The 115343-nt window shown below is 43.9% G+C and carries 102 protein-coding genes (2 of these 102 cut by a window edge); 34 read left to right on the plus strand and 68 right to left on the minus strand.

The annotated features are described in order from the left end of the window. The 41 genes from Q4549_RS14475 to gyrA form a co-directional block, all read right to left on the minus strand. Positions 1–1447, minus strand: the 5' portion of a protein-coding gene (locus Q4549_RS14475; protein WP_303552975.1) for a heme lyase CcmF/NrfE family subunit. It extends 548 nt beyond the left edge of the window; only the first 1447 of its 1995 coding nucleotides appear in the window; it begins with the start codon at positions 1445–1447; its stop codon lies off the left edge, out of view. Positions 1448–1457: 10 nt separating this feature from the next. After that, complete coding sequence (ccmE, locus tag Q4549_RS14480) at positions 1458–1952, minus strand: cytochrome c maturation protein CcmE (protein WP_137671379.1); 495 nt, start codon at positions 1950–1952, stop codon at positions 1458–1460. Beyond that, a complete protein-coding gene (gene ccmD, locus Q4549_RS14485; RefSeq protein ID WP_303514323.1) occupies positions 1949–2155 on the minus strand; it encodes a heme exporter protein CcmD in 207 nt (68 codons plus the stop codon). The genes ccmE and ccmD overlap by 4 nt, the downstream gene beginning before the upstream one ends. Positions 2156–2160: 5 nt before the next feature. Beyond that, positions 2161–2913, minus strand: a complete 753-nt coding sequence (locus tag Q4549_RS14490; protein ID WP_303514321.1) for a heme ABC transporter permease — start codon at positions 2911–2913, stop codon at positions 2161–2163. Positions 2914–2947: 34 nt separating this feature from the next. Then, positions 2948–3613: a heme exporter protein CcmB gene (gene ccmB, locus Q4549_RS14495; protein WP_303514318.1), complete on the minus strand. Its 666-nt coding sequence runs from the start codon at positions 3611–3613 to the stop codon at positions 2948–2950. Further along, positions 3613–4248, minus strand: coding sequence for a cytochrome c biogenesis heme-transporting ATPase CcmA (gene ccmA, locus Q4549_RS14500; RefSeq protein ID WP_303552974.1), 636 nt, complete (start codon positions 4246–4248; stop codon positions 3613–3615). The genes ccmB and ccmA overlap by 1 nt, the downstream gene beginning before the upstream one ends. Positions 4249–4659: 411 nt before the next feature. Further along, positions 4660–5085 (minus strand): DUF2802 domain-containing protein, encoded by a 426-nt coding sequence (locus Q4549_RS14505; RefSeq protein ID WP_303552973.1) that lies wholly within the window; start codon positions 5083–5085, stop codon positions 4660–4662. Then, positions 5086–5574, minus strand: a complete 489-nt coding sequence (locus Q4549_RS14510) for a chemotaxis protein CheW (protein WP_016401689.1) — start codon at positions 5572–5574, stop codon at positions 5086–5088. Positions 5575–5711: 137 nt separating this feature from the next. Next, positions 5712–6515, minus strand: a complete 804-nt coding sequence (locus Q4549_RS14515; protein ID WP_303552972.1) for a chemotaxis protein CheW — start codon at positions 6513–6515, stop codon at positions 5712–5714. Continuing rightward, entirely contained in the window at positions 6512–7297 is a 786-nt protein-coding gene (locus tag Q4549_RS14520) for a ParA family protein (protein WP_303552971.1), read from the minus strand. The genes Q4549_RS14515 and Q4549_RS14520 overlap by 4 nt, the downstream gene beginning before the upstream one ends. Next, complete coding sequence (locus Q4549_RS14525; protein ID WP_303552970.1) at positions 7298–8221, minus strand: flagellar motor protein MotB; 924 nt, start codon at positions 8219–8221, stop codon at positions 7298–7300. Position 8222: 1 nt separating this feature from the next. After that, positions 8223–8966, minus strand: a complete 744-nt coding sequence (locus tag Q4549_RS14530; RefSeq protein WP_303552969.1) for a flagellar motor protein — start codon at positions 8964–8966, stop codon at positions 8223–8225. Then, on the minus strand, positions 8959–10092 hold the full coding sequence (locus Q4549_RS14535; RefSeq protein WP_303552968.1) for a chemotaxis response regulator protein-glutamate methylesterase: 1134 nt from the start codon (positions 10090–10092) through the stop codon (positions 8959–8961). The genes Q4549_RS14530 and Q4549_RS14535 overlap by 8 nt, the downstream gene beginning before the upstream one ends. Positions 10093–10117: 25 nt before the next feature. After that, positions 10118–12211 carry a chemotaxis protein CheA gene (locus Q4549_RS14540; protein ID WP_303552967.1) on the minus strand — a complete coding sequence of 698 codons (2094 nt, stop codon included), beginning with the start codon at positions 12209–12211 and terminating at the stop codon, positions 10118–10120. Positions 12212–12222: 11 nt separating this feature from the next. Continuing rightward, positions 12223–12963: a protein phosphatase CheZ gene (locus Q4549_RS14545; protein ID WP_303552966.1), complete on the minus strand. Its 741-nt coding sequence runs from the start codon at positions 12961–12963 to the stop codon at positions 12223–12225. A gap of 13 nt (positions 12964–12976) precedes the next feature. After that, complete coding sequence (gene cheY / locus Q4549_RS14550; RefSeq protein WP_084681816.1) at positions 12977–13360, minus strand: chemotaxis response regulator CheY; 384 nt, start codon at positions 13358–13360, stop codon at positions 12977–12979. Positions 13361–13487: 127 nt separating this feature from the next. After that, positions 13488–14207: an RNA polymerase sigma factor FliA gene (locus Q4549_RS14555; protein ID WP_303514292.1), complete on the minus strand. Its 720-nt coding sequence runs from the start codon at positions 14205–14207 to the stop codon at positions 13488–13490. Then, positions 14200–15093, minus strand: a complete 894-nt coding sequence (locus Q4549_RS14560) for a MinD/ParA family protein (RefSeq protein WP_137671393.1) — start codon at positions 15091–15093, stop codon at positions 14200–14202. The genes Q4549_RS14555 and Q4549_RS14560 overlap by 8 nt, the downstream gene beginning before the upstream one ends. Then, positions 15083–16507 (minus strand): flagellar biosynthesis protein FlhF, encoded by a 1425-nt coding sequence (gene flhF / locus Q4549_RS14565; RefSeq protein ID WP_303552965.1) that lies wholly within the window; start codon positions 16505–16507, stop codon positions 15083–15085. The genes Q4549_RS14560 and flhF overlap by 11 nt, the downstream gene beginning before the upstream one ends. 37 nt (positions 16508–16544) lie before the next feature. Further along, complete coding sequence (flhA, locus tag Q4549_RS14570) at positions 16545–18656, minus strand: flagellar biosynthesis protein FlhA (RefSeq protein ID WP_303552964.1); 2112 nt, start codon at positions 18654–18656, stop codon at positions 16545–16547. A gap of 97 nt (positions 18657–18753) precedes the next feature. After that, a complete protein-coding gene (gene flhB, locus Q4549_RS14575; protein ID WP_303514282.1) occupies positions 18754–19881 on the minus strand; it encodes a flagellar biosynthesis protein FlhB in 1128 nt (375 codons plus the stop codon). A gap of 17 nt (positions 19882–19898) precedes the next feature. Continuing rightward, a complete protein-coding gene (fliR, locus tag Q4549_RS14580) occupies positions 19899–20654 on the minus strand; it encodes a flagellar biosynthetic protein FliR (protein WP_303514473.1) in 756 nt (251 codons plus the stop codon). A gap of 23 nt (positions 20655–20677) precedes the next feature. Further along, the gene (locus tag Q4549_RS14585; RefSeq protein ID WP_303514280.1) at positions 20678–20947 is read right to left on the minus strand and encodes a flagellar biosynthetic protein FliQ; all 270 of its coding nucleotides are present in this window, start codon (positions 20945–20947) and stop codon (positions 20678–20680) included. 16 nt (positions 20948–20963) lie between these two features. Further along, complete coding sequence (fliP, locus tag Q4549_RS14590; RefSeq protein ID WP_303552963.1) at positions 20964–21707, minus strand: flagellar type III secretion system pore protein FliP; 744 nt, start codon at positions 21705–21707, stop codon at positions 20964–20966. After that, on the minus strand, positions 21697–22101 hold the full coding sequence (gene fliO, locus Q4549_RS14595) for a flagellar biosynthetic protein FliO (RefSeq protein WP_303552962.1): 405 nt from the start codon (positions 22099–22101) through the stop codon (positions 21697–21699). Before fliO ends, fliP begins: the two co-directional genes overlap by 11 nt. Continuing rightward, positions 22101–22472 carry a flagellar motor switch protein FliN gene (gene fliN / locus Q4549_RS14600; protein WP_137671400.1) on the minus strand — a complete coding sequence of 124 codons (372 nt, stop codon included), beginning with the start codon at positions 22470–22472 and terminating at the stop codon, positions 22101–22103. Before fliN ends, fliO begins: the two co-directional genes overlap by 1 nt. Positions 22473–22490: 18 nt before the next feature. Beyond that, positions 22491–23519 carry a flagellar motor switch protein FliM gene (gene fliM, locus Q4549_RS14605; RefSeq protein ID WP_137671401.1) on the minus strand — a complete coding sequence of 343 codons (1029 nt, stop codon included), beginning with the start codon at positions 23517–23519 and terminating at the stop codon, positions 22491–22493. A gap of 9 nt (positions 23520–23528) precedes the next feature. Further along, positions 23529–24035 carry a flagellar basal body-associated protein FliL gene (gene fliL / locus Q4549_RS14610; RefSeq protein WP_137671402.1) on the minus strand — a complete coding sequence of 169 codons (507 nt, stop codon included), beginning with the start codon at positions 24033–24035 and terminating at the stop codon, positions 23529–23531. 83 nt (positions 24036–24118) lie between these two features. Beyond that, positions 24119–26146 (minus strand): flagellar hook-length control protein FliK, encoded by a 2028-nt coding sequence (locus tag Q4549_RS14615; protein WP_303552961.1) that lies wholly within the window; start codon positions 26144–26146, stop codon positions 24119–24121. Positions 26147–26260: 114 nt separating this feature from the next. Beyond that, the gene (gene fliJ / locus Q4549_RS14620; RefSeq protein ID WP_161985056.1) at positions 26261–26701 is read right to left on the minus strand and encodes a flagellar export protein FliJ; all 441 of its coding nucleotides are present in this window, start codon (positions 26699–26701) and stop codon (positions 26261–26263) included. 33 nt (positions 26702–26734) lie between these two features. Continuing rightward, entirely contained in the window at positions 26735–28081 is a 1347-nt protein-coding gene (gene fliI, locus Q4549_RS14625; protein ID WP_303552960.1) for a flagellar protein export ATPase FliI, read from the minus strand. Continuing rightward, positions 28059–29483 (minus strand): FliH/SctL family protein, encoded by a 1425-nt coding sequence (locus Q4549_RS14630; protein WP_303552959.1) that lies wholly within the window; start codon positions 29481–29483, stop codon positions 28059–28061. The genes fliI and Q4549_RS14630 overlap by 23 nt, the downstream gene beginning before the upstream one ends. A 2-nt stretch (positions 29484–29485) precedes the next feature. After that, the gene (gene fliG / locus Q4549_RS14635; protein WP_137671407.1) at positions 29486–30520 is read right to left on the minus strand and encodes a flagellar motor switch protein FliG; all 1035 of its coding nucleotides are present in this window, start codon (positions 30518–30520) and stop codon (positions 29486–29488) included. Next, positions 30510–32204: a flagellar basal-body MS-ring/collar protein FliF gene (gene fliF, locus Q4549_RS14640; protein ID WP_303514263.1), complete on the minus strand. Its 1695-nt coding sequence runs from the start codon at positions 32202–32204 to the stop codon at positions 30510–30512. Before fliF ends, fliG begins: the two co-directional genes overlap by 11 nt. Before the next feature lie 42 nt (positions 32205–32246). Beyond that, positions 32247–32591, minus strand: a complete 345-nt coding sequence (gene fliE / locus Q4549_RS14645) for a flagellar hook-basal body complex protein FliE (protein ID WP_137671409.1) — start codon at positions 32589–32591, stop codon at positions 32247–32249. A 71-nt stretch (positions 32592–32662) separates the two neighbouring features. Then, a complete protein-coding gene (locus Q4549_RS14650) occupies positions 32663–34849 on the minus strand; it encodes a bifunctional diguanylate cyclase/phosphodiesterase (protein WP_303552958.1) in 2187 nt (728 codons plus the stop codon). Positions 34850–35102: 253 nt separating this feature from the next. After that, on the minus strand, positions 35103–36329 hold the full coding sequence (locus tag Q4549_RS14655; protein ID WP_137671411.1) for an EAL and HDOD domain-containing protein: 1227 nt from the start codon (positions 36327–36329) through the stop codon (positions 35103–35105). Between the two features lie 154 nt (positions 36330–36483). Next, entirely contained in the window at positions 36484–37764 is a 1281-nt protein-coding gene (gene aroA, locus Q4549_RS14660) for a 3-phosphoshikimate 1-carboxyvinyltransferase (RefSeq protein ID WP_303552957.1), read from the minus strand. Between the two features lie 16 nt (positions 37765–37780). Next, positions 37781–38890, minus strand: a complete 1110-nt coding sequence (gene hisC / locus Q4549_RS14665; RefSeq protein ID WP_303552956.1) for a histidinol-phosphate transaminase — start codon at positions 38888–38890, stop codon at positions 37781–37783. Between the two features lie 9 nt (positions 38891–38899). Further along, positions 38900–39991 (minus strand): 3-phosphoserine/phosphohydroxythreonine transaminase, encoded by a 1092-nt coding sequence (serC, locus tag Q4549_RS14670; RefSeq protein WP_303552955.1) that lies wholly within the window; start codon positions 39989–39991, stop codon positions 38900–38902. Positions 39992–40099: 108 nt separating this feature from the next. Further along, complete coding sequence (gene gyrA, locus Q4549_RS14675; protein WP_235836128.1) at positions 40100–42811, minus strand: DNA topoisomerase (ATP-hydrolyzing) subunit A; 2712 nt, start codon at positions 42809–42811, stop codon at positions 40100–40102. Between the two features lie 205 nt (positions 42812–43016). Between gyrA and ubiG the strand changes: the two genes are divergently transcribed. From ubiG to Q4549_RS14710, 7 genes are all read left to right on the plus strand, one after another. After that, complete coding sequence (ubiG, locus tag Q4549_RS14680) at positions 43017–43748, plus strand: bifunctional 2-polyprenyl-6-hydroxyphenol methylase/3-demethylubiquinol 3-O-methyltransferase UbiG (RefSeq protein ID WP_137671415.1); 732 nt, start codon at positions 43017–43019, stop codon at positions 43746–43748. Next, positions 43741–44418, plus strand: coding sequence for an HAD family hydrolase (locus Q4549_RS14685; RefSeq protein WP_303552954.1), 678 nt, complete (start codon positions 43741–43743; stop codon positions 44416–44418). Before ubiG ends, Q4549_RS14685 begins: the two co-directional genes overlap by 8 nt. 289 nt (positions 44419–44707) lie before the next feature. Continuing rightward, positions 44708–46993 carry a class 1a ribonucleoside-diphosphate reductase subunit alpha gene (nrdA, locus tag Q4549_RS14690; RefSeq protein ID WP_303552953.1) on the plus strand — a complete coding sequence of 762 codons (2286 nt, stop codon included), beginning with the start codon at positions 44708–44710 and terminating at the stop codon, positions 46991–46993. Between the two features lie 51 nt (positions 46994–47044). Beyond that, positions 47045–48175: a class Ia ribonucleoside-diphosphate reductase subunit beta gene (nrdB, locus tag Q4549_RS14695; RefSeq protein WP_137671418.1), complete on the plus strand. Its 1131-nt coding sequence runs from the start codon at positions 47045–47047 to the stop codon at positions 48173–48175. Beyond that, on the plus strand, positions 48175–48462 hold the full coding sequence (gene yfaE, locus Q4549_RS14700; RefSeq protein WP_303552952.1) for a class I ribonucleotide reductase maintenance protein YfaE: 288 nt from the start codon (positions 48175–48177) through the stop codon (positions 48460–48462). Before nrdB ends, yfaE begins: the two co-directional genes overlap by 1 nt. Before the next feature lie 127 nt (positions 48463–48589). Beyond that, positions 48590–49462 (plus strand): hypothetical protein, encoded by an 873-nt coding sequence (locus Q4549_RS14705; protein ID WP_303552951.1) that lies wholly within the window; start codon positions 48590–48592, stop codon positions 49460–49462. 91 nt (positions 49463–49553) lie between these two features. Further along, positions 49554–49904 (plus strand): DUF3802 family protein, encoded by a 351-nt coding sequence (locus Q4549_RS14710; RefSeq protein WP_137671426.1) that lies wholly within the window; start codon positions 49554–49556, stop codon positions 49902–49904. On the opposite strand, the gene Q4549_RS14715 is transcribed toward Q4549_RS14710, so the two are convergent. Then, positions 49905–50828 (minus strand): LysR substrate-binding domain-containing protein, encoded by a 924-nt coding sequence (locus Q4549_RS14715; protein ID WP_303552950.1) that lies wholly within the window; start codon positions 50826–50828, stop codon positions 49905–49907. 169 nt (positions 50829–50997) lie between these two features. Between Q4549_RS14715 and Q4549_RS14720 the strand changes: the two genes are divergently transcribed. From Q4549_RS14720 to Q4549_RS14740, 5 genes are all read left to right on the plus strand, one after another. Next, positions 50998–52218 carry a pyridoxal phosphate-dependent aminotransferase gene (locus Q4549_RS14720; RefSeq protein ID WP_137671428.1) on the plus strand — a complete coding sequence of 407 codons (1221 nt, stop codon included), beginning with the start codon at positions 50998–51000 and terminating at the stop codon, positions 52216–52218. Between the two features lie 130 nt (positions 52219–52348). Then, positions 52349–53650 carry an anti-phage deoxyguanosine triphosphatase gene (locus Q4549_RS14725; RefSeq protein ID WP_303552949.1) on the plus strand — a complete coding sequence of 434 codons (1302 nt, stop codon included), beginning with the start codon at positions 52349–52351 and terminating at the stop codon, positions 53648–53650. A gap of 275 nt (positions 53651–53925) precedes the next feature. Then, complete coding sequence (locus tag Q4549_RS14730) at positions 53926–54375, plus strand: CBS domain-containing protein (RefSeq protein WP_303552948.1); 450 nt, start codon at positions 53926–53928, stop codon at positions 54373–54375. A 466-nt stretch (positions 54376–54841) separates the two neighbouring features. After that, on the plus strand, positions 54842–55681 hold the full coding sequence (locus Q4549_RS14735) for a S9 family peptidase (protein WP_303552947.1): 840 nt from the start codon (positions 54842–54844) through the stop codon (positions 55679–55681). Between the two features lie 52 nt (positions 55682–55733). Beyond that, positions 55734–56333, plus strand: a complete 600-nt coding sequence (locus tag Q4549_RS14740; protein ID WP_303552946.1) for an ACP phosphodiesterase — start codon at positions 55734–55736, stop codon at positions 56331–56333. A gap of 38 nt (positions 56334–56371) precedes the next feature. On the opposite strand, the gene Q4549_RS14745 is transcribed toward Q4549_RS14740, so the two are convergent. From Q4549_RS14745 to Q4549_RS14770, 6 genes are all read right to left on the minus strand, one after another. Then, on the minus strand, positions 56372–57202 hold the full coding sequence (locus Q4549_RS14745; RefSeq protein WP_303552945.1) for a hypothetical protein: 831 nt from the start codon (positions 57200–57202) through the stop codon (positions 56372–56374). Between the two features lie 221 nt (positions 57203–57423). After that, positions 57424–58734: an isocitrate lyase gene (gene aceA, locus Q4549_RS14750; RefSeq protein WP_303514213.1), complete on the minus strand. Its 1311-nt coding sequence runs from the start codon at positions 58732–58734 to the stop codon at positions 57424–57426. 940 nt (positions 58735–59674) lie between these two features. Further along, complete coding sequence (gene phoU, locus Q4549_RS14755; protein WP_137671435.1) at positions 59675–60379, minus strand: phosphate signaling complex protein PhoU; 705 nt, start codon at positions 60377–60379, stop codon at positions 59675–59677. 24 nt (positions 60380–60403) lie between these two features. Continuing rightward, positions 60404–61222: a phosphate ABC transporter ATP-binding protein PstB gene (gene pstB / locus Q4549_RS14760; protein ID WP_137671436.1), complete on the minus strand. Its 819-nt coding sequence runs from the start codon at positions 61220–61222 to the stop codon at positions 60404–60406. Between the two features lie 27 nt (positions 61223–61249). Then, positions 61250–62905 carry a phosphate ABC transporter permease PstA gene (gene pstA, locus Q4549_RS14765; protein WP_303552944.1) on the minus strand — a complete coding sequence of 552 codons (1656 nt, stop codon included), beginning with the start codon at positions 62903–62905 and terminating at the stop codon, positions 61250–61252. Between the two features lie 21 nt (positions 62906–62926). Continuing rightward, a complete protein-coding gene (locus tag Q4549_RS14770; RefSeq protein WP_161985059.1) occupies positions 62927–65137 on the minus strand; it encodes an ABC transporter permease subunit in 2211 nt (736 codons plus the stop codon). 322 nt (positions 65138–65459) lie between these two features. Here Q4549_RS14770 and Q4549_RS14775 point away from each other — a divergent pair, with 322 nt between their 5' ends. From Q4549_RS14775 to Q4549_RS14790, 4 genes are all read left to right on the plus strand, one after another. Then, positions 65460–65963, plus strand: coding sequence for a glycine cleavage system protein R (locus Q4549_RS14775; RefSeq protein WP_303514203.1), 504 nt, complete (start codon positions 65460–65462; stop codon positions 65961–65963). Between the two features lie 36 nt (positions 65964–65999). After that, positions 66000–68081 carry a polyphosphate kinase 1 gene (gene ppk1, locus Q4549_RS14780; protein ID WP_137671439.1) on the plus strand — a complete coding sequence of 694 codons (2082 nt, stop codon included), beginning with the start codon at positions 66000–66002 and terminating at the stop codon, positions 68079–68081. A gap of 211 nt (positions 68082–68292) precedes the next feature. After that, positions 68293–69225, plus strand: a complete 933-nt coding sequence (locus Q4549_RS14785; RefSeq protein WP_303514199.1) for a LysR family transcriptional regulator — start codon at positions 68293–68295, stop codon at positions 69223–69225. Between the two features lie 81 nt (positions 69226–69306). After that, complete coding sequence (locus tag Q4549_RS14790) at positions 69307–70161, plus strand: hypothetical protein (RefSeq protein ID WP_303552943.1); 855 nt, start codon at positions 69307–69309, stop codon at positions 70159–70161. A 94-nt stretch (positions 70162–70255) separates the two neighbouring features. On the opposite strand, the gene Q4549_RS14795 is transcribed toward Q4549_RS14790, so the two are convergent. Beyond that, positions 70256–70888: an HD domain-containing protein gene (locus tag Q4549_RS14795; protein WP_303552942.1), complete on the minus strand. Its 633-nt coding sequence runs from the start codon at positions 70886–70888 to the stop codon at positions 70256–70258. Positions 70889–71117: 229 nt separating this feature from the next. Between Q4549_RS14795 and Q4549_RS14800 the strand changes: the two genes are divergently transcribed. The 5 genes from Q4549_RS14800 to Q4549_RS14820 all read left to right on the plus strand — a co-directional run bounded on the left by Q4549_RS14800 (position 71118) and on the right by Q4549_RS14820 (position 75254). After that, positions 71118–71795 (plus strand): DUF2975 domain-containing protein, encoded by a 678-nt coding sequence (locus tag Q4549_RS14800; protein WP_303552941.1) that lies wholly within the window; start codon positions 71118–71120, stop codon positions 71793–71795. A gap of 12 nt (positions 71796–71807) precedes the next feature. Next, entirely contained in the window at positions 71808–72026 is a 219-nt protein-coding gene (locus tag Q4549_RS14805) for a helix-turn-helix transcriptional regulator (RefSeq protein WP_137671444.1), read from the plus strand. Between the two features lie 51 nt (positions 72027–72077). Further along, entirely contained in the window at positions 72078–72578 is a 501-nt protein-coding gene (locus Q4549_RS14810; protein WP_303552940.1) for a hypothetical protein, read from the plus strand. A gap of 752 nt (positions 72579–73330) precedes the next feature. Then, entirely contained in the window at positions 73331–74140 is an 810-nt protein-coding gene (locus Q4549_RS14815; RefSeq protein ID WP_303552939.1) for a glycoside hydrolase family 11 protein, read from the plus strand. A 115-nt stretch (positions 74141–74255) separates the two neighbouring features. Further along, positions 74256–75254, plus strand: a complete 999-nt coding sequence (locus tag Q4549_RS14820; protein WP_303552938.1) for a hypothetical protein — start codon at positions 74256–74258, stop codon at positions 75252–75254. Between the two features lie 13 nt (positions 75255–75267). On the opposite strand, the gene Q4549_RS14825 is transcribed toward Q4549_RS14820, so the two are convergent. The 3 genes from Q4549_RS14825 to Q4549_RS14835 all read right to left on the minus strand — a co-directional run bounded on the left by Q4549_RS14825 (position 75268) and on the right by Q4549_RS14835 (position 81728). Further along, the gene (locus Q4549_RS14825) at positions 75268–77385 is read right to left on the minus strand and encodes an alpha-galactosidase (RefSeq protein ID WP_303552937.1); all 2118 of its coding nucleotides are present in this window, start codon (positions 77383–77385) and stop codon (positions 75268–75270) included. Then, positions 77382–80510, minus strand: coding sequence for a beta-galactosidase (locus Q4549_RS14830; protein WP_303552936.1), 3129 nt, complete (start codon positions 80508–80510; stop codon positions 77382–77384). The genes Q4549_RS14825 and Q4549_RS14830 overlap by 4 nt, the downstream gene beginning before the upstream one ends. 291 nt (positions 80511–80801) lie before the next feature. Then, the gene (locus Q4549_RS14835) at positions 80802–81728 is read right to left on the minus strand and encodes a hypothetical protein (RefSeq protein ID WP_303557205.1); all 927 of its coding nucleotides are present in this window, start codon (positions 81726–81728) and stop codon (positions 80802–80804) included. Positions 81729–82022: 294 nt separating this feature from the next. On the opposite strand from Q4549_RS14835, the gene Q4549_RS14840 reads away from it, so the two are divergent. Continuing rightward, positions 82023–82511 carry a GNAT family N-acetyltransferase gene (locus tag Q4549_RS14840; RefSeq protein WP_303552934.1) on the plus strand — a complete coding sequence of 163 codons (489 nt, stop codon included), beginning with the start codon at positions 82023–82025 and terminating at the stop codon, positions 82509–82511. Here Q4549_RS14840 and Q4549_RS14845 read toward each other — a convergent pair. From Q4549_RS14845 to phoB, 7 genes are all read right to left on the minus strand, one after another. Next, entirely contained in the window at positions 82508–83383 is an 876-nt protein-coding gene (locus Q4549_RS14845; RefSeq protein ID WP_303514178.1) for a Dyp-type peroxidase, read from the minus strand. The two genes, Q4549_RS14840 and Q4549_RS14845, sit on opposite strands and share 4 nt — an antisense overlap. 974 nt (positions 83384–84357) lie before the next feature. Further along, a complete protein-coding gene (locus Q4549_RS14850) occupies positions 84358–84807 on the minus strand; it encodes a tetratricopeptide repeat protein (protein WP_303552933.1) in 450 nt (149 codons plus the stop codon). Between the two features lie 123 nt (positions 84808–84930). Continuing rightward, positions 84931–85905, minus strand: a complete 975-nt coding sequence (locus Q4549_RS14855; protein ID WP_137671455.1) for a PstS family phosphate ABC transporter substrate-binding protein — start codon at positions 85903–85905, stop codon at positions 84931–84933. Positions 85906–86148: 243 nt separating this feature from the next. Next, positions 86149–87603, minus strand: coding sequence for a polysaccharide lyase family 7 protein (locus Q4549_RS14860; protein WP_303552932.1), 1455 nt, complete (start codon positions 87601–87603; stop codon positions 86149–86151). Positions 87604–87804: 201 nt separating this feature from the next. After that, a complete protein-coding gene (locus Q4549_RS14865) occupies positions 87805–89208 on the minus strand; it encodes a transporter substrate-binding domain-containing protein (protein ID WP_303514173.1) in 1404 nt (467 codons plus the stop codon). 179 nt (positions 89209–89387) lie between these two features. Further along, positions 89388–90689: a phosphate regulon sensor histidine kinase PhoR gene (phoR, locus tag Q4549_RS14870; RefSeq protein WP_303552931.1), complete on the minus strand. Its 1302-nt coding sequence runs from the start codon at positions 90687–90689 to the stop codon at positions 89388–89390. Positions 90690–90695: 6 nt separating this feature from the next. Beyond that, the gene (phoB, locus tag Q4549_RS14875) at positions 90696–91388 is read right to left on the minus strand and encodes a phosphate regulon transcriptional regulator PhoB (protein ID WP_137671459.1); all 693 of its coding nucleotides are present in this window, start codon (positions 91386–91388) and stop codon (positions 90696–90698) included. 319 nt (positions 91389–91707) lie between these two features. On the opposite strand from phoB, the gene Q4549_RS14880 reads away from it, so the two are divergent. The 4 genes from Q4549_RS14880 (at position 91708) to Q4549_RS14895 (ending at position 97105) form a co-directional block, all read left to right on the plus strand. After that, a complete protein-coding gene (locus Q4549_RS14880) occupies positions 91708–92589 on the plus strand; it encodes a mannosyl-3-phosphoglycerate phosphatase (RefSeq protein WP_137671460.1) in 882 nt (293 codons plus the stop codon). A 2-nt stretch (positions 92590–92591) separates the two neighbouring features. Then, a complete protein-coding gene (locus tag Q4549_RS14885; RefSeq protein ID WP_137671461.1) occupies positions 92592–93803 on the plus strand; it encodes a glycosyl transferase in 1212 nt (403 codons plus the stop codon). 236 nt (positions 93804–94039) lie between these two features. After that, a complete protein-coding gene (locus Q4549_RS14890; RefSeq protein WP_303552930.1) occupies positions 94040–95968 on the plus strand; it encodes a bifunctional UDP-sugar hydrolase/5'-nucleotidase in 1929 nt (642 codons plus the stop codon). 420 nt (positions 95969–96388) lie between these two features. After that, positions 96389–97105 (plus strand): flagellar brake protein, encoded by a 717-nt coding sequence (locus Q4549_RS14895; RefSeq protein WP_303552929.1) that lies wholly within the window; start codon positions 96389–96391, stop codon positions 97103–97105. Positions 97106–97187: 82 nt separating this feature from the next. Here the strand turns inward: Q4549_RS14895 and Q4549_RS14900 are convergent, their stop codons facing one another. After that, entirely contained in the window at positions 97188–97589 is a 402-nt protein-coding gene (locus Q4549_RS14900; RefSeq protein ID WP_303552928.1) for an XRE family transcriptional regulator, read from the minus strand. Between the two features lie 107 nt (positions 97590–97696). Between Q4549_RS14900 and Q4549_RS14905 the strand changes: the two genes are divergently transcribed. Next, entirely contained in the window at positions 97697–98839 is a 1143-nt protein-coding gene (locus Q4549_RS14905) for a hypothetical protein (RefSeq protein WP_303552927.1), read from the plus strand. Positions 98840–98871: 32 nt separating this feature from the next. On the opposite strand, the gene Q4549_RS14910 is transcribed toward Q4549_RS14905, so the two are convergent. Further along, positions 98872–99729 carry a hypothetical protein gene (locus Q4549_RS14910; protein ID WP_303552926.1) on the minus strand — a complete coding sequence of 286 codons (858 nt, stop codon included), beginning with the start codon at positions 99727–99729 and terminating at the stop codon, positions 98872–98874. 119 nt (positions 99730–99848) lie between these two features. Continuing rightward, entirely contained in the window at positions 99849–100133 is a 285-nt protein-coding gene (locus Q4549_RS14915) for a SemiSWEET transporter (protein ID WP_303514144.1), read from the minus strand. A gap of 317 nt (positions 100134–100450) precedes the next feature. Here Q4549_RS14915 and Q4549_RS14920 point away from each other — a divergent pair, with 317 nt between their 5' ends. Next, positions 100451–102574 (plus strand): methyl-accepting chemotaxis protein, encoded by a 2124-nt coding sequence (locus Q4549_RS14920; RefSeq protein ID WP_303552925.1) that lies wholly within the window; start codon positions 100451–100453, stop codon positions 102572–102574. 61 nt (positions 102575–102635) lie between these two features. Here Q4549_RS14920 and Q4549_RS14925 read toward each other — a convergent pair whose 3' ends face one another. Continuing rightward, positions 102636–104354, minus strand: a complete 1719-nt coding sequence (locus Q4549_RS14925; RefSeq protein WP_303552924.1) for a sugar phosphorylase — start codon at positions 104352–104354, stop codon at positions 102636–102638. Between the two features lie 420 nt (positions 104355–104774). On the opposite strand from Q4549_RS14925, the gene galU reads away from it, so the two are divergent. Continuing rightward, positions 104775–105599 (plus strand): UTP--glucose-1-phosphate uridylyltransferase GalU, encoded by an 825-nt coding sequence (gene galU / locus Q4549_RS14930; RefSeq protein WP_303553020.1) that lies wholly within the window; start codon positions 104775–104777, stop codon positions 105597–105599. 21 nt (positions 105600–105620) lie between these two features. Here the strand turns inward: galU and Q4549_RS14935 are convergent, their stop codons facing one another. Both Q4549_RS14935 and Q4549_RS14940 read right to left on the minus strand, forming a co-directional pair. Continuing rightward, positions 105621–106109 carry a GNAT family N-acetyltransferase gene (locus Q4549_RS14935; protein WP_137671470.1) on the minus strand — a complete coding sequence of 163 codons (489 nt, stop codon included), beginning with the start codon at positions 106107–106109 and terminating at the stop codon, positions 105621–105623. Positions 106110–106336: 227 nt separating this feature from the next. Continuing rightward, complete coding sequence (locus Q4549_RS14940) at positions 106337–106663, minus strand: hypothetical protein (RefSeq protein ID WP_137671471.1); 327 nt, start codon at positions 106661–106663, stop codon at positions 106337–106339. A 590-nt stretch (positions 106664–107253) separates the two neighbouring features. On the opposite strand from Q4549_RS14940, the gene Q4549_RS14945 reads away from it, so the two are divergent. Together Q4549_RS14945 and Q4549_RS14950 are read left to right on the plus strand one after the other, a co-directional pair. Further along, positions 107254–107973, plus strand: a complete 720-nt coding sequence (locus Q4549_RS14945) for a hypothetical protein (RefSeq protein WP_303552923.1) — start codon at positions 107254–107256, stop codon at positions 107971–107973. Positions 107974–108042: 69 nt separating this feature from the next. Continuing rightward, the gene (locus tag Q4549_RS14950; RefSeq protein ID WP_303552922.1) at positions 108043–110409 is read left to right on the plus strand and encodes a carbohydrate binding domain-containing protein; all 2367 of its coding nucleotides are present in this window, start codon (positions 108043–108045) and stop codon (positions 110407–110409) included. A gap of 97 nt (positions 110410–110506) precedes the next feature. Here the strand turns inward: Q4549_RS14950 and Q4549_RS14955 are convergent, their stop codons facing one another. Further along, positions 110507–110785 carry a putative quinol monooxygenase gene (locus Q4549_RS14955; RefSeq protein WP_303552921.1) on the minus strand — a complete coding sequence of 93 codons (279 nt, stop codon included), beginning with the start codon at positions 110783–110785 and terminating at the stop codon, positions 110507–110509. A 106-nt stretch (positions 110786–110891) separates the two neighbouring features. After that, positions 110892–111311, minus strand: coding sequence for a gamma-glutamylcyclotransferase (locus Q4549_RS14960; RefSeq protein ID WP_303514122.1), 420 nt, complete (start codon positions 111309–111311; stop codon positions 110892–110894). A 344-nt stretch (positions 111312–111655) separates the two neighbouring features. Between Q4549_RS14960 and rdgC the strand changes: the two genes are divergently transcribed. From rdgC to Q4549_RS14975, 3 genes are all read left to right on the plus strand, one after another. Beyond that, on the plus strand, positions 111656–112564 hold the full coding sequence (gene rdgC, locus Q4549_RS14965) for a recombination-associated protein RdgC (RefSeq protein ID WP_137671476.1): 909 nt from the start codon (positions 111656–111658) through the stop codon (positions 112562–112564). Positions 112565–112742: 178 nt separating this feature from the next. Next, positions 112743–114110, plus strand: coding sequence for a tRNA 5-hydroxyuridine modification protein YegQ (yegQ, locus tag Q4549_RS14970; RefSeq protein WP_303514116.1), 1368 nt, complete (start codon positions 112743–112745; stop codon positions 114108–114110). 3 nt (positions 114111–114113) lie between these two features. Beyond that, entirely contained in the window at positions 114114–114386 is a 273-nt protein-coding gene (locus tag Q4549_RS14975) for a YfhL family 4Fe-4S dicluster ferredoxin (RefSeq protein WP_303552920.1), read from the plus strand. Between the two features lie 227 nt (positions 114387–114613). Here Q4549_RS14975 and Q4549_RS14980 read toward each other — a convergent pair whose 3' ends face one another. After that, on the minus strand, positions 114614–115343 hold the 3' portion of the coding sequence (locus Q4549_RS14980; RefSeq protein ID WP_303552919.1) for a hypothetical protein. It continues 359 nt past the right edge of the window; 730 of the gene's 1089 nt are visible here — the last part of the coding sequence; its start codon lies off the right edge, out of view — the gene reads right to left on this strand; the stop codon is at positions 114614–114616.

Raw genomic sequence — 115343 nt, forward strand, 5'->3', positions numbered from 1 at the left:
CTTTCATAAAGCTGTGGCGATGCGTTGCCCGTAAATACACTTCTAGGGCGGTACAAGCAATCACCCAAAAAGATAACACTAAGGCCATATAGGCTAAGGCATAAAATTTTGGCGCAAGCATTACCAGCAACAATGCCGGAACCGCTAAACTAAACACAGCGATAAGGCTTAAAGACTTTTTAAGTGGTCGTATATCTTGACGTTTCCATCGCAGCAACGGGCCAATGCCTAAAGCCAAAGCAAATGGCACAATCATCCAGCTAAACATTCTGTTAAAGAACGCTTCACCAATAGAAATACTGCCCAAGCCTATCTCTTTATGCACTAGCGGCAACAAGGTGCCTAGCAACACCACCACTAACGCCGCGATCAGCAAGATATTGTTAATCAGCAAAAAGGTCTCTCGTGAAAACAAGCTATAACTACCACGGCTTTTAACTTGAGAGCCGCGAATAGCAAACAGCAGTAAAGAACCACCAATCACTACTAGCAAGAAGCCTAGAATAAACAAGCCTCGAGCAGGGTCACTAGCAAATGCATGTACTGATACTAATACTCCTGAGCGGACTAAAAAGGTACCTAATAAGCTGAGCGAGAAAGCTGAAATCGCCAGCAATACCGTCCACGATTTAAACACTCCTCGCTTTTCGGTTACCGCTAAAGAATGCAACAAAGCTGTGCCCACTAACCAAGGCATAAACGATGCATTTTCTACTGGATCCCAGAACCACCAACCACCCCAACCGAGTTCGTAGTATGCCCACCAACTACCTAACGCGATGCCTACAGTTAAGAATATCCATGCGGCCATTGTCCAAGGGCGAGACCAGCGTGCCCAAGTAGAATCTAAACGCCCGGCAAGCAGTGCAGCAATGGCAAAAGCAAAAGCTACAGAGAAACCTACATAACCCATGTACAGCAGCGGTGGATGGAATATTAAACCAACGTCTTGTAATAAGGGGTTTAAGTCTTGTCCATCGACCGGGAAGAACGGCAATGTTCTATCGAATGGATTTGAAGTAAGCAGAATAAATAAATAGAAACCAACACAAATCATGCCCATAACTGCAACAACGCGCGCCACTGCATCTAAAGGTAAACCACGGCTAAACATAGCCACAGCAGCGCCCCAACCAGCTAAAATCAGTGCCCACAACAATAGTGAGCCTTCGTGTGCCCCCCAAACTGCAGATAGTCGGTAATACACGGGCAGCTGACTGTTTGAGTTATTAGCCACATAAGCGACGGAGAAATCATTAATGGCAAATGAGTAACTTAATACCACAAATGACAAGCCAACAAAGGCGAACTGCCCCAAGGCCAGTGGTCGCGCTAACTTCATTAAGGCCACGCTATTTTTACTGGCGCCCCATAAGGGGTAAACGCTTTGTAAAATAGCCAGAGTAACCGCCAAAATTAAGGCGTAATGTCCAAGTTCCGGGATCATAGTTCCGTCTCTAGTGTCCAGAGCCCTGAAGTTGGGCCTCTGTATATTCAGGTTTAAAGTGTTCCATTCCTTCTAACGCTTCTGCCACTTCCTGTGGCATATATTCTTCGTCATGTTTTGCTAGTACTTCAAATGCCGACACGGTGTTTGCGTCTACTAACTCACCTTGTGCCACAATGCCTTGCCCTTCGCGGAATAAATCTGGAAGAATGCCTTCATAAAGCACCGTAACTATTCCTCCGCCAGCGTCACTAAGCTTAAAGCTAACTTGTAAACTCGTTTGTGAGCGTTCCACCGTGCCAGGCAACACCAAGCCACCGATACGTAGCCGTTGGCCGACCTCAGGTTTCACTTCTTGCTTGCCTTTGCCTTTCACAAGCTCCGTAGGTGTGTAAAACAAATCAATGTTCTGCTGCAAAGCAAATAGCAGTAAGCCGATTGACGCCCCCAATCCAAGTACAATGGCCAACACAATGGTTAAGCGTTTTTTACGTCTTGGGTTCATAAGCGTTCAGTTACCTCTTTTGCTGCTTGTACGCGTTGTTGGCGAGCCGATTGGCGTGCCACCGATTTAAAAATTGCATTACGTTTAACTATGCTGTCTACCACAATGGCAATCATGGCTGCAGCACTAACACCAAACGCTAGCCATACATAAAATGCATAGCCGCCCATGGCTAAAAAATCACTGACTGATTCAAATTGCATGGCGTTCAACCTCTAGCCTGAGAGTGGCGATTAATAAGTTGTTGTACCCACGGTCTACGTTGCTCACGGCGTAATAGTTCTGTTCTAAACCTCACTAAACTCACTGCGCCCAAGAAAAATGTAAAGGCAGCAATGTTCAGCAACAAAGGCCATAACATATCCGAATCTATTGAAGGTTTATCAAATTTAGTAATGGTTGCACCCTGATGCAGGGTATTCCACCACTCTACTGAATAGTGAATGATCGGCAGGTTAATAACGCCCACTAAGCTTAAAATGCCTGCCGCTCTGCCGGCCATGGTTTTGTCTGAGAACGCGTTATATAACGCAATGACACCCAAATACAAAAACAGCAAAATTAACTCAGAGGTTAAACGTGCATCCCATACCCACCAAGCACCCCACATGGGCTTACCCCAAGCGGCACCGGTGAACAAAGCAATAAATGTGAATACCGCCCCTACTGGCGCAACAGCGGCTACGTACATATCGGCTTGCTTAATCTGCCAAACTAATCCAATAAAAGCAGCCACGGCCATAGAAGAATATGCACCCATCGACAAAATGGCTGAAGGTACGTGAATATAGATGATACGAAAGCTATCGCCTTGTTGATAATCTGCTGGAGCGAAGGCTAATCCCCACACCAATCCAACAGCGAAACAAACAATAGCAAACACACTAAACCAAGGCACAAATTTACCGGCTAATTGGTAACTGGCTTCTGGTTTTGCGTAAGGATGTAACCATTTCCACATAATGGTATTTACTCTCTCACTTAATTAAATATATTTAGTTAATACTAACTTTTAGCGCAGCAGCGGTAGCAAAAGGAGCCAGTGTTAAAGCCAGTAAACTAATTGCCCCCATAATCGCTAAATGCCCTGCATAGGGCAAGCTTAAAGACGCTGCTTCAATCGCAGATGTCGCAAAAATAAGCACCGGTATGTAAAGCGGCAAGATAAGTAAGCTAAGCAACACTCCGCCTTTGCGTAAACCCACCGTTAACGCTACTCCAACCGAGCCAATCAAACTTAAGACTGGCGTACCTAACACCAAGGTATAGAACGTCGCTTGAAAGCTTTGCCACTCTAGAGACAGCAATACTGCTAACAAAGGCGACAACAGTAAAATAGGTAAGCCGGTGATCAACCAATGGGCGACAATTTTCGCTAAAGCAATCAAGGCCAACGGCGAGCCACCAATAATCATCTGCTCTAAAGAGCCATCAGCATAATCATCGCGAAACAAGCGTTCTAACGATAATAGCGAAGATAACAAAGCAGCAACCCATAAGATTCCGGGCGCTATTCTTGCCAATAACAAAGGCTCGGGGCCTACAGCGATAGGAAACAAAGTAATAACAATTAGAATAAACCACAATGGGTTTAGTACATCTGATTTTTGGCGAAAAGCAGCCAATAATTCGCGCTTAATGACTGTGATGAAAACCTGCATTATACCACCTCTTCAAAGGCGGGTTTAATCTCTAGTACTCGATAATGCTCAGGAGCAATATTTAGTTCTTGGTGCGTGGTAAGCAACACCATCCCACCGGATTTAGCATGTTCGAATATCACTTGCTCAAGATACGCTACACCCTGTTTATCAATTGCAGTAAAGGGTTCATCTAAGATCCAAAGCTTACGTTTTACCAACCATAAACGCGCTAACGCTACGCGCCTTTGTTGACCAGCAGAAAGGTGAGCAACAGGCTCTTCTTCTAAGCCCGCTAGCCCTACTCGAGTTAACAAAGCATAGAGTTGCTCTTGCGCCAAACTTTGCCCAGCTAAGCCCAAATAAAATCTGAGGTTTTCTAAGGCGCTCAACTCTGCTTTCACCCCTGCATGATGACCTAAATAAAGGCAATCTCGATGATAGCTGTCGGCATCTTGAGTAATAGAATGATCTTGCCAGATAATTTCACCACTTTCAGGGCGAGAAAGCCCTGCGATAAGCCGCAGTAAACTAGTTTTACCTGCCCCATTTGGGCCAGCTATTTGCAGTATTTCTCCAGGGAGTAAGGTAAAAGACAGCCCGTCAAACAATACCCGTTCTTCCCTTACACAACACAGTTCACTAGCTTTAAGCATCGATCATCATTTTGACAAAATAATTGGCTTGGATGTTACCACAGCTAACCATTAAATCTAACTTAGCCAGCTAAATTAACCTCATGCTTACAGCGCTTTGCAAGCTAAGTAACAAATATTCAAAGTTTATTTTAAGACCAACGAGTAAGTTAAAGCTCACACCGAAAATATAATAATCAGCTATGGATAAATTCGTTTAAAACAGCACAATTAATAATAGGAGCTGACTAGGTAGCCGCAAGGTGGAGTGTTGAAGGCCAATCAAACGGAGATAAACGCATTAGCTCCATTTGAAATATTAGTTGATGGGAAATTGATTTTGGCTGAAAAAAAGCTGGCTAGAATCTAAGCTAACAAGTGTCTCTAAAGTCCGCAATTGTCAAATCAGGCCTGAGCCACTAAAAATAAAGCTTAGCTTACTTCGCCCTTCATCTTGTTACGCAAACTAAGCAATAATTCAGCCTCAGCTTTTGGTAACTCACATTCGCGCATTACTTCTTCTAGATCCGCCCCTAATTCCACTAATTTAACAGCGCGTGTATATAACTTACTGTCTGGGTCTTGCGATTGAATTTGAGAGGTTCGCAAAAATGCTTGTTCGACTTGATCACTCTGGCGCTCAAGCTCTTTTACTAAAGAAGCGTTGGCAACATGCAGCTCTTGCAATTGCTTTTCAATAACGCGATGAGTCTTAAGAAGGTTTTTAGTCACCGTTTCTAAGCTGAGCATTTTGTTTTCACTTGCTTCAGCTTGCTGCTTTGCCTTACTAAGGAGCCAGAAGGCCCCACTAAGGCAAAGCACTGTTACCACTAGGGCAATAAGATTAATCCAATCCATTTATAGTGAGCTTACTTCGTCCCACTCTTCATCTGAAAGCAGCTTGTTTAAATCCACTAGGATTAACAATTGACCATCACGATTACTTACGCCTTGAATAAATTTAGCACTTTCTTCAGTGCCTACATTTGGCGCAATATCAATTTCTGAAGAACGTAAATAAACCACTTCTGCTACGCTATCCACCAAAATACCAATCACTTGAGATTCAGCTTCAATAATAACAATACGTGAATTCTCAGTAATGTCTGATGACGGCAACCCAAAGCGCGAGCGGGTATCAATAACAGTAACCACGTTACCACGAAGATTGATAATACCGAGTACATAGTTTGGTGCGCCAGGAACAGGAGCAATCTCAGTGTAACGCAGCACTTCTTGCACTTGCATTACATTAATTCCATAGGTCTCACTTTCTAGTTGAAAAGTCACCCATTGTAGTACTTCATCTTCGGCAATATTTTCTGCGATATTACGCTGCTCGCTCATCTGCGTGTCCTTTTTGTTGTTCGTGAGTCCAATCGGATCTCGCAACTCTTATATTCAGTATATATCATATGTTATAAAACTAAACGGCAGATTTTCCTACTCTTTCCACTTAAGAAACCTAGCCGTGTCTCACTATTTTATTGCCCTTCGATATTCACGCCTTCGCTCAGCATTTTCTGTAACTCTTCTACGTGAACCAAAGCGCACATTTTTTGCTTAACCATTCCCGCTAACCAACGTCTGGAACCGGGTTCCGAACGCCATTTAACATCGTCTCTGGTAAGACGTTCTGTGCCAAACAGCTTTTCACAACTTAAGCCCCAAGCAGTTTCACCCAACATCACTAAATATTTGTAATCGGGTTCAAAAGGCTGATTTGGCATCACCCATTTTGCGGTATCAACCACCGATAGCTTTTGTTCTCGCTCAATCATTATGCCCGAAAACCAACTTGGCTTACCAAACAAGGGGCTCACCTCGGATATGCGGTGAATACCACCTAGCTCTGTTAGCGGAACACCAAAAGTCACTCCAGCTACTTCAAAGAATAGCACCTGAAAATCATTTTCAGTTTCAATATTTTGCCATTCAGGCCGAACTGCCTCAGCCGCTGGTTCAAATTCAGTATCTACCAGAGTTTCAACATGCTGTTCGTCTTCAACAACTATTTGTTCTTTGGCTTCTTGTTGTTCTTCAACTTCTGGAGCTTGTTCGGGAATCTCTGCAATCGGCAATAAAACCGGTTTGGCTTCAGCAACAGCAGCAACTCGCTGCTCTGCTTCTTCGAATAATTTAGCTAAAGGTTTTACTTGCGGCTCTGGTGTTTTGGCTACTTCAACAATAGGTTCAGCATCTGCTTTTTCAGGAGCTTGATTAGGCTCTGTTAATAAAGAGTCGAAATAACTGCCTAATGCTTCTTCCATCATCTTGTCGCTATTCATAGCAGCCCCTGCTCATCGGTCATTTGCTGCAAGTGCGCCAGCAAGGTTTGATAGGCAAATACTCCACGACAATTTTTTATATGGTATGAAGGCGGCGCGTGACGCAAGCTGGCATCTCTAAACTTGGTATCAATTGGAATCACTGAGTTCCAAATATTCTTAGGGTAAGTTTCTTGTAGCTCTTTTAATGCACTTAGCGAAGCGCGGGTTCGTTTATCGTACATGGTAGGCACTACCGTGTAACGCAAAGGCTCAGGGCAAGAACGCTGCATAATGGCGAGGGTTTTCACCATACGTTCTAAACCTTTAATGGCTAGAAACTCTGTTTGCACTGGCACTAACACTCGGCTGCTCGCGGCTAGCGCATTCACCATCATCACACCTAATACAGGCGGGCAGTCAATTAAAACGTAATCGTATTGATGCTCAACTCTAGCCAAAATACGCTTAAGAATTAGGCCCATACCTTCTCGCTGCCCTAGCACTTTATCCAAGGTTGCTAAGGCCATACTGGCGGGAATTAAATCAAGATTATCAAAAGAAGTGGCCTGAATACTGTGAGTTACCATTGCATCGTCAAGCTGAGTATTTTGGTAAAGCTCGTATAGGGTTCCTTGCACGCTATCTACGTCAAAACCTAAATAGCTAGTTAACGATGCGTGGGGATCGGTATCAAGCAATAATACCCGCTTACCTTGCTGAGCTAATAAACCGGCAAGCGAAATCACCGTGGTAGTTTTACCTACACCGCCTTTTTGATTAGCAACCGTCCAAACTTTCACCTATTCTTCCTGCCTTGTCGTAAATCGAACGCCACCGCCCTCAATGGGCACGGCTAACATGGTATCACTATCGGGTTTTTTTAAGGGCTTTTCTAGCTCTTCCCCCGCTGGAACGTCTATTTGTTTAGCAACCACCGTTGGTTCCCATACCTTACTCGACAACGCGATAACAACACGTCTGTTTTGTCGGTGACCTTGAGCCAAACCTTCTGGTGCGTACTCAGCAAATGCCTCTATCGCCATTCTAGCGGGAGTAACTCCGCGGCTTTGTAACTCACGTAATACTCGTGTAGCCCTTGCTGCCGAAAGCTCCCAATTGCTTGGATACAGTTCACTATCTATACTCGTTTCATCAGTATAACCACGCACTCGAATAAAGTTATCGATATGTTTTAGCCGCTCAGCCAGTTGATCGATAACTTGCGCTGCTGGTTTTAATAAATAAGCACTACCGCTGGCAAAAAATAAACGACTGTCTAATTCGATAGTCAGCCACTGTTCATCATAACTTATTACTATATCGTCGCTTTTTAGAAAATCTTTAAATTCGTAGACTAATTGCTCGGCTAATTCTGAAAATTCGTCTAATGCGGGATTATGATCATTCTCACTGAAATGAACGGGCGTTTTTTTAGCCGGAGAAATACCATCCAGTATGGATTGACCAGAGAACAATATACCTTCTTCATTATTAGCAGCACTGTTGGATTCAATAGGTAAAATCGCTGAATCTGATTCCTCGAATAAGGCAATGGCTTGCTGTAAGCGCTGTTGCAATTCGGGATATTCATTTTCGTTGGCAATAGCCATCGCATACAAGACTACAAACAGTGCAAACATCAACGTCATATAATCGGCGTAAGATACTAACCAACGCTCACTACTAGCCTTGGGTTTAGCGTGAACCGCATAGCGGCGTCGCATCTTAAGTCAACTCTTGAGTAAATGCGCTCAAGCGGCGCTGGATTTCAATACTACTTGCCCCTTCGGCTATCGACACTAAACCGGCCAAGGTCATTTCTTGATAAATAGCGCGCTCGCTTGCGACTGCTCGCAATTTATTAGCGATAGGTAAAAAAACAAAGTTAGCAAAACCAACGCCATAAATGGTGGCCACAAAGGCGACTGCGATGCCTTGACCTAGCTGTTCAGGGCTGGTTAAAAAGTCCATGGCCTGAATTAAGCCTAACACCGCCCCTAAAATACCAACAGTTGGACAATATCCGCCCATGGCTTCAAATACTCCGGCTTGTTTTTCTAAACGGTTTTGTTCTAAGTCGATAATATCTTCTAACGATTGTTTTAGCTGCCTTGGCTCTGCACCATCAACCAACATTTCTAAACCACATAAACTAAAAGCATCAGCTTGTGGGTGTTTTTCTAAAACAAGATAACCATCTTTCCTAACAATATGAGACCAATTTAAGATTTGCTTGAATTGGTGACTCAATGTCAAATCGCTTGATTGCCAGACTTTAGGAATAGACTTAATTGCTTGAGTAAATTGAGATGCCGGGGTTTGTAGCATAACGGCTCCAACAGTGCCGCCAATAACAATAATAAATGCATGCAGGTTAACTAAATCTGAAAGGTTTCCGCCCGCAAAAGTATGACCAAACCCAACAGCAGAGAACGCAATAAATACGCCTAAGATGCTAAGTTTATCCATTCCCTATTTCCGCAACGATCGCATCAGAAAATTGCTCTAGAGGCATTTGCTCAGAAGCAAGACCAGCGCTAGCCACCGCTTGAGGCATACCGTATACCACACAACTGGCTTCATCTTGCGCCCAAATAGTTGAGCCGTTTTCTTTTAACAAACGACAACCATCTCGGCCGTCGGCCCCCATTCCAGTTAGGATCATCGCCAATACATTACTTTGATGACTTTTAGCTAAAGAGGCAAAAGTAATATCCACACAAGGTTTATAATTTACCTTATCGTTACCTTCGATGATGCGTAAGCGACCATATTGCCCGCGCCCTTCCACTAACATTTGTTTGCCACCCGGTGCTAAATAGGCCCAACCAGGTCTAAGTTCATCGCCGTCTTCAGCCTGTTTTACATTAATCCGTGACAAACTATTTAAGCGTTGAGCAAAGGCAGCGGTAAAGGTGGCAGGCATGTGCTGCACCAACAAAATCGGTTTTGAGAAACCAGCAGGAATCGAGGTTAGAATGGTTTGCAGTGCAACAGGCCCCCCCGTAGAGGTGCCAATAGCAACTAACTTATAACGTTTACCTGAAGGTTTAAATCTTGGACTAACGCTTGCGCGTTCTGTGGCCTGCGGAGGGCTAGCATTGCTGGCTCCGGAAGAAACAGGAGTTCTTCGCTGAGCCACTGCAGGACGAGTTGTTGCCGGCGCTGGCGGGCTAGCGGTTCTTCTTGCTACCACTCGGCGCCGTGCAATAGCTTTTACTCGCTGTTGCAATAAACTAACCGCTTCTTCTCTATCACGCGCGATATCTTCAAACTTTTTAGGGATAAAGTCTAGCGCACCAGCTTCAAGCGCATCTAAGGTCGCTTTAGCGCCATCATGCGTTAAAGATGAAAACATTAAAACGGGCGTTGGATTTTTAGCCATGATTTCGCGAACAGCGGTAATGCCGTCCATTACCGGCATTTCTATATCCATGGTAATCACGTCGGGCTTAAGCCGAGCAACCATATCAATAGCTTCTCGGCCATTTTTAGCGGTATCAATAACTTCAAGCGTAGAGTCTGCGTTGATTATTTCGCTAACTCTACGTCTGAAAAAACTTGAATCATCAACGACTAATACTTTTATTGCCATTCTCGGTTCTTCTTAGAGGCAACGCTTACATTTTACGAGCGTAGCGTTTTAGTAAGCTAGGAATATCAAGTATCAATGCAATGCGGCCATCACTGGTGATTGTTGCACCAGCCATGCCAGGCGTGCCCTGCAATAATTGATCTAAAGCCTTAATAACCACTTCTTCTTGGCCAATAAGGTTATCAACCACAAAGCCAACTTGCTGAGGGCCGATCTGAACAATCACTACATGCCCTTGCGAGCTTCGTTCACCAGGTTGGCCATTTCTAATCAGCCAATCTTGCAAATAGAAAAGCGGGATAGCTTTATCGCGAACAATAACCGTTTCTTGACCATCAACCACATTGGTTTTGGTCAAATCTAGGTGGAATATTTCGTTCACACTGGTTAATGGCAATGCAAAGGTTTGTTTACCTACATCAACCATCAAGGTAGGCAAAATAGCCAAAGTTAACGGCACTTTAATTTGTAAAGTGGTGCCCTGACCAAGGTGAGAGTCAATATCTACTGAGCCGTTTAGCTGAGTAATACTGGTTTTCACCACGTCCATTCCTACGCCACGACCAGAAATATCAGAAATTTCGGTTTTGGTTGAGAAACCTGGCGCAAAAATCAGGCTATAAGCATCTTTGTCTGGCATTCTGGCTGCTGCATCGGCATCTAATACGCCGCGCTCAACAGCAATTGATTTAAGCTTATCAGCATTCATGCCTGCGCCATCATCCTCAATCATCAATAGGATGTGGTCGCCTTCTTGCGAGGCTGATAAACGAATAACACCAGTACGAGGTTTGCCTGAAGCCACTCGCTCATCTGGCATTTCTATACCATGGTCTACTGAATTTCTGACTAAGTGGACCAATGGATCGGCCAAAGCTTCAACTAAGTTCTTATCTAAATCGGTTTCTTCGCCGACCAACTCAAGATTAATATCTTTTTTAAGGCTACGAGCTAGATCTCGTACTACTCGAGGAAAACGTCCGAACACCTTTTTAATAGGTTGCATGCGGGTTTTCATTACCGCGCCTTGCAAGTCAGCCGTCACTACATCTAGATTGGCAGTGGCTTTAGACATGTCTTCATCGTTACTATTTAAGCCAAGGCTTACTAAGCGATTTCGAACTAATACCAATTCACCGACCATATTCATGATGTCGTCAAGTGTACGTGTATCTACACGAACAGTCGTTTCACCTTGAGGCACAGCTTGCTTGGTAGGAGCTTTGGCGGGTTCTGCTTTGGCTGGCGCAGCTTTAGCAGCTGGCTTCGCAGGGGCAGCTGGCTTAACCGCAGCAGCAGGCTTCGTGACAGGTGCTGCAGGCTTGGCTGGAGCGGCTGGCTTAACGTCAGGCGCTTTTCCAGCACCATGTAGCTGGTCCAATAACTTTTCAAATTCGTCATCGCCAATCTCTTCCCCGCTAGTTGCGGGCACGGGGTCGGCAGCTTTTGGAGCTGGCGCTGCTGCACTAGGTGCTTTAGAACCGTGTAACTCATCTAAAAGTTTTTCAAACTCGTCATCGGAAATATCACCGTCACTAGCCGGAGCGGCCGCGCTCGGCGCAGGAGCTGCAGGCTTAGGCGCATCGCTACCATGAAGCTCGTCAAGTAAACGTTCAAACTCATCATCACTGATTTCATCAATGTTCCCACTATCAGCTGCTGGAGCGACAGGTTCGGGAACAGCTACTGGCTCGGGCTCAGCGGCGGCAATTGGAGCTTCATCTGCGGATTCAGGTTGAGAAAGATGATGCAGGCGGTCAATAATATCTGGAGAAGCTGGTGTTAACGGTTCGCGAGCCTGCACTTGAGCAAACATATCATTAACAGCATCAAGAGCTTCAAGAATAACATCCATCAGCTCTGGCGAGACACCCCGCCCACCGTTACGCAAGGTGTCAAAAACGTTCTCTGCACCATGACAAACATCGACAAGCTCGGTAAGAGACAAAAAGCCTGCGCCACCTTTTACGGTATGGAAGCCGCGAAAGATAGCATTTAATAAGTCACTATCATCTGGACGTTTCTCTAAATCAACCAACTGTTCAGACAGCTGCTCAAGGATCTCCGCCGCTTCTACGAGAAAGTCTTGTAAGATGTCTTCATCTACATCAAACGACATGCGCTACTCCCTTAAAATCCTAAACTAGATAACAGGTCATCAACATCATCTTGATCGTTAACAACGTCATCCCTTTGCTCTTTATTTAATATTGGCCCTTCGGCTTCAATGGCCGATTTTGCAGGAGCTTTTTTCTCTATAACTTCAGCTTTATCATTGCCAAACAAGGTCAGCATTTCCACTAAACTTTCTTCAACTTCTTGAACTAAGGTGATTACTTTACGAATCATTTGCCCAGTTAAGTCTTGAAAATCTTGAGCCATCAATATTTCAGTTAACATACTTCGTAGTTTATCGGCATTTGCTGAAGAACTATTAAGGAAAATATCGATTTGGTGACATAGCGCTTTAAATTGGCCAATTTCAATTCTTCGTTCCATCAAACTTTGCCAAACAGGCATAATATTGTTGATTTCACTGGTTAATTGATCGGCAATAGGGAGGCCAGATTCAACCGCATCCATGGTCTTATTAGCGGCTTGGTCGGTCATCTCTATTACATAGTTTAACCGCTCTTTTGCATCAGGTATTTCCTGATTAGCCAATTCATTAATACGAATATCTAGCTTGAAATCATTTAATGAATCGTGAAGTTGACGTGTGAGCTGACCAACTTTGTCAAACAACAGGTTGGCCTTAGGAGCACACAGCTCACTGACAAATTGATTCGCCTCGGAGACGTTTCCTTCTTCAAGTAGCAACACCAAAGCTTTGGCATCGGCTAATGAGATGATCGGAGTATCAGTGCTCACACATCTTCCTTTATTATTGTAATCTTTCGAAAATCTTATCTAGCTTCTCTTTTAGTGTGGCAGCTGTGAAAGGTTTTACAATATAACCATTTACGCCGGCTTGCGCGGCTTCAATAATCTGTTCGCGTTTCGCTTCTGCCGTAACCATTAACACAGGTAAATGAGACAAGCTTTCGTCGGCACGAATATTCTTTAATAAATCAATGCCTTCCATACCCGGCATGTTCCAATCGGTCACTACAAATTCGAAGTCCCCACCTTTAAGCATTGGCAACGCAGTATTACCGTCATCAGCTTCGTGAGTATTGTTGAAACCTAAATCTCTAAGTAGGTTTTTAATAATCCTTCTCATTGTTGAAAAATCATCAACAACCAGAATTTTCATATTTTTATCCAAGGTACGTCCCCCAACAGGATGTTTTGCAAGCCTCAAAACGGGCTAAAAATTTATGTAATAAAGATATTATGCCTTAATAAACACAATTTTAGTCCATCTTTTATCATATTTGTAAGGATGAATTTCTCTATTGTGTCCAATCTCGCATTCGAGTTTTCACTCGAGCAAGCGCTTGGCTATGTATTTGACTGACTCTTGACTCGCTTACGGTTAATACTTCGCCAATTTCTTTAAGGTTAAGTTCTTCGTCATAATATAGCGACAATACTAGCGCTTCGCGCTCTGGTAAGCCTTTAATGCAATCGGCTAGCGATTGTTGAAAGCGTTGATTAGCAAAGCCTTCAAATGGTCGATTTTGCTCGCGACTTTCATCACTAGAAATAACATCTTCGCTCACGCCAAGATCTTCAATACCAAGAATTCGGCCACAGTTTACGTCAGACAACATTGAATGATATTCGCTTAGGCTTACACCCAGCTTAGCAGCAACCTCAGCATCTTTGGCATCACCATTCTTTTCTTTTTCAACTGCGTTAATAGCTTCACTGATAGCGCGGCTGTTTTTATGCACAGAACGTGGTACCCAGTCACCACGACGAATTTCGTCAAGCATTGAGCCACGAATACGGATCCCGGCATAGGTTTCGAAACTCGCACCTTTGGTACCATCAAAATTACGCGCAGCTTCGATAAGACCAATCATTCCAGACTGAATCAGATCATCAACAATTACGCTAGCCGGCAGGCGCGCCATTAAATGGTGCGCTATCCGTTTTACCAAATTTGCATGGCGTTCCACCAACACATTAGTGTCACTAGCGCTGGCATAAGCGGCAACTTTATTCACTAAGCTGTTCTCTATTTTTACGTTGTCCGAATTCGAGAAGATTCTCGATGAAGAATTCCAAATGGCCACCTGCTTGTTCCGGAATCGGCCAAGTAGCTCCTTTACTCGCTAAAGAGCGAAAAGCTAAAGAAGCGGGAGATTTAGGATACGCTTCAACCACGACACGCTGTTTACGTACAGCGAGTCGAACATTGTTGTCGTATGGAATACACGATACGAGTTCTAAGGTGGCGTCTAAAAAGCGATCGGTAACACGAGTGAGTTTAGCAAACAGTTCTTGGCCTTCTCTTAGACTACGAACCATGTTTGCCACTACTTTAAATTTGTATACGCCGTGCTTGTTAGACAATAGTTTAATCAAAGCATACGCATCAGTAATCGATGTGGGTTCATCACAAACCACGACCAAGATATCCTGTGAGGCTTTAGCAAAGCTCAGCACCATATCGGAAATACCAGCGGCAGTATCTACCAGCAATATATCAATGGGGGTTTTCAAGCTACTGAATGCGCGAATCAATCCTGCATGCTCTGCTGGGCTCAATTCAACCATTGATTGGGTACCAGAAGTTGCCGGGGCGATTAAAATACCGTTAGGCCCCTTTACGAGCACTTCATCTAATGTGCACTCGCCAGATAGTACATGCGATAAGTTTTTGGTTACGCGTAGGCCTAATAGTACATCTACATTTGCCAAGCCTAAGTCGGCATCCAGCACCATTACACGCTTACCTTGGGCTGCCATAGCAATGCCCATATTTAGGGTAACGTTGGTTTTACCAACACCACCTTTACCACCGGTTACAGCGATAACTTTCACATTATTTTTTTGTTGCATCATTCTTAAGCCGCTAGCTTGATCAAATTCGTTGTCTTTAGAATACATCTGAAACCTTCTGCTGTTCGGTTTCACTAAACCAGAAATGTTGCTGAGACTGAGTATCAATTACTGACAGCGCTTGCTCAATTAACTTGGTTGGCTCGGCAACTGCAATATCTTCTGGCACTTGCTGGCCATGTGTAACGTAACTGATTGGCAAAGCGTGGCGCAAGGTGACATTTAAAACCTCGCCTAAGGCCAAGCTCTCATCTAATTTGGTAAGTATGGTACCCGCGAGAGGAATTCGCTGGAATTGATTCACGGTTTCTTCAATAACACGACGTTGAGCGTTAGCTGACATCACCAAATAGTTACGTATATTCACGCGGCTATTCTTAACTAACTTGTCGAGTTGTTCGTGTAAACGTAAATCTCGTTGGCTCATACCGGCAGTATCAATTAGCACCAGTTTTTTATCTTTAAATTGATACAACAATTGAGACAACTCTTCTTCATCGTTAGCAACCCGCACTGCACAACCCATAATCTTCCCATAGGTAGCAAGTTGTTCATGCGCGCCAATTCGATAGGTATCGGTGGTAATCATCGCTACGCTATCTGCGCCATGACGCATAGAAAACTGAGCGGCTAATTTGGCAATGGTAGTGGTTTTGCCCACGCCCGTTGGCCCTAATAAAGCAATTGCACCGCCTTTAAGCAGAATTTCATCTTGGCCGACCGGAAGTTGGTTTGCGAGCAACTCACGTAAATGCTGCCAGCCTTCTTGCACACCAAGTTCTTCAGGAATATAACCGGCGATTTGGTCAGCCATGTCCTCATCAAAACCAACTAGCTGCAATTGCTTAATGAGCATCGCTCGAACCGGTTCTTGACGCTCAACTTCTTGCCACATCAAGCCAGAGACTTGGTGCTCGAGTAACTTGCGCATCGCTGCCATTTCTTTCTTCAATTCACCCACTTCATTTCCAGCAGAATCTTGCTTAGGCTGCTGAGCAGAACGGGATTGAGCAGGTTGACTTGATAAAGAACCTTGTTGTACCCAGCCCTGTTGCTGCGCTAAAGAACGCGGTGCTTGAACGGTACGAGGGCGCTGCGATTGTTGTTGCTGTTTTAAGGTAGATTGTTGCAAATTTTCTTGCTGGCGCTTTTGGTGACGTTGCATGAAGTTGGTTAAGTTATCTTTCAAACTGGCATTTTCGTCAAAATCATGACCAGGATGCTGGTTTGTTGGCGCTTTCTTTGCCGCAGCGGGATTCCGGGACGATAATTTGACGCTGTCTTCCGCCAGTTCTCTGCTGCTCTCTGCAGCACTGTTTTTTAAATTGGAAGGTTCAACTGCAGCAACAATTTCAATGCCGCCAGTGACCTTTTTATTCGACATAATTACCGCATCACTGCCTAAGGTTTCTTTTACCTCGGCTAATGCAGTTCGCATGTCTTTCGCAAAAAAGCGTTTCATTTTCACTGTTCACCTTCCTTTTGTCAGACTCTTCAGGCTACTGCCCTACTGAGCTCACAATACGTATTTGTTTATCTTCTGGTACTTCTTGATAAGAAAGAACCCTTAGTGCTGGCATCGCTGTTTTAACAAATCGAGACATACTTGAGCGTAAAATTCCCGAGGTTAACAAAATAGCGGGTTGACCAGCCAACTCTTGATTTTGACAGGCTTCGTTAAGTGAAACTTGTAACTTCTCTGCCAAACCAGGTTCCATTCCAGCACCATCATTACCTGCTGCTTGCATAGACTGATGCAATATCTGCTCCAAGTCTGGAGACAAGGTGATAACCGGTAATTCAGCTTCACTGCCAATTAGCTCTTGCACAATTAAACGTTTCAAAGAAATACGACAAGCGGCAGTGAGAATATCTGGGTCTTGGCTTTTCGGCCCGTACTCTACCAAGGTTTGTACAATACTGCGTACATCGCGAATAGGCACACCTTCGTTGAGTAAGTTCTGCAGCACTTTAACCACTGTGGATAGCGTCATCGTATCTGGCACCAAACCTTCTACTAACTTAGGCAAGTTGTTACCTAACATATCTAATAGATTCTGTACTTCTTCATGGCCGAGCAAGTTAGATGCATTATTGGTAAGGAGTTGGCTCAAGTGAGTAGCTACCACCGTAGCAGAGTCAACGACTGTGTACCCAAGAGTTTGAGCGTGCTCGCGTTGCTCTGTTGCTACCCACGCAGCTTCAAGACCAAATGCAGGATCGGTAGTAGGCTGGCCTTCAATTTTACCAAATACCTGGCCTGGGTTAATCGCCATTTCTCTATCATGAAAAACTTCCGATTCCCCGTAAGTGACACCCATTAAGGTAATACGATATTGATTCGGACCTAAATCTAAGTTGTCACGAATATGCACCGCTGGAACCAAAAAACCAAGATCTTGAGAAAGCTTTTTACGCACTCCTTTAATACGAGCCAGCAATTCACCACCTTGGCTTTTATCCACCAATGGAATTAGGCGGTACCCTACTTCCAAGCCTATAACATCAACTGGTTGAACATCATCCCAACCCAATTCTTTTGGTTCGCTACTTGCACTTGGGCTCGAGTTCGCTGGCTGCATTGAAGTATCAGCCGCTTTTTTAGCATCGCCTTTATGACGCATCCAAGCCGCACCTAAACACACAGCTGCACAAGTAAGAAATGCCAAATGAGGCATACCTGGGACAATACCCATAATGAACAAAATTGAACCACAGATTATCATTACCCGCGGGTCTCTAAACATCTGCAAGCTAACCTGCTCGCCCATGTCTGCTTCGGTATTTTGACGAGTAACTACCAACGCGGCAGCTATAGATAAGAGTAGTGAAGGTATCTGTGCAACTAAGCCATCACCAATGGTAAGCAAAGTATAAACCTCTGCCGCTTCAGCAAAGGTTAAATCATGTTGAGCCACACCAATAATAAAGCCGCCAAGAATGTTAATAAACAGAATGAGAATACCCGCGATTGCGTCCCCTTTAACAAACTTACTGGCACCATCCATAGAACCATAAAAGTCCGCTTCGTTGGTTACGTCTGCTCGGCGTGTTCGGGCTTGTTCTTGGTCAATGATGCCAGCGTTTAAATCGGCATCAATCGCCATTTGTTTACCGGGCATTGCATCTAAAGTAAAGCGGGCACTTACTTCTGCGATACGGCCAGCACCTTTAGTTACGACCACAAAGTTGATGATCATCAAGATAAGGAACACCACCAAACCTACCGCATAGTTGCCACCAATTACCACCGAACCAAAGGCTTCAATAACATTACCGGCAGCGTTACCGCCATTGTGGCCTTCAAGCAGTACAACACGAGTGGAAGCAACGTTTAGTGCAAGGCGCAATAGTGTTGCAATCAACAACACCGTTGGGAAAACAGCAAAATCTAGCGGGCGTTTAGTATAAATAGCTACCAGTAATACCACTAAGGCGAGGGAGATGTTAAAGGCAAACAATATGTCCAACAGCCATGCCGCCATTGGTAATACAACCATGCCTAATGTGGCTAGCACCACAACTGGCGTGCCAACACCTTTTATGACATTAACATCAACTTTTTTTAGATCTTGAAGCTTAAAGCTGGTGAGACGATTAATGAATTCCATAAATGACGAAATACTGACTTCCTAACAACTGATGAAACAAGAAAAGCAATAAGCGAGCCAATACCTTTACTCAAAAAATTGGCGATGAGAATTGAGACTAATATCGAAGCTCATTAGGAATAGGTAAATCATTAACCACCGGTTTAGGTCGCTTACCTTTACCCTTGCGGTATTGCTCCAGTTGAAAAACAAAAGCCAATATTTGGGCAACTGCAACGTATAAACCTTCGGGGATATCGTGACCAATTTTAGTGGTGTGATACAACGAACGAGTGAGCGCAGGAGCTTCCATAATCGGTACTTCATAATGACGAGCAATTTCGCGGATTTTCATCGCTACCTCATCAACCCCTTTTGCCACCACTTTGGGAGCGCCAGTACCCTCCTTGTCATACTGAAGTGCGACAGAAAAGTGTGTTGGGTTGGTCACTACCACATCTGCTTGCGGCACATCAGCCATCATTCGGCGAGCAGCCATTTCCATTTGCAAGCGACGGATCCGCCCTTTCACTTCAGGGCTACCTTCCATGTTTTTATGTTCGTCTTTCACTTCTTGCTTAGACATTTTCAGCTGCTTGTTGTGATTCCAAATTTGATAAGGCACATCAATAATCACGATAACAATCAAGCTGCAAACTAGGGCTAGTAACATCCACTGCAGCATGTCTAACGCATTAACAATCGAGCCAGGTATCGACTGCATACTAAGAGTGAGGATTTCGGCGAACTTCCAACGCAGTACAAACCAAACTACACCTGCGATTACAACAACTTTGGCAATACTTTTTATAAGTTCAACAAAAGCTTGAAGTCCCATCATCCGTTTAAAGCCCTGAAGCGGCGACATCTTACTGGCTTTTGGCCTGGCAGCCTCCCAACTAAAAGACATTCCCCCTAACAAAGTATTGCCAATTAAGGCCGCTAGTGTAATAAAGCCCATAATCCACATTAGTGGCTTAACCAACAACATGCCTATAATGCCGATGTTCTTAAGCATGAGATTAACGTCATACACCTGCTCCCGGGTCATCGTAAAAGCTAACTGGAAAACCTTCACCATAGATTCAGCCAACATGCTGCCAAACGCCATGATGGCGATAGCAGCAGTAATGAGTACCGCGGCAGTACCTAATTCTTTAGAACGAGCGACCTGTCCTTTTTTTCGAGCATCTTCAAGCTTTTTCCCCGTGGGGTCTTCCGTTTTTTCTTGATCGTCATCTGCCATAATAATTTGACCTTAGGTTAACAACCTATGCGCAATAGAGCGCATGCTGTACTGCGGCCAACCTCCCACTGACGTTCAAAGTGCGCTAAGAACCCACCAATAGTGAGCCAAAGAATAAATAAACCAAACAACATACTTACCGCAAAGCCAATACTAAAAATATTCAGCTGGGGTGCTGCTCGGGTCATAACACCAAAAGAAAAATTCACAAGTAACATGGCAACAACAGACGAAATAGACAAGGCAAGCGCGGCCAGAAAAAGCTGAGAGTACCAACCAGCAAGGTGTTGATAATCAATAGTGCCTAAACCGCTCATACCGATGGGAATCGTTTCGAAACTCATTGCGATTAAGGTAATGAGCTGCAGATGCCCGTCAATGGCCAAAAACAGTAATGTTGCCAACAACAAATAGAATTGACCAACAACAGGAGTACTTTGGCCATTATTCGGGTCTACCATAGAGGCAAAACCCAAGCTGGTTTGCATCGCAATAATTTGCCCGCCAACCACAAACGTTTGCATTAATAGCTGAGAAATAAATCCGATCGCTACACCAATTAATACTTGCTGAAGAATCACGATAATAGCTTGAAAGGAGAAGACTTCGATACCTTGAACGTCTGGTAACACCGGCACTAATGCAAAAGTAATCGCCAAAGCTAACATTAAGCGAACTCGAGTAGGAACCGATTTGCCACCAAAACTCGCCAATACCATTAACATTGCAGCTACGCGAGTTAAGGCCCAAAGATATTGGCCAATCCACGCCATAATTAGGTCGGAGGGAAACTCCACTAACCAACAACCTGAGGGATCATATCAACCATAGTGAAAAACAGCTCCATCAGTTTTCCGGTAAACCAATGGCCAGCAATCATTAGCGAAGCAAGTGTGACTAACAAACGTGGCAAAAAACTTAAGGTTTGTTCATTAATCGAAGTGGCTGCTTGGAAAATAGCTACAATGAGCCCCACCAGCAAACTTGGGATAATCGCAGCAGACACTAAGATAACCACTTGCCCTAATGCCAGGCGAAATACATCTACAAAGACTTCCGGTTCCATCTATGGCTCCTTTTGTCTATACGCCAAAACTGTTTGCAAGGGTGCCCATCACTAGGCTCCAGCCATCAACCAATACAAACAACATTAGTTTGAAGGGCAGCGATACAATCATTGGGGACAGCATCATCATACCCATGGCCATTAGAATACTGGCCACCACTAAGTCAATCACCAAAAATGGTATGAATAACATAAAGCCAATTTGGAAGGCGGTTTTTAACTCGGAAGTAATGAATGCAGGAATAAGCACATTAAACGGTACTTCTTCTGGTGAACCTACTTCGACCTTAGCAATCTTTACAAAGGTTTCTAGATCAGTAAGGCGTGTTTGCGCTAGCATGAATTCTTTAAGCGGTTCTTTTGCGCGCTCAAAAGCTTGCATAGAAGTAAGTTCTTCACTCAAATACGGCTGTATCGCTTGCTGGTTCACTTCTTCTATCACTGGCGACATAATAAAAAAAGTTAAAAACAAAGCAATACCAATAATGACTTGGTTAGACGGGCTTTGCTGTAAACCCATTGCCTGACGCAAAATTGACATCACCACCACGATTCGAGTGAACGACGTCATCATAATGACCATCGCTGGCAAAAAAGACAGCGCGGTCATCAAGGCTAAGACTTGTAGAGTAACCGAATACTCTTGACCACCATCGGGATTGGTGGTCATCGTTATGGCAGGTAAAATACCCTCTTGAGCAAAGCTAGGTGCAACAAATGCAAAGCACAATAATAAACCGTAAAACAGCTTACTTTTCATTTTTCGACAATATCCCTTGCAGCTGTTTAGCAAAATGGCCACTCATTTTATTCGGTTTCGCTTCCAGTGGTTGCTCCAACTTATCTAATAGGTTTATTGACTGGGCGGTGACCCCCAGCAAATATTGTTGCTCACCTATTTCTACCACCATAATGCGCTCGCGAGTGCCCAGTGCCAAATTAGTGATAACTTTAGACTGGCCGCCAGCAAATTGATTTAATCGAGTTTTCTTAAGCACCCAAGCACAAACCAAAATGGTCACCAGCACTACAGCTAAAGACATTACCCAAGAGAGCAATTCAACTTGAGAGCTGGGCGCCGCGTTAATTTCTTGCTCTGCAGCCGCAGGCAAGGCAATAGATAGAATAAGCAGTAAACCGAATGAGCTGCGCATTATTTGAGCTTTTTAATGCGTTCTGTTTGACTGATTACATCCGTCAGACGAATACCAAACTTGTCATTCACTACCACTACTTCGCCATGGGCGATTAAGGTACCGTTTACCAGCACATCTAAAGGTTCACCAGCTACCCGGTCTAGTTCAACTACCGAACCTTGGTTAAGCTGTAGTAAGTTACGAATACTAATATTACTACGGCCAACTTCCATTGAAATGGTAACAGGAATATCCATTATTGAATCAAGCTTACGTTGCTGCTCTTCGCTAATAGGTTGCGATTCATCAACAAACTCTTCTAACGGTGCGGGCTCTACTTCAGCCATTGCTGCAGCCCACTCATCCGCCATATCGTCTTGATCACTCATATTTTTTCCTTATTCATCTTACTCGTCGTCTGCAGAAGATTGACGGCGGCTTACCACCATTTCTAGGTCAGTTTTGACCGTATCGGGACGCTCTAACACTGAATCAACTTTAAGCGCCATGTGTTCATTACGCTGGCCTAACTTAACACGGTAACTAGGCAAATCTTCTACGAACAACATCGCGGTTTCTGGCATTTCGACAGGGATAACATCGCCGGTTTTCAGCTCCATCAGCTGCCTTAATGTCACATCAGTTTCTAATAACTTAGTATGTAAACCGACCGGGACATCCATTATTTCGTCGCTAAGTGCTGAACTCCAACGTTGATCGGTATCTTGTTTATCGCTCTGAACACCCGCATCTAGTAGTTCACGAATAGGCTCCAACATGGAATAAGGCATAGCAATGTGAAAATCACCACCGCCACCATCTAATTCAATATGGAAAGAGCTCACCACGATCACTTCAGTAGGGCTCACAATGTTAGCCATGGCGGGATTCACTTCTGAATCGAGGTAATCAAACCCAACATCCATAACCGGTGCCCACGCTTCAACGTAATCTTCAAAGATTATTTTTAACAACATTTGAATGATACGGCGTTCGGTAGGGGTAAATTCTCGACCTTCAATTTTTGCATGGTAACGGCCATCACCACCAAAAAAGTTCTCAACTAAAATGAAAACCAGTCGCGCTTCCATGGTCACCAAGGCGGTGCCTTTGAGTGGACGAAAACGAACCATGTTTAAACTAGTAGGTACAAACAAAGTATGCACGTACTCGCCAAACTTAATCATTTGTACGCCATTAATCGATACTTCAGCGGTACGGCGCATCATATTGAATAAACTAATGCGCATGTGCCGTGCAAAACGTTCATTAACCAACTCAAGGGTTGGCATGCGACCACGAACAATTCGGTCTTGAGAAGAAAAGTCAAACTCCACCACACTGCCCGACATCTCGGGCTCAATGATGTCTTCTTCTATATCATCAACACCATGTAGCAGCGCATCAATTTCGTCTTGGCTTAATAAATCGCTCACATTGTTCCTTTATTGCATCACAAAGCCGGTAAACAATATTTTTTCTACCACAACTTTACCGGTAATTTCTTTTAATGCTTTTTGTGTTTCGATTAGCGAGTTTTCACGTAGGCTATCTTTGCCTTCTTGAGTAGACATGTCTTCAACGCTAGCGGAGCTAAATACGTTAAGTAAAGTGCCTTCAATCAAAGGAATATGTAGCTTCGCATCAGCTTCATTGGCAGTACCACGCACCAATAATTGTACTTTGATTTGTACCAAACGATCTCTGTGGTCACCCACAATATTGAAGACAAATGGTCGCGGCATCCCCACGTATAATGCTTCATGAGTAACGCTAGCAGTCACTTCTTCAGTGGGAGTTGCAGCTGCAGGCGCTTCATCTTCGCCGCCCATCAACAAAAAGCCAACAACGCCGCCAATAACTAATACCGCTACACCGGCAATAATGATGATCAGCTTCTTCTTACTGCCACCTTCGTCATCTTCTACTTTTAATTCTGATTCTTCAGCCATTTATGCTTCCATGAACTTTTCGCTAAACTGATTTCATTATTACACAGTTAAGAGGCGCTTCAACAGCGCCTTTAGCAAATAAACTAGGCGTAAAAGTCAATACCATCGCTGTTTGCTTGGTTTGCCACCAAGGCGCTCAAGTCTTGCTCACCGACGTCGTCAATATTGTCAATATTTCCAGCAAGTCCACTCCCCGCGTTTTGACCTTGACCATGCTGCGAAGCATTGCCTTGATTTTGCTGATTCACCTGACTTTGTCCTAATTCTATACCCTGCTGCTGTAACATTTCACGTAAACGCGGCATGGTTTGTTCTAAGGCTTCACGAGCTTGGGGGTTTTGAACTTGAATTTGTACCGATACCTGTTGTTCTTGGTTCATCTGCAAGCGAATATGCATACTGCCCAACTCTGCAGGATCTAAACGAATTTCAGCTTTTTGCATACCTTGGCTTAACATATATTGAACCCGCTGATTCAGTTCGGCAGGTGCTTGATAATGAGCAGGGTTGAGTCGTTCATTTTGTTGAACTTGTTTATCGTTTATCTGATTTGCTTGCTGCGCTTGTTTTAACGCAACATCGCTATTTGCCTGCTCCGCGCGAGCAACTACATCAGCGCCTGAGGCTGAGCGAAAAATACTGTGATGTTCTTGCGGTTTAGGCGCCTCTGTTTGATTTAGCGCTACATGCTGTTGAGTTTGACTATGTTGCTGCTCTTTTTGCTCACCGCTAGTATCTTTACTAGTGCTATCTGCGCTCGCTGCGATGGTCGCAGCAGCTAACTTATCAGTAGTTGGAGAAGCATCTGTACTGGTGGTTTTAGGGGCCAACAAATTTGACTGAGTAGAAGCAAGCCGAGGTTTAGTCTCGCCAGTTTTGGCATCGACATTAAGGTTTGTTTCAGCCATTTTTCCAGCGTCTGCATTTTGCGCTACTTTCGTATCGTTGGCCGTTTGCTGAATAACCACTTGCTCTGAAGATGAAACTTTAGCGGCTTGTTTAGCTCGCGCATCAACTTGAGTGTTTAGTGGCTCACCTCTATTAGTATCTGAGTTTATCTGCGCTGCTTTTTCTTGTTTACTGTCTACCCCAGCATTAGCCTGTTTTAGCGTATCAGCCTCTTTACCACTGGCAGATTTAAGCTGTTCGCTTTCAACTTTATTCTGTAGCGTTTTATCAGTATCTTTAACCACCGCACCGCTAACAAAAGTAGTGGTTTTGTTTAATTCTTTTTCGGTAGCTTTTTGTTGTTCGACTTGGTTAGCCGAAACGCCAAGTTTTGCAGATTTATCTAACTCGCCTTCAGTGCCTTTAATCGCTTTACTCCCACTAACTTCTGCAGTGCCTGTGTCTGCAATACTTTTCGCGTTAGCGGCTTCACTAAGCACTTTTGAGTCTGTTAGGTCTTTAGCACTTTGTGGGTTAGCTTTGTTGGTCTCTCCCTCTACACTGATTGTGCTGTCAGTTTTCGATGAAGAAACGCCAAGTTGATTGGAGCTTGTATTTGATGTTTTAGTTTCGCTACTCAGTATAGATGAGGCTTTTGTGTCGTCTGCATCATCAGACGCAGCAGAGTTAAGCGGCAATTCACTGCCGCTTTGTTTATTTGCTGCTTGGGCTATATCAGGATCAGTTTCGCTTTTTCCAGCACTGTTTGCTTTAACTGCTGACTCTGGTTCAGCCTTACTGTTTAAGCTCTCATTGGTTTCTGAGCTCTGGGTTAATGAATAACTGTCTGAAGCTGTTTGTTCGGCAGAATCAGCTACTGCTTTATCTTCAGTAATAAGGTCAATGGGAATGGCGTTTTTAGCAGACTCAGCATTACCCTTTTCAATATCGTCGGCCGCTTTTTTGGCCGTATCGAGTTGCTTAAGTAAGTCCCTAGGACTGGGCTCTGCGGGGCTATCCACAGCCTTTTTAGAATCAGACTCCGCACCTTTAGCATACTCTTTTTCTACAGCGGCTTTTACAGGGCTGTCGGCTTTAGGAAGTTGTTCTAATTCTTTAACTAATTTAGCAAAATCGTCACCCTTTTCAGAAGGGCTAAGAGTTGCACTTCCTAATGATGATAACTGCTTGGCATTGCCTGCATCGTTTAACAGAAATTCCATATTGTTACTTGCCCTTACAATTAGTCTTTTCCAGCTTTAGGCTTATTTGCCCGAGGCTAACTAGCCATTAATCTTTCATTTCGAAAAAAATAAAGCATATTTTATGCCTAAGCGCTACGCTTGGCCTCGAAGATGAGAATATAACGCGTATTCATCGAGTAGCTTTTGTTCTTCGCGGTGTTGTTTTTGCTGCTGCTGTTTCACTTGTTTTTCAATCAGAAACTCCATAGCTTTTCGTTTAGCTTGTAGCTCTAACCACTGATTACGTTTGAGTAATACGTTTTTCTTTACTTGCTCAATACTTTTACCCTGCTGGACACTGGCTTGCTCAAGCTTTTGAATAAACAATTGGTATTGGTGAAAGCTGTCTGCGTAAAAGCCATCTACGCCCTTTGCTAGCGCTTGCTCAAGGTAAGAACGGCGATACTGCTCTAGGTGAGCCAATTGTGCTTCAAACTCGCTAAGCTGCTGCTGCGCTTCGGCCATATCTTTTACTGCGGCTTGCTCTTGCTCTTGCAAGCGCTCAACCATTAAATATAACGCTCGCCGTGCCATGAGCATCTCCTAAGTAGAGAACATCAAGGTAGTTTAACCGAGCGGACCTTGAGCATTGATATTGGCCATTTGCATGGTGCGCTCCATCCGCGTCAGACTTTCGTCATAAGCTACCACTTCTTTCATCTCTTGCTGCAAGAACTGATCCATATGTGGCTTCATGCCTATGGCTAAATCAATACGTTTGTCAGCACCGCGTTGGTAGGCACCAATAGCAATCAAGTCTTGGTTTTGCTGGTAGGAGGCATTTAATGATTTAAGCTGGCGAGCAAGTTGCTGATGGCCGTCGCTAGTTACCGCAGGCATCACTCGGCTAATGGATTTTTCAATGTCTACCGCAGGATAATGACCTGAGTCTGCCAGCTCGCGAGATAATACGATGTGTCCGTCTAGAATTGCGCGGGCGGCATCGGCAATGGGGTCTTGCAAATCATCTCCCTCGGTAAGTACCGTGAAAAAAGCAGTAATAGAACCCTGCCCTTCACCACCGTTTCCGGCACGTTCAACCAAGCGAGGCAGTTTTGCAAACACTGATGGCGGATAGCCCTTAGTAGCAGGCGGCTCGCCAATTGCTAAGGCAATCTCACGCTGCGCTTGAGCGTAACGCGTTAATGAATCCATAAGTAGCAGCACATTCAAGCCTTGGTCTCGAAAGTACTCAGCAATGGTTAAGGTGGTATCACACCCTTTCAAACGCATTAGTGGAGAAGCATCGGCGGGAGCAGCCACAACCACCGCTCGCTTGCGGCCTTCTTCACCTAAAATATCGTCAATAAATTCTTTTACTTCGCGGCCACGTTCACCAATTAACCCCACCACGACTACATCTGCTGTAGTGCCTCGAGTCATCATGCCCATTAATACACTTTTACCCACACCCGAGCCGGCAAATAAGCCCATGCGCTGGCCCTGGCCTACAGTTAACACCGCATTAATCGAGCGAACCCCAACATCTAAAGGCTGTTTAATTGGCTTTCTTGCCATGGGATTAAGGCGAACAGAGCTTAAATTAGTGGTCTGTCTACAATGAATATCGCCCAGTCCGTCTAGCGGCTTACCCACACCGTCAATCACCCGCCCTAGCAGTTCCATACCTACCGGGATGCCGTGATTCTCATGCATTGGGATCACGCGAGCGCCAGGCAATACACCGGTTAACTGCTCGCTTGGCATTAAAAACAGCTTGTCACCAGAAAAGCCCACAACTTCAGCTTCTAGAAATCCGTCGAGAGTTTCTACTGAACATAAAGAGCCCACAGGGGCGCGACACCCTACTGCTTCAAGCGTTAAGCCCACTACTCGAGTTAGCTTACCCGCAACCGTTGGGTTATTCCGCACATGCTCGGTGTTATAAGAACTAAGTCGTTGGCTCAGCGTCATCGTCTTGACCATTTTGGCGAATAAAGGACTGTAGGCTTTGTTTAATAACTTCGTTCATCTCAACTGAAACAGATGATAAATCATTCTCGATTAAACAATCACCTTGGGTAAGGCTGCCATCGGCTAGCAACTGCCACTTTTTCTTTTCTTGGGTTTCGGGTGGAAATATCTGCTCGATAATAGCCAAATCTACCGGGTGTAAATGAATACGAATATGTTGTTTTTGCAATGGTAGGGCCGCTACAGCCTGCTTTACTGTTTTAGCAATAATATTGGGATTGCTAACCAATTCAACCTGAACAATTTCGGCCGCCAACTTCATGGCTAAATCAACGACCTGCTGTTCCACTTCAGCGTCAATTTGTCGATTAGGTTGGTGCAGTTGATCAATTAAACTTCCCCATTGCGCACCCAAGGCATCAATTTGCTGCTGGCCTTCGGTTAGGCCTTGGCTAAGGCCTTCTTGTTGGCCTTGGGTTTTCCCTAACGCTAAGCCTTCTTCTTGGCCACTAACCAAGCCTTCTTTATGACCCGCATCTTTGCCTTCAGCAAAGCCTTCTTCATAAGCTGACTGGCGAAGTGCTTCTAGCTCTTCGATGGTCATTGGCTCAAACTGAATTTCTGGTTCTTCTTCTACCGGCTCTTCATTAAACCAAGCTGGTTTCATGTTTAATACATTGCTAACAGGCTCAGCGGTATCACGAGTCGTATCTTCAAACTCAGGTAATGGCCAAGCTATGTCTTCCACTACAGGGCTGTCGATTGCTTTTTCAGGCTCACTGCTTTGTTCAACACCAGCAAGCAAGGCATCAATTGCAGCTTGTTCATCATTCTGTTCCTGTTGCTCTGAAGACTGCTCAACGGCGTCATTACTCGGCAATGATTGAGCCTCGTCCAATAAAGCCGCGATATCATCATCGCCCATAATTGAGTCAGTGTTTGTATCGGTTTGTGTAGGAGTCTGCTCTGCTGCGTGTTGAGATGTTTCATCCTCGTCTTGTTGTTGAGGCGCCCCTTGGGTCTCTTCCAATAATGCAGCTATGTCATCATCACCCATCACTGAGTCAGTGTTTGTATCTGTTTGTCTAGGAGCCTGCTCTGCTGCGTGTTGAGCTGTCTCGTTCTCGTCTTGTTGCTGAGGCACCCCTTGGGTTTCATCCAATAAGGCTGCTATGTCATCATCACCCATTACTGAGTCAGTGTTTGCACCTGTAGGTGCTGTAGTCTGCTCCACTGCGTGTTGAGGTGCCTCGTTCTCTTCTTGTTGCTGAGGCACACCTTGGGTTTCTTCCAGTAAGGCTGCGATATCGTCATCACCCATCACCGAATCAGCGCTGTTTTCTTCTGCTGCAGCGTTAGCTTCTGTATCTTGTGGTTTAACGGGTTTATCTTGTTCGGTCATTTTTATAAGAACTCGTCGCCGCCGCCACCGCCAATCATAATTTCACCGGCCTCAGAAAGTCGACGAGCAATAGATAGGATTTCTTTCTGAGCAGTTTCTACTTCGCTCACTTTAATTGGGCCCATCGCTTCTAAATCATCACGTAGCATTTCTGCAGCCCGTTTAGACATATTATTGAAGATTTTCTCTTTAAGTGTTTCATCAGCGCCTTTAAGCGCTTTTTGCAGTAACTCGCCGGGTACATCACGCAGCAATGTTTGAATACCTCGGTCGTCGATATCCACCAAGTTTTCGAATACAAACATAAGGTCTTGAATTTGTTGTGCCATTTCTTCGTCGCTTTCGCGAATAGAGTCCATCAACATGCCTTCCATATTGGTATCTAGGAAGTTCATGATGTTGGCTGCCGCCTTCAAGCCGCCCATTTTGGCTGCTTGAGCACCGGCTTGACCAGCAAATTGTTTTTCCATAATTTCGTTCAATTCAGTTAATGCTGCAGGCTGCACTTCTTCTAAGTTAGCGATACGCATCATGAGATCTAAGCGCACTTTGTCTTGGAACTGCGACATAATCTCGGCAGATTGCTCGGCTTCTAGGTAAGACAACACAATAGTTTGAATTTGTGGGTGCTCGTTTTGAATGATGTTAGCCACCTGGCGGGCATCCATCCATTTCAAGGAATCGAGGCCTTTAGCTCCGCTGCCCATAATAATTTGGTCAACTAAGCTAGATGCTCTATCTTCACCCAGTGCTGCAGTTAGCGCTTTACGTACGAAGTCTTGACTACCAATACCAATATTGGTGTATTTTTGAATATCGTCGATAAACAAACGGTGAACCGCTACCACTCGCTCGTGAGAAAAGTCTTCTAACGAGGCCATCGCCATACCCAAACGCTGTACCTGTTTAGGCTCAAGATGACGGAATATGGTCGCGGCGTCATCTTCGTTGAGGCTCAGCATTAAAATCGCTGCGCGCTCAATGCCGTTCATATCTCCCAGAACTTCTTCTGGGTTGATTTCATCTTCATTTGGCATCGTTAATTACCCAATCTTTAATTACCATGGCTGCAAGGTCTGGTTCGTTGGCGACTAGTGCTCGAACCGCTTTCAGCATGTCTTCATCTTTGTGTAAGTCTGGCAGTTTTAGCTGTCCATCGCGAATACCGAAATCGACCTCAGTATTGTCTGCCGATATTAGCTGTAAGTCATCATCATTTTCATAGGCCGCTAATGCTGCATCTAAGTCGGTCTCAGCATGTTCGCTGTCTTCACCGCTAGATAGGATTCGATTTAGCATTGGTCTTACTACTGCCACAATCAGCACAATCAAGACCAGTACACTACCCGCCATGCGCATGGCGCGCCAGAACCAAGCTTGCTCCCAAACGGGTAAGTCAGCTTCGGTAAATATTTCAGGGCGAGAAAATGGCACACTCACCACTTCTAAAGTATCCCCTCGGCTTAAATTAAAGCCCACACCGCCTTGTAACAAACGTCGAATGCTGCCCATTTGCTCGGCAGAACGCGGTTCGCGGCTAGTTTCCCCAGAGTCAGAAACTTGACTGTTGTAATCTAAAGCAACCGATACGCTTAAACGCCTGACTACACCCACTTGTGAGCGAGTATGACTAATGGTGGTATCTAATTCGTAATTACGGGTTGATTCTTTATGGCTACTACCAGATTGAGCCTGAGTATTAGCCCCACCCGCTTGCTCTGGAATTTCAGCAGGTAGTGGCGGCTGATTAGTCAATGCGCCAGGAATACCAATAGCACCACCACCAACATTGTTATCTTCAATAGTGTATTCGCTACGAACTGCCGGTAAGTCTGGATTGAAACGCTTTTGCGTTTGCTCTACGGCAGTAAAATCTAAGGTTACGTCTACCTCAGCGGTGTAATTACCCACCCCAACAATTGGGATCATAATTGCGTCAATTTTGTCTTTGTATTCGCTCTCGCGTTTACGCTCCATTTCAAACTCTTTACGAGTGCGAGAAGACAGCGGGTCTTGGCTACCGGAGTTAAGTAAGCGACCATTTTGATCGGTGACAGTAACCCGACTAGGAATTAAACCTTGAACGGCTGAAGCTACGATATCAACGATTGAGTCAATTTCTTCTTGTTGTAAGCCATTCATACCACGCAAATTCACCACAACAGTGGCTGAAGGTTTCTGCTCGCGACGGGCAAATACGTTGCTTTTAGGAATCGCTAATAATACTTGGGCTTTGCTCACTGAGTTCATTTGCTCAATGGCGGTGGCTAATTGGCGCTCACGACTAAGCTTTAATCGCTCACCTTCAAGGCGTTGGCTTACTCCAAATCCCATGTCGTTAAGCAAAATTTGTTCGCCATCAGGAACCGACTCAGTTAAACCAGAACGACGAAGTTTAAGTTTGATGCTTTGGTATTGCTCGGCATTAACTAATACCGTATTACCTTCAATGGTGTAAGGAATTTTGGCTTGATCAAGGAAGTCTAAGGTTTCAACCAGCTCAGGTGTATTCATGGTACCCAGCGGACGCATCTCAGGCTCTTTAGCCCACATCAACAAGAATACAGCCATGGCCAAGCAGATAGCTAAAGCCAAAATCATAATGACTTGGCGTAGCACGTCGCTGTTGCTCAAGAATGAAAGTGCAGAACTCTGTTGTTCTGTTGCTTCCAAGCTATCACCGTCGCTATCTGAACCTAGTAGTGCGGGTTCTTGACTCATTGCGTTACTTCCTTCGCTCGCCACAATATTTCCCTAGCCATGTTAAACAGGCATAGAACTAATTTGTTTGTATGCATCAACTAATTTATTTCTTACTTGTACGGTGGCATCAAACGCGATGCTAGATTTTTGTGCGGCAATCATTACATCACCAATACCTACGTTACGGTCGCCTAAATCAAAGCGAGTGCGTAAATCATTGGCATTAGACTGCAAGCCATTTACGTTATTAATTGCATCTTTCAACAAGCTACCAAAATCACTGTTTACTTTAGAAACGCCTAGCTGACCATTAGGTTGAGCAAAGTCTTGCCCAATGCCGCCGGTTTTCATTTCTCCAGCCATTGATTGCAGTTCGCTAAATAGGTTTGCTGAATCAACTCTCATGATTTCCCTCTACCGCCAGATAAATGGCATTGTTGTTAGTTATACAGGGAAAAGCAAAAGGCGCGCCAAGATTAATTAACAACTAATCTTAAGTTCTCTTTTGATTGAGGTTTGGTTAGGTAGTTTTTAACAAAATCGTTTTGCGGAAGAGGTCTCGCAAAGAAGTAACCTTGTGCTTGTTCACAACCCATCACCGAGGCCAAATTGGCCTGTGCTTGGGTTTCGATACCTTCAATAAGCACTTGGTATTTCATGCTTCGGGCAATCATCACCATTGCTTTTACAATATGTTGATCGGATAAATTTTCTTCTAAGCCGCTAACAAAGGCGCGGTCAATTTTAAGAATGGTCACAGGCAGGTGTTTCAAATAGGCCATAGATGAGTACCCGGTACCAAAGTCATCAATTGCAATACCAAATCCTGCGTCACGCATTCTTTGAATACTGGCTTTAGCCTCAGTGGGCTGTTCCATCATTGCCGACTCAGTAATCTCAATACAAATACGCTGCGGATTAACTTGCCATTGGCTTGCGTAATTAATCGCGATTTTCTCCGCATGCCCTAAAGATACCGTAGTGGCAGAAAAGTTGACTGACAACTTGAAGCCTTCAGGTAGCTGGCTAGAAAAACGCGCCATAAAACGCATGGCATTTTGAAACACCCATTTATCAAGCTGCAATACTAAGCCAGTTTCCTCGGCAACAGGGACAAATTCATCTGGCGAAATAGCACCTTCAGGAGTAAACCATCGCAGCAATACTTCTGCGCCAATCATTTTGTTAGTCTTTAAGCAAAATTGTGGCTGAAAGAATAAATCTAGTTCGTTATTACCAATTGCTTTACGCAGCTTAGATTCAAGGGTTAGCTTAACTAAACCCGCTTGGCTTAAATCGGGCCGATAACGGCAAATGCTAACGCCGGTTTTCACTGCATGATTCAAAGCAGTAAAAGTATTGGCTAACAAGGTATCGCTGTGAAGCGCTTCTCGGCGAGGATGATAACTGCAGTACCCCACATGACAACGAGTTAACAGTTGCAGTTGTTCTAGTCGCAACCAACCCCGACAGCTTTGCACGATTTGCTTGGCTATCTCGATCACTTCTTTGTCTTTATTCACATTTGGTACAACCACCACGAAATAGTGATGATACCAATAAGCAAGTTGGGCTTCTGGGTAGTGTTTACGCAGGCTTTTTTGTACCCGCTTTGCATAAGCTTCTTTTGTCACTTCACCTAGACGTTGACCAAAGTTTTCAAATACTTCATTTTGTCTTGGGAAGTCGAACATCAATACCGACAAAGGTACTGCATCATCTAACCAGCTGGTAAGCAAGCGAGTAACATGACGACGATTTGGCAAACCGGTCACTTCATCATGGTTTTTCCAATACTCTAGCTGTTCTCGTAATTGAGTGGATTTAAGATTAGCTTTAACAAATTTTTGTCTCAGTAATATAACGCTAATGCTGACTACAAATAGTGCCATCAGCAAACCGACAAACCACCAATAGGAGATACTCGTTGCATCACCACTTTGAGCCGAGTAAGCCTGCCAACGTTGATAACTTTGCGCTAATTGAGCCTCATCCATCGACAACAAGCCGCGATTGAGTAATGCGACCAGAGGTTTCCAGTCGTCTCGAATAGCAAATTGATGCTGTAGTGATTCATCCAATATAAAAGATTGTTGTAGATGCCAACGCGGCATACCGCGTAAGTGAGCAGCCACTTCATCACTGCCCGCCAGTAACGCAATAGTTTGTTGCTCTACTACTGAGCGAATTGCGTCGGCGAGAGAGGCATAAATTAGCGGCTCTACTTCAGGGTAATTCTCCAGTAAAACTTCCTGAGCGCTACTTCCTGCAACCACCGCAATAGACTTGCCGGTGAGCTGTTGCATATTCCTCAAGCGCGCTTGCTGTAGAGGATTAAACAGGGCTAAGGGCTGTTGCCAGCTTGGTACGGTGTAACTAACAAAAGGGCTGAGGCGACGATGAGTACTAGCACTACTTAACATGTCTACTTGACCATGCTGTAAGGCCAAGATGGCTTCAGAAACACTAGAGAAAATTTGGTATTCAAGTTTTAAACGGGTTTGAAAGGCTAAACTATTGAGGGTATCAATGGCATAACCAGCAGGGGTACCAGTATGGTCCACATATTCCAAAGGCAGGCGATCAGCAACTACTGCCACCTTTATCTCTGGATTATCTTCGAGCCATTGATATTCACTCGCATTGACTATATAGGCATTCACGCCTAACGACCAACAACAACCTACCACTAGCAACGTTAAGTATCTAACGAGGCACAACCGCAAACTAATTAGCTCCTAAAACTCGCGCTATTGCCTTGGCATTCTTTGCGCCAAGTGCATTATTGCTAACAGCATACCAAAAACAACCAGAAAATATTTGATTCAAACGATACTAACTCGTTTAAAAGTCGCAGAAATGGGCAGTTAAGTCACAAATTCACATAAAGTTAATAAAACGCAGCATTAGCGCTATTTAACTAGGCTGAATAAGCGATTGATATTGCTCACTCCACAACATAGCTTGCAAATTAAGGTGTTCAATTTGCTTATAATCCATTCGTAATTGTGAGGCTAAGCGCTCAGTTTTATACCAGTGCCCTTCTTCATATGATTTAATAGTGAGCAACATGTAACGCAATAGCGACGGTTGCTCGCTACATAGCGCATCTCTAATGTCTTGTTCCAGGGGTAAACTGTAAAGCAATTCGCTTAATGGTTTGTCTAAAAGCGCATCAAGCAAAGAAAACAAACCGCATAAAAATGCAGCTTCTTGCATAGCTGGCGATTTATGCATAGCCACCAGTTCACAAAATCGTGCTCGGTGTACCGACATACGCACTAGTTCACGCGGTTTATGGCTTACCGCCATCGCGCTGGCAAGCAAGGCGACTAGCTTTCTGAGTTGGGTATTACCAATGTAAACAACGGCTTGCTTAATCGATGCCATTTCTTCCACTATGGGTAAACTACCAGAGTTAACAAAGCGCAATAATTTGTAGCTAAGCCCTGTGTCTCGCTCAAAATAACGTACCACTTCATTGATATTTACATCTTCGCGAGTGGCGGCATAAAACAAGCGAGAAATCATTAAATAGCTGGCATCGATGTCTTTTGACACATGCATTTCAGGGCGACAAAAATAATAACCTTGGAAAAAATTAAAGCCTAAATCTCGCGCTTGTTGGTATTCCTCTTGAGTCTCCACTTTCTCCGCTAACAGTTTAATTTTTTTGCGCGTTTTTAAGGCCTCAAATAATGTACTTAGTTGTTCCAAAGGCGTACGTTGAATATCCACCTTTATCAAGCGGACAAACTTAAGATAAGGTTCCCATTCAGCCTTATAAACAAAGTCATCAAAGGCTAAGCGATAGCCTCGATGAAACAGCGATTGGCAACGCTTGTACAGTTTTTCACTGGGTTTGGCGGTTTCAAGAATTTCAATTACTACCTGCTTGCTAGGCAGTAACTTCACCATTTCTGAATGCAGACTTTCTTCAGGAAAGTTGATTAAAGCAGGTTTACCTTGAGTAATCGCATGCAAGCCATCATTAAGCTGAGTGCGAATAATTAGCTTAGACGTAGCCTCATGTGGATCGATATCAGGGTACACATTGTCGGGACCATCGCGAAACAATAGCTCATAAGCGACGACTCGCTGCTTGCGATCGAGGATCGCCTGCCGCGCAGTGTAAACATTCATAGTTTTAGTTACCGTTTTAGCCGCATTTTAGTATTGGCTTTTCGCCTATTTATTTTTAGTCTCAGCAGTGCTTGAGATAAAACGCGGATGTAAAAAAAGAGTCACCTAAGTGACTCTTCAAGACTAACTAAGTTATGAAAAATTTTCGACCACTTTATTCGCTAAGTTGTTGCAAGCGCTCAAAATAATCAGGGAAAGTTTTAGAAGTGCATTTCGGGTCATTAATGGTTACAGCAGTATCGCTTAACGCCACCAATGAAAAACACATCGCCATGCGATGATCATCATAAGTATCAATGGCCGCATGGTTTAATTTAGCTGGAGGAGTCACTTCAATAAAATCGTGTCCTTCCACTACGGTAGCGCCCACTTTTTTAAGTTCAGTAGCCATTGCCGCTAAGCGGTCAGTCTCTTTTACTCGCCAGTTATATACGTTACGTATTGCAGTAGTGCCTTTAGCAAACAAAGCCGCGGTGGCAATGGTCATAGCCGCATCTGGAATATGGTTCATGTCCAAATCAACAGCACTTAACTCACCACTACGGGCAATAATGTAATCATCGCCCCACTCTATATCGGCGCCCATTGCAGCTAACACGTCGGCAAACAATACGTCGCCTTGCATGGATTTTTTACCCACGCCAGTCACTTTCACTTCGCCACCTTTAATTGCGCCAGCGGCTAAGAAGTAAGAAGCCGAAGATGCGTCACCTTCAACCAGAAATTCGCCTGCACCCGTGTATGTTTGTTGGCCTTTAACCACAAAGCGCTGGTAGTTATCGTTTTCCACTTCAATGCCAAATGCAGACATCATCTTTAAGGTGATATCGATATAAGGTTTAGACACTAACTCTCCAACTATAGAGATCTCAATGTCTTGCTCGGCATAAGGTGCAGCCATTAAAAATGCTGTTAAAAATTGGCTAGATACTGAGCCATCAATATCTACCTTGCCACCTTTAAGGCCTGTGCCTTTAATGTTTAGCGGCGGGTAGCCTTCGGTTTTTAAGTAAGTTACATCGGCGCCTACTTGGCGCAAAGCGTCAACCAGTGCGCCAATAGGACGCTCTTCCATACGCGGCTCACCGGTTAAGGTAAATTCGCCTTGGCTCAAACATAAGGCCGCACATAAGGGGCGCATTGCAGTGCCCGCATTACCCAAAAACAACTCTTCGGCTTGCTCTACTTTAAATGCTCGGCCTAAACCCGTTACACGGCATCGGCTTCGGTCGTCTGACAATTGGTAGCTCACACCCAATGTTTTGAGCGCGTTGAGCATATGGCGAATATCATCACTATCAAGCAAATTGCTTAATACGGTTTCACCTTCAGCTAAGGCTGCGAGCAATAAAGCACGGTTAGATACGCTTTTTGAGCCTGGTAAGTTAATTTCACCATTAATGCGAGAGATAGGCTGTAGGGTTAATTGTTCCATGTTTCAAATTCTCTACTTATTTAGTGCCAATAAGCTGGCTTAATGCTTGGATAAAGGTGTGATTTTCTTGCTCTGTACCAATACTTACCCGTAAATAACCAGGCATTTGATAAGGACCTACTGGGCGCACAATAACACCTTTGTGTAACAACTGCTGGTATAGAGCCTCGGCATCGCCGCCCGGCGCTAAAAAGCTAATGAAGTTGCCTTTTGAGGGAATAAAGCTTATTTCAGCCTCCTCAAAAAAAGCCTCTAGTGTTGCTAGACCTTGTTGATTAAGCGCTACGCTGTGTTGCAAATACTGTTGATCTTGCAATGCTGCCGCAGCCGCCACCAAACTTAAACTGTTTACGTTAAAAGGCTGGCGTAAGCGATTGAGTAAATCGGCAATGTCGGGATTTGAAATTGCGTAACCTACGCGCAAACCTGCTAAGCCGTACGCTTTAGAGAAGGTGCGAGTAATCACTAAGTTGGCAAACTCACTTAACCATTGTGTTGAAGGTGCTTGCTGGTCTTCGCTTAAGTACTCGTAATAAGCTTCATCCAGCACCACCACTACATGCTCTGGTACTTTTTGCATAAAGTCATATAAGGCTTCACTACTCAAGTAAGTACCCGTAGGGTTATTGGGGTTGGCGATAAACACTAAGCGAGTGTTATCAGTAACCGCCTCTGCCATGGCATCTAGGTCATGGCCCCAATTTTTAGCTGGTACCACCACCGCTTTAGCGCCAATAGCCTGCGTAACAATGGGATATACCACAAAGGCATGCTGTGAAAAAACCACTTCATGCTCCGGGCTAACAAATACTCTAGCGATAAGATCTAATACGTCGTTAGAGCCATTACCCAAGGTAAACTGCTCTGGCGCTAGTTGGTACTTATTCGCCAAGGATTGCTTAAGGTAAAAACCATTTGAGTCCGGATAACGGGTTAACTCAGCAATCGCTTGCTCGATTGCTGCGCTAACTTTGGGGCTCATACCCGTTGGGTTTTCATTAGACGCTAGTTTAACAATATTGCTAATGCCTAACTCGCGTTCAAGTTCATCGGTAGGTTTGCCTGCTTGGTAAGGTCGTAGGCCTTGAATGCCCAGATTAGCTAAGGCATGAAAATCACAGCTCATATTACTTCCTTAACCGTTGTTACGCTTAGCAAAGGCGCGCATAAAGCTCACTAGCGCTTGTACGCCTTCAATCGGCATAGCGTTATAAATGCTAGCGCGCATGCCGCCAACAATACGGTGACCTTTTAGCGTCACTAGGCCCTCTGCTGCAGACTCCGCTAAGAAAGCCGCATCCAAATCGCTATTGGCTAACTGAAAAGGAATATTCATTTTAGAGCGGTTTTCTGGCGCTACATTGTTTTGATAAAAGTCACTACTATCAATAAATGAATAGAGTAACTCTGCTTTCGCTGCATTCTTTTCAGCCATTGCGCTTAAGCCGCCTTGAGATTTTAGCCACTTAAAGACTAAACCCGCTAAATACCAAGAATAGGTTGGCGGCGTATTAAACATTGAATCACTACCCGCTAATAAGCTGTAGTTAAAAATGTTGGGGGTAAGCTGATGAGCTTTGTCTAACAAATCGTCACGAACGATAGCAATGGCTAAACCTGATGGGCCGATATTTTTCTGCGCGCCCGCGTAGATAAGGCCAAACTTACTTACATCGATAGGTTGCGATAAAATAGTAGATGAGAAGTCACCTACTAGCACCATATCACCTACCTCTGGAATCTCATCAATGGCAATGCCTTCAATGGTTTCATTTGGGCAATAATGCACATAAGCCGATTGCTCATCGTACTGCCACTCTTTGCTTAGTTTAACTGCTACCTGGCCTTGAGCATTTGTGCTTATCGCATCAAATACTTTAGCTTCGGCGTGCTTTTCACCTTCTGCTACCGCGCCTTTCGACCACTGACCAGTACTAATAAAGCTAATTGATGTTTTGTCGCCGAGTAAGTTTAACGGTGCAGCTGCAAACTGCCCTCGACCGCCGCCTTGGCAAAACAATACTTTATAATTATCAGGAATATTTAATAGGTCTCGAAGATCTTGTTCAGCTTGTGCAGCCATAGCAATGTATTCTTTGCCACGGTGACTCACTTCCATGACAGACACACCTAGCCCCTGCCAATTGCAAAATTCTGCCTGTGCTTGTTGCATTACTGCTTCAGGTAACATGGCTGGACCGGCACAAAAATTATAAATTTTATCCATGCTAAATCTCTTACTAATATGTTGTGTGCGACCACTCAAGTGGTTCGTATACTGTTTTTAAACAAAAACGAGCGGCTAAAAGCCGCCCGTTGTTTTTATTATTTATGACTATTCTGGTTCGGGGTCACTGCTGGCAGTTTCATCACTGCTCGCGGCGGGCTCTTCACCAGTAGCTGGAGCCGCTACCTCGCCTTCTGGTATTTCACCTTCAGCGCTTTCATCAAACTCCGGTTCTTCTATCTCGTCAATACGCTGTAAACCGACTACTTTCTCATCTTCAGTAGTACGGATTAAGGTAACACCTTGCGTATTACGGCCCACTAGTGATACTTCATTAACGCGAGTACGAACTAGCGTACCGCCGTCGGTAATTAGCATCATTTCTTGGGCTTCAGTGACTTGTACCGCACCAACCACAAGGCCGTTTCGGTCACTCACTTTAATAGACACTACGCCTTTTGTTGCGCGGCTCTTAGCTGGATATTCTTCAAGTTTAGTACGTTTACCGTAACCATTTTCGGTGGCGGTAAGAATATCACCGTCGCCGTTTGGCACAATTAACGACACCACTTTTTGGCCCGCATCTAAGGAAATACCACGAACACCCGCAGCAGTACGGCCCATTGGACGTAACGCTAGTAGCTCTTCACCGGTTTCTGGGTCTAACTTAACCGCGCCAGTTTCACTGTCACGTTGCTTCTCGTTGAAACGAACAACTTTACCCGCATCCGAGAACAACATGATTTCGTTATCACCACAGGTAATATCAACACCAATTAGCTTGTCATCGTCGTTCAAGTTAATCGCGCGAATACCGCTAGATAACGGACGTTTAAACGCAGTTAACGGTGTTTTCTTAACCGTACCGTTTGCTGTAGCAAACAAGATGAACTTGTCTTCTTCATACTCACGTACTGGGAGAATAGCGGTGATACGCTCATCTTCTGTTAACGGAAGTAAGTTAACAATTGGCTTACCACGTGCTTGGCGACTGGCTAAAGGTAGTTGATACACCTTCATCCAGTACACTTTACCCACCGTAGAGAAACACAGAACAGTATCGTGAGTGTTCGCTACTAATAATTTTTCGATGAAGTCTTCATTCTTCATCTTAGTCGCGGCTTTACCTTTACCACCACGGCGCTGAGATTCGTACTCAGTCAGTGGCTGGTACTTAACGTAGCCTTCGTGAGATAGCGTTACTACCACGTCTTCTTCGTTAATTAAGTCTTCAATCGACAAATCAGAGCTATTGGCTGAAATTTCAGTACGACGCTCATCACCAAATTGCTCACGCACTTCAATAAGTTCGTCCCGAATCACTTCCATCAAACGATCAGGGCTATTTAAGATGTGCAGTAATTCAGCGATAAGATCCAATAGGTCTTTGTATTCGCCAATAATTTTTTCATGTTCTAGACCAGTTAACTTATGTAAACGTAAATCTAGAATCGCTTGAGCTTGAATTGGCGTGATGAAGTATTGACCATCACGAATACCAAACTCAGCTTCTAACCAGTCTGGGCGAGCAGCGTCGTCACCCGAGCGCTCTAGCATGGCTGCGACCGCACCTAAGTCCCAACCTTTGGCAACTAAAGCCGCTTTAGCTTCAGCTGGAGTAGGTGAAGTTTTGATTAGCTCAATAATTTCGTCGATGTTGGCTAGCGCAATAGCTAGGCCTTCAAGGATGTGAGCACGGTCACGCGCTTTACGTAATTCAAATACGGTACGGCGTGTAACTACTTCACGACGGTGACGAATGAAACACTCAATCATCTCTTGCAGGTTGAATATCTTAGGCTGGCCGTTATCTAGGGCCACCATGTTCATACCAAAAGACACCTGCATTTGCGTTTGTGAATATAGGTTGTTAAGAACAACTTCACCCACAGCGTCACGCTTAAGCTCTACAACAATACGCATACCGTCTTTATCAGACTCATCACGCAGTGCAGAAATACCTTCAAGCTTCTTATCTTTTACTAACTCAGCCATCTTCTCGATAAGGCGAGCTTTGTTCACTTGATAAGGGATCTCGTGAACAATAATGGTTTCTTTACCATTTTTATCGATAACCACTTCAGCTTTAGAGCGGATAGACACTTTACCACGACCAGTGCGGTAAGCCTGAATGATTCCGGCACGGCCATTAATAATACCGGCGGTTGGGAAATCAGGTGCAGGAATAAACTCCATCAGCTCATCAATAGTGATGTCTGGATTTTCGATCATTGCCAAACAACCATTAACCACTTCGGTTAGGTTGTGAGGCGGAATATTGGTTGCCATACCTACCGCAATACCAGAAGAACCGTTCACCAATAAGTTAGGTACACGGGTAGGTAAAACTGCAGGGATTTGCTCGGTACCATCATAGTTAGGTACAAAATCAACGGTTTCTTTTTCTAAATCAGCCAACAAAGAGTGGGCTAATTTATCCATACGAATTTCGGTATAACGCATGGCCGCCGCAGAATCGCCGTCCACCGAACCAAAGTTACCTTGACCGTCTACCAACATATAACGTAGCGAAAACGGCTGCGCCATGCGAACAATCGTATCGTAAACAGCACTGTCACCATGCGGGTGATATTTACCAATTACATCACCTACCACACGGGCAGATTTTTTATAAGGTTTATTCCAATCGTTGCCCAATACGTTCATTGCGAATAGCACTCGGCGATGCACTGGTTTCAAACCATCACGTACATCTGGCAAGGCTCGGCCCACAATAACGCTCATGGCATAATCAAGGTAAGAGCTCTTTAACTCATCCTCAATATTGACCGGCGAAATCTGATTTGCTAGATCGCTCATAGACGACAAAATCCTTCGTTTTTATTGCTTTTTACAATTACTAAGCGTAATCGCAAACTTTACCATAAAATAGCGGCCTTAACAGGCTTGATGTCGCTCTTTTCAGTTAGAAAAATGAAAAAACTCAAGAATTGAACAAAAGCTAGTGACTGCATTGAACAAGTTCTTATAATGCCTACAAATACTGATGTGGATTGAACCTTAAATGGAACACGGTAAAAATAACCAAAACGTTGATCATCAAGAGATTGCTCATTTTGCAGGCTTAGCCTCGCGATGGTGGGATAAACAGGGTGAGTTCAAAACCTTGCACCAAATCAATCCACTGCGTCTTGACTATATCGAACGGGGTGCAGCCGGCTTATTTGGCAAGAACGTATTAGATGTAGGTTGTGGCGGCGGCATTTTGGCCGAAAGCATGGCTGTTCGAGGTGCTAAGGTTACAGCCATTGATATGGGCAAAGAGCAAATAGAAGTGGCTAAACTGCACGCTTTAGAAACGGGCAGCCAGTTAAGCTATTTACAAACCACAGCCGAAGCCCATGCCGAAGAACATCCAGCAGCTTATGATGTAGTTACTTGCATGGAGATGATTGAACACGTGCCCGACCCTGGTTCGGTGATTGCTGCTTGTGCTCAATTAGTGAAACCTGGCGGCAAGATTTTTGTGTCCACCATTAATCGTACCCCTAAAGCTTACCTGTACATGATTTTAGCCGCAGAGAAGCTACTCAAAATTGTTCCTAACGGCACCCATCAGCATGATAAGTTCATTCGTCCCTCAGAATTGTTAGCATGGGCTGACGACAATGCGCTACGCAGTGAGGCCATTAGCGGAGTGCAGTTTTTCCCGGTGATTGAAAGCTTCCGCTTAAGTAACAATGTTGATGTTAACTATATGGTGCAACTGGCAAAGCCGGAGTTAAACAATGACTAAACAAGCGGCGGTATTATTCGACTTAGACGGTACCTTATTAGATACTGCTCCCGATTTAGGCGCAGCAGCCAACTATGTATTAGCCAAACACCAACGAGCTCCGCTTAGTATGGCGCAAGCACGCCAGTTAAGCTCTCACGGCGCTATAGGTTTGCTCAAAGCAGGTTTTGGTGAGGCAGACTGGGAAAAACAAGCCCAAACAGAGTTACGCCAACAGCTGCTTGATTACTACCAACAGCACATTTGTGAAGGCACTGATTTCTTCTCAGGGATTAGGCAAGCTTTACAATGGCTGAATCAGCACTCGATTGCTTGGGGTGTGATTACCAATAAGCCTGAAGGGCTAAGCAAACAGCTACTTGCTCACTTCCCTGAATTTGAACAATGCGCAGTATTAGTCGGTGGCGATACGATTGCCCAGCGAAAACCCGATCCTGAGCCAATGTTGCTTGCCTGCGACACCATCAAGGTAGATCCTCTACATTGTCTATATGTGGGAGATGCCGAGCGCGATATCGCCGCAGGCAACAACACAAACATGACCACTTTACTCGCATTATGGGGTTACATTTCAGAGCAAGATAATACAGAGCTTTGGGCTGCTGATTTACACTGTGAAAAAAGTGAGCAACTCGAACAAACTATAAGCGACTGGCTGAGCGAATTGTAGGCAGCTTCAAGTTTTATAAAAATAAATTTTTTGAGTAAAATTTTACGAAAAAAAACTTGCATTAATGCCAGCTAGCCAGCTTATATAGATAGCTAGTTAGTGAGCACTAACATATGTGAGTTATCTGCAAGTTATACACAATTTCTTCTTTTCTGCTAGAGCTTGCGAAAAAGCCAAAACCTCATTATCTTGTACCCATAGATTTTAAAAACACTATATCTAGTGGCTAACAGCAAATAGCAGTACTAGATAAGCAGCAGCAAAAATTAGGATACAGGGCCTCCCCTTCATGAATAAAGATCTTCTGATAACCAAACGAAGCGGTAAACAAGAAGCGATCAACTTAGATAAGATCCACCGAGTGATTACTTGGGCCGCTAAAGGCCTAAAAAACGTATCGGTATCGCAAGTAGAACTTAAATCTCACATCCAGTTCTACGACGGTATGGCGACCAAAGATATTCATGAAACCATTATTAAATCTGCTGCGGATTTAATCTCACAAGAAACCCCAGATTATCAATTTTTGGCTGCACGTTTAGCCGTGTTCCATCTTCGTAAGAAAGCTTATGGCCAGTTTGAACCGCCAGCGCTTTACGACCACGTTGTAAAGCAATGCGAAGCAGGTCGTTACGACATGCATTTGCTAAAAGATTACACACCTGAAGAGTTCGCCCAAATGGACGACTTTATCGACCACTGGCGCGATATGGACTTTTCATACGGAGCAGTTAAGCAATTAGAAGGCAAGTACCTTGTTCAGAACCGAGTCAGCGGCGAGATTTTTGAAAGCGCACAGTTCTTGTATATTTTGGTGGCGGCGTGTTTATTTGCTCACTACGATAAATCGGTTCGTTTAACCTACATCCGTCGCTTTTATGATGCGACCTCTAAGTTCAAAATCTCTTTGCCAACGCCGATTATGTCGGGCGTTCGTACCCCTACTCGTCAGTTCAGCTCTTGTGTACTGATAGAGTGTGGCGATAGCTTAGAGTCTATTAACGCAACAGCGTCTTCTATTGTTACTTACGTGTCGCAACGTGCAGGTATTGGTATCAACGCTGGTCGCATTCGTGCCCTAGGCAGTGAAATTCGTGGTGGCGAAGCCTTCCACACAGGTTGTATTCCATTCTATAAGTACTTCCAAACTGCGGTTAAATGTTGTTCACAAGGCGGTGTTCGTGGTGGAGCTGCAACCATTTTCTACCCATTCTGGCACTTAGAAGTAGAGTCACTATTAGTACTTAAGAACAACCGTGGTGTAGAAGATAACCGTGTTCGCCATATGGATTACGGTGTTCAGTTAAACAAATTGATGTACCAACGTTTGGTAAAAGGCGAAAACATCACCCTGTTCTCGCCTAGTGATACTCCAGGTTTATACGACGCCTTCTTTGAAGACCAAGACAAATTTGAACGATTGTATGAGCAATACGAAAAAGACCCGAGTATTCGTAAAGAACAGATTAAGGCGGTCGATTTATTCTCTTTGTTAATGCAAGAGCGCGCGTCAACAGGTCGGATCTACATTCAAAACGTTGATCACTGTAATACGCACAGCCCATTTGACCCAGCTCAAGCCCCGGTACGTCAATCTAACCTGTGTTTAGAAATTGCCTTACCCACTAAGCCGCTGCAGCATGTACATGATGAAAACGGCGAAATTGCCCTTTGTACTTTATCGGCCTTTAACCTAGGTGCCATTGAAAACCTAGACGAGCTAGAAGAGTTATCAGACTTAGCGGTACGCGCTTTAGATAGCTTACTCGACTACCAAGATTACCCAATCAAAGCCGCGAAAAAAGGCTCTGACGGTCGCCGTACCTTAGGCATAGGCGTGATTAACTACGCCTATTACTTGGCCAAAAACGGCACTAAATACAGTGACGGCAGTGCTAACAACTTAACTCACCGAACCTTTGAAGCTATTCAATACTGGCTATTAAAAGCCTCTATGCGTTTAGCCAAAGAGCAAGGTGCTTGTCCAATGTTTAACGAGACAACGTACTCGCAAGGCGTATTGCCTATCGATACTTACAAAAAGTCTCTAGATAAACTCAGTGACGAACCGCTGCATTATGATTGGGAAGAGCTACGCGAAGAAATCACTACGCATGGTTTGCGCAACTCTACCCTGTCGGCATTAATGCCATCAGAGACCTCAAGCCAAATCTCTAACGCGACCAATGGTATTGAACCACCACGTGGATTTATTAGCGTTAAAGCCAGCAAAGACGGTATTCTTAAGCAAGTAGTGCCAGACTTCGAAAACCTTAAGCAAAATTACGAACTGCTATGGGACATACCAAATAACGAAGGTTACTTGCAGTTAGTTGGCTTGATGCAGAAGTTTGTCGACCAAAGTATTTCAGCTAATACCAACTACGACCCAACCCGTTATGAAGGCAACCGCGTACCAATGAAAGCGCTGATTGCCGACCTATTAACCGCCTATAAATACGGGGTTAAGACGTTGTATTATCATAACACCCGTGATGGCGCTAGCGACCAACATGACGATATGAAGCCAGAGCCAGAAGACGATGATTGCGCTGGCGGTGCATGTAAGATTTAAGCCAAGTTTACGCGCGCAAGCGCAACAAGAATTTTTAGGAAAAAAATGTAGATGAGCTACTCAATTTTTACTCAAAATGCCAACGACGCCACCAAAGAGCCTATGTTCTTTGGTCAGCCGGTAAACGTGGCCCGTTATGACCAACAACGTCATGAGATATTTGAAAAACTAATCGAAAAGCAGCTGTCCTTTTTCTGGCGCCCAGAAGAAGTAGACGTAAGCCGTGACCGGATTGATTACAACAAATTGCCCGCTCACGAGCAGCATATCTTTATTAGTAATCTAAAGTACCAAACGCTGTTAGATAGCATTCAAGGCCGTTCGCCAAACGTAGCATTACTGCCGCTAGTCAGCTTGCCTGAGCTAGAAACCTGGATTGAAACGTGGGCCTTTAGTGAAACGATTCACTCACGCTCATATACTCACATTATTCGTAACATAATGGGCAATCCTGGTGAAGTGTTTGACGACATTATGGAAAACGAAGAGATCATCAAACGTGCCAATGACATTGCTGGTTACTACGATGATTTAATTCAAGCCACCTCTATTTACCATTTACACGGTGAAGGTCAACACGAAGTGGCAGGCGTGGTTCACAACATTACCGTGCGTGAACTCAAGAAAAAACTCTACTTGTGTTTAATGTCGGTAAACGTACTGGAAGCAATCCGCTTCTACGTAAGTTTTGCTTGTTCGTTTGCTTTTGCCGAGCGCGAGTTAATGGAAGGTAATGCCAAAATCATCAAATTGATTGCCCGCGATGAAGCATTGCACCTTACTGGCACGCAGCACATGATTAACTTAATGCGCGAAGGCAAAGACGACCCAGAAATGGCCGAAATTGCCGCCGAGTGTGAAGTTGATGCATGGCGCATGTTTACTGATGCAGCTGAGCAAGAAAAAGAGTGGGCACAATACCTATTCAAAGACGGCTCGATGATCGGTTTAAACGAAGAAATCTTAAGCCAGTACGTAGAGTACATTACTAATACACGTATGCAGGCTGTAGGTTTATTGCCTTGTTTTGAAGACCGTAGTAACCCAATTCCATGGATTAACTCATGGTTAGTCTCAGACAACGTACAAGTTGCTCCACAAGAAGCGGAAATCAGTTCTTACCTTGTGGGTCAGATTGATTCAAGCATCGACATTGATGACTTCGAGGATTTCGAACTGTAATGTCTCAGCAAGAAGGTCGCGTTATAGCAGGCGGTATTGAGGTGGTCGTAGACGGCCACCACAAGAGCATTCTCGAAGCCTATGAACAAGCGGGATTTACCCCAGAGTTTCATTGTCGCGAGGGCGTGTGTGGTGCCTGCCGTACCACCTTAGTAAAAGGTGAAGTGGAATATACCCAATCACCTTTAGCTAACATCCCTAAAGGTCAAATCCTTAGCTGCTGCAGCAAACCTAAAGGGACTATTGAAGTAGCCGAGCTCCCCCCAATTAAGCAAAAAATAGCCTAATTCAGGCACCTTAAAACCCCAAAAATTAACCAAGCTTGAACTATACTTCCAATAAGCACTTTAGTTTTTCTGCGAATGACAGATAACAAAGATACGTCTGTTTAACTGAGTTTCCAGAGAGGCCGTGATGATCATTCGACGCCAACCGTTGATAGTAATTAGCAGTTCGCTATTACTGCTTACCGTTGTGCTTATCGGCTGGAAAGTGATGAGCACACCGCCCATTAGTGAAACCGCGATTTGCCGAGCGGCTATTGCCACTCATTTTATGCAACGCCAACTTGGTCAAATTCAAGCCCTGCCGGATTATCCTCATCAATATGTTAGTGCTAGCCACGTAGGCGATATCCCTAAATCAATTGATTGCCAAATCAGTGGTCAACTAATCAGTATTAGCCAACAAAGCCAAGCGATAGCCAACCTTTATGTTGAACAAAAGCGCAACCAAATCGCCATTATTGTACCGCGGCAGGCTGCGCCTAACCGAGTCAGGTTATTCACCCGCGAACAACTCACCTTTCCAAAGGTACGCTTAGCTAAACACGATTTAGCTACTGGCATTCATGAGATGTATGGCGAGGGATTTGATACCAACCAAGTCATTCAACAAACCGTTGCCTTGGTTAAAGCGAACCACATTTGTGGCCAACTAGAACGTCAACAAAACTTAAAGCTGTCTCCCGTACCAATGAGCGATAGCTATATGAAGCAAGCACATAAGCTCACTCCCTACCTCATTAACATGGTACAGCGTTCGCCACTCAAGGTTGAAGAAATACAAAGAACTAAGCAGCAAATCGCCCAGTTAGAAAGCGGTTTTCAAGAGAATACCAAGAGCTTGGTAAATTGGCTTCAGCAAACCCAAAGTAACACGCCAATAGATAAGCGATTATTGGAGTATCATCTGCGTGATTTGAAGCGCGCTAATCCAAGGCTCTACCTGCCTAGCTCCTGTAACCAAGCTTATATTCACTCAGCAGAGCTCACTCAAACCCTATAACTGTGAACAAATGTGTCTCAGCGCATGTTGTTTTCGCGCTTATTCGTTATACACTAGCCCTACTAAGTGATTAAGAGAGGAAGATGACACAATGGTAACTGATAGCGAAGGTTACATTCAGCTAATTGGCTTTTTAACAGATAACCTGGCCTTATTTGAACACACTCAAGCCCAGAAAAATCCGTTAACCATTTGCGATTATGTATCTGAACAGTTATCCGAAAGTGTTATGTTGGTCTGTCGCCAACATGAGCATCTTGAGAGCGAACACCGTTTCATTGTTATTCGGGAAATTGACGCCATCGTAAACGACTTAGAGCAGGTGTTGTCTGGGGTGTGGATGTCTAGCCCTACTCAGCAGCAACAGCAGTTTATTGATGAATTTGTTGGGCTCATTAAGAATATGTTCGACAACCAACTGATTGCTGTCGATCCCATTTAGTTAGTTGCTACCAAAAGCTTTAATGCCCTGTAAATGGCTAAAGCAATGCTCCCTCGCAATATCTAAAAAGGCTTCAATGTAGGCGCTGTCTTGATGACTCTCATGGCGCGCCGCATACAAGTTCTGCCACAAATGCCCGTCACCCAATTCGCGCGTAACGATATAACCTTTGTTTACATATTCGGTTAAAGCCCAATTTGGTAATACCGCTACTCCGCGGCCACTGGCCACTAACTGCATCATCATTATGGTCATATCAACTTTACGCACCGCTAACGGTTCTACGCCTGCGGGATCGAGAAACAGATTAAATAAATCTAAGCGGTGGGTATCAACCGGGTAAGAAATAAGCACTTGATTGGCAAAATCCTCGGGCTCAATCACGACTTTCTTTGCCAGTGGGTGATTAGGGCTTAACGCTAAGGTAGGTTGATATGAGAATAAAGGCTGAAACACAATGCCCTCGCAAGGCTGGGGATCAGAGGTTATCACCAAATCAAGCTGGCCTTGGGCAAGTTCAGGCAAGGGTTCAAAGCTAAAACCACTGCTAAAATCTAATTCTACATCTGGCCAAAGGCCGCGGTAATTATCAATAGCTGGCATTAACCAGTTAAAACAGCTGTGGCACTCAATGGCTAAATGCAGTCGCCCGGCTTGTCCGCCCACCAACCTAGCAAGCTCTCGCTCGGTATGTTGAACTTGCTCTAGTACATTGTCGGCCAGTTCCAACACTCGTAATCCCGCCATGGTGAATCGTAACGGCTTGGTTTTACGCACAAACAACTTTGCCCCAATGCGTGATTCTAACTCTTTTAACTGATGAGAAAGCGCCGATTGGGTTAAACATAAGCGCTGAGCAGCGACCACTAATGAGCCAGTTTCTCTAAGCGCTTGTAAGGTTTTTAAGTGTTTGAGTTCTAACATAGTCTCGCAATGGTTTGAGGTTTTGCTCGGCCAGTTTATCACCAACTATTGGTGGTTCAGCCCTTTACTAATAAAAAATCCTGAAAAAGCTCAAATACCTTCGGCAAACACTTGCATGCAACCAAAAAAAGTAAGTTAATACGTCTATTCTAAAGGGACAGAAATAATCATGTATCAAATAGAGAAGTCACATAAGCTAGATAACGTATGCTACGACATTCGTGGTCCGGTATTAAAACAAGCTAAACGCCTCGAAGAAGATGGCCACCGAGTAATCAAATTAAATATTGGCAACACTGCCGAATTTAATTTTGAAGCCCCGGAAGAAATTCTAGTAGACGTAATTCATAACCTACCTACTGCCCAAGGTTACTGTGACTCCAAAGGTTTGTTCTCTGCCCGTAAAGCGGTGATGCATCATTATCAGTTACAAGGTTTACGTACCACCACCCTAGAAGATATTTATCTCGGTAATGGGGTAAGCGAACTTATCGTTATGGCCATGCAAGCGCTATTAAATAATGGCGATGAAATGCTAGTGCCCTCACCCGACTATCCATTATGGACAGCAGCAGTAACACTCTCTGGTGGTAACCCGGTTCATTATGAATGCGATGAAGAAGCCGGTTGGTTCCCAGATATCGAAGATATTCGCAGTAAAATCACACCGCGCACTAAAGGTTTAGTGGTTATTAACCCTAATAACCCAACCGGTGCGGTATACAGCAAAGAATTACTGCTTGAATTGGTAGAGCTTGCCCGCCAACACAACCTTATTTTGTTTGCCGACGAAATCTATTCAAAAGTAATTTACGATGAAGCGCTACACGTGCCTTTATCCACTTTATCAGACGATGTATTAACGCTCACCTTTAACGGTTTGTCTAAAGCTTATCGCGTATGTGGTTTCCGCTCTGGTTGGTTATTAGTAAGCGGGCCGAAACATCGCGCTAAAGATTATATAGACGGTTTAGATATGCTGGCGTCTATGCGCCTTTGTGCCAATGTACCGGTACAACATGCCATTCAAACTGCCCTAGGTGGCTACCAAAGTATTAACGAGCTTATTGTCCCTGGTGGTCGATTATACGAACAGCGAAACCTGGCTTGGGAATTGTTAAATGATATTCCAGGGGTAAGCTGCGTTAAGCCACAAGGGGCTATGTACTTGTTCCCTAAACTGGACGTTAAGAAATTCAATATTAAAGACGACCAGCAGTTTGCATTAGATTTATTGCAACAAGAGAAGATTTTAGTGGTACAAGGCACCGGCTTTAACTGGAGCAAACCCGATCACTTCCGCATTGTATTTCTTCCTCGAGAAGAAGAGCTACGCGAAGCTATTGGTCGTATCGCTACCTTCCTTGATGGTTATCGCCAAGCCGACTAAACCAAGTAAAGTGAATTAGAGGGCGCTAACTGCGCCCTTTTTTATTGCTTTTTGCCTTAGCATAAGGTCATGTTATTTTTAGAAAATGTGTTGTACTGTAAACAACATCATTTTTTAAAGAGCCACTTGAATGAATGCACTGAGTGAACAAGCCGGTACAGCACGCTACGCAGAAGATCAAAGCCAACGTCGTAACGACCACCGTAACTCTTGGCAACGGGATCGCGCCCGCATCCTCCACTCAGCCGCTTTTCGTCGCTTGCAAAATAAAACTCAGGTGCTGAGCATTGGTAATAACGACTTTTACCGCACGCGCCTCACTCACTCTCTCGAGGTTGCTCAAATTGGCACCGGCATTGTTGGCCACTTACACACCGTTAAGCATGCTCAAAACCATTGTCTTCCAGAGCTAAACTTAATAGAAAGCTTGTGCTTGGCTCATGATATTGGCCACCCTCCTTTCGGCCATGGAGGTGAAGTAGCGCTTAACTATATGATGCGCGACGATGGTGGCTTTGAAGGCAACGCACAAACCTTTCGCATTCTTACCAAGCTAGAACCCTACACCAAAAATAACGGGATGAATCTCACTCGCCGCACTTTGCTAGGCATAATGAAGTACCCCTGTTTGCTCAGTCAGCTCCAACGCCAACCCTTGCCACCTGTAGCTAAAAGCTTTCGCCAGCTCAAGGTTGCAGATTGGGCGCCAGCTAAAGGTGTTTACGATGATGACAAACATTTATACGACTGGGTATTAGCCAGCGTATCAAAACAAGACCGAGAACAATTTGTTCACTCCAGAGACATGGGTGAGCAACAACACCGTAAATCAAGCTTTAAGTCTCTAGACTGTTCAATTATGGAATTGGCCGATGACATTGCTTATGGGGTGCACGATTTAGAAGATGCGATTGTAATGGGCATTGTGAATCGTCATGATTGGCAAGAACAAGTGGCCTCTGCCATCGCCGATATTAAACAATGCTGGTTAGCGGATGAAATAGGCCCTCTATCGGTCAAACTGTTTAGCCGTCACCATTACGACCAAAAAGACGCTATAGGAAGTTTAGTTAACGCCTTTATCACTTCTATTAGTTTGCAAGAGCAACAGCGCTTTGGCGAGCCCTTATTGGATTTACAAGCCAGAATGGACCCACCAATGGCGCAAGCGCTAGAAGTACTCAAGCGCTTTGTATTGCATTATGTTATTCAAACACCAGAAATTGAAATGGTGCGCTTTAAAGGCCAGCAAGTAGTAATGGAGTTATTCCAAGCATTCGCTAGTGACCCAATGCGCCTCTTACCCCTTAATACCCGTAGACGCTGGCAGCAAGCCGGAGAAGACGGAGATAGCCAAGCGCGTGTTATTGCCGACTACATAGCCGGTATGACTGATGATTACGCCAACCGACTGTTCCAAACCTTATTTTAAATCGTGAGCCAGCTTGTTAACCCACCATTAAAACCACCCTTAGCGTACTACCTCACTAAGGGTGTAAACCTCAAACACAGCTAAGTTTTTGACGTATTTTGCAGCAGAACATTACCCATTTTGCAAAGTATTCAATTGTATTTTTAGCACTTTTTCTAGCGATACGACAAGTCTTAACCAGCGCCTAAAAAAGCGTTAAATTCGTTGATTTTTATCAAGTCGCTTTCCCCCTAAACCACTAGATTTAAGAGAGATAAACAACAAGAGGTATCGTTATGATTAAAATTGCAGACATCATGACAACTAACCCCCATACCGCCTCAGAGCAAACTACGCTAGAGCAAGCGATTAGCCTGTGCAATGAACATAAGATCCGCCACATTCCCATCGTCGATAATCAGCAAAACCTCATTGGCCTAGTGAGCGAACGTACGCTGTTAGCGGCACAAGAGTCTTCACTTAGTAACACAAGCAAAGAACAGCGCACCGCTCACGAACAACAAATTATGCTTTGCCATATTATGGTGACCAAGTTACATACTGTAGATCCAGAGGCTGGTGTAGGTGAAGCAGCAAGGCATATAGAGCGTTACCGAATTGGATGCTTACCCGTGGTAGACGGTAAAAAGCTGATAGGAATTATTACCGATACTGATTTTGTTGGTGTGGCAATTTCTTTGTTAGAAATGTTAGCAGAACAAGAGCCTTTACACTCAGACACTTAGGTAATATTACAACAATATTACAAATTTTAGTGACACACCGCTAACTAATACACGAACATAAATTAAATTTTAGTAAAAAAATTACAAATAGAGGTTGTTTTGTGAGCTGCGTCACGATAGGATTGCACCATAAATTGTTTGGCGCTTTCATCCTATGGCGCTGTATTCAGCCGATACTGAATTTGTCGATTTATGGGGCCGCTAATCGCCCCTGCTATTTTGCGCTTTAGCTGTAGCACGTATTAGTCATTCCTTATGTTTTTTTAGTCCAGCCTAGCGCTGGATTTTTTTTGTCTGCGTCACTACCCCGTACGCCAATTAATCGTTAACAGATAAACAATACCCCCCAGAAATGCTAGTATTTTCCGTTCCTTACTTTGCTTTGCTCGGTATGACAATGCTTATAGATAGCAATATGTTCTGACCACTTAAGCTCGGTTAATAGCCACTGTTACGGATAATAAAAATGCACGCTCGAATACTCACGTGGGGATTAGTTCTTTTAAGCAGTTGCTGCATCGCCGAGGATAACGGCGAAACCCTATGGATCCCAATGACGGATCCAGGGCTATTGTGGGACAGCGAGATAAGGCTTGAGGCAACTCTTTACAAACCTATTGGCGAAGGCCCGTTTCCCTTAGTCGTGTTTAATCATGGGTCTACCGGTCCTGGCATTATTGCTAAGGGCGTAAGCATTAAACCTTGGAGTTTAGGCGCTTACCTTACTAAGCACAATATCGCGTTGTTAGTGCCTATGCGCCGTGGTCGCGGTAACTCTGAAGGCGAGTATAAAGAATCTTACAATTGCAGCGTAAACAGCGTGGAGGCTGGCCTGCGTTATGCGCAACAAAGTTTAGACGCCACTTTCGCTTTTATAAAACAGCAAACTTGGGTCGACCAAGACAAAATCTTAATCAGTGGTAATTCTCGTGGTGGATTACTGTCGGTGATGTACGCCGCCAAACACCCCTCATTGTTTAAAGGTGTGGTTAATTTTTCTGGTGGCTGGATGGGTGAGCAATGCCAAATAAACGCCGAGAGTGCCAGCAACCTTGGTTTGTTCGCACAAGCAGCACAAAATAACCCGCTGCCACATTTGTTTATCTACGGACGTAACGACGCCTATTACTCTGACAGCACCATACAAAGTTACGTAAACGCATTTACTGAACATTCCCCTCAAATAGAATTTCAGTTCTATCAATTAGGTGACGGCATCAATGGCCATGAAGTGTTTTATAACTATGGTGATTTATGGCTCTATGGATTCAATCAGTTCTTGAAGCAAACAGGCATGCTAAAGTAATTTACCTGCTATTTTACTGCCTTAGGGCGTTACACTGATATATGCTTATTGAATGAATTACCTTGCGCATTTCCATATCGCCCAATACACCAATACCTCTATACCCGGGGCATTACTTGGCGACTTTGTGAAAGGTAACCAGTGGCAATATTATCCTGAGCCTGAACAACTAGGGATATTATTGCATCGGCATATAGACAGCTTTACCGATCAACAGGTTGCTCAACTAAAGCTTAATCTCTGCTTTCATCCAACAATGCGCCGCTATGCAGGCATCGCCTTAGATGTATATTTTGATTATTTGTTAAGCCAACATTGGCCTCACTATCACTCTGGCTCGAGAGATGATTTTATTACGCATTGCTACCAACAGCTGCACAATTACCCGCTCAAAGAACGCGCGCTGGTTACTGCCACGCATATGCGCGAATACGATTGGCTTACCCACTACAATGACCATCAGCAAATAACAGGAACTTTAAAAGCAATAAGTCGTCGACTCCGTCGCCCAACTAAGCTTGAATTGATGTTAGATGACATAGATAAACATAGCCAAACCATAGATCAGGCCTTTTCTGAGCTTTACCCACTGGTGTTAAAAAGGGTGATTAAATTTGTACACGAATATAATCTAGAAAGTTCAAGTCATTAAAAAGAGGGTGAGCCCTCTCTTTAATCAAATCTAAATAATTAAAGCAAAGAGTCGATGGGAGCGTATGAGAAATGGCATAAACTCTGTGGGTCAGAGCCCAATTCAGCATCTTTAATTAACGCAACTGAAGCTAACTCGTAATCAGTTGCACCATTACGCATATCTAATCGAAGAATCTCATCTACCTGGGCAATATCAAAATCACCTCGAGCATCAGTATTATTAACCAAACAAGATACAGGAATTAGTACCGCATTCCATCCACCATTGGCTTGTATCTCTTGCATTTTAGTTTGGTGAAAAAACATATTGGCGCGATTAACATAGTCAATCACATTACCTTCGCCATCGCTTGTTCCCAAATTAGTTTGCATTGAAAATAGGTTGAACTGGCCAACAATGTCGTTCCAATCTACCGTGTTATCCACGTAAGTTGCTAATCCAACTTTCATCAGTAACACAAAGGCACCTGATGATTCAAACTCACTCAAATCCATAGATTTGTTTGCAACTAGCTTTAGGTAAGCTTCTGATTCAGATGCAGTTGTAGAAATAGCTAACGACTCAATCAGCTCCCCTTCAACCTCTACAGTGCTGCCCGTTTCAACTGTGATACCAGAATCACTGTAACGTTGGTTCATTGTATACTCATGATCGGAAAACCCATCAGCGCTTCCAACCAATAAACGTAAACCTGGGTAAACCTCGCTTCCCTCGAGTAAAATATTAATATCTTTCAAAGGTTCAGGAGTAATTAATGGCGTAGAAGGCGAATCACCGCCAGCACTACCACCGTCACTACCTCCACCACAACCACTCAATAATAAGGCGATACATGAAATTCCCGATACCAATAACTTGTACTTCAAAATAGATCCCTCTATAAATTTCGTTAAAATAAATTCACGGTCGGGTTATAACGTAAGCCATATTAGAATGAAACAATAAATATCAAACATCTAAAATAAAAGCATAAACATTAATGGTTATGACAGATAAATTAATAAAAGAAAAAGAGCAACCCTTGGGCTGCTCAAAAAAGTGTGTTATTTAGCTTGTTATTATTATTTTAACTTAGGGACCTAAGCGTTTAGCTAAATTGCTCTTCTTCTGTAGAACCTGTTAAAGCGGTAACAGATGATTGGCCACCTTGAATAACATTAGTCACTTGGTCAAAGTAACCAGTACCCACTTCTTGTTGATGCGCTACAAAGGTGTAACCACGATCTGCAGCCTGGAATTCTTTCTCTTGCACCATATTTACGTAGTGCTTCATGCCTTCACCCTGCGCGTAGTTATGCGCTAAGTCGAACATGTTGTACCACATGTTATGAATACCGGCTAAAGTAATGAACTGGTATTTATAGCCCATGTCGCTAAGCTCTTGTTGGAACTTCGCAATAGTTTCATCATCCAAATTCTTGCGCCAGTTGAATGATGGAGAACAGTTGTAAGCCAACAGTTGGTCAGGGTGTTTAGCATGAATAGCTTCGGCAAATTTACGTGCTTCTTCTAAACACGGCGTAGCTGTTTCACACCAAATCAAATCTGCGTATTCGGCATAAGCTAAGCCACGACTAATCGCTTGATCGATACCCGCGTTTACTTTGTAGAAGCCTTCTGCTGTGCGTTCACCTTGCACAAATTCAGCGTCATAAGGGTCAACGTCTGAAGTCAATAAGTCGGCCGCATTTGCGTCGGTACGGGCAATAACCAGTGTTGGTACACCTGCTACATCAGCAGCAAATCGTGCAGCGACTAGCTTCTGAACCGCTTCTTGGGTTGGAACCAATACTTTACCGCCCATGTGACCACATTTTTTCACTGACGCTAATTGGTCTTCAAAATGAACACCTGCCGCACCTGCTTTGATCATATTTTTCATCAGTTCAAAGGCATTTAGTACGCCGCCAAAACCTGCTTCAGCGTCCGCCACAATCGGCAAGAAATAATCTAAGCCACCGTTTGCTGGCGATAGGCCGTTTGCCCACTGAATTTGGTCAGCGCGTTGGAAAGAGTTATTAATGCGCTCAACCACTTTTGGCACAGAATCGACCGGATACAAGGATTGGTCTGGGTACATGCTTGATGCAGAATTGTTATCGGCAGCAACCTGCCAACCAGATAGGTAAATGGCTTCAATGCCCGCTTTAGCTTGCTGAACTGCTTGGCCACCCGTTAGCGCACCCAAACAGTTAACATAGCCTTTTTTGGCTTGGCCATTGACGAGAGACCATAATTTTTCTGCGCCGCGACGCGCCACTGTATTTTCTGGAATGAATGAACCGCGCAATTTAACAACTTCTTCCGCGCTATAAGGGCGCTTAACCCCCTTCCAGCGAGGATTCTCTGCCCAGTCTTTTTCTAATGCTTGAATTTGCTGTTCTCTTGTTAATGTCATGTTCAATCCCTCTTAGACCCTATTCCTAGATACAATTTACTTGTACCGCATATTCACGTAGTTCTTTCTATACCCGCCATAACTGCGGGTTGTTTTAGTGCACACCAAGCCAACAGGGCTTGGAAAATTTAACTCAGTACTTTTACCTTTTTCTGGTTTTATCTAAAAGTACTGAGCCAATGTGTGAGGCGCCATGGTCAGCATTATTATTGCTATTGGCTGTGGCTACTGCCTCACTCTAGCTGGGTTAAATAGGCCTCAGCCTGTTTAACATGGTCGGCTAATGCGTTCAGTGTTTACCTATTGCTTATATGTCATATGAATCACCCGTAAATCACGACCCAAAATGTAATAATCACGTAGTTGTAACTCAGGTTACGATAAGCAACAGCCTCAATGTTAAACACTAAAACTAAAGTCTCAATAGCAGATAAATTTAAAACAACCGTTTCAAAACCACCTCAAGACCCTGTTTTTTATATCATCGTGAAAAACAAAAGCAAAGCTTTATTTAAAGTAATAACTCTAAACGGGCAACATTTCAGCAACATCTTCGTTACTACAAAAGTCTAAAAAAGGAAGTTAATTACGTAACTAAATAACCTAATAACGTTATCGTAATGACTAGCGGGAAAGACAACTAACCTTTACGTAAACGTAAAGGTTGTTTGAAATGAATGAAAAGAAACAAGAGAAGGCGATATTATCGATTAAAAATAGTAGCTTAAGGAAAAATTAAAACAGTAGTTTAAATTTTATCTTGCAGTTTTCACTGAGAGATTAATCGTTGACTCGACCGAAGCTGAAAGAGAGTCGTTATAAAACAAAACTCTAATCTCTGACTGTTCAGACCAGAAAAACAAATTTTTTTTGAAAAAAATATTCGGAAAAATAAAAAAGCCGACAATATGCCGGCTTTTAACTGAGTAATACCGATTAACTACAGCAGTTTTTCTACTTCATCACCGGCTAAATGGCGAATATCCTTACCTCTTACGAAGTAGATAATGTACTCAGCAATGTTTTGGCAGCGGTCGCCAACACGCTCGATCGCTCTCGCAGCAGCTAAAGCATCTAGTACCTGGGGAATAGAACGTGGATCTTCCATCATGTAAGTCATTAACTCACGAATCAAACGTTCGTATTCTTTATCTACTTTCTTATCTTCTTGGTGTACTTGCCACGCAGTTTCTACATCCATACGTGCAAACCCATCTAACACGTCATGCAGCATTTTTGCCGTATGTTGGCCTAAATGCTCCAAACTGGTTAACGATGCTTTAAAAGGTTTGTCCATATTGCGCTCAACCATACGGGCAATGCTTTCTGCAGCATCACCAATACGTTCTAAATCTGCAATGGTTTTAATAATGGCCATGACTATACGTAAGTCACTTGCTGCTGGCTGGCGCTTCGCAATAATGCGCGTACACTCTTCATCAATTGCCACTTCAAAAGAGTTAACTTTGCTATCGGTGGTGATAACTTTATTCACCAATTCAGCATCGGGTCGGCTTAACAAACTAAGTGCGTCTTTTAGTTGTTGTTCAACTAATCCACCCATCGCCATAATCTGATTACGCACATGATCCAGTTCAGCATTAAACTGACCAGATATGTGTTTATTCATATTTAACTTATCCATATCTCTTCCTCAGCCACGGTATGGTTAACCGTAGCGGCCTGTAATGTAATCTTCGGTTTGTTTCTTCGCCGGTGTGGTAAACAAGGTATTGGTATCAGCGTATTCCACCATGTCGCCCATATACATAAAGGCTGTTTGGTCGGATACACGCGCCGCTTGTTGCATATTGTGAGTCACAATCACCACGGTGTAACGACTCTTGAGGTCGTTAATCAGTTCTTCAATCGTCAATGTTGAAATTGGGTCGAGAGCCGATGTAGGTTCATCCAATAATAGCACTTCTGGCTCAATAGCAATGGCGCGGGCAATAACTAAACGTTGTTGCTGACCACCTGATAAACCAAAGGCATTCTCGTGCAAACGATCTTTTACTTCTTCCCAAAGTGCTGCGCCACGTAGTGAGCGCTCTACTGCTTCATCTAATACTCGGCGGTCTTTTATACCTTGCAGGCGCAAACCGTAAACTACATTCTCGTAAATTGATTTAGGGAATGGGTTTGGGCGCTGGAATACCATGCCCACATTACGACGCAGCGCCGCAACATCTACGCTTTTGTCATAGATGTTTTGGCCATGCAGCATAATTTCGCCGCTAATTTTACAAATATCAACCAAGTCGTTCATGCGGTTAATACAACGCAACAAGGTAGATTTACCACAACCCGACGGGCCAATAAATGCGGTAACCTGCCCTTTAGGGATCTTCATCGATACGTCGAACAAGGCTTGTTTACTACCGTAGTAAAGATCGAGATTCTTTACTTCCAAAGCGGTTTGTTCTGCCGTTAAGTTAGCCAAATCTAATTTAGTATCTCGACTATTTTCTGTATTCAAAGAAATCATTTTTTTTCCTACAAATTTGCCGTTAGCTTATTGGTCTAACGTTTTAAACTTTTCACGTAAACGGTTACGGATTTGAATGGCTGCCAAGTTCAAGCCAATAATAACCGTTACCAATAAAAATGCAGTGGCATATACCAGAGGGCGTGCCGCTTCTACATTCGGGCTTTGGAAACCTACATCATAAATGTGGAATCCTAAGTGCATGAACTTACGCTCAAGGTGAATAAACGGGAAGTTACCATCTAAAGGTAAGGTTGGCGCTAGCTTCACCACACCCACTAACATTAATGGTGCTACTTCACCTGCTGCACGAGCTACCGCTAAAATTAATCCCGTCATAATGGCTGGGCTAGCCATAGGAATAACGATACGCCACAAGGTTTCTGCTTTGGTCGCACCTAACGCTAACGAACCTTGACGAACCGCACTTGGGATACGCGACAAGCCTTCTTCAGTGGAGACAATAACCACCGGTAAGGTAAGAATTGCTAAGGTTAAGGCTGCCCAAATAACCCCTGGCGAGCCAAAGGTAGGTGTAGGTAAAGACTCTTGATAGAACAAGGAATCAATACTGCCACCTAGCATGTACACAAAGAAACCTAAGCCAAATACGCCGTATACAATAGATGGCACACCCGCTAAGTTAATCACCGCGATACGAATCAAGCGAGTCAAGCTGTTATTACCTGCATATTCGTGCAAGTAAATAGCGGCAACCACACCTAAAGGCGTAACAATAACCGCCATCAGCATTACCATGAATACCGTACCAAAGATGGCTGGGAATACCCCGCCCTCGGTATTCGCTTCACGCGGTTCAGATACAATAAACTTGGTTGCTTGATGTACCCAATGGCCTACTTTATCAAACCAGTTCATCTCGTTAGGGAAGAACACATCCAATACGTTGTCCATTGGAATGGTCACCAACTCGCCACGCATATCGCGAATAACAAGTTGGTCACGACGCGCATCGTCTCGGTAAGCGAACAACTGTTTCTCTAATACCAAGTAATCTTGATGAAGCTGTTCTTCTTCGGCCTCAATACCCGCTAGGCGCTCAGCAGTTAACTCTTCAGCCATTTCGTATTTACGCTGTTTAAGGCGTAAACGCTCTAGGCTATAGTTAATGCTACCAATATCGCTGCGCTGCAACGAGTCAGCTTGTTCAATAATGTCGTTTGAACGCTCTAACAGCTCATACAATGTTGCGTGGTCAGTATCTAAAGAAGCGTCAATTGTTTCGCCGCCTTTAACAATACCTTCAACGTAACCATAAAAGTTACCGTTGGTTCTACGCTCTACCACCGCAATATTTTCTGGGCGTGTTTTCGACAAGATTTCGTTTTCAGTTAGCCAGCGAAAATCTAGATCAACATATTCGCGGTTACCGGTTTTTATTAGAAAACGTTCTACAAAATCACCGTCTAAGCCTTCTAAGTTAGCACCAGAGGCTTGTAAGCGCTCAATTGGCACTAACTCTGTTTCGTACAGTTCACCAATAACCGTTTGGTTTTTGCCAAACTGATGAACTTCCATTTCAAGCACTGGGCTTGGCCAGAAGTAAACTAAACCTCGTGCGGCAATCAGTAGCAGTAATCCAATTACTGCTACTAAGCTTATGCTTACCGCACCGGCTGTCATCCAAATCCACGGGTTACCTGATTTAAACCACTTATTCATCGGTTAGTTCCCATATCCCTATTACAGCGAGCTGTATTTGTCGCGCAGACGTTGGCGCACAAATTCAGCAATGGTGTTAAATGCGAAGGTAAATACAAACAATACAAAGGCCGCTAAGAACAGCACTCGGTAATGTGAGCTTCCCACTTCAGACTCTGGCATTTCTACCGCGATGTTAGCCGACAAAGTACGCATGCCCTGGAAGATACTCCAATCCATTACCGGAGTATTACCTGTAGCCATCAGTACAATCATGGTCTCGCCAACTGCGCGACCTAGGCCCATCATTACGGCCGAGAAAATACCTGGGCTGGCGGTAAGAATGACCACCTTAGTCAAGGTTTGCCAAGGCGTAGCACCTAACGCTAACGAGCCATTGCTCAAGTGCTTAGGCACCGAGAAAATCGCATCTTCGGCAATTGAGAAAATAGTAGGAATAACCGCAAACCCCATGGCTAAACCCACCACCATTGAGTTACGTTGGTCGAAACTAATCCCTAACTCGTTGGTCAGGTACAAACGTGCATCGCCGTCAAACATCCATTGCTCAAGCGCTGGGCTAATTTGAATACAGCCCCAACCAATAAACAGTACTACTGGGATAAGCACGATGGCGTCCCAACCGTCTGGTAATAGTTGACGCACTTTCTTCGGCATTTTTGACCAAGCAAAAGCAGTTGCTAGGAAGCCGACCGGCAGTAACACCATAATGGCGATAACACCGGGTAAGTTATCTTCAATAAGAGGGGCTAACCATAAGCCGGCTAAGAAGCCCAAGATTACCGTAGGTAAAGCTTCCATAATTTCAACGGTAGGCTTAACCACTTTACGTAGCGGCGCAGACATAAAGTAAGCGGTGTAAATAGCACCCGCTAAGGCAATGGGTGCAGCAAATAACATCGCATAAAAAGCAGCTTTAATGGTACCGAAGGAAATCGGCACTAAGCTCAATTTAGGCTCAAAGTCATCACTGGCCGAGGTTGATTGCCAAACATATTGCGGTTCTGGGTAACCTTCGTACCAAATTTTGCTCCACAATGCGCGCCAAGTTACTTCTGGGTGCTCATTATCTACGTGGTAAAATTCTAGGCCCTTCTCAGATTCTGTTAATAGGCCGCTGGCACGTGGTGAGAAGGCTAAACCAAAGGCTTTAGAGTCGGTCATCTCGCGCACTAAACGCCCACCGCCAGTAGTGTGAAATAGGGTAATAGACCCATCTTCGCCACTTACTGCAAACCCTTTGCGGAAATACTCAACACCAATCTCATTAATTTTAGTGCCAGCGTTAAATTCGCGAATTTGAGTGAGTTTACGTACGCCATCTTTAGCCACATCAAACCACTGAGTAATACTGCCGTTATCGTTTGCAACGATCAGCGAGCTAGCGCCAGTGAGTAAGGCAAGGTCTGTAACATTAGCGTCTTTACTGTTGATGAAATCAACCGAGTTTAAACGCACATCATCAATGTTTGAAATGTTGTAGTTTGCTAGTTGGTTACCGCTGCGAATATACAAACGACGCAAGTCAGGTGTGACCAACATTTGATCAACACTTTTTGGCAGACTCGGAATTTCAGCGAGTTCAGGCAACCATTCTAAAGACTCGCTAAACATGTCTTCTTCGGCTTCTAAACGTACCAACATGCCACGGCCATCTTCGGTAATGGCGGCTACTACTGCAGACTCTTCTTCGCGTTCAAACGCCAACTGAACAATAGGCTGCCCTTGGGCATCAATGCTCAATGCTTGCTCACCCATTGGGTAGTCTAAGCTCGGCGTAATTAAGCGTTTGTCGTTGGGGTAGCTAACGCCAAACTTAGGCGCAACCACGTAAGCTGTACCTTCACGAGTACCGTAGGCCACTAAACCTTGGTTTGGCACTGTGCGGTCTGCCGCAGTTATTTCTGCGTCAACTTGATAATCTGTAAACTCACGCGGCGTATCGGTTAGGTTGAAGAAACGTAAGCGGCCATCACTGTTAAAGCGATAGGCAATTTCGTTTTGTTCTTCAACACCAATGGCCACGGTAGTATGACTATCGTTTAGCGGAATGGTTTTTGACTTTTCTAAACTAGCACCATAAAAAATAGGTGCTACCACGTACAATAAATAGAAGAAAATTAAGATCAACGCCAAAAGAACCACAATTCCGCCAGCACTTACGCTGTAGCGGGTTAGTCGGTCCTTAATTTGCCGCTGAGCACTACTATTAAATGACACTGACTGCGTCATATATCCCTCACAATTTAATAGATCTGGCGAAAGTATATGGCAGTTTTATGACAGTATTGTTACAGAGTGAAATACTAAAAAAAATGTCACAATTTTGAGGGCTTTAAGGGGCTTACTGTTCTATCATTAGCAAGCCAGTGTTACATTTGTATGTAGCTAATATTACAGTGAAATTATATTGCGTAGGTGGATGATTTTTCTTCAAGTGCGCGAGCTTACATCTTCCTAAATCAATAAAAGCTATGCATACTTTAATCCCTCGGGAATTACGCTTAGTTTTCTGCACTTAGCGCGATAACCTACCCTACTAAGGAGCAACAAGATGAAACAACTCGTAGTCAGCGTAATTGGTAAAGACCGCCCAGGTATTGTAGACCAATTATCTTCTTTAGTAGTGCAACACAAAGGCAATTGGCTAGCCAGCAGTTTAACCGAGCTTGCCGGGCAGTTTGCCGGCATTCTGCATATAGAGGTAGACGAACAGCACTTAGCTAGCCTAAGCCATGCCTTACAAGATCAAGATGGCTTATTGGTTAACATCGCAGAAGGCGATAAAAGTGGCGATGCAGAGCAAGCTCAAGTGGCTATTACCGTGACAGCCAACGATCGTGTAGGCATTGTTAAAGAAGTCACTCAAGCGCTAAATGCACTAGGTGTTAGCATCACTGAAATAAACACCCTTGTTGCCAGCGCGCCTAACTGGGGCGGCCTTATCTTTACCGCGCATCTATTAGTACCTTGCGCTAATGAAGAGCAACTAGGCAATATTCAAGATTCTTTGGAATCACTAGCTGATGATTTGATGGTAGATTTTGACCAAGACTAGATGAGTAACTTAAGCAGTATTTTATATAGGTGACCAATGAGCGACAGTCTTTATATTGAGAAAGAGTTAAGTTGGCTTTCGTTTAACCAACGTGTTTTGCAAGAAGCCCAAGATCACTCCGTGCCTATCATCGAGCGAGTGCGCTTTTTAGGGATTTTTTCTAATAACCAAGATGAGTTTTATAAAGTACGCGTGGCAGCACTAAAACGCAGAATCATCTTAAATGAGTTAAAACAGAAAGACGACGGCTCGATCAAGTTACTTAGTGACGTGCAAGCCAAGCTTGCCGAACTACAGCAAGACTTTGATGAGACCTACCGGGAAATTATTCTCACTTTAGCGCGCCGTAATATCTTCCTGATTAATGAAGATCAGTTAAGTGATAATCATCAAAACTGGGTGCGTAAATACTTTAAAGACAAAGTGCTTCGTCACATCACACCAATTGTTATTACCAAACGTACAGACTTGGTTCGCTTCTTAAAAGATGAGTACACCTACTTAGCGGTTGAAGTTAAAAAAGGGGATAAAGAAAGTCACTTGTTGATTGAGATCCCCACCGATACTCTGCCGCGTTTTGTAGTATTGCCGCCAGATGGTTCTAAAACCCGCAAAACAATGATTATCTTAGATAATATTATCCGTTTTTGTTTGGATGATTTACTGCGTGGATTTTACGAATACGACACCATATCGGCATACTCAATTAAAATGACCCGCGATGCGGACTACGATCTCACCGATGAGGTAGACCAAGGTTTATTAGAGAAAATGTCTGGAGGCATTAAACAGCGTTTAACAGCAGAACCGGTGCGTTTTGTTTACGACAGAGAAATGCCCAACAGTATGATCAAACGCTTGAGTAAAATGCTGCACATCTCAAAACTAGACCACAGTGTAAGCGGCAGTCGTTATCATAACTTTAAAGACTTCATTGGCTTTCCAAACGTGGGCAGGAAGTACCTAGAAAACAACAAAATTCCGGCATTAAATTGCCGAGACTTTGATAGCTTTGATACCGTATTTGACGCTATCAGCGCGCGTGATATTTTGCTGTATTACCCTTACCACAAATTCCGTTATATCTCGGAGTTTGTTCGCCAAGCCTCGTTTGACCCTAAAGTCAGCAGCATCAAAATCAACATTTATCGGGTGGCCAAAAAATCTCACCTAATGAACTCGTTAATTGACGCCGCCAATAATGGCAAACGCGTCACCGTAGTGATTGAATTACGCGCACGTTTTGATGAAGGTGCAAACATTGGCTGGGCACAAATGCTCACCGATGCTGGTGTAAAAGTAGTCTTTGGCGTGCCCTCGCTAAAAGTGCACTCTAAGTTGTTGCTTGTTACACGTAAAGAAGGCGACCAACGGGTATTTTATAGCCATATTGGTACTGGTAACTTCCATGAAAAAACCGCCAAAATTTACACCGATTTTGCACTGTTTACTAAAAACCAAGAGATTGGCCAAGAAGTAGAAAACGTATTTCGTTTTATTCAGCAGCCTTATCGACGCTTTAAGTTCCAGCACTTAATTGTTTCGCCTAACGATACTCGTCGCCGCTTGTTCAGCTTAATTGATTACGAGATAAACCAAGCCAACTTAGGCCACCCTGCAGCCATTACTATTAAAGTAAACAACTTAGTTGATAAAGGCTTAGTGACCCGTTTGTATGCAGCAAGCAAAGCTGGGGTAAAAATTCGCATGGTGATCCGCGGCATGTGTTCGTTAGTGCCAGGTTTAGAGGGAGTGAGCGACAATATCCGTATTATTAGTATTGTTGACCGCTTCTTAGAACACCCTCGAGTATTTCATTTCCACCACAGTGGAGAAGATCAAGTCTACATTGCCTCGTTCGACTGGATGACTCGAAACATTGAAGAGCGAGTTGAAGTGGGTGTACCGATTTATGATGAAGAATTAAAACAGCGGGTTATCGACTTACTAGAGCTACAGTTTGCTGATACCACCAAGGCGCGAGTATTAGATGGCAAACAACAAAACTTGTATGTAAGCCGCGGTAATCGCCGTAAAATTCGCTCGCAAATTTGGACCCATGATTACCTAAAAGCCATTGAATCTAAGCCACGCCGAGTAATAACAAGTGATGAGTAATATAAATTAAGCGAAGCGCCAACATTAAGCCGACACATCTTAACGTCGGCTTTTTTGTTACCGACACATCCATGTTAATACTCTTTCTTAACCCTCCACGCAGTGCTCAGCCTTAACTATAATCTCGCATAAATACCGACCAAATCAATATTAAATTTCAACATTGAATTACAATACAGACACAAACACCAAATAATAAAAGATATTAAGAATGCGGCTCGATGAAATAGAGTTAGGCACACTAAAAGTACTGCTTGATTTACATCAAACCCAAAACACCTATAAAACAGCTGAACGTTTACAACTCTCTCAATCAAAAGTGGTTCGCCATTTAGCCAAAGCGCGAGAGATTTTAAATGATCGCCTGCTCATACGTTCAGGCAACCGTTTAGCGCCCACCAGCTATTTAGAAAAAATTGTAGAGCATATCCCTGGGCTATTACATGCTGCGCAGCAGGCCTTACAGAACGATAAACAAATTGACCCTTCGCAACTAGAAGGTGAGCGAGTGATTATTTTAAATCGCCCTCTCATGTCTGTTTATGGTTCTCGTTTATACAAGGCGCTGTCAGACGCCGCTCCCAATGTTACTTGGTGCTTAGAGGAATGGGGTGAGTCAAGTACAGAGAAGTTGCTGCAAGGTAGAGCTTGCTTAGGTGTGAACTTTTTTAACCGCTTTTTACCTAAATCAATCAGTCAAAAAGTCATCGCTAAAGATGAGTTTATCTTGCTCGTCAATCCGCAGCACCCTTTAGCCACTTCTCCTCCAGAGACGTTAGACAGTATTTTCCATTGGCCTTTAATTATTTGGAATGCCAGTAACTGGAACGACTTACGTGCTCACTTCGACATGCTAGTTAATAACCTAAAAGTGGAGCCGCAAATCAGCCTAAAAACCGATAACTTTCTGTTAGCGATGAATGCGTGTGAGCAAAGCGAAGGGATATTGGCGGCAAGTCGCTCAATGCTGCCAGAAAAAACCAGCTTGGTCAGTGTTTCGTTGCCGCAAAGTCTAGAAGATTTTGCCGAAGGAGTCTCAGATATTGTAGTTTGCCTACGCCAGCAAAATAAAGACAATCCACTAAACGAATGGATTATATCGATAATAAACTCTATATCTAGCTCAAGTCAGAAATCGAATTAGTTAAAGTCACTACTGGGTATTTTACAAAAAACAGCTTGTTTGTAAGATGCCGCCACTCAAACAGCTAACCCAGTAGTTACTATGACAAACCTAAACAACACGCTAATCGCATCAGCGATTTTAACCGCACTGTTCTCACCCTTAAGCTTCGCTGAAGAAGTAGCAGCACCAACTGCTGATGAAGAGTTTCACGATGCCGATCCTCGTAACAGCAATTGGCGTGGAGGCATCGCTGCCGACCATAACGGCCAAATTAAACTCGCTGCTGGCGGTGGTAGCGGAACAGAAACAACCCAAACCACTTTATTAGGTGAGTACTACACCGAAAGTGACAACTTCCGCTTTCGTCTTGCTCACTTTGATGCGCGCTTTGGTGGCGTGTATACCGATCTATATCGCGTGACCGATCTTACTAACATGTATACCGCTGGTTACATGCTGCCGCTAAAAACTGCCGAAGGTACAATGTTCTTCCCATCTATCAACTACACCTATGTTGACTGGGATGTAGATGGTATTGGTAACAGCATTGATTCTAATTGCCGCAATTATGGTGACCTAGAAAATGGTTTATGCAAAGGCATTGCAGACTTTGGCGGCGCAAACGGAACCAACGTTGCAAAATTTTTAGGCTCAGACAACTCTCATATGAGCTCACTTAACCTCTACGTATTACAGCCTTGGAACAATACCCACTACACAGTGCTTAATGCCAATATGGGTAAGTCTTTTGATGGCGTAGAAATGAATGTGGTAAACCTAATGTGGTTACAAGGTATCCGTACTCATCTAGGTGATAACATCTTAAACATCTACTTAGAAGTGAAGTACGACGTGCTTGAAGTAGAGAGTGCTTACTACAACCCGATTAGTAACAAAGGCAGTGTAAAGTCTGAGGAAACAATTGGAACGATAGGTTTCGATTTCCGTTTCTAAATACACATTAATAATAGCACTGACCAAGGATGGTTAGTACTCCACGTATTTAAACAACAGTCTAAGTACCTCAACATCAAAGTGAATGGCTGAACTAAAACGATAACTCACTTTTTAGCTGAGTTAAAAAACTCCGCATAAACTGACTGCGTATTTTGGCCTCTTTCTTAGCGGCGTCGGTATGCACCGTATCCTGAATTAACAATAACTTAGTAAAAAAATGATCGATGGTATAGAGCGTGTCATTGGGAGTACGTTGCTCACACAAGGGATCATTGGCGTGATACAAATCTCTTCCTAATCCACTACCCACCTGAATACAGCGACTAATACCAATAGCACCTAAAGCATCTAAGCGATCGGCATCTTGAACAATTTTCGCTTCCAAGGTTTGCGGCTTAACTTGCCCGCTATAACTATGCGCCACAATGGCATGATGAATGTCGGCCAAATAATCGGCGGGATAATCTATATCAGTCAAGAACGCTACTGCTTTATCTGCAGCAAGCATTGAGGCATTAGCACGCTGCGGATGGTTTTTAGCTAGCGTCACACAGTCATGCAAGTAGGCCGCGGGTAAAACCACCGCTAACTTTGCGCCTTCTTGTTGACAAAACAACGTCGCTAAGCCAACAACTCGCATAATATGATCAAGTTTATGGGCAGCATCAGCACAGACTTGTTGCTGTAAAAAGGTAAGGCATTTCGCTTCTAATTGATGGGTCATATTTGAGTTCATTTAGATGGGGCTACCGAAGGGTGTAAGAAGTGCTAACGCTAACCAAATGAGACCAGCCTGTCAAAAGCAAAGCTCGCTATCAGCAAAGCTTAAGTTTATCTAAGAAACCTCTCTTATAAGTGTTTACTTTGAGAATTTTATCATTCATTATTTAATGATAAACGATAAATAAACATTGTTTATCGTAGAGGTTCGTCTAGTAGGGAGAACATAGACAATGCAGTCCATTGAGGCTATTAGTGCCGTAGGTAAAAGAATGCGGATCTTCTTATGGAGCTTAGTTGCACTAATATTAGTTTGTATGGTTGGTTTTCCTAGTGAGCTAGGTTTAGATATAGAACCAATGAAAAACAGCCCTTGGGTATATAGCTTTTACACTATTTTAGATATGTTGTTTGGCCCTCCCGAGTTCCCCATTGACGAGCTTTCATTATTACCACCCGAAGCGTTTTTTCCTCCAGAGCCTTTACCTATCTCAATGAGAGTGAGCTCGGTGGCAATTTTCTTTATCACCTCATTATTGATGGCTTCACTGGTATGGGAAATAGACCGGTTATTTAAGGCTTACAGTTTAGGTAAAGTATTCACCTTGGAAACCACTAACCATTTTCGTTGCATCGGCTGGACTTTAGTCGCCTTATTTATCGTGAACAGTGTGGCTAATTACCTTATCGAACACATCATGATTCCCTTTGATATTGAATTGAATCCGCCCTTTGCTCCCCCGCCAATGGAAGACTTATTTGGCCCGGTTCCGCCGCCTCATGAGTGGGCAAGCATGGAATATATCTCTCTCGACTTTCCACTGTTATTAGCCGGCTTGTTTATGATTGTAATTGCTCACGTAATGCACTTGGGCGTGCAAATTCAAGCTGATGTAGATGCAACTATTTAGTGGGAGCGGTTCATGACAATAGTAATCAACTTAGATGTGATGCTAGCTAAACGAAAAATGCGCTTAAATGAACTGTCTGAAGCAGTAGGAATATCAATACAGAATTTATCTATTTTGAAAACTGGCCGCGCCAAAGCGATCCGCTTTTCAACCCTAAATGCGATTTGTCAGGTTTTAGAATGCCAGCCTGGTGATTTGCTAGAGTACCAACCGGATCAGGATGCACCCTAAACCGGCTGGTTTGACATAAGCATGAAATACTAAGTCATTAAGGAATTTAGCATGAAATACCGACTTAAACAAAACTTGAGGTTACTCGCGCCATTGCTCGCTTTAGCGCTATACCTCGGTGGCGCGCAAGCCGAGGCCATCAAAGACTTCGAGCCATTTAATGACCCCTTTATAGTGGTTGATTACGACGCTTCTATCTCACGTTTACCGCTAGACAAACAATCTCAAGCGCTAGACTGGCGTGAGCAGATGCTAGCGTTAGAGTACCAACTAGATAGCAGCGAACTGGATGATAATGTGAAAGCTGAAATCAGCTTCAGCGTTCTTTATCAGCGCCTAGACCAACTGTTCTACGAGACAAAAACCGACCTTGTTAAAGTGAATGTACTGGAAAGTTTAACCAGCGAAGAACAGTTACAAGCCTTGAAGCTATGGCGAGACATTCAGCATAGTGAAATAGCCTTATTGAGTAATACTTATAATGAAGCGGAGGAACAAAAAATCTTTGAGAAGTACGCCAAGCTTGATGCTATTTTAGCCTCAATTAACTAATTTTATTCCGAATATCACTTTCTTTTTTGGTGCGCTATGGCGCACCCTTTTTTACTCACTAAATACTTAATCTTTTGTGTAACACTCCTTCGCTTTAAGGTTTAGTTTCTAGACCTCCTATGCTGGTTACAGCAGTCTCTAATTCACGAATATCATTTTCAGTCTTAACAATGAGTCGCAGCGTTATGAGTTTTACTCTGACAAAAGAAGTGGAGGCCTAAGGCAATAAGGAAGCAACATTTCTTATTGCAGCTGTTACAACAATAAACCCGCTAATAATAGAAAGATGCGGCGCTTCAAATGTTCATGAAAGCAGCAGCTAACTATTAAGGGAGTAAATGGGGCAAACTTGCCCCTGCCTATCAAGCTTGTTGCTTTAGTCTTGGTCGGTAAAGCTCATGGTAAGGCATACTTTGTTGCTACCTTGCTGTAGCTAGCTGGCTTACAGGCTGGATCATTCCCCCCTCTGCGATTAAATAGTACGATAAAACAATAGATTATTTCGTTCATTTTTTATCACTAGTCAATTTCGTTTTTTTGTAAACGGCAAAATTTCATCGCTTAGTATGATGCGCCCTTGTCTTTTAATTTTTGGGTTTGACCTAGAAATCTTACCAAGCCAATACTATACCCGTACAAAAAACGTACACAAATTCAAATAATTAAACATAGCATTTAACGAGTTGTATGGTCTTACGAAACGCATTCTCTGACTAGTTCGTTGGTAACCTAAACGGAATAGGAACACCCAAATGAAAACTCCACTTCTAGCCTTATCATTAGCATTTGGCTCATTACTTTCACTCACCCCGACTACAGCCTTAGCAGCCAGTATTGGTAAAACAATTTGTGACCCCGCAGCGGACTCTGATAATGGTTACGGCTCAGGCACCTATCGAGGCCACTTTTATTCGTGGTTTGAACTTAGCCAAAACAACATTAAAAGCTGTGATGTGAAAATCGGTTTTTATAATGATGCGGGACGCCATTATCGAGCCGAATGGAACATGGCCAAATCTTGGGGCGAAGACGCCATTGGCGGCCTAGGTTGGGAAAATGGTGCACGTTACAGAAAAATTGGTTACAACGTTGGCGAGCTCACCAGCAACTCAAATATTCAAAAAGCCTTAGTCGCACTTTATGGTTGGTCTTGCAGCGGCAGTAACTCCCAAGAGTACTATGTAGTAGACAGCTGGAAGGGCCCAGGTAAGTTTGTGCCTTGGGACGAAAATGAAGGAGCACCTGCGGAAAGTAAAGGCACCGTGAATGCCAACGGAGCCACCTACGACGTATATTTAGTTGACCGTAACGGCGCTCAATATTGTGGCAACGGTGATAACCGACAATTCAAACAATATTGGAGTGTTCGTCGCTCCCCTACTTCCACAGGAAGTAACCAAGAACTGGATTTTGGCCCACATGCAAACCGCTGGGACAACTCAGATTTAGGCTTTAAAACCAACGGAATCGCCAATGGCTACCAGATCCTAGCCATTGAGGTTTTTGGCGATGCTAACCTTAATCACAAAGGCGCGGTAGATTTATCGCTTTGGTTACGCTAAAGCTCATTTGTGCAGAGACTAAGTAGCTTATTCCAGCTTAGTCTCTTCCATTTGAATGACTGTAAGATGCTGGCGATTAAGTAAGCGCTGCAGCTTGGCCTGTTTGGAGAACACAATGAAAACCCTACGTTTGGCACTGTCTTTTGGTGCATGCTTTATTGCTGGCTACCTGGTTGCAGTTGTTTATCATCCAACAGGTGTCGATAGTCGCCATCAAACTGGCACCATGCAAAGTGTCTCAGCACAACAAACGACAAATTCCAGACACGATACAAGCAGCACTCTTCATCCATCGAATAATGGCATCTCCTTAAATATGCAAACAGGCCATACCAACAATCCTATTGTTGCTACACCTACCAATAAACAAGCGCTTGAAAAGAGTCATCAAGAGCAAACAGAGAATAAGTCAGCCCAGCGCTTTGATGCACTTAAACACTCGCTACGCAACGACCCCAACAGTTTAAATGACACGATTAGTCAACTTGAGAACCTAAGTATTGAAGACCCTGAATTCAACCTGCTGATATCAGCTATTAAAGGCGCATCGACCCCGCAAAGCGATGCCGCCTTATTTGAATTGGCTGAACAATATGCGATGCAAGCTGATCCGCAAACTCAACAAAAATTCATTGCGATATTGGCCAGTACCTCAACAGATATTCAATCGGAGCATTTAGTTAATAGCTTGGTAGATATGGCGGTGATGAATCACTCTGATAATTACCGCAGTGTTGAAGCACTTAACTTAATTAAACCTTATCAACTCAGCCAGGCTGACCGGGACATACTTACCCGCGAGCTTGAAAGTAAGGTGTTTGAAACTGAAGGGGATGAGGCCGAAATGCTACTCTCACAGCTGATGCGCTTTAGTGCTAGTGAACAACGAAGTAAAATTGCCAGTAACATGCTAGAGGGTGACTCAAACATGCTGAAAGAAGCCGTATTTGACAGCATTAACAGTGGTAGTATTCCTGCAGCAGAGCCTTTGAAAATCCTGCTACTCGATATTGCATTTAATCAAAAAAATCCCCTAAGCGGCGAAGCGCAATACACCTTATTAAACAACTTTGCGCTTAGCCAGCAAGAATACTCTCAACTGCAAAACCATTAAGCCAAGCACTCACTCAAGCTTGCTGGCTGAGTTTAAGCAGCATGGCGCTTTCAGGATCCATAATCGGCAGTTGAATGCCTAGCTTCATCAAGGTATCGCCACGGTAAGCGGCGTTGCTCTCCATCCAAGTGGGAAACTGTTTCATAATGTGTTTAAAATCAGGTTTATCTAGAACCTCAAGTGAATACATCGCTTGCGGATCCAACCCAGTAAACCTCAACGCTCCCGGCAAGGTGTAATCCGGCATAGTGAGTTGCACAACCCAATAAACGCCCTCTCCTTGCTGCTGATCTTGCACCCCATAGGCTTGCCAAGAGCTATCGCTTGCAGCCAGCTGTAAAAAAGTTCCCCTGTGTAACAAAGGCCGTAGCGACTTATGTAAAGCGATATAGTGAGCGAACTGCTGACGTTGCTCAGCATCTACAGCTACAGGGTCAAGCTCCACTCCCATGTGGCCAACTAGCGCAGTCAATCCTCTAAAACCAATGCTGTGCTGTCGGTATGTAGTATGGCTATGCGCTGGACCAATATGGGAACCCATTACTTCAGGAGGGAAAAAGTACAACATCGCCGGCTGCATAATCTGTCGCTCTAAAGCATCGTTACTGTCCGATAACCAAAAACGGTGACTGCGTTTAAGCACTTCATAATCTATGCGCCCTCCTCCCGAAGAACAGCTTTCAATTTCTAACTGAGGATGGCGTTTAGCTAACTCATCCACCAAGGCATAAAAAGCCTTAGTTTGGCGGTGTACTGCTGCTTCTCCTAAATGGCTAGGCTGCACCAGTTCTCGGTTCATGTCCCATTTGATGTATGAAATAGCATATTGGCTAAGTAAGCTATCGAGTCGCTCCAGCAAGTAGTCGAATACCTCGGTATTCTGTAAATCTAATACGTATTGGTAGCGCCCGGTTTTTTGCTCGTAACCCGTTTGGCCCAATACCCATTCAGGATGATTGCGATACAAGGCAGAGTCTGGGTTGACCATTTCTGGCTCAAACCATAATCCGAACTCCATACCCAGTTGCTGAACATGATCGATGACTTCTTCTAGGCCATTGGGGTATTTTTGAGTATCTAAGTACCAATCGCCTAAGCCAGCTTTATCGTGGTCTCGCCCCGGAAACCAGCCATCGTCAATAATAAAGCGTTCTACGCCGATATCGGCGGCTAGGCTGGCCATCTTTTTGATGTAGCTTGGATCGTGGTCAAAATAAATCCCCTCCCAAGTATTAAGGTGCACCGGGCGCGGTTTATCGGCTTGTGGGAAGCGTAAGATATGCGTACGCACAAACTTGTGAAAATTAGCACTCATTTGATTAAGGCCATTGGCCGAATAACACGCATACAAACTGGGCGTTTGATAACGCTGTCCTTTAGCTAGCGATATTTCACCACTTAGCAGCAGTTCTTCTGCTTGCAGCCAGCGCCGACCATCGGTTTTAACCCCACTTTGAATCTTGTGGTTACCGCTCCAAGCTAAATGAAATCCGTACACTTCGCCTTGCTGCTGGTTAAAGCCTTTCTCGCCAATCACCGCACCAGGGAAATACTGATGTGACGTACGGCCACGACGATTCTCTTGTGCAATAATGCCGCGCTCTAGCGGCTGGCGATGCTGCTGAAACTCTTTAGTCCAACGCCCGTGTAAAGACAACAACTCATTACTTTGCGCCGTTAGCGGCAAGGTTAAGGCTAAGCGTTGCAGGCTGTAATCAAGCTCACCTAAATTTGTCACGCTTGATTGCATCCTGAGTACATCGCTACTCTCATCTAAGTGCAGCGTAATTTCCAAGGCCAGCTGAGCCTGTTTATCTTGCGCAGTTATCAATAACGAAGAATGTCCCGACAACACACACTTAGCGCTAAAACGAGGACACCAGTCTTTGCCAGCCCTGTTGCCTTCTAAACCAGGGCTAGAGAACCACCCGTCACTCGCTTCTGGGCATACAGTAAGTGCTACATCCTCATCTAAACTGGCTTCACCTAAAGGTCTTGATATTGCGCCAAGTAAGTTGCTATCTATAGGCAAACTTAACTTACGCCCCCAATAAACGATTTCTGGCAAAGAATCAGTTTCTTTTAACAACACACTGCTAGTTTGACCGTACAAATGATAAATATTCATCATTTTAATCCTTGCAGCGAAAACTCTATTTGATAGCGATAATGGCTATCGCTAACTTGATGCTTAGGGTGCACAGACGGGCTCCAAGAATCGTCTCCCCCTACGCCTTGATGGGCAATATCGAGTTGCACAAACACCGTTCCACTATCTGTTAGCTGGTAGTTATGAGTCGCCTGGCTAAGCTGCTGCTGGCTGTAACGCCTAGCCGCAAACTGCAAATGTGGTTGGCAGTTAATCGCTAGCGCCAAACCATCATCACGTTCAATTTCTAGCTGGCGAATCGCGCCGCGCCCGCCATTTTCGCTAGGGAAAATATACGGCGTATGTAAGTCGTCAATGCTCGATTGGTAACGGCTCACTATCGCGCTGGCCAAACGATCACGGTAGTTCTCATGTGGGCCTAAACCAAACCAACTTACTTGGCTAAACTGTTTGTCTAAGCTCAGCTCCAAGCCCACACGCGGTAAAGGAGGGAGATAAGGCGCTGCATCTACCGCAGTACTCAACTCCACTTTATCAGCGCTAATCAAAAAGCGTTGTTCCACAGAAAAAGCCAAACGATTCTCAAAGCTAAAATCGCTATCGCACTCAAGTTGCCAACAACCATTACTTAACTGTGAGAACTCAAACTTACTAACTGCACGCTCTAAATGATTCAGACCTGCATTTTGCCAACGCGCTATCCAAGAATGAGGGTCCATTTGACTAGCTTCACTAACACCAATGTCGTTGTCTAAAGGGGCACGATAGAAGTTATTAGCTAAAGGAGCGGTAAACAGCTCTTTGCCGCGTTTAACCCACGACACCCACTGTGCAGAAACACAATCAAAAACCACTGTTTGCTCCGAGCTAACAAAGCTAATTAGGCGGTCTTTTTGCTGGCACGTCACCGCTGCTTTACTTAAGACAGGTTTAGCCAATAACCCCCCAACTGGCAGTTTAAATTGTTGCTGAGCCATTACATGCCCTGCGTTTGCCCATGGTGTTTTGCTGCTTAGACTTACTTCTATCGTCAGCCAGAACTCTCCGTGGCGCTGTTTAGCCAGCGCACTGATTGCCTTAGCTGGAAGATGAAAGAGCTGGGTTTCTCCTGCCGCTACATCAATTTCTAGGGTGCCTTGGTCAAACAGCTCGCCTTGCTGCTCTATGCGCCAAACTAAAGAAACATTTTGGCTATCGCTAAACAAGTACTCGTTGGTTATCCGAAAGGCTCCGCCATCTAAGTCTTCCGCATGGATTTGCCAATACTGCTGCAAATACTTAATTTCAGCCAAACTTGGGTGCACCGTTCTATCGGGGAAAATTAATCCATTAATGCAAAACTGTCGGTCGTTGGGTTTGTCTCCAAAATCCCCGCCGTAAGCCCAGTATGCTTCGCCAGCATCTGTATACTTTGTTATTCCTTGATCAACCCAATCCCAAATAAAGCCGCCTTGTAAACGAGGGTGTAAACGAAAGGCTCGCCAATACTCATCGATACTGCCTAAGCTATTCCCCATGGCATGGGCATATTCACAAAGGATTAGTGGCCGCCGCTCGTTAGGGTCGCCAATATGCGCAGTAATAGCGCGCTTAGGAATGCCCTCCCCACCGGTATCCCAATCAACTCGCGCATACATTGGGCAAAGAATATCGGTAGCTGGAGTATCTGCCCCGCCTCCTTCATATTGAATAGGTCGACTTGCATCCGCGTGTTTTAACCAGCCATACATTGCGTCGTGATTGCTGCCGTAACCCGACTCATTACCGAGAGACCAAATAATAATTGAAGGATGATTTTTATCTCGAGCAACCATGCGTGTTACTCGCTGCATATATGCATGCATCCACTCTGGATCGTCTGACAAACGACACATAGGAAACATACCGTGGGTTTCTAAGTTGCTTTCATCCACCAGCAATAGGCCGTATTCATCACATAACTCGTACCAGCGAGGGTGGTTAGGGTAATGCGCGGTACGCACTGCATTAAAGTTGTTTTGCTTGAGTAGCTTAATGTCTTGCAACATACGTTGCTCTGTCATTACATGCCCCAACTCAGGGTCATGCTCATGGCGATTAACGCCGCGAATCAGCAGGGCTTTGCCATTGAGTTTAAGCAAGCCATCAGATATTTCAATACAACGAAATCCTAGCGCACTTTGTTCAACGTCTAGCAATTCGCCTTTGGCGTTAAACAAGCTAATCACCGCTTGATACAAATGTGGCTGCTCGTCACTCCACAGTTTGGGGGAATGTACTGTTTGATCTATAAAAATGCGGTCGGCAAAACCGCCTTTTTCGTCAATGGCCTTGTTATGGGTATCAGCTTTAATCGGTGAATCGAATAAAGCACTCTGGCCATCAAATACCTGTAGCTCGACATAACACTTCTCCAAGTCGGCTAAACCAACACCCGCCAAGTGTATTTCTAGCGTTAATTGAGCATCGCGGTAACAGGCATCTAAATCGGTGTTAATGCTAAAGTCGGCGATATGTAATCTAGGCTTGGCGTAAATGCTTACGTCGCGGAAAATACCGCTCAGCCACCACATATCTTGATCTTCTAAATAGCTACCATCGCTCCAACGGTAAACCACCACACACAGCTCATTGTCTCCTTGCTGCAGGTGGTGGCTAATATCAAACTCGCTGGCCAAACGGCTATCTTGGCCATACCCCACTAACTGGCCATTAACTAAGACATGAAAGGCCGAATTTACTCCGTCAAAGCGCAAACGTACTTGCTGATGTTGCCATTCATCTTGATAACTAAAAGTACGTCGATAAACCCCGGTTGGGTTATCACTGGGTACCTGCGGCGGGTTTACCGCAAAAGGATAAATGACATTGGTATAAATGGCCTTATCAAAGCCCTTTAATTGCCAGTTGCTAGGTACATCTATTGAATGCCATTGCCCGGCCTTCCCCAATAACAACTCATCGCTAAGCTGCTCTGGCTGTGCCAACAAACAAAAACGCCACTCACCATTTAAGCTAAGGCTGTGCTGTGGGCAAGTGTTGGCCAAAGCATCTTGAACGCTTGAAAAAGACTGAAGGGGAACGTGAGACAGTAAGCGATTTCGCTCTGTTACTGCAGGGTTTTCCCAGTCTCGCTGGGCTAGCAAATTGGCGCTTACAGGCGTCATTCTATTCTCCAATTCAGGCCAGAGGGCCAAATAATCAATGCTATTTTAAAAGCGCTGGCTTGATTTCAGTATCAAGCTGAAGCTTAGCCGCTTTATAAAAATAGCAATCCCTAATTTACAGATGATTCTAGTAGGCCTAACGAGGCAATAATGCGAAGACCATCACGAAAGAAGGAAAACGTTTACATGAGAATAATCAATATGCAACAGTTACGCTTTTAACCTCAACAATTGGCGGCTTTAAATAACAAAACACCCCAGTGAGAGGTGTTTATAGTGGAAAGGCAGCGACTAATACTTACGTGAGTATTGTGTAACAACAACACCAAATATCGCTAAGATGATAATGCCAAAGGTGCTCGGCTCTGTTACCAATACACGTGGTTCAGGGTCTGAAGGATCTCGAGCCCAAACGTTCAAATGCGAAATGCCTTGAGCGTTATTCCCTTGAGGGTTAAGAAAATCATTTGTGTTTAGAGTACCAGACAGTTTGTAAGGGGTAGTAAAATTAAGCGTTGAATTAGGGAAATCACTCAACTCTTGGGCAAAGATATCGATAAAATCGAAATCGTACAGAATGAAGCCATTAGAGGCTTTTACCGAGAACGCTAAATGATCGAAGGTAGCGCCTCCCAGAATCTGGGAGACTTGGTCAATAATGCTTGGATCTGTCTCTATCTGCCACGTTAGCGATTTACATTCACCGGTAACCCCTTCCACACAAGTAAAACTCATACTGAGCAAAGCACCAATGTCTAAGGAAAGCCCACCATTAACCACCGGACCAACTTGGTTGTAATCAACATCTAGGTTTTCATTTACACTGGCTAAGTGGATCCAACCAGGATCATCAGCCACATCGACAGGATTGTTATCGAGGTTCTGTAACTCATCAGGCTCAATAAAAAATAAGGAGTTACCAGGCCCGTAAGTAGTATTTAGCAGTCCATCATTCTTTTGGCCAATATTCACATTGGGTTTATTCTCAGCATTATCATCGTTGCCATCAAACACCAAACAAGAACCTGCTGAATAAGATGGATTTGCGCCACCAAGCAGCTCATTCGCCTGACCGGATTCCATAATGGAAGTCAGGGTTACTCGAGATGGATCGCACACGCCTCCGGGGACAAAAGATGTAACAGGTACCGCCCAAGTGATGGTGGTAAATAATGCGGCCAAGCTAAAACCCAAAATCGACAATAATCGTTTACTCATAAAACCCTCATTAGTATTTACTGGCTCTAGTGATAGCACTGCACTAACCGAGAAATATCCAACAAAAACTAAACGCATAAACCACGCCAAAAATTTATTCACATTCCTTATCAACAAGTTGACTTATTGCTCAAAAGTCAAAGTTAACAACTTGTAAAATATACTGACGTTTGTACATATCTTTTTACATTGACAAAAGCAATTACAAATCAATAGCTTATTAAGGCTAACAATCATCTAGAGGAGACGCTTTCAAGTTGTTAAACTCAGGGAAATACGTAATACGAGTAAACCATGAGCACCACCATTTATTACTTAGAGCAAACTGAGCCCACGCAAATAAAGGGCAAGACCCTTCCCTCAGAAATCACTGTGAGCGAAGTGACGAAGCATCAAGCTGAGAGTAGCTTGGCCTTTTACACCGAAGTAGGTAAACATTGGCAATGGACAGATAAGCTGGGTTGGAGCCAACAACAATGGCAAAATTACACTTCGGGTGAGCAGCTAAAAACCTATGCCGCCTATCTAGGATCTGAGTTTGTAGGATACTTTGAACTAGAAAAACACCCTGATAACAGCATAGAAATTGCTTACTTTGGTTTAAGTAAAGCATTTTTAGGCAAAGGCTTAGGCGGGGGCTTATTAACCCGCTGTATAGAAACAGCCTGGCAATGGCCAACCCACAGAGTGTGGGTACATACTTGTGATTTAGACCACCCCAGCGCGCTGGCTAATTATAAAGCGCGAGGGATGAGCTTATATAAAACAGAGCAGGAAGACTAAAACTGCAAGTAACTAAGATCGAGTTTATCTCCGGCTACTGGTGGGCACCAGTAATAGGCAGTGCTTAATGGGCGGCTAAACTCAAACAAGCCGTCTTCAATGCCATCTTCGCAGCCTAACATGCGTTTTAACTGCGCTTCAAAAGGGTAAAAGCTGTTAGCAAAACAGACAAAGTTTAATCCGCAGTCTTGCTGCTTAACCCATGGCAAGCTTCGGCGTAACATAAAGGCCTCAGGGCTAAAGCTTTCTTGCGCGGTACGACGAGTATGTGCAGACGGCGGAGACTCTGCAAACTCTACGTTATCGCTTTTTCTACGGCCTATTAAGTCATCTTGTTGCTTACTCGGTAGGCTATTGAAGTGTTTCATTTGATGTTGCCACTTTTGAACCGCTAACATCGACGATCCCTCAACACCAGGTTCACCCGTTAACGCAACAACCGCTGCGGCATTATCTTCAGGATTTTCAGTGCCATCTTCATAACCGGTTAAGTCTTTACCGCCACGATGACAAAAGCCCTCTACTTGCTCGTTCACACTAAATGTCGGGCATAACACTGCTAGCCACTCTTGTACTCTTAGCATCACTTCACCGGGATCACTGCCACTTACCCTAAGCCATAAATCATCTTGATTGGCTGGGCTGGTGCGTTTTACGCCTTCAATGCTAATCGCACTTTTTAAACCAGGGATTTTGCTGCTGTTTAAAGCAAGTAAAGGGGCGCCAAAACCAATAACACTGTCGTCAGCATTATAAGTATCAACTAAAGATGCCAAGCACGCAGCTAAAGATTGCTGCTCAACTAAGCTGAAACGTAAGAAGCTTGCATGGCTTTGTTCAGCCTTAAGAATAAGCGGTTGGATCAACGACATAAATAACTCTCATTTAGCTTTCATTGCTAAGCAGTATAAGTAATTTTTGGCCGAAGTAATTTGATAAGAAGTAAATAAAACGATGAAATGAAAAATGCCTGATGCTTTTCGCTATCAGGCATTCTAATGCATTTGACTCATAGTGTTTCTCGCTCAGGTTACTATCACTCTTTCGCTACAGCGAAAGGCTAAGTGCTAAGCCCACATGTTCAAATGTGAGGATTAACGGTGTAGGTTGTTAGAATCAGTAGCTTTGTTGTAACCCGCAGCTTTAGTAAAATAGTAAGTGGTATATAAAGAACCGAAGTAATCAAACATAGTGTTTCTCCCAATAAAAATAAAAGTGTGAACCAAGTCACGAAACGAATAATAATGTGACGCACGTCACATTGCAAGTTTATTTTAGAGTTTTTACTAAAATACCTAACAGAAAGGAGAAGAACAGCGAGAGCTGGGAACCCACATAAAAAATGCCTGAAAGAGCGAACTCATTCAGGCACTGGGTTTATCGTGATTCATTACATTTATCTCTGTTGTCGTTTACCTTGCTCTAAGCATCCAAAACGAACATAAGCTAACAATGCTGAACCAATGATCGGATGAAGAACCATATACTCACCTATAAGTTAGTGGCTTAGCGGTGAATATCTTTGCGAGTTTCGCAATAAAAGTTGTAATCATCAGCTTTCGTAAAATAATACGACGAGTAAAGTGCACCAAAGTAATCAAACATAATCGTTCTCCTAAGTATTTAATATTGTTAATGACTTGAACTAAGTGTGAACCAAGTCACACCTATAATTTAATGTGACATTAATCACATTTCAAGTGACAATTTAGTTAAATACAAAACTCACTTAGATCTGCTGTTGAAAAGAGTTTCATGGCAAACAGTAAGCGATTTATTGCTAGTTATCTTTACCTAGCCATATAAATAACTATTCATCAACTGTCTCAAGCTAACGACAAAAACCTTAATTTTCAGCAATATAGCGATTTATTGCTGATGTAAGCTGCAATTTTTCTTCACAGTCACCGCAATATTGCTCTAAACGTTGTAGATTTTGCTGAGCGCGCTGCGGCTGCTGCATACTCAAATACAGTTCACCCGAGTATTCCAGTGCCCCTAAATGTGAAGGTTTGATCGACAAGGCCTGCTGATAGGCATACAAGGCTTGTGAATATTGGCCTAACTTACGCTGACTAAACCCCAGTAAATTCCAGGCATCTGCTGAGCGTCTGCCCTTAGAGCTTTGAAGATAACTTTGTAGCCAGGTACTTGCCGCACTGTAGTCTTCCTGCGCAACAAGCTTCTCTACTTTTGCCAACGGTGATTTATCACTGCTGGATTCATAGCGCCCACTACCCGCTGCTAGCACCTGGGTACTGACCAATAAACTCACGAACACTAATTGCCTAATCATACCGCTCTCCCTCTGTTATTAAGATTAAGTACGATACGCACTAGCAAATGGATTGGTTTGTTGTTCCCTAAAACGCAAAAACCCCCGCCAAGGCGAGGGTTTGTAAATTAAGCGAGTCTCAAATTATAGAGAGATGCCTAATTTTTCTAAGTCAGCCATAACCACTTTTGAAGGTAGTGGTACGTAGCCGTCTTTAGCAACAATAGTTTGACCTGTTTTAGACAGAATCATTTTTAGGAACTCACGGTCCATCGGTGCTAAAGGCTTGTTAGGGTGCTTGTTAACGTAAACGTATAAGAAGCGAGAAAGTGGGTATTTACCCGTAGCAGCGTTATCTAGGCTAGCTTCAATGTAGTCGTTACCTTTCTTAGCAAGAGCAACGGCTTTAACACCTGAGGTTTTGTAACCGATACCTGAGTAACCGATTGCGTTCAACGAAGAAGACACTGATTGAACCACTGAAGCAGAACCAGGTTGCTCGTTTACAGTGTTTTTAAAGTCACCTTTACACAATGCTTTCTTCTTGAAGTAACCGTAAGTACCAGATACTGAGTTACGACCGAACAATTGAATGTCTTTATCAGCCCACGAACCGTCTAGGCCAATTTGACCCCAGCGGTCGGCAACGCCATTCTCGCCACACTTAAGTGTAGAAGAGAAGATGGCATCAACTTGAGCAAGGTTTAAACCTTCAATTGGGTTATCTTTATGTACAAATACTGCCAATGCGTCAATTGCTACGCGAACTGGAGTAGGCTTGTAGCCAAAACGTTTTTCGAAGGCTTCAACTTCTTTGCTCTTCATCTGACGGCTCATTGGGCCGAACTGAGAAGTACCTTCAGTGAGTGCTGGAGGAGCAGTAGAAGAACCAGCAGCTTGAATTTGAACGTTTACGTTAGGGTATTCACGTTTGAACTCTTCAGCCCACAAAGTCATCATGTTAGCTAAAGTATCAGAACCTACAGAAGAAAGGTTACCAGAAATACCGGTGGTCTTTTTGTATTCCGGTAGAGTGGCATCCAGGCCAGCTGCAAGTACGGTAGTTGTTACCAATGAAGCAGAAATAGCTACTGCACTAAGCAATTTTTTAAATGTCATCTTTATCTCCATAAATGACGCGTTGAGTTATTTTCGTCATGTAGTATTGGTGAATTCGATGACAATTATATTTCTACTGTGTGACAGTTATATGTCAGCCTCTTTTTTTCGTAAAAAAACTGTCTTTCTTTAAAAGCTTTTGATTTAACCCGTTGATTTATAATCACTATTCAATAGAAAATAATGGCACTTTTTTGGTATTTAGCGAATCAAGCCCGGTAGTTAGGCTACCGGGCTTAATTATTAAGGGTTGTAACCGTCGTGACTATTGTTCAATACGTAAAATGTAGCTTGAACATAATCATCATCATCACCCGATTTATTCTGATTATATACACCAGCTTTAAAGTACATGTATTGGTCGGCATCATCATAGCTGCTGCTACTCATGTTGTAGCTCGCCGTTACTTGATCTTTGCCCTCTCGATAAATTGTTACATAAAGCATATTTGCAACTACTTTAATTCGGTAACTGAACTTCTCATCTAGTGCGATACCGTCTGCTGGGTTACTGGCACTGTCACTGCGGCTTCCTATCATCTCTACCCAATCGTCACTCGATGCATTACGTGATTCATGTGCAAAGTAAATCGCACCATTTTGGTTATTAGGTAATTTTCGGTAATAAAGTCTAATGGGTTCGTCGTCATTGGCGTGGATCTGTCCAATAATCACTCGACCGATCTGATAAGCATCACCTGTGGTGGTAACGTGGTTCACCGCCAAAGTGGCAAACAGTTCACCATTTACCCCACCCGCGGCAGTTTGCGCACTGGACGGCGCGCTAGAAAACACCCAGTTGTTTTTATTTACGCCTTGGGTCTTAATGCTGGTATTGCCACGTCGCAACATTTCACGCAATTCAGTACGTACATAGGTAGTATTGGCCGAGGTTTTATAACCGTAAATCGGGCTTTTAAATACCATGCCTCCATCTGCGCCAGTATAAAAGTACTCGTTGTTTTCATAGCCGTTGTTGAGTTCTGATTCTTTAATCGAATCAGCAGTACCCGAGTTATCCGTATCGGTAGGAATACTTAGGTACCAATCTTGGAGATCAAAGTTAGCCGATGGTGGCAACGAAGGATTAAGGTCTTCAACTGGCTCTGTCACTTCTTCGTCATTACAGCCCAAAGCGGTAATTTCAATCAAACTGTTCCAATTGCTTTCTGAGTTTCCATTACCAGTAACTCGCAAGTATTGAATATCTTGATGCAAGACATCACTAGTGTCTATAAACTCTGGAGTGCCTGTAGCGTTGTCAGAGTTGCCACCAGTAACCACATCTTGCCAGGTGACATTGTCGGTTGAGATAGCCACATCGTAATACGTTGAACGCTCCGTATTGTTTAGCCAATAAAGACTCAGGCTATTAAGAATAGAAGGGCTGCTCAGGCTAAAAGTAATCTGTTTACCGATACCTTCTGAAGACCAACGTGAGTCACTGTCGATACTGCCGTCTATCGCATTCTCAGGTCCAAAGCCCACTTTATGGGCGCCATCGTCACTGGCAAGCTTAAAGATCAAATCTTTAGGCGCACTGCAACTAGGATCTACCGGCTCGCCCGGCTCTTCTGGCACAGTCGGTTCATCAGGGATACTTGGTGTGGTGTTGCCTCCTCCCACTTCTGAAGAGCCTCCACAGCCGACAAGAGGTAAACAGATGGCTATCGCTAAGGGGGTTACGTAAAGCTTCATGCTTGAGGGTTATCCTAAAAACTTACTATTGTATTACAATACTAACTTTAGATATTTAGTTTAGCAATTAGCACACTTATTGAATTATCTATGTTGTGAGCTAAGCAAAAAAAACGAGCCTTTAAGCTCGTTTATTATCGCCCTATCTTTGGGCCTTTTGTGGGATTGGGTTATTTAGTAAAGCAGATTGGAGAATTCTCTCTACTCATCTTCGCGCTGGTTCTCTAGCTCCAAGGCTAAGGTATACGCAATGTAGTATTTGTATACATTAGAGACATACCGCACCGTTTCCTTGCCAATAATACGCCCAGCTGCAATTTCTACATTTCCAAACCAAGCATTGGGGTCTAAATTCATTTCCTTAGCTAAGCGGCGCATTTGGTTCATTTTGGTTGGGCCGGCATTATAGGCAGCCCAGATCAGCGCCATTCGCTCACTCTCTTCTATATCGTCTTCATTAATATAGTGCTCTCGAAGCCAGGCTAGGTATTTAATACCCGCGGCTATATTTTGTTCTGGATCGGCTAAATCGTTGTAGCCCATTTCTTTAGCGGTTGACGGTAGCAGCTGCATAATTCCGCGCGCGCCACGGTGGCTCACCTTACTATTATCTAAACCCGACTCTTGATAGCCCTGTGCGACCACCGCCAAATAATCAAATTCGTATTCATTAGCGTATTTTTTAAAGAAAGGCACATAACGATTAAAGCGATTTCGGTCTTCCGAATTGGCAAGCCGGCTAATCCAAGCGGTGTGGTCAAAATAGCGATTAAGCAAAGTATTTCCCAGTAAACTGCCCTGCTTCACTTGAGTATTCACAAACTCTTGTAAGTTTGCTTGTAGCTTAGGGTTAGAATTTCGTACCGCCCAACCTAAGCTTTGCCCTTGACTGGTTTTTAAATGGTTGTCTATGCGGATATCTTTAAATACTTTTTCCCACAAACGTGCTTTGTAATCATCAATTACCGTATACCGCATAACCCCTGCGTTAACCATTTCCAGCACATCTTCAGACAGCAGGTTGCCATCAGCTTCAATCACTTTAATCGGTTTAACACCCCGCAGCTTCAAGGTGAAATTAAGCGCTTCAAGGTGTTCGGCATAACTACTGCCATGCATTACATAGATTTTCTTGCCAGATAAGTCTTGCCAACTGTTTACCTCGGGAGCGTCTTTATGGCTGACCAGTACTTCGCTAATGTTATCTGCATTGCCCAAGGCAAAGCTCAACTGTTTTTTCCGCTCTGGCGTTGCAGTTAAAAATGCCGCCACGATATCACCACGGCCAGCTTCCAAGGCAGGGATTAACTGATCAAAGTGAACGGGCACTATTTTAACTTTGGTTTTGTTTACGTCTCGGCGAATGCCTTGATTTAGAAATTTCTCGTAAAGATTAAGCAGTTCGATTTGTATGCCTAAGGGGCGGCCGTTTGCTAAATGAAAATCAGATTTACCATAGGTCACCAGCGCGCGAACAATTTTGCGCTCTTTTATTTCGGGCAAGTCGCCAACAAAAGGCTCTTGGATATAGAAAGGAAATTGCAGTAGGTCACTACTTTCAGTCAACGCCACCTCATCATCTGCGGCATTCGCGGTAAAAGGCATCAACCCAAGACAGAAAAGGCTCAATAGCAACATGAAGTAAGGTCGAAAAAGCGAGAATAACGTCAAGATAATAACCATAAAAATCAAACTTATATTTTAGTATAAGCTCAATTGCCTAAAAAAAATGGTCATCACTTAAAGCTGTGAAGCTACGCATTGCGTCCAAGAAAGAAGAGTATTTAATCCTCTGAAATAAACAATTTTCGCGGGATAATAAAGCTAAACGTGCTGCCTTTTGTCACACTACTTTTTATTTTTAGTTCACTGTCGTGATGCTGAAGCGCGTGTTTAACAATCGATAAACCCAAGCCTGCACCGCCAGTATCGCGCGAACGCGCTTTATCTACACGATAGAAACGTTCGGTTAATCTTTGCAGGTGTTTGGGGGCTATGCCGGGGCCTGAATCTTTTACAGCAAACAAAGCACCAAGTGGAATCAACGTAAGGCTAACTTCAATCTTCCCAGGCTCACCACAGTACTTAATTGCATTCCCCAACAAATTCCCACAAGCACTGCGTAGCTGCTCGCGGTCGCCTTTAATATGAATATCAGAATCAATATTAAAGCTAAAGCTATGCTGCTTGTCTTTGGCAAGACCTGTCACTTCGGCTTCGAGATTACCAACCATCGCTGAAAAATCGATAGTCTCTTGATTGTCTTCAACCGACGCGGATTCAATTCGAGCCAAGGTAAGTAATTGGTTAACCAGATTTTCCATGCGACTACTTTGATCAAGCATGGTATTGCGCGCTTTGCCCCAAATCATTGGGTCAACTTCATCTTGATCTAGCATTTCCAAATAGCCGCGCATCACCGTGAGCGGTGTACGTAATTCGTGGCTTACGTTAGATACAAAACGTTTGCGCATTTTTTCTAGTTTACGTAGCTGGCTAACATCGCGAATGACCAATAACAGCTGTTGTTGGCTGTAAGGCATGGCACGAAACTCTAACCAAACATTGCTTTGTACTGGGCTAATAATTTCTAAGGGTTGGTCGAAACGACCTTTTCGTAAGTAGTTAACAAAACTAGGGGTTCGAACAAGGTTGGTTAAGTGTTGTCCGGCATCGGCTGGCCACTTTAGACCCAACATGCCTTGCGCTAATTGGTTACACCACAAAATTGCGCCGTCTTGATTAATCACCACAATGGCATCGGGCAAGGCCTCGGCACCTAAGCGGAAGTACTTCATTAACTGGGCAAGTTCACGCTCTCGGCCAAGCCGGCGCTTAAGCATATTATATATGCCATGAAATACTGGTTCCCAACTGCCAGAACCATGAGGTGGAGATAACTTACGCTGGTTATATAGCCAATCTAGCAACTTATGTTGTTGGTTATACATCCAAACAATATGGATGACCGCCGCCAACAAACACATTTCTAAGGTATAGCCGGTAAACATACCTAAAACGAATAAAGGCGAATAAACTAACGCTACTCGCCATATTACGCGTTGCCATGAGAAAGGCACAAACATTCGTCGTTACTTCACCCTAGTTGAAAAACGGTAACCAGAACCACGTACAGTTTGAATTAAACGATCATATCCCTGTAGGCCAATTGCTTTGCGCAAGCGGCGAATATGTACGTCTACTGTCCGATCTTCTACATACACGTTAGTACCCCAAACATTGTTTAGCAGTTGCTCACGGCTATATACACGCTCAGGATGCGTCATAAAGAAGTGCAGTAGCTTAAACTCTGTTGGCCCCATATCCAAGGGTTCATTTTCAACACTCACTCGGTGCGATACCGGATCAAGGCGCAAACCCTGAACTTCAATGGTTTCTTCTAAAGAGGTTGGCGAAATACGGCGAATAACCGCTTTTACACGCGCCATTAATTCTTTAGGTGAAAATGGTTTAGTTAGGTAGTCGTCTGCACCCGCTTCAAGACCTTGAACTTTGTCTTCTTCTTCACCTTTAGCGGTAAGCATAATCACCGGGATTTGACGCGTTAGGTCGTGGCGACGCATGTGCTTAATAATTGAAATACCACTGCCACCTGGCAACATCCAATCTAACAATGCCAATTCTGGGTAGGGTTCTGTAAGTTTTGCTATGGCTTGATCATAGTCAGCAGCTTCAATCGGCTCGTATCCATGCTGCTCTAATACAAAACACAGCATTTCACGGATTGGCGCTTCATCTTCTACAACAAGTATCTTCCTGGGCATCACATTCATCTCAATCTAAGAAACTGTGGCAATTATGCGACGTATTAATGACAGATTTATGACAGCAATAAGTGTAAATCAAAGACTTAAGTAAATACAGCCAGACCCAATTTGGTGCAAGGAAACTATTAAATGTTAGCGCTGCACCAATCAAGTTCAACGCAAGTCTTATCACTGGTTCGACAGCATAGCTTAAATCAATAGTTAACAATATGAATAATAAGGTTTTTTATACAGGTTAGTGAAAATAAATTACGGTTATGGCATTGCTCGTGCTTTGTTAACTACAAACGCAATTAGGCTAACATTTAGGGGCAGCATGCAGTATTTCGCTAAGCAACTATCGTCAACAGAGCTATACACTAACGCCAGCAGCATTTTGGTATTTACCGATTTAGACGGCACCTTGTTAGATCATGATAGTTATAGCTATGAGGCCGCCCTGCCTAGCTTAAACCAATTAAAACTGCTTAAAGTACCCGTCATTTTCAATACCAGTAAAACCTTTATGGAAGTATTGGAACTGCAAAAGAAAATGTCCTTACAGCAGCCATTTGCCATTGAGAATGGCTCAGCGGTTTGCATTCCAGCAGATAGTCCAATCCATCATGATGAGCTAAGCCCACTCAATGTAGGTAAGCAACACTGGAAAATAAAAACCTTTGGCCCGAGCTACCCTGACATTTGCCAGTACTTGAGTGTATTGCGCCAAAAGTACCATTTTCGTTTTCAAGGTTTTAACGATATGAATGTTGCAGAAGTGCAACTTAACACTGGCCTACCTAAGTATGATGCACAATTAGCCAAACAAAGGATGGCCTCTGAGCCTTTGTTATGGAACGACAGCGACGAACAACTCGACTTATTTATTAAAAAGCTCGAAGCCCACAACTTAGCGGTGATTAAAGGTGGCCGCTTTTACCACGTAAAAGCCAAGTTTGATAAAGCCGACGCCATGTTATGGCTAACCAGCACCTACCAGCAACATTATCAACGCAAATTTACCAGCATTGCGCTTGGCGACAGTGACAACGACCGCAGCATGTTAGAGCAAGCCGACGTGCCGGTGGTTATCCCTAAAAAGCACTCATCTGCGTTAATGATCAATCACCCAAATTCAAGCCTAGCGCCCTACCCGGGCCCTTATGGCTGGCATCAATCGATGCAACAGATTTTACATTCCATGATAAACGGAGCATAACCATGGCTGATTTCTATCAAAACGGTATTGTGACAACCTTACATAACTTAACTGATCGCCCACTCGAAGAGTTAGAGCAGGAGCTTATAGCGTTCTCAAAAGTTAGACCGATGAGTTTGGTACTTCCCTCCTTATTCTCAGAGTTGGAGCGCCCAGCGCTAGCCACTATTGTGGAAGAGTTGGCTAAAGTGCCTTATCTCAATGAAATCATCATTGGTTTAGATTGCGCCACCGAAGAACAATTTGCCTACGCCAAAGAGTACTTCTCAGGGCTGCCACAACATGTTCGTATTTTATGGAATGACGGCCCACGCTTGCGCGCCCTAGACGCCCAATTGGCTGAGCACAACCTTGCCCCCAAAGAAGCCGGCAAAGGCCGCAACGTGTGGTACTGTTTTGGGTATGCGCTTGCCTCAGGCAAAAGTAAAGCCATTGGCCTACATGATTGCGACATTACAACCTACGACCGCAGCATGCTAGCGCGCTTAATGTACCCCGTTGCTAACCCCTTGTTTAACTACGAATTCTGTAAAGGCTTTTATGCCCGCCATGCCGATGGCAAGTTAAACGGCCGAGTAGCTCGCCTGTTAGTGACGCCATTGCTTAAAGCCTTGAAGAAAATAGAAGGCTACGACGATTACCTAGAGTATTTAGATAGCTTCCGTTACTCCTTAGCAGGCGAATTTTCGATGCAGTCAGACGTACTTAATGACTTGCGGATCCCGTCAGATTGGGGCTTAGAAATTGGCGTGTTATCAGAGATTTACCGCAACCATTCTACTAACCGTATTTGTCAGGTAGATATTGCCGATGTTTACGACCATAAACATCAAGACTTAAGTTTAGATAACCTCGATGCTGGTTTGGCCAAAATGGCCACCGATATCAGTAAAGCTGTCATTCGTAAACTGGCCACCCAGGGCCATACTTTTAGCCCCGGTAAATTGCGTTCACTAAAAGCCACCTACTATAGAATGGCCTTGGACTTTATCGATAACTACCACAGCGACGCCTTAATTAACGGCTTAACCTTAGACCGCCACGCCGAAGAAGACGCAGTTGAACTGTTTGCCAAAGCCATTACTGTAGCCGGTGAAACCTTCTTGGAGAACCCGTCGGCGACACCGTTTATTCCAAGCTGGAACCGTGTACAAAGCGCCGCACCAGACTTTTTAGAACGTTTATACGAAGCAGTAGAGGCAGATAACTGCTAACTCCCCCTGATGCGCTCGGTAGGTCACTACCGAGCTGCTTTACTCACCCTTTATCTTCGCTTGTCATTTCCTTCGCTCAATTTAGAAAACAACAATCTTGGTAAGTATGTGACATTTTTATTACATAGAGTTTACTTGGCATGATGCTGCTCACACTATCCTAAGGTCATACCAGCCTAAATAGGTTTCCCAATAAACGTTTATTAACATTTCGACGGAAATCTAAAAGGAATTTTATGCTGATTAAAACCAAACTGTCTTTAGCCGCTGCGGCTATTTTGGCACTTAGTGCATGTGATAATGACAACAATATCCAGGCTGAGCCATTTCAACTCACCATTGCTCATATCAACGATACCCACTCTAATTTTGATCCCCGTTCCCTCGATTTTGTAAATGCAGACTTATCGACTGAGAGTAGCAATTTTGATGTTAGAACCAGCGTTGGGGGTTACCCACGTTTAGCCACTCAGTTAAAAGCAGCACGAGCAGCTGCCGCTGAATCGGGGATGCCGTTCTTGGCTCTGCATGGCGGCGATGCTTTTCAAGGTTCTTTGTATTTCAACCTGTTAAAAGGCGAAGGCAATGCCCGCTTGTTGAGTCAAATGGGGCTTGATGCAATGGCGGTGGGTAACCATGAGTTTGACTTAGGAAACGATGCCTTAATCGCATTTTTAGAGGATGTTAATTTTCCAGTGCTTGCTGCCAACATGGATGTTAGTGCCGACCCAATCTTGGCCAACCAAACTAATCTGCAACCTTATGTAGTTAAAGAATTTAACGGCGTACGAGTAGGCATATTTGGCTTAGTATTAGAAGACATGCCCACCATATCTTCGCCGGGAGAGCTCCTTACATTTGAGTCTGAAGTAAGCTCTGCTCAAGCCACCGTTGACGCCCTGCACGCAGACGGAGTTAATAACATTATAATGGTCAGTCACATCGGCTTAGACCGCGACTTGCGTGTGGCCAATAACGTTAATGGCGTAGATCTCATCGTTGGCGGCCACTCTCATACTTTACTGGGCGATTTTTCTAACCTTGGTTTAGGTAATGGTGATGCCAATACTGATTACGCCGAGCTCATCACCAATCCTGACGGACAAAGCAAAACCTGTGTGGTTCAAGCTGGTGAATATGCTCAAGCCGTTGGACAAGTCACAGTATCGTTTAGCGCCAATGGCGAAGTGATAAACTGTGAAGGCCGCAATACTCTGCTTATTGGCAGTGATTTCTTACATGAATATGTTGAAGACGCCGGTCGAATTGCTTTAAGCAGTGACGACCAAATCGCAACCGAAAACTTCGTGAGCAAACAAAAAAACATTGCGGTAACAACTGAAGATTTAACAATGCGAACCATCATCGATACTGATTATTTGCCCCAAGTTGCTGCCTTCCAAGGACAAGTAATTGGCACAATTAACGATGCTAACGACCCCGTAGATACTCAGCAACTCGACCACGTACGTATACCGGGTAAAAACCGTGGCGGAGCCTCTTTGGCTGGAACCGGCTCCGAAGCAGGCGTTCACGTTGCTACATCAATGGTTTGGAAACTTAATAACGCGGGTTATAAAGTAGATATGGCAATTACCAATACCGGTGGAGTACGTGATCATATCATTGTGGAACAAGGCAACAGCGGCGTTACTGCAGGATACATAATGGGTAGCTTACTGTATTTTAGCAACCAACTTGCGGTGGTTGAACTTAAAGGCCTTGATGTAAAAGATTTACTCGAAACGGCTATTGATTACGCCAGAACCACCTCATCGGGAGCCTTTCCTACCTTCGCCAATCTGCAGTTTACGTATAACGGTACCGCTGCTGAAGGCAAGCGCTTGGAATCATTACAAGTGTGTCCCGACGGTGTTGAGGCAGGCAACTGCGCCAACATAGAAGATGAAACCGTATATCGCATTGCCACCAATGCTTATATTGCGGCAGGCCGCGACGGTTACAGCATATTCTCCGAACGCGCACAAAGTGCTATGGTAAACAGTGGATTTGTAGACAATGAAGTAATGATTGAATACATCCAACACCTCACCACAGAAGGCAAAGCCTTAGTGGAGCTTGCTACCGGATTAACTTATATTCCAGTGGCAGGTGACTCGATCGATGATCCTCTGCTAAAGACTCAAGACAACCTAAACCTTTAATCCCAACAAAGTACACAAATAGGCGAATATTCTTCGCCTATTTTATGCCCTATCCAGTAACCGATTTATTAGGCCTTATCTGTTAACAAAGCACTTTTGTCAGTAAGAATTATCTCTAACGCAAAACGCCAGCGCCACTAATTCAAGTAATTAGGTAGAACATGCCTGTTTCAAGCTCTGTACTTAATTTCACTCACCACCATTCGCAAAAAATCAATTTTTATTTGAAAGCCTTGTAAAATCATCGCCTATCTTAATCACCTGTTGCTCGCATGAACCGTAAACGCATTGCGCTTACCATTACTTTTTTTGCCTGTGTGCTCGCCTTAGATGTTGAGCTTAAGGCTGAAGAAATACTCTATAAAGAGGCGGAGCCAACTCAAAGCAACACACATCACTTACATTTGAGGGGAACACACCTTGAGTAAACGACAAACCACCAATGACAGGGCGACCATTGTAAATACTCTGACTAAATTTCGTCCGGGTACCATGGTAGACATACAGCTATCTGCAGGCGACAGTCAGCGAATAAAAGCTAAACTGGTGGGTTACCAAGAGGGTGGCTATTTTGCCTTTTCTATCCCCCAGCAAGTGTATGCAGAAAACATGCAGCGTGTTTTTGAAGGTAAAAGCTGTGTGGTAAGAATGATGGCTGAAGGTGACGTAGGAGTATGTGTAGCGTTCAAAACCCAGGTAATTACTCTAAATAAAAAGCCACAGATTTTGCTGTTTGTTCAATATCCACAGCAAATCGAGTTTTTTAGCTTGCGCAGCAATAGCCGCATTAGCACTCACCTACCGGTACTTGTGAGCGAGCAACAAGACACCAATACCTTGCCCGAAAATATTACACAGCAGCTTGAAGGCGTAGTGTTAGATTTATCTGAAGGGGGCTGCAGAATTGAAGTGGCCGCACCTGCAAACCAACATCGCTTAAGTATGGTATTTGTGCAACTCATTTTGCGCTTTCCACTAACCCCAGAAAAACCGATTGTGTTAAATGGTCAAATCAAGAGCCAACAACATAGCGCTTCCAATACCTTACGTGTCGGTATTCAGTTTGAAACAAATAAACATTTAACCGCAATGTTCAACAAACTAAATCTATTTACTCACCCTGGCTTTGCTGCCTAGCCTTTTGCTGCGCAGAACAGCGCCGCATGCTGTTTTACTGGGGAGTCATTTGTATCCACCAAATACAAACAGCTGCTGAACCTCAGCTTTTTTTAGCATGTAACAACTTGTCTATTTGATAAATCACTTCCAGTTCTTCGGCGCTGCGCGAAAGCAGTACATCCCACATTTTCAACATAGAGGCTTTTGCTGGCGGTTTGCCCCCCGCCACGCGCTCGGCGGCAGTTAGGGGTAAAAGCTGTATCACACTGATATCCATCGCCTTTGCTATTGCACACATATCTAATAACGTTAGCTGGCCGGTGCTTTCTCTGTCTAGCTTGGTATATACAGAGCTAGTGGGTAAACCGGTCTTATCGGCCAAGGTTTTTTTCGACCATGACAAATTGGCCATTAAAAACTCTATTCGCTCAATCAACATACCTCTTATTTCGGCATCTTTTAAACCAAAAAACTCGTAGCCTTCACTGTCTAAATTTGGCATTCCATAATCCGTAATATTGCCTTATCACTCTTCCAATATATAGAAAAACGCTTTGTTAAGCTAAGCCTAAGTTAACAAATCAGACCGAACTAACCGAGGCAAATACAATGAAAAATCTACCTTCATATACACTAAAAGCAAGCGCAGCAATATTGCTCATGTCGGCTGCTAACCTTGCTTTAGCAGCTAACAAACCGGGCGACGATTTACCTTACTTTAATGCTCAGCGAACAACGGCCCAGCCTACTGTTGAGGTGGCAGACTTCACCGGGAAATCGCACCAACAACTGGCGGTTTACTTAGCGACACAACCGCGAGAGCAAGCGCCTCAACATATCGTAAATAGCTTTAAAGTTGCGGTAGAAAACAACCGAAAAATAGCCCCTGAGTACACGGCAATGATGGAGCAACAAGCCGTTATCCGAGGTGTACCAGTAGAACAACTATTTGCTGAAGCCAGCATGACCGATTGGGCGGTGAACCAAAAAATCATTAAATCGATGCAACAACAGCAACCAGTCAAAGACATGAGTGGCTGCACCACAGTAGCGTTTAACAATGGTATCGTTGGCCAAACTAACGATTTAGCTATAGCGGCGTTAAGCGCGAATACCACCATAGTAAAAACGGATGACGTGATGTTTTTACCTACCGACGGCGCTCACTTTCAGGGCATGGGCAAACATGTTGGCATTGTGATTAATTTCTTAGGAGTAACCGCTGGCGAAGATGGTTTAGGTCGCAGTAACTTAGTCTCTACCGATGCCATATTTGCCGCAGCTACTGGCGCTAAATCTATTCAAGATTTTATTACAACCATTGAAGGGTACACTAGCATTACGCCGCTTAATTTCACTCTAGCAGATGACCAAGGTAACCATGCCGCTATTCGTATCCATGCCGACGGTATGGAACTGCTTAGCGGTAATGAACGCGGTATCGGCCATGCTAATCATACCGAGCAGTTTAAACAAACCATGCTAGACAACATGGGTAGCTTTCAAGCGAATCAAGCCTTCTTCAATACTTTCGCTCGTGAGCAAGCCGTCTTCTCTTTCTTAGATTACTCGCCTGAGCTCAGTGTTGAATCTATGCAGTGGTTGTTTAACAAAAAGCCGATTAACCTCTCTAAATATCAGGGTAAAGACTTTGTTACTGTAGAGGCGATGGTATTCGATGTTAAAAATGGCTGCGCTTATGTAAGCGGTGATAACCCTCGCTTCACCTCTTACAGTAAAACCTGTTTTTAATCGCTCTTTTATAGCGCTGTCAACAAGCAGCGCTACTCTCTTGTTTGAGTAAGCGCTTGCCAATTTTCCACCCGCTTTTGTGCAACTCCCGATTGCTCTAGGGCTTTTTGTACCAAACCCATACTAAACAAAATGTCTAAGCCTTGATCCATGGCTTCGGCAATCTTTTTGCCGCTAGGATGTTGCTTCGACACCATAAAATGACGGCTTTGAGTAAAACTAACCTTGTAGTTGGGGATAGGTAAAAACACGCCATATTGATCATAAATGGCTAACTCAGAATTATTAGGAAACTCTAGAAAGGCAATGCTAATTCGCTCTTTACTCAACAAACCAAACAATGACTGATTACGATTAAGCTTCTTAATTTTAGTAAAACCAATTTGCTCAAGTTGCGCAATATCCTGATACCAGGTTTTACCAAGTGCAACCTGCGAGTCCAGAAGCTGCTCAATCTTTAGATCTTGCTCAAGTAAGGCCGAACCTTGTTTTACATAAAAGCCTTTCTCAAAAGTATTTTTAGCAATAACTGCCCGCGACTTATAAGTGCTTGTATCAAACTCACTCTCCCAAATATCAGATTGATAAACGGCCACACTTCCCTTTTTTACTTCGCGAAGACTACGGCCTGTGTTAGGGGAATAGGTAAACACTAATGAATGGTCTAACGAACTTAAACTCAGCGCTTGCACCATCAACAATAAGCTCACTGTTGCTCGATCAGAAACAGCAGAACGGTAATCGGTGATTTTTGCAGGGTCACCACCTTTCAGTTCCAACAGCTGTTGGTAGTTGCTGATAGTACCTATATCACCAATAATGCTCACTTCTGTTTCAGCCATAGAGTGTAGGCTAAGACAAACTAAAACACTCGCTATCCACGCTCTCACTTACTCCCCTTCATGCTATTTACATGCTTAAAGCCTGTAACTCACTCGCCACGGTAAACGACCTAAAACCTTTTAAGTGTAGTCAGCCTCACCGTCGGCATTGCGAAAGCAATAGCAGACTAGCGCTTTGATTGGTTTTTAGTTGCTCTAACACGTTGAATAATAGTCAAAATAAGCACCCAAGAAGCCAGAATGAAAGTAATAACATTAGCCACGAACACAGCCAAATCTTGAATCAAGAAACCGTACAACATCCATAAACCCACACCTGTAGTTAGAATGCTATACATCGACAAGGAAATACCTGAAACATTTTTGGTTTTAATAATTTGCAATACTTGCGGCACGAAAGAAAAAGTAGTGCAAGCGGCAGCAATCAGGCCTAAAACAGTCAGTGCGGTCATAATAAGTACACACAATAAAATTGGTAAACCAATATATCAAAATACTGTTAAATCAGCCGAGTATAAATGCCTATACACGTCACACTCTTAAAACTCTTTAGTTTTTGCATACTGATAAATTAGCGTGCGAGCATTAACCCAAGCTCCATTTGTTGCACCACGATAGAACAAAGGCACCAAAACAGTTCGAAATGTATATTTAAAACATCACATTAAAATCTATCAACCCCGCTATCACCACTAGCGAGCCCCAAATGGATGCAAAGGCATATTTTTTGCTTAATCATGCAAAAATAATATAAATGGACTTAGGCTCAATGCATTTAACATCACAAGAAAAACACTGGTTGCCCATATTTGGACAGACCGGAAAACTGGCCATGCGTAAAGCATGTTGGCTAAATAGAGAACGTAAAGAACAGCTAAAGCAAACCTTTGAGAGCATTTCTAGCACGCGGGTCAAACTGCTGCATAGTTGGGCAAATACTCAATGGGACTTCTTACAAGATGCCATGTTTTATTTAGCTACCAAACCACTAGAACAACAGCCCGAAGTATTGTCTCAGCTGCTAAGCCGAAACAACGATTTTTCGGAGCTATTTATTGTAGACCTACAAGGTAAAGTTACCGCCAGCAGCTTCCAATCTCACACCGGACAAATAGCCGCCAGTAAACAGGCCCTAGAGCAAGGTATAGCAAAACAATTTCTGCACGGGCCTTATCAAGATCCACGCACACTTGCTCCTGGCGCATCTAGCTCAAAATTTCATGACCAAGTCACCTTAATGTTTTACCAACCGCTAGAGGTGAATGGCCAAATTTCCGGTTGCTTATGCGGACGAGTACCTAATGATGTGTTAGGTGACTTGATTCAACGTGAAGCCGGACATATTTATAGCGAATCTGGCGATAACTACATCTTTATGGTTGATGCAAACTTCGACCGCTCTATAAAGCCAGGCATCGCTTTATCGCGCTCCCGATTTGAAGACAACACCTTTTCTCACGGCGAAAACCTTAAATCGGGCGTAAGTACCGATTGGGGGACAGTAAAAGTGGCTAAGCACACTGAGTTTGAGATCCGTTTTACCGATCCCGCCACGAAAGACCTACATCCCGGTGTGCGTGAAACCATCAAGAATGGCAGCAATGTATTCATCGATTACCCCGGTTATTCTGATTACCGCCATATCCCCGTGGTAGGTAAAGGCATAACCTTCCAACTACGCGGTTCACCCGATGTGTGGGGCATGATGTGTGAAGCCGATTTGGAAGAAGTCTATCGTCATCGCTCACTCAGCCACAAGTTAAGTAATAAATACTTGCTTAGCTCTCTATTTAGCATTGTGCCGCCGCTAGTTATCGCCAATCAATTCAGCTTAAGCGTGAATCAACTGGCCGGTTTACTGTTGCTGTTTTCAGCCCTTAGCTGGCTAGGGTTTAAGCAAATTGTTGCTACACCTTTAGCTAAGCGTTTAGAGAAAATGAGTGGAGTCATTCAAACCATTGCCGAAGGTGATGGCGATTTAAAACGCCGCTTAGATGCCAGCAGGTTTCGACCCGATGAAACCGGCGACCTAGGCCGCTGGATCAATAGCTTTATTGATAATCTAGAAGGCGTAGTAGGCGGTATTATCTATGCATCAAATGAAGTAAAGCAAGTAAGTAGCTCAATGCTCCGCCGCTGTGGAGTGGTAGATAACTGCACTCAGCAAACATCAAACTCTATCGATTCATTGCTTAATCTCGCTCAACACCAACAAGGCGAAATTATCAAAGCCACTCAATCGGCAGAAAACCTTCAACAAGTAATGAGCAATATGGTTGAAAGCGCCGAAACTGAATACCAACATGCAGTAGAAAATACCCAAGAGATCAAACGAATAGTTGAGGCGTCAGCCAAAAGTGTTAACCACGTAAACAACGAAATGAAGCAGATTGAAGACATAGTTAAACTGATTACGGGTATTACAGAGCAAACCAATCTACTGGCCTTAAACGCCGCCATTGAAGCAGCCCGCGCAGGTGAACACGGTAGAGGGTTCTCGGTGGTCGCCGATGAAGTAAGGCACCTTGCAACAAGAACATCGGAAGCGGCCAACCACATTGGTAACACCATGGGTAAGCTGCGTTCACAAACAGAGACCGCAGTGGACTACATGGAGCAAGGCGTTAAAAATGTTGACCAAAGCTCTGCCCTACTCGATTCCGGCCAACGTAGCGAAGAACTGCAACACGCAGTGGAAAGCATGTTTAACACCATTAACCTGATTGCCGGAAACAGCGAGCGGCATAGCGAAACCGCAGAGCAGGCTCAAGTTACCACCTCTTCGCTTGAGCTGTCTTCGCAACAACTTACCCGCCGAACGACCTTGGTTAAAAACTCGATTATTCGCCTACATCAACTGGTAGAGCGTTTTGAGGTCACCAAAGCCGCTTAATGAGAACACTCTAAAATGCTTCCAAATCCGGAGGCATTTTAGCTTCTTGGCTGTTGGCTTTTTAGCTGCTAGGCACCAACCAAAGCACTTGATAGGGTTTCAGTTTGCAACTGGCTAACTCAATAACGGTATCGCCTAACAAGTCTTCACACTCACCTAAATAAGCCTCAGGCAATTGCGCATGATGCTCTACTTGTTGCGGGTACTTTGTTAAGTTAAATACCGCTAGGAGTGACTGCCTAGCAACTGTTTCGTTACCTCTTGGCGCGTCACCGCGTTGCAATACAAACAGGGCATCGCCACAGTCATAAACCCGCTGAGCCGATTCAGGATGAAATGCCCCAATGGTTTTTCGTAAGGCCAATAAGTCTCGATAACGTTGAAATACTTGGGCTTGCGAGCTGTGCTCTTGAGCAAGCAAAGCTTCAAACTCTTCACGCTGCCAACGATGTCGGTTAATCGAGCGAGTGCGGCCAGTTTGCTCAACCAAGGTATGGTCGTTAGCCGTAGCGGTTAAACTATGAATATACACACCCGGTATGCCTTGCAAACTCAACAGCAGTTTTTGGCTGCATAAAAAGCGCTCTACTTGCCATTGGTCTGAACCAGTACGGGTACCTTGCAGGGCATCAAATAGTGAAATATTCAGTTCATAAGGATTTTGAGTGCCGTCGCCGTTCGACTTCATGCTCACAAAACCACCGAAGTTGTGCACCGATTCCGCTAAATCTGTAATTTCGTGCTTAGGTATGATTTGCTCTACCGCTCTCACGCCAATGCCGTCGTGCGATGCAACAAAGTTAAAATAGTTACAACCTTTAGGCAGCGCGACTAAATCACGCGCCCAAGCCGTAAGGTAGTGCCCATTACCACGGTTTAAGGCATGTAATAATAGGGGTGGCAGTGCAAACTGGTAAACCATATGCGCTTCGTCACCTTGGCCAAAATAACTGATATTTTCCTGATGAGGCACGTTAGTTTCGGTAATCAATACCAAGTTGGGATCCAACTGCTGCATAACCCAGCGCAGCAACTTCACTACTGCATGAGTTTGCGGTAAATGAATACAGTTGGTACCCAGTATCTTCCATACAAAGGCCACCGCATCTAAGCGTACAAATCGCGCACCTTGTTCTAAGTAGTAAATAAAAATATCGAGAAAGGCTAACATCACTTTTGGATTAGAGAAGTCTAGGTCGATTTGGTCGTCACTAAAGGTCGCCCAAACGTGTTTCAAACCTTCACGCGTATACACATCAACAATCAAAGGGCTAGTTCTAGGGCGGGTTACCGCGCTGTAATCTAGCTTCGGATCAGACTCTACAAAGTAGTCTTTGCCCTCACCCGACCCATTCACAAAATCGTTAAACCACAAGCTTTGGCGCGAGCAATGATTCATAACCAAATCAAACATAAGCTCAAAGTCTTGGTTAAGCGTGGCAATATCACTCCAGTCACCAAGGTTGTAATTCACTTGTTTGTAGTCGATGACAGAAAAGCCATCGTCTGAGCTAAATGGGAAAAATGGCAATATATGTACTGAGCTAATTAAACCAGATAGATATTCCCGCAAAAATTGATGCAAGCTTTGCAAAGGCATTAAACCCTTGCTGAGCACGCTATCGCCATAAGTAATGAGAATGAGGTCTTGCTCAGACCATGCTTGATAACGAGGAAAGCTTGATTTAACCCGCTCCACTTTACTCAAGATTTGTTGGGCTAAGTTTGTGTCTAGTTCTGTTCCGTAGATTTTAGTAAGCAGCTGCTCGAGTTCATCCATGTAGGGTCCTCAATAATGGCTTTTGATTCTCATCTAAGAACGTTTCCAATTACTGTGCCAATCAATCAATAATCAAACTCGATTCGCGGCACAATCATAAGTGACTGTATAAAAAGACCTTTAATCAAATTGATTGCACATAAAGCAACACTTATCTCTAAACCGCAAAGCGGGTCATCCGGCATCAATGCTCGCTTTTAACGCAAGCTAATGATGCATTCATCTATTTCGCACCAACAAGGTGCAAGCACAACCTGAGCAACCCTTAAGTGATATCAAAGGAAAATCTATCATTTATCATTAAAACAAACACTTAGCCCTATAGTGGCCGCTTGCTGGCATCGCTCTTGCTGGGTAACAGTAGATGTTAATAAACCCGCACTCATTAAGAATGTAAGGTTACAAGGAGTTCCAATGACCATGATAAAGAAATGTTTATTTCCCGTAGCTGGCTATGGTACCCGCTTTTTACCGGCCACTAAGTCTATGCCGAAAGAAATGCTTCCTATTGTAAACAAGCCACTCGTGCAATACGGCGTAGAAGAAGCGGTTGACGCAGATATGAGCGACATGGCTTTTATTACCGGTCGAGGTAAACGCGCGATTGCCGACCACTTCGACATTAGTTATGAGTTAGAGAACGAAATTGCAGGCACCAGCAAGGAAGAGTATTTAAAAGAAATCCGCCATCTGGTCGACAATGTTAACTGTACCTACACTCGCCAAAAGAAAATGATGGGATTAGGCCATGCGGTTCTTTGTGGCGAAACACTGATTGGCCAAGAACCTTTTGGCGTAGTGTTAGCCGACGATTTATGTTTTGGTGATGACGGTGGCGTATTGGCCCAAATGACCAAACTCTACGAACAATTCCGTTGCTCAATTATTGCGGTAATGGAGGTGCCCCTTGAAGAGGCTCATAAATACGGGGTCATTGAAGGTGAAGCCTTACGAGACGATTTATTCCGTGTTACTTCAATGGTAGAAAAACCCGCCAAAGGCGAAGAGCCCTCTAACCTTGCGGTAATTGGCCGCTATATTCTTACTCCTGATATTTTTAGCTTAATTCGCGATACCAAACCAGGAAAAAATGGCGAAATTCAATTAACCGATGCGCTGTTAACCCAGGCACAAAATGGTTGTGTAATGGCGTATAAATTTAAAGGGAAACGTTTTGATTGCGGCAGTGTTGAAGGCTTTGTTGAAGCCACCAATTACTGCTTCGAGAACTTATACGGTAAGTAAGTGCTAACATCAGTGCCAGCGTTAAGGCGTTGGCACTGGTTCTACCAAAGCCGGTTGTAAATTAAAACCCATGTGAACCAGAGTATATCCGGTATAACGCTCTGGCCTTTTCCACACTACCTCGAAACGATGGCGCAAGTAAAAGCTAAAGGCTTCTGAGTTATCGGCAAATAAATGCAGTACCAAGCGCGAACGCAAACTCTTGGCTAGTTCTAATAGCTGTGAGCCAATGCCTTTACGTTGCCAACTTGGCGACACAAATAATGCGATGAGCTTTTCGTCCATCAATGCTAAAAAGCCGCAAACCTGTCCTGCCACTTCGGCAACCCAAACCTCAGATTTAAATTGGTACAAACGCTGCAGCGCATCTTGTCGCTCCCACCAGTATTTACCAGGCAAAAAATCATGTGCGCGCAAACTGGCAGCAAGCCAAATATCGCCAATTTCTTCGTAATCGTTTTGCTCGGCTTTGCGGAGTGTTAAACCCGCAGCGTTAGTAAAAGAGTTCAAAGCACTTGCTTCACTTTCTGTTCATAGATTAATCATTATGGGTAATAAGGAAAAATCGCAGTGTGAATTAGATCGTGTTCTACTTGCTCATGCCCGACATAGATCACAAGGTGTTAACAAAATCACAAATGATTCGCTTAACACCTATCTACGCGTACTGGTTTTCAGGTTTACAGAAGCCATAACCAGATGACAGTTTGACTCTGTGATGCTGCTTCAGTTAAGGCTTACGGTACTGGGGTAATAGTGGAGATGTCACAAAAGCTATTATATTGACGGGTTTGGGCTTCCAGTTTTACTTTCTTACCTGAACCAGCCAATTGAGTGAGCAATAAAGAGTATTCTTCAAACTGCGGATGCTCACTGAGTAAATACAAACCTCCTTGGCTTGCGGGACAACTATTGATGCTAGGTGCAGGTAACACGGCAACCAAAAGGCCTTGTTTAACTTCTTTCACGTTTTCGATACTTAACTGCGAAGGCAAATTAGCTAATTCAGCATGTGACGTTGATATAAACAGCAAGGAGGCAAACGCCAAAACAATTTTTCTCATAAATATCTCCAACAACAACGAGGTTTATAATGCACTTAACCAACTTAGTTTACGCCAAACCAGCAAGCCGCCCTAGGTATTCACTGCATTTTTGCAAAACCTGCCACAACAAAAATAGCCCTAAGAAATAATTCATTAAAGTGAATAACAAAACATAAGAGAAATAATCGCCGCCAGCTACAATTATTTACCGAGCTCGCTACTTTACAAGGTAGCTAGCGCGATACGCTTCAATATTTCCTAAAAGCCGATTTAAAATGCATAAATACAAAACATCAGCAGATGCTATATTTTTTGTAAAAGTCTCTGGCAAATAGGCTTAATATTATTTACTATTCGCTCAATTAACTCATAACCAACTGTAAAAATAGAATTGTGGTTAAGATGTAGAGTTTTTGCTCTTTTGATGATGTAGCCATCACGGTGGTTTACATTTGACAAAAACGAGAAAGCAACATGATTTTTTATTCTAGATTTACGCATATAAGTGACTAACCGACACGTCACCTTCTGAGCGTTTTTCAGCAAAAATATATAATCGCAATCATCTATCGATTCACCCAAATTTAAGTAGCACAAGGAGTGTTTTTATGGGCTTCAACAAATTGTCATATTATATTGTTTTATCGGTGGTTTGTGGCAGTGTTTATTACATCAGCTCTAACGCCCGCCAACCAGGACAAGTCCATCATCTTCACCCAGACAATTCCTTAGCAGGAACCGTCACTCAACCCAAACCAACCCCACCCAGCGCAAATGAGACATCACTTTCTCAAACAAGGCTACAGCAGCCTCAATTACCGGAGAACATCGCCGAGCCTAGCCTCGTTCCACCCTCTGCCATTACCGAAACCGCAGACCTAACACTATGGCGCGGTTCAGAACAAGGTGTTCCCAGTGATTATCAGGACATTGAGGATCCTCGAGTAAATCGAGCGTACTTTGAGCTCAACTCATTAGCATTCACATCTATTACCGATGGCAAACAATTTGACCTGCATATTCCACAAATAGATCAACACTTTGAAGTGTTAGGTACCCAAGTAAAATTTCACCAAAACGGTGACCGAACAATTACTGGCAAGATACTTGACCTTGATGGACATAGTTATTCAGTGGTATTCACCCACGGCGAACATGGCACCTTTGGCAATGTCACCACACCGCAAGGGTCATATGTAATAGAGAGCAATAACGCTGACGGGTGGATAGCCTCGGCGACTGACTTACACAATCTACAAGACTTTTCTAAACCTGATTTCATCGTGCCAAATCCAAATAACCATCAGCAACCAACACCAGAAATCTAAATAACAACAATAAAACCTACTTACACAGCAAGGATGCCGCGAGCTTAGTGGCCAATCAAAGGAAATGAGATGAAAAAAACAATTAAGTCATCGTGGTTAAAATCACTCTCAGGTGCAGCATTAACGTGCACTATTGCGCTTAGCGCTAACCAAGCGCTGGCACTAGATACCATTGATGTAATGGTGCTTTACGATGATGCAGCAGAAGTTGACCGCCGCGGTGCAATAGAAACCTACATCAACCAAATAGTCGCATATAGCAACTCAGCATACGAAGCCAGTAACATGAGTGTTCGAATGCGTTTAGTACACCAACAAAAATTTACCGGCGTAAACGCTACCGCGTTAGATGGAACAGCCTTAGACAATTTAGTAAATAACGCCCAAGTAAAAGAGCTGCGCGCCGAATATGGCGCTGATGTAGTGGCCATGCTAACCAAGGCCACGGGAGGTATTTGTGGTTTAGGTTATGTTGGTACTGGTAGTAATGGGAAAATGAACGATTGGTTCAAAAACTACATGTACTCTATCTCAGGCTCTAACTGCGGTGGGGCAACGTTTGCTCACGAGGTTGGCCACAATATGGGCCTAGCCCACGACCGCAAACAAGACACCGCTGGTGGGGTTTTTCCATATGGCATGGGCCACGGCGTAGATTATAGTTTTGCCACTATTATGGCTTACGCTCACTTATATAATGCGCCATCGGTAGACGTATTCTCTAATCCACGCATTGCCAGTTGTAAGAACCAACCTTGCGGGGTAGACGCATCCTTCTCTAACAGCGCAGACTCAGCCTTAGCGGTAAACCAAATTTCTGCACAAATGGCCGCCTTCTATCCTTCTAAGGTTGTCGATCCTGTAGACCCCGTTGATCCGGTAGACCCCGTTGACCCGGTAGACCCTGTTGACCCGGTAGACCCTGTTGACCCTGTAGATCCAGTAGACCCCGTTGACCCAGTAGATCCCGTAGATCCTGTTGAACCGATAGTGCCAGATCCAATTAACCCAGTACCGGTTATCGACGACAACATCATCACTAACGCTAGCTTTGAAGAAGGCTTAACGCCGTGGTTTGGTCAATATGATTCAGCGATAGCCCTTAACGATGTACGTCGTTTTACCGGTGAGAAAAGCTTACGTTCATACGATCGTAAATACAGCTATGCAGGCCCGGCGTTTCAGTTAAGCAACAAATTACAAGCGGGTGAAAAATACAATTACTCAGCAGCGATAAAACTGCTTGGTGAAGGCAGTCAAAAACTAAACGCCACGCTGTCGGTAGAAGACCAAAACGGACATCGTTTTCAATCAATTGGCGCAACAATGATTAATCCAGACGGTTGGGTAACGCTTGAAGGCACTATTGATTTAACCACTAGCACAAACTTAAAAGGCGCTTATATATTGTTCTATGGCCCAGAAGTAGGCCGTGAATTCTACTTAGACCAAGTTAGCTTAGTAAACCAAAATCCTAATGGCGGTGAAGAAGCCGATCCCATCAATCCAGTGCCAGAGATTGAAGGCAACTTGGTAAGTAATGCCAGTTTTGAACAAGGATTAGCACCTTGGCTTGGTCAGTACAATTCACAAGTGAGCGAATCGGCGATGGCCCGCGCAACTGGCGAATACAGTTTACGCTCGCATGGGCGAACGAAAAACTATGCGGGTCCTGCTATTTACTTAAGCAAGGAACTAACACCGGGGCAAAAATATCAAATTAAAGGCTCGGTTAAACTGCTAGGCACAGGCTCTCAACCCGCTCAGGCTACCTTAGCAATTACCGATAACAATGGCTTCCGCTTCATAAGTCTTGGCAAAAGCGCGATGAACGGTGAGCAATGGAGCGAGTTTGTTGCAGAGTTAGATTTGTCTAGCTCCACCAGCATCGAGTCAGCTTATTTGATGTTCTATGGCCCAGAAGCAGGTCGCGAGTTTTATTTAGACCAAGTGTCGGTAGTCAGCTTAGGAGCAGACATTCCGCCTCAAGAGCCTGTCAACCTATTAGGTAATGGTAGCTTTGAATCAGGCAACGCTGCGAGTTGGCAGTCGGGATATTCGGCCACTACTCGCGTTACAGATACTGCCTATTTAGGTAACTATGGGCTATCTAGTAGCAAGCGAACCGAGTGGTATCACGGCCCTAAACAGCTAATCACCACTAAACTTAAAAACGGCGCTGCCTACCAATTAGACGCTTGGGTTCGCATGGCATCAGGTTCAGATAAAATTGAAACCCGCCTTTACTACCAAGATAGCAGCGGTTACCACTGGGTACGCCTTGATCAAGTAACTGGCACCACGGCATGGTCGCCACTTAGCAGCCAGTTTACGCTTAATTATACAGGCACCCTAAAAGAAGCCGCCCTGCACTTCTTTGGTCCCGCTAGCGGAAGCTCTTTTATGCTAGATGAAGCGGTATTGATCGAGCAGTAAGAAGCAAAAACTAAGTAACAAAAAAAGGCCTCTGTTTGAGGCCTTTTTTATAAGTCAGTGCTTTGCGCAGTCTGGAAATAAGGCTTTCAATTTTAGCTTAGGCTGTGGTTATCTGATAATGCCTTTCAAGATCTTTGGTTACCTCGCCCCAATATGAGGCTTTAACCCTAGCTTGATGACAGTCAAATGCAGCTTGGTTAATAAACACTTCATACACATTAAATTGCTTCGGATTAATCTCATCAGGCTCAACCCTAAACACCAAACAGCCTTCTTCGGCTAAGGTGAGTTGTTTGTGATGAATCAGCGCACATTTTACCGTTTCAAGATTGGCGTCGCTAACTATGATAAAGCCTTGCAGAATGACTGTAGACAAGCAGCTACTCCTGAATAACATAGAATGGTTAATCGCTAGCGACAGCACTATCGCTTAGACAAAGTATAAAGAACCTCACTCACTCTGCCCTATGCCAAACCAAGCGCTAAGAAGAACGGCGACGGTAAAGCTGAGCATCCTCAGCCGAGTACTCGCCCGTTAGTTCTCGTTTAACGTCCTTAGGGTTTACCTGCTCTCTAGGTTTACCATAAGCATATACAACAAACGGGTTATTGCTAACCTTACAACGAACACACATCTCAACCCTGTTATAGCCATCTGGCTCGGTAATACGTTCCAATTTATCCATTACAGCGAGTGCTTTATCAGAGACTTGAAATACCTGCCCTGAAATTCGACTTCCTGAACCTTTTTGCAAAACTAACCAAGGTGAATAGCGCTCTCCCACAAGATACAAAGGGTAACGTTCAATTGTTTCAAACTCACCCCGAAATCGAACGCCGCTATTCGACCGATAGTTAGGGAATCCTTCTTTCAAGGTTCCAAACACAAATACCTTAGGCAAATGACCTCCTTTGTTTACTCAATTAGCACTAAGCAATAGCGGCAAGATTCGACGGCGTAGTTATTCACTAATTCACTCTGCAACCTAGCGCTAATATATTGATAATAGGTAGATTACTCTGCTCTCTCAAGATAAAATACATTTAGAAAATATACATTTACGGCATCTTTAAAGGCGTACAAGAAAGCACAATAAGCCATGCTTTTGATTTACCGCTCTTGTTAAAGCCCCAAGATTAATTTTAAGTCCACATTCAGCGCCTCAAAAAAACCAACATTGCCGCCTGACAAGTCAATCAGTTTTGGTAGAATAGCGCCCCTAATTTATCAAAGAGCTATTCCGTTATGTGGTTTAAAAATCTAATGCTGTTCCGAATTACCAAAGAACTGGAACTTGAACCAGAAAAGCTAGACGCTACGTTAGACGAGTTAAGCTTTAGCCCTTGCGGAAGCCAAGACATCAGCAAATTTGGTTGGGTAACGCCAATGGGCAAATTTGGCCAAAGCCTTACTCACGTTATCGGTAACGAATACTTGGTATGTGCCAAGAAAGAAGAAAAGATGCTACCGGCATCGGTGATTCGCGATACCTTAGCCGACAAAGTTGAGTTAATTGAGCAAGAGCAACAACGCCCGCTTAAAAAAGCAGAGAAAGACGCACTAAAAGAAGAAATTGTGATGACGCTATTACCGCGCGCATTTTCTCGCACTAGCCTAACTTACGCTTGGGTAAGCCCAGATAACAACTTAATTGCTGTTGACGCAGGTAGCGCCAAAAAAGCCGAGGAAGTGATTTCATTATTGCGTAAGTCTTTAGGCAGTTTGCCGGTTACCCCGATTAAATTAGCCAACCAAGCAGATGTGACCATGACTGACTGGCTAAACGAAAAAGCCATTCCAGCTAACTTTGAACTAGGTGAAGAAGCCGAACTGCGCAGCGCGCTAGAAGGCGGCGGTATTATTCGTTGTAAAGAACAAGACTTATTCAGCGATGAAATCAAAGTACACCTAGATGCCGACAAATTCGTGACTAAACTAGAGCTGACTTGGGCTGATTCTATTCGCTTTTTAATTAGCGAAGACATGAGCATTAAAGGCGTTAAGTTTACCGATACCATCACTGAGCAAAACGAAGACATTGATAAAAGTGATGTTGCCGCTCGGTTTGATGCCGATTTCGCCCTAACCAGTGGCGAGCTGACTAAAATGATCCCTGATCTTATTGCAGCCTTAGGCGGCGAATTAACCAGCTAAGTCCCCACAGTTACTTACCTCATTCACCAACCATTAACATAGTTTCAAGTACTTATTAATTGGTTGGTGATTTTTTAGCCAAAAGCATTGCAAGCCCTGTTCTCTCCGCGTAAAATGCGCGCCCTTATTGTGCTGCTCGCAGCCTTCCTCAATGATTCGACTCAGACCCGGAGCTTTGATGTTTACACCAGAATTACTGTCACCTGCTGGCAGCTTAAAAAACATGCGTTACGCTTTTGCCTACGGTGCAGACGCAGTTTACGCAGGTCAGCCTCGTTACTCTTTGCGTGTTCGTAATAACGAATTTAATGCCGAGAATTTACAGCTAGCGATCAACGAAGCTCACGCGCAAAACAAAAAGCTCTACATGGTAAGTAACATTGCCCCGCACAACGCTAAGTTAAAAACTTACCTGCGCGACATTGAGCCAATTATTGCCATGAAGCCTGATGCCTTAATTATGTCTGATCCAGGCATGATTATGATGGTGCGAGAAGCCTTTCCAGACCAAACTATTCACTTGTCGGTTCAAGCCAACGCGATTAACTGGGCAACCGTTAAGTTTTGGCACCAGCAAGGGGTTGAACGGGTTATTTTGTCGCGCGAGTTATCGCTAGACGAAATCGAAGAAATTCGTATGCAAGTGCCAGAAATGGAACTTGAAGTGTTTGTGCATGGCGCCTTATGTATGGCCTACTCTGGCCGCTGTTTGTTGTCTGGCTACATTAACAAGCGCGACCCTAACCAAGGCACCTGTACTAACTCTTGCCGCTGGAAATACAATGCACACGAAGCCAAAGAAAACGAAGTGGGCGATATTATTGCCGCCCAACCACAAATAGTAGAGCCAACTTTAGGCGCTGGCGCCCCTAGCGACCAAGTATTCTTGCTTCAAGAACAAGGCCGCCCTAACGAATACATGCCCGCTTTTGAAGACGAGCACGGCACCTACATTATGAACTCTAAAGATTTACGTGCGATACAACACGTAGAACGTTTGACTAAAATGGGTGTGCACTCGCTTAAAATTGAAGGCCGTACTAAGTCTTTTTATTACTGCGCCCGTACCGCTCAGGTTTATCGCCAAGCGATTAACGATGCAGTTGCAGGCAAGCCTTTCGACCCAAGCCTAATGGGTACCTTAGAAAACCTTGCCCACCGTGGCTACACCGAAGGCTTCTTGCGCCGTCATACTCACGACGAATACCAAAACTACGACTATGGCTATTCGATTAGCGATACTCAACAGTTTGTGGGCGAAGTGGCGGGTCGTAACGCTGCTGGCCTTGCTGAAGTCACCGTTAAGAACAAGTTCTTATTAGGTGACACCCTTGAGTTAATGACGCCACAAGGCAACCTTAACTTTAAATTAGACCACCTAGAAAACAAAAAAGGTGAGCTAATTGACGACGCCAAAGGCAGTGGCCACACGGTATTTTTACCAGTGCCAGAGAATGTAGATTTAGAGCACGCGCTAATTATGCGTAACTTACAATCTGGACAAGATACCCGTAACCCGCATCAAGCTGGCGAAGTGAAGGCTTAAGCAATGGCCCTGCTAATTAGCAAAAAGTGCATCAACTGCGACATGTGCGAGCCAGAATGTCCTAACCAAGCTATTTCTTACGATGGCATTATTACGGTTATCGACCCAGAACGCTGCACCGAATGTAAAGGCCACTACGAGCGCCCTACTTGCATTGATGTATGCCCAATTGATTGCATCGCGGTAGACCCGGCGCATAAAGAAAGCGAAGAGCAGCTTTACGATAAGTTTGTTGCTCTACATGGTGACTTATTGATTGCCAAAGGCTCTGCTTAGCGCCGTATACCTCCAAGCTAAAACTAAAAAGCCACAGTAACAAACTGCGGCTTTTGTTTATCATTTAGCAGACAATAGACCCACATACACGTTTCTGCCCCAAAACGTGTTTAGATTAAGGTTAGTTACATTTTTATCATAAAAAGTGTCGGGTGTTCTCAGGCCTTACCAGCCTTACTTCTACCCGCTTGTGCAAGTTAAGATACATCACTAGGTCCTGCAGACCTTTATAGTAGCGTCAGACTTATTACTAATGCGTTGGGAACGATATGTACCCGCTGCTTTTCCTGTTCTAACAAAAAATAGTACTTTGATGAACCATACAACAGCCTCATTTGAGTGTCGCTGTTGAGCCAGTCAGGGTTATTCTTGGCGTTGATGATATTCATGTGCAGCTTTACTGGAGGGTATAGGTGATCAAAGTAATCACTCTTTGTCCCATTATAGTATTTTCTGTAAGCTTGGCCATACACAGTATCTTTTTTCTCAAGATAACTCAGCGTCGTTTGACCGGAAGAAATGACTTTATCAATATTGTCGTAATTGCCATTAGGATGTAAGAAAAATGGCCAAAGAGATCTAGTGCTAAATAAAAATAAAAAAATTGCAATCGAACCAAGGATCAAAATACGTTTCCAAAGTGCTGCGGCTTTTCTTTTTCGAGCAGGCAGCCCATAGTACCTAAGTGCACTATCTCGCAACATGTTATATAAGCGTAATTTCCTCCTGAGCTTTAATAGTGCCATAACAAACATGCCACCTACTTGAACAGATAAAAAAATGGTATTGGAACTATAGTAGTGTGGAAGGCCCATGGTTTGGGACAACAAATGCTCTGGTACAATAAACAATGCCAGTGAGGTCATAGTTTCAAGGTGCAGATCCAGTAATGTGGCAATCATCAAAAGTATGCTCATCACCATCAACAGCTCAACGGGAAATCCTCGGTCTTTATAA

It is taken from the genome of Agarivorans sp. 2_MG-2023 (assembly GCF_030548085.1).
In the GTDB taxonomy this organism is placed as follows: domain Bacteria; phylum Pseudomonadota; class Gammaproteobacteria; order Enterobacterales; family Celerinatantimonadaceae; genus Agarivorans.

Coding starts and splice junctions, on each gene's coding strand:
- ccmE (WP_137671379.1), bottom strand. CDS start 1,952: ATGAACCCAAGACGTAAAAAACGCTTAACCATTGTGTTGGCCATTGTA.
- ccmD (WP_303514323.1), bottom strand. CDS start 2,155: ATGCAATTTGAATCAGTCAGTGATTTTTTAGCCATGGGCGGCTATGCA.
- Q4549_RS14490 (WP_303514321.1), bottom strand. CDS start 2,913: ATGTGGAAATGGTTACATCCTTACGCAAAACCAGAAGCCAGTTACCAA.
- ccmB (WP_303514318.1), bottom strand. CDS start 3,613: ATGCAGGTTTTCATCACAGTCATTAAGCGCGAATTATTGGCTGCTTTT.
- ccmA (WP_303552974.1), bottom strand. CDS start 4,248: ATGCTTAAAGCTAGTGAACTGTGTTGTGTAAGGGAAGAACGGGTATTG.
- Q4549_RS14505 (WP_303552973.1), bottom strand. CDS start 5,085: ATGGATTGGATTAATCTTATTGCCCTAGTGGTAACAGTGCTTTGCCTT.
- Q4549_RS14510 (WP_016401689.1), bottom strand. CDS start 5,574: ATGAGCGAGCAGCGTAATATCGCAGAAAATATTGCCGAAGATGAAGTA.
- Q4549_RS14515 (WP_303552972.1), bottom strand. CDS start 6,515: ATGAATAGCGACAAGATGATGGAAGAAGCATTAGGCAGTTATTTCGAC.
- Q4549_RS14525 (WP_303552970.1), bottom strand. CDS start 8,221: ATGCGACGCCGCTATGCGGTTCACGCTAAACCCAAGGCTAGTAGTGAG.
- Q4549_RS14530 (WP_303552969.1), bottom strand. CDS start 8,966: ATGGATAAACTTAGCATCTTAGGCGTATTTATTGCGTTCTCTGCTGTT.
- Q4549_RS14535 (WP_303552968.1), bottom strand. CDS start 10,092: ATGGCAATAAAAGTATTAGTCGTTGATGATTCAAGTTTTTTCAGACGT.
- Q4549_RS14540 (WP_303552967.1), bottom strand. CDS start 12,211: ATGTCGTTTGATGTAGATGAAGACATCTTACAAGACTTTCTCGTAGAA.
- Q4549_RS14560 (WP_137671393.1), bottom strand. CDS start 15,093: ATGTATTCTAAAGACAACGAATTTGATCAAGCTAGCGGCTTAAGAATG.
- flhF (WP_303552965.1), bottom strand. CDS start 16,507: ATGAAACGCTTTTTTGCGAAAGACATGCGAACTGCATTAGCCGAGGTA.
- flhA (WP_303552964.1), bottom strand. CDS start 18,656: ATGGAATTCATTAATCGTCTCACCAGCTTTAAGCTTCAAGATCTAAAA.
- flhB (WP_303514282.1), bottom strand. CDS start 19,881: ATGGCAGATGACGATCAAGAAAAAACGGAAGACCCCACGGGGAAAAAG.
- fliR (WP_303514473.1), bottom strand. CDS start 20,654: ATGGCGTGGATTGGCCAATATCTTTGGGCCTTAACTCGCGTAGCTGCA.
- Q4549_RS14585 (WP_303514280.1), bottom strand. CDS start 20,947: ATGGAACCGGAAGTCTTTGTAGATGTATTTCGCCTGGCATTAGGGCAA.
- fliP (WP_303552963.1), bottom strand. CDS start 21,707: ATGAAAAGTAAGCTGTTTTACGGTTTATTATTGTGCTTTGCATTTGTT.
- fliO (WP_303552962.1), bottom strand. CDS start 22,101: ATGCGCAGCTCATTCGGTTTACTGCTTATTCTATCTATTGCCTTGCCT.
- fliN (WP_137671400.1), bottom strand. CDS start 22,472: ATGAGTGATCAAGACGATATGGCGGATGAGTGGGCTGCAGCAATGGCT.
- fliL (WP_137671402.1), bottom strand. CDS start 24,035: ATGGCTGAAGAATCAGAATTAAAAGTAGAAGATGACGAAGGTGGCAGT.
- Q4549_RS14615 (WP_303552961.1), bottom strand. CDS start 26,146: ATGGAATTTCTGTTAAACGATGCAGGCAATGCCAAGCAGTTATCATCA.
- fliJ (WP_161985056.1), bottom strand. CDS start 26,701: ATGGCACGGCGAGCGTTATATTTAATGGTTGAGCGCTTGCAAGAGCAA.
- fliI (WP_303552960.1), bottom strand. CDS start 28,081: ATGACGCTGAGCCAACGACTTAGTTCTTATAACACCGAGCATGTGCGG.
- Q4549_RS14630 (WP_303552959.1), bottom strand. CDS start 29,483: ATGACCGAACAAGATAAACCCGTTAAACCACAAGATACAGAAGCTAAC.
- fliG (WP_137671407.1), bottom strand. CDS start 30,520: ATGCCAAATGAAGATGAAATCAACCCAGAAGAAGTTCTGGGAGATATG.
- fliF (WP_303514263.1), bottom strand. CDS start 32,204: ATGAGTCAAGAACCCGCACTACTAGGTTCAGATAGCGACGGTGATAGC.
- fliE (WP_137671409.1), bottom strand. CDS start 32,591: ATGAGAGTTGATTCAGCAAACCTATTTAGCGAACTGCAATCAATGGCT.
- Q4549_RS14655 (WP_137671411.1), bottom strand. CDS start 36,329: ATGAATGTTTACACTGCGCGGCAGGCGATCCTCGATCGCAAGCAGCGA.
- aroA (WP_303552957.1), bottom strand. CDS start 37,764: ATGGAACAATTAACCCTACAGCCTATCTCTCGCATTAATGGTGAAATT.
- hisC (WP_303552956.1), bottom strand. CDS start 38,890: ATGAGCTGTGATTTTCATGCCTTAGCTAATCTGGGCATTCAAGGCCTA.
- serC (WP_303552955.1), bottom strand. CDS start 39,991: ATGGATAAAATTTATAATTTTTGTGCCGGTCCAGCCATGTTACCTGAA.
- gyrA (WP_235836128.1), bottom strand. CDS start 42,811: ATGAGCGATCTAGCAAATCAGATTTCGCCGGTCAATATTGAGGATGAG.
- ubiG (WP_137671415.1), top strand. CDS start 43,017: ATGGAACACGGTAAAAATAACCAAAACGTTGATCATCAAGAGATTGCT.
- Q4549_RS14685 (WP_303552954.1), top strand. CDS start 43,741: ATGACTAAACAAGCGGCGGTATTATTCGACTTAGACGGTACCTTATTA.
- nrdA (WP_303552953.1), top strand. CDS start 44,708: ATGAATAAAGATCTTCTGATAACCAAACGAAGCGGTAAACAAGAAGCG.
- nrdB (WP_137671418.1), top strand. CDS start 47,045: ATGAGCTACTCAATTTTTACTCAAAATGCCAACGACGCCACCAAAGAG.
- yfaE (WP_303552952.1), top strand. CDS start 48,175: ATGTCTCAGCAAGAAGGTCGCGTTATAGCAGGCGGTATTGAGGTGGTC.
- Q4549_RS14705 (WP_303552951.1), top strand. CDS start 48,590: ATGATCATTCGACGCCAACCGTTGATAGTAATTAGCAGTTCGCTATTA.
- Q4549_RS14710 (WP_137671426.1), top strand. CDS start 49,554: ATGGTAACTGATAGCGAAGGTTACATTCAGCTAATTGGCTTTTTAACA.
- Q4549_RS14715 (WP_303552950.1), bottom strand. CDS start 50,828: ATGTTAGAACTCAAACACTTAAAAACCTTACAAGCGCTTAGAGAAACT.
- Q4549_RS14720 (WP_137671428.1), top strand. CDS start 50,998: ATGTATCAAATAGAGAAGTCACATAAGCTAGATAACGTATGCTACGAC.
- Q4549_RS14725 (WP_303552949.1), top strand. CDS start 52,349: ATGAATGCACTGAGTGAACAAGCCGGTACAGCACGCTACGCAGAAGAT.
- Q4549_RS14730 (WP_303552948.1), top strand. CDS start 53,926: ATGATTAAAATTGCAGACATCATGACAACTAACCCCCATACCGCCTCA.
- Q4549_RS14735 (WP_303552947.1), top strand. CDS start 54,842: ATGCACGCTCGAATACTCACGTGGGGATTAGTTCTTTTAAGCAGTTGC.
- Q4549_RS14740 (WP_303552946.1), top strand. CDS start 55,734: ATGAATTACCTTGCGCATTTCCATATCGCCCAATACACCAATACCTCT.
- aceA (WP_303514213.1), bottom strand. CDS start 58,734: ATGACATTAACAAGAGAACAGCAAATTCAAGCATTAGAAAAAGACTGG.
- phoU (WP_137671435.1), bottom strand. CDS start 60,379: ATGGATAAGTTAAATATGAATAAACACATATCTGGTCAGTTTAATGCT.
- pstB (WP_137671436.1), bottom strand. CDS start 61,222: ATGATTTCTTTGAATACAGAAAATAGTCGAGATACTAAATTAGATTTG.
- pstA (WP_303552944.1), bottom strand. CDS start 62,905: ATGAATAAGTGGTTTAAATCAGGTAACCCGTGGATTTGGATGACAGCC.
- Q4549_RS14770 (WP_161985059.1), bottom strand. CDS start 65,137: ATGACGCAGTCAGTGTCATTTAATAGTAGTGCTCAGCGGCAAATTAAG.
- Q4549_RS14775 (WP_303514203.1), top strand. CDS start 65,460: ATGAAACAACTCGTAGTCAGCGTAATTGGTAAAGACCGCCCAGGTATT.
- ppk1 (WP_137671439.1), top strand. CDS start 66,000: ATGAGCGACAGTCTTTATATTGAGAAAGAGTTAAGTTGGCTTTCGTTT.
- Q4549_RS14785 (WP_303514199.1), top strand. CDS start 68,293: ATGCGGCTCGATGAAATAGAGTTAGGCACACTAAAAGTACTGCTTGAT.
- Q4549_RS14790 (WP_303552943.1), top strand. CDS start 69,307: ATGACAAACCTAAACAACACGCTAATCGCATCAGCGATTTTAACCGCA.
- Q4549_RS14795 (WP_303552942.1), bottom strand. CDS start 70,888: ATGACCCATCAATTAGAAGCGAAATGCCTTACCTTTTTACAGCAACAA.
- Q4549_RS14800 (WP_303552941.1), top strand. CDS start 71,118: ATGCAGTCCATTGAGGCTATTAGTGCCGTAGGTAAAAGAATGCGGATC.
- Q4549_RS14805 (WP_137671444.1), top strand. CDS start 71,808: ATGACAATAGTAATCAACTTAGATGTGATGCTAGCTAAACGAAAAATG.
- Q4549_RS14810 (WP_303552940.1), top strand. CDS start 72,078: ATGAAATACCGACTTAAACAAAACTTGAGGTTACTCGCGCCATTGCTC.
- Q4549_RS14815 (WP_303552939.1), top strand. CDS start 73,331: ATGAAAACTCCACTTCTAGCCTTATCATTAGCATTTGGCTCATTACTT.
- Q4549_RS14820 (WP_303552938.1), top strand. CDS start 74,256: ATGAAAACCCTACGTTTGGCACTGTCTTTTGGTGCATGCTTTATTGCT.
- Q4549_RS14825 (WP_303552937.1), bottom strand. CDS start 77,385: ATGATGAATATTTATCATTTGTACGGTCAAACTAGCAGTGTGTTGTTA.
- Q4549_RS14830 (WP_303552936.1), bottom strand. CDS start 80,510: ATGACGCCTGTAAGCGCCAATTTGCTAGCCCAGCGAGACTGGGAAAAC.
- Q4549_RS14835 (WP_303557205.1), bottom strand. CDS start 81,728: ATGAGTAAACGATTATTGTCGATTTTGGGTTTTAGCTTGGCCGCATTA.
- Q4549_RS14840 (WP_303552934.1), top strand. CDS start 82,023: ATGAGCACCACCATTTATTACTTAGAGCAAACTGAGCCCACGCAAATA.
- Q4549_RS14845 (WP_303514178.1), bottom strand. CDS start 83,383: ATGTCGTTGATCCAACCGCTTATTCTTAAGGCTGAACAAAGCCATGCA.
- Q4549_RS14850 (WP_303552933.1), bottom strand. CDS start 84,807: ATGATTAGGCAATTAGTGTTCGTGAGTTTATTGGTCAGTACCCAGGTG.
- Q4549_RS14855 (WP_137671455.1), bottom strand. CDS start 85,905: ATGACATTTAAAAAATTGCTTAGTGCAGTAGCTATTTCTGCTTCATTG.
- Q4549_RS14860 (WP_303552932.1), bottom strand. CDS start 87,603: ATGAAGCTTTACGTAACCCCCTTAGCGATAGCCATCTGTTTACCTCTT.
- Q4549_RS14865 (WP_303514173.1), bottom strand. CDS start 89,208: ATGCCTTTTACCGCGAATGCCGCAGATGATGAGGTGGCGTTGACTGAA.
- phoR (WP_303552931.1), bottom strand. CDS start 90,689: ATGTTTGTGCCTTTCTCATGGCAACGCGTAATATGGCGAGTAGCGTTA.
- phoB (WP_137671459.1), bottom strand. CDS start 91,388: ATGCCCAGGAAGATACTTGTTGTAGAAGATGAAGCGCCAATCCGTGAA.
- Q4549_RS14880 (WP_137671460.1), top strand. CDS start 91,708: ATGCAGTATTTCGCTAAGCAACTATCGTCAACAGAGCTATACACTAAC.
- Q4549_RS14885 (WP_137671461.1), top strand. CDS start 92,592: ATGGCTGATTTCTATCAAAACGGTATTGTGACAACCTTACATAACTTA.
- Q4549_RS14890 (WP_303552930.1), top strand. CDS start 94,040: ATGCTGATTAAAACCAAACTGTCTTTAGCCGCTGCGGCTATTTTGGCA.
- Q4549_RS14900 (WP_303552928.1), bottom strand. CDS start 97,589: ATGCCAAATTTAGACAGTGAAGGCTACGAGTTTTTTGGTTTAAAAGAT.
- Q4549_RS14905 (WP_303552927.1), top strand. CDS start 97,697: ATGAAAAATCTACCTTCATATACACTAAAAGCAAGCGCAGCAATATTG.
- Q4549_RS14915 (WP_303514144.1), bottom strand. CDS start 100,133: ATGACCGCACTGACTGTTTTAGGCCTGATTGCTGCCGCTTGCACTACT.
- Q4549_RS14920 (WP_303552925.1), top strand. CDS start 100,451: ATGCATTTAACATCACAAGAAAAACACTGGTTGCCCATATTTGGACAG.
- Q4549_RS14925 (WP_303552924.1), bottom strand. CDS start 104,354: ATGGATGAACTCGAGCAGCTGCTTACTAAAATCTACGGAACAGAACTA.
- galU (WP_303553020.1), top strand. CDS start 104,775: ATGATAAAGAAATGTTTATTTCCCGTAGCTGGCTATGGTACCCGCTTT.
- Q4549_RS14940 (WP_137671471.1), bottom strand. CDS start 106,663: ATGAGAAAAATTGTTTTGGCGTTTGCCTCCTTGCTGTTTATATCAACG.
- Q4549_RS14945 (WP_303552923.1), top strand. CDS start 107,254: ATGGGCTTCAACAAATTGTCATATTATATTGTTTTATCGGTGGTTTGT.
- Q4549_RS14950 (WP_303552922.1), top strand. CDS start 108,043: ATGAAAAAAACAATTAAGTCATCGTGGTTAAAATCACTCTCAGGTGCA.
- rdgC (WP_137671476.1), top strand. CDS start 111,656: ATGTGGTTTAAAAATCTAATGCTGTTCCGAATTACCAAAGAACTGGAA.
- yegQ (WP_303514116.1), top strand. CDS start 112,743: ATGTTTACACCAGAATTACTGTCACCTGCTGGCAGCTTAAAAAACATG.
- Q4549_RS14975 (WP_303552920.1), top strand. CDS start 114,114: ATGGCCCTGCTAATTAGCAAAAAGTGCATCAACTGCGACATGTGCGAG.